Below are 115,343 nucleotides of genomic sequence, written 5' to 3'. Positions count from 1 at the left end.
AGAACCGGCTGTTGAACCTTCACCTGATCCGCAGCTGGCTCACCCGGGCGGTGATCTTCAACCCCGCGGGCGAGGTGGTGGTGCCGGGCGAGTTGCTCTACCGCAAGCCGATGCTGGTGATCCGCGGCAGCTTCAAGCCGGTCACCTGCGTCAACATCGACATGATGCTGGGCGGCCAGAAGCAGTTCAGCCAGGTGTCGGCGGTGGACGAGGCCGAGGTCCTGTCGCTCGCCGAGATCACGATGAACTCGCTGGTCAGCGGCGACAACATCGACGGCGCCGACTTCCTCGCCCGCATCGATCTGCTCGCCTCGCAGGGCTATACCGTGATGATCTCGGACTACGTCCGCTTCTTCCGCCTGCGCGCCTACCTGCGCCGCTACACGCAGAAGCCGATCGGCATCGTACTCAGCGTGCGTGACCTGCAGGCACTGTTCGACGAGAAATACTACGAGGGCCTGGAAGGCGGCATCCTCGAAGCCTTCGGCAAGCTGTTCCCGGACAACACCCACGTCTACGTCTATCCCTCGCGCCGTCACGGCGAGGTGGACATGGTCACGCTCGACAACGTCGCCGTCCCCGGCCACCTGCGCCACTTGCTCGCCCACCTGCGCGAGAACGGCAAGCTGGTTGCGATCGAACCGCAGGACGAGAGCCATCTCGGCATCGATTCGGCCGAGACCCTCGCCGGCCTGCGCCGCGGACATGGCCCGTGGGAGAAGGACGTGCCGGAGGGTGTGGCCCGGCGCATCGTCGACGGGCGGCTGCTGGGTTACGACTCGGAGTGATGCCGACCCGGTGCGTGCGGGGCCAATGCGGGAAGCACAGGAGCGGCGCCGCGCATGCCGGAAACCTTGACCACGGACCGCGGTCATAAGCTTGCGCAGTCGAAGGCGGGCCCGTTGGTCCGGTCAACGCCTGCACCCACAGTCGGCCGTGTGCGGCTCGGTTGTTTCCCGGCGCCTTCGGGCGCGCATACGGGATGGATCCGTCGAGCGCTTGCCCCAACAGCCTCGACGAGTCATCAAGGCCGCCGCCCTCGCCCGCAAAGGAGATGACCATGAGAGGGTTGAAGCGGCTGTATTTCCTGTTACCCGACGTCGAGACGGCGCGCAAGATCGTCGACGAAATGCTTCTCGCCCATGTCCCGTACGAGCACATGCACGTGCTGGCCCGGGCCGGGACTGAACTCGAGGAGCTTCCCGAAGCAGGCCTGGCACAGAAGACCGACCTCGTTCCCGCGCTCGAACGCGGCATGGCGGTCGGCGGCACCACCGGCGTGCTCGCCGGGCTGCTGGCGATCGCCTTTCCGCCGGCAGGTATGGTCGTGGCCGGTGGCGCGATCCTGTTCGGCGCACTCGGCGGAGCCGGATTCGGGGCCTGGGTTTCGGCGATGATCGGCGTGAGCTTGCCCAACTCGCGCCTGGCGCGGTTCGAGGAGGCGATCGAAAACGGCATGATCCTGATGATGATCGATGTTCCCAAGGCTCAGGTCGAGGACTTCCAGGACAGGATCCGGGGCCACCACCCCGAGGCCGAGATCGAAGGCACCGAGCCCACCATTCCCTCGTTTCCGTAACCTGATCGGTGCGCCGGTCGCAAGGGTACGGGTTCGCCCGCGCCCTTGCGGGAAGCCGATCCGGGAACTACCTTTCATTCAGAGGGGGTTTTGCGTGTAGCGCTGCACCGCGCATCCGGTGCGGCGAACGAGCGCGTCACCCGCGACCGGCAGGTTCACAACGGCCCGATGGCGCGCCTTGCGGTGGCCCGCGGTGGCGCGGGGGCCGACCATCACCAGCACAGCACTCGGCGCCGCCATCGGCGCCCTGGGGAGAACGGTCGCGGAGTCGCGTATGACGCTCGCAGTCGCATTGATCCTCATCGTGGTCGCGGCCATCCTGTTCCACTTCCTGAGTCCGTGGTGGTTCACGCCACTGGCTTCGAACTGGACCCTGCTCGACGACACCATGCTGATCACCCTGGTGATCACCGGCGTGCTCTTCGTCGTGGTCAACCTGTTCATCGCCTGGATGCTCGTCCGCTACCGCCATCGCGAGGGGCGACGTGCCGTGTTCGACCCCGAGAACCGCAAGCTCGAAGGCTGGCTCACCACCGGCACTTCGCTGGGCATCGTCGCGATGCTCGCCCCCGGCCTGTACGTGTACTCCGACATGATCTCGCCGCCGGCGGACGCGATGACGGTCGAAGTGCTCGGCCAGCAATGGCAGTGGCGTTTTCGCTTCCCCGGCGAAGACGGCCGGCTGGGACGCACCGACACCCGCTTCATGAGCCTCACCGAACCTTTCGGGCTCGATCCCGACGATCCCGACGGCGCCGACGATGTGCTGGTCGACGATGGCGAACTCCATCTTCCGCGGGACAAGCCGGTCCTCGTCCTGCTGCGTTCGCGCGACGTCCTGCACAACTTCTACGTGCCCCAGTTCCGGACCAAGATGGACCTGGTGCCGGGCCTGGTGTCCCGGCTCTGGTTCACCCCTACCGAGGCCGGGCGCTTCGAGATCCTGTGCGCCGAGCTGTGCGGCGTGGGCCACTACAACATGCGCGGCCTGGTGGTGGTCGAGGACGAAGCCGCCTTCCGCACCTGGCTGGCGGCACGCCCGACCTTTGCCCGGAGGCTCGCGGCGGGCACCGGGGACGGCACCGCCGCGCCCGCCATCCATGGTCGTGCGCTGGCCCAGGCCCGCGGTTGTCTCGCCTGCCACAGCACCGACGGCAGCCGCAGCGTCGGCCCGACCTGGATGGGGCTGTTCGGCAAGCTCGAAACGCTCGCCGACGGCAGCCGCGTGCGCGTGGACGCGGCCTATCTAGAACAGGCGATCCGCGAGCCCAACGCGACCATCGTCCAGGGCTATCCCGCGATCATGCCGCCGGCGCAAGTCGACGAGCGCGAAACCGCGGCGCTGGTCGCCTACATCGAGTCGCTCGCCACGCCGCCCACGGTGCAGGGCGAGGCGAAATAGCCCGCGTCGAGACCCCGAGGATGCCGCAATGACTGCCGCCGAATCCGCAATCCACCACGAACCCCCCAGCTTCTGGACCCGCTACGTGTGGAGCCAGGATCATAAGGTGATCGCGATCCAGTACACCCTCACCGCGATCGCGGTGGGCCTGGTGGGTTTGGTGCTGTCCAACCTGATGCGGCTCCAGCTCGGCTTCCCCGGCGCGTTCGAGTTCATCGACCCGGTGCGCTACTACCAGTTCGTCACCATGCACGGCATGATCATGGTGATCTACCTGCTCACCGCGCTCTTCCTCGGCGGCTTCGGCAACTACCTGATCCCGTTGATGGTGGGTGCCCGCGACATGGTGTTCCCCTACCTCAACATGCTGTCGTTCTGGGTCTACCTGCTCGCGGTGGTGGTGCTGCTGGCCAGCTTCTTCGTCCCCGGCGGGCCCACCGGTGCAGGGTGGACGCTGTATCCGCCACAGGCCATCCTGCCCGGCACCCCCGGCACCGACTGGGGCATCGTGCTGATGCTCGGCTCGCTGGTGATCTTCATCGTCGCCGCCACCATGGGTGGCCTCAACTACGTCACCACCGTGCTCCAGGCGCGCACCCGCGGCATGACCCTGATGCGCATGCCGCTTACCGTATGGGGCATCTTCACCGCCAGCGTGCTGGCGCTGCTCGCCTTCCCGGCGCTGCTGGTCAGCGGGGTCATGATGCTGTTCGACAAACTGCTCGGCACCAGCTTCTTCATGCCCGCCATCGTGTCGATGGGGCAGACCCTCGAGCACGGCGGCGGCAGCCCGGTGCTGTTCCAGCACCTGTTCTGGTTCTTCGGCCATCCCGAGGTGTATATCGTCGCCCTGCCCGCGTTCGGCATCGTCTCCGACCTGATCAGCACCCATGCCCGCAAGAACATCTTCGGCTACCGCATGATGGTATGGGCGATCGTGGCGATCGGCGCGCTGTCCTTCGTGGTGTGGGCTCATCACATGTACGTCAGCGGCATGAACCCCTACTTCGGCTACTTCTTCGCCACCACCACGCTGATCATCGCGGTGCCGACCGCGATCAAGGTCTACAACTGGGTGCTGACCCTGTGGCGCGGCGACATCCATCTGACCGTGCCGATGCTGTTTGCGATCGGCTTCATCAGCACCTTCGTCATCGGCGGGCTGACCGGGCTCTTCCTCGGCAACGTGAGCGTGGACATCCCGCTCTCCGACACCTATTTCGTCGTCGCCCACTTCCACATGGTGATGGGGGTGTCGCCCATCCTCGCGATCTTCGGCGGGCTCTACCACTGGTACCCCAAGGTCACCGGGCGGATGCTCGACGAGACCCTGGGCAAGCTCCATTTCTGGGTCACCTTTCTAGGGACCTACGCGATCTTCTTCCCGATGCACTACCTCGGCTTCCTCGGCATGCCGCGCCGCTACTACGCCTACGAAGGCTACGAGTTCATCCCTGCCTCGGCGCAGGAGCTCAACGCCTTCATCACCGTGGCCGCGCTCACCGTCGCTGTTGCCCAGTTGGTCTTCCTGTGGAACCTGGGGTGGAGCGCTGTCCGCGGCAAACCGGCAGGCGCCAATCCATGGGGCGCCACCAGCCTCGAATGGCAGACCCCGGACACCCCGCCGCGCCATGGCAACTGGGGGGCCAGCGTGCCCGTGGTGTATCGCTGGGCCTACGACTACAGCGTCCCCGGGGCCGCGCGCGACTTCATCCCGCAAAACGTGCCGCGGGACGGCGGCGACGCAGTGGCCGACCAGTCCGCATGGGAGGGTCACGCATGAGCTTCCTCGATGCCCTCACCGCCAAACCCTGGCTGCCCGAACCCCCGCCGCCCGCCACCGGCCCCGTCACCGCGCCCGCGCGGGTCGCCCTGCGGGTGCTGCTGGCGGTCATCGGGGTGCTGTTCGGCCTGTTCCTGCTCGCCTTCCTGATCCGTGCGCAACTGCCCGACTGGCAGGCCCTTGCCGGCGCGCCCGGGCGCCCGCTCGCCAGTCTCGCGCCGCTGTGGTTCAACACCGCGCTGCTGCTGGCCGCCAGCATCGCGCTGCAGGCGGCCACCATGGCCGCGCGGCGCAACAGGGCGGAACGCCTTCGCCTCGCGCTCGCCTGCGGCGCGCTGTTCACGCTTGCCTTTCTGTTCGGCCAGGGCTGGCTGTGGCTGCGCTTCATCGACGGCGGCCACTTCGTCGCCAGCAACCCGGCGGCGAGCTTCTTCTACCTGCTCACCGGGGTACACGGGCTGCACCTTGCCGGCGGCCTGGTCGCCTGGGGGCGTGTGTTCGCACGCGCCGCGGACGGCGCCGCAGCGCAGCGCCTGAGCCTGGAGGTGACCCTGTGCGCGCGCTACTGGCACTTCCTGTTCGCGGTGTGGCTGGTGCTGTTCGCCCTGCTCACGAGCCCGCCCCAGACCCTGCGCGTGCTCGCCGAGATCTGCGGCATACGCTGACACCCCGGGAGAACCGTCATGAGCTCGATCGCACAACCGACTTCAGCGCCGCCCCCGGGCGGCTGGCGCAGCGTGGTCGCCGACTGGTCCGACGACAGCCGGGTGTTCCAGGTGCCGTGGGGCAAGGCGATGATGTGGATCTTCCTGCTCTCGGACACCTTCGTCTTCAGCTGCTTCCTGACCGGCTACATGACGGTGCGCATCTCCACCACCGTGCCGTGGCCGAGCCCGAGCGAGGTGTTTGCGCTCACCATCGGCGGCCAGTCGATCCCGCTGGTGCTGATCGCGATCATGACCTTCATCCTGATCACCAGCAGCGGCACCATGGCGATGGCGGTGAACTACGCCTACCGCCGCAACCGCGTGCGCGCCGCCGCACTGATGCTGGCCACCGCCATGCTGGGCGCGGCCTTCGTCGGCATGCAGGCATTCGAATGGACCAAGCTGATCGGCGAAGGCGTGCGCCCGTGGGGCAACCCGATGGGGGCGGCGCAGTTCGGCGCCAGTTTCTTCATGATCACCGGCTTTCACGGCCTGCACGTCAGCGCCGGGGTGATCTACCTGCTGGTGGTCGCCGCACGCTTGCTGGGGGGGCGCTACGAGGCCGGCGGCAACTACCAGATCGTCGAGATCGCCGGTCTGTACTGGCACTTCGTGGATCTGGTGTGGGTATTCATCTTTGCGCTGTTCTACCTGTGGTGAGGGGCCGCCATGGAACACACCTCCGGGCAACAACATCCGATCGGCCTCTACCTCAAGGTGTGGGGCCTGCTGTTCGTGCTGTCGACGTTCTCCTACCTGGTCGATTACTTCGAGCTCGAGGGCGGGCTGCGCTGGTTCCTGATCCTGGCCTTCATGTTTCTCAAGGCCGGCCTCATCGTCGCCGTGTTCATGCATCTGCGCTGGGAGCGGCTGGCCCTGATCTACGCGATCCTGCTGCCGCCGCTGTGCCTGCTGGCACTGGTCGGGCTGATGGCGATCGAGGGCGACTACGTATTCCTGATGCGCGACCTTTTCTTCAGCGCGCCGCCACCGTGAGCGGCGTCCCGCCCGAGGCACATCGCATCCGCCGCGATCAGCACCTATACTCAACCGAGCAGGTTTGAGCATCAGGAGGCGCCATCCTCAAGACCCACGCCAGTTGTGGAGTCGGTGCCCTCGTTGACTTTTCCGGCTGCGCCACGCACGCCCTGGTCGCGGATGGCCTGCACGTCCTTGCCAACCTCGATCACCGCGGCGCCCGCGGCGCGGAGGAGGAGACCGGCGACGGCACCGGGCTCCTGTTGCAGACGCCGCATGCGCTGTTCGCCGACGAGGTCGACGGCCTGCCGGCGGCGGGCTCCTATGGCGTCGGCCAGGCCTTCCTGCCGCGCGACGTGCAGCGCCGCGACCGCGTGCGCCAACTGGTCGAGTCGGTCAGCCGCGCGCGCGGCTTCGGCCTTGTCGGCTGGCGCGAGGTGCCGGTCGATCCGGGCGGGCTCGGGCGTACCGCGGCCGAGTCGCGGCCGACGGTATGGCAGTGTTTCGTCGTCCCGCTCCAGCGGCTCGCCCCGGAGGCACTGGATGTCGGTCTCTACGTGCTGCGCCGCGCGATCGAGCGGGCAGCCGAGGCGCAGCACCTGGGCGGCGCCGGGTGCGAGCTCTTCTACCTGTGTTCGCTCGACCGCCGCACCGTGGTCTACAAGGGGCTGCTCACCTGCGCGCAGCTGCCACGCTTCTATCCCGACCTGAACGACCCCCGCACCGCTTCGGCGCTGGTGCTGCTGCATGCGCGTTTCTCGACCAACACCCTGGGCGCGTGGGAGCTGGCCCATCCCTACCGTCACCTGGTGCATAACGGCGAGATCAACACTCTGCGCGGCAACCTCAACTGGCTGCGCGCCCAGGAGGCGGACATGGCCTCGGAACGGCTGGGCACCGAGCTCGCGACGGTCCTGCCGGTGACCACCGAGGGGCTCAGCGACAGTGCGGTGTTCGACAACGTGCTCGAACTGCTGATGATCGCCGGACGCAGCCTGCCGCATGCGCTGCGCATGATGATTCCCGAGGCCTGGCACCACGACCGCTTCATGGACCCGGCGCGACGCGACTTCTACGCCTGGCATGCGGCGCTGATGGAGCCGTGGGACGGGCCGGCGCTGGTGGTGGCGACCGACGGTGCGCGCGTCGCCGCGATCCTCGACCGCAATGGGCTGCGGCCGTGCCGCTACTGCCTGACCCGCGGCGGGCGCCTGGTCCTCGCCAGCGAAACCGGCGTGCTCGAGATTCCGGCCCACGACATCGTCGAGCAGGGTCGGCTCAGACCGGGCCAGCTGCTGGTGGCCGACGTCGAACAGCGTCGCCTGGTGCCGGAGGCGGAAGTGTTCGCCGAACTCACCCGCCCGCCCCATGGGGCGTGGCTACATACGCACCAGCTGAGTCTGCACGCGCTAACCGCCGCCGCACCTTCCGTCGCCTCACGCGCCCCCACGGGCTGTGCCGACCTGGTGCGCCTGCAGCGCGCCTTCGGCTACACCGGGGAACTGCTCGACGCGCTGCTGGAGCGGATGGCCGCCGACGGCAAGGATCCGATCGGGGCGATGGGCGACGACACCCCGCCGGCGGTGCTGTCGGCCCGCCCCCGGCCGCTGTTTGCCTATTTCAAGCAGCAGTTTGCCCAGGTGTCCAACCCGCCGCTCGACTACCTGCGCGAGGCCCTGGTGACCTCGCTCGCCGCCCCGGTCGGCCGCCATCGCAACCTGCTCGCGGCCAGCCCCGAACACTGCCGCCAGCTGCTCCTCGATTCGCCGATCCTGTCCGATGCCGACATGGCCGCGCTGGCGACGCTGGAGACGCGCCCGCACAAAGGCCTCCGCGCGCACCGGGTGGACCTTTGCTTCGCCCCCGCGCACGGGCTGCACGAGGCGATCGAGCGCGTCTGCGCCGACTGCGTGGCGGCGATCGCGGCCGGCGGCGAGATCCTGATCCTGAGCGACGCGGCGGTCGGCCCCGAGCGCATCGCGATGCCCAGCCTGCTAGCGGTCGCGGCCGTACACCACCACCTGATCCGCAACGGCCTGCGCATGCGTGCCGCTCTCGTGGTGAGCGCGGGCGAGCCGGCGGCGGTGCATCACGTGTGCACCCTGCTCGGCTACGGTGCCGACGCCATTCATCCGTGGCTCGCCTACCGCAGCATCGAGGCGCTCGCTGCCAAAGGCGGGCCCGCGTGCCCCGCCGATCCGCTCGCGGCCTATCGCGCCGCCCTTGAAGGCGGCATCTTCAAGGTCATGGCCAAGATGGGCATCTCCACCCTGGCGAGCTACAAGGGGGCGCAGATTTTCGAGGCCACCGGCCTCGCCCGCGAATTTGTCGACGCCTATTTCACCGGCACCGCCTGCGCACTGCCCGGCGCCGGCCTGGCCCATTTCGAACGCGAGATGCGCGAACGCCACGCCCTCGCCTGGGGCGAACAGCTGCCGGGCAGCCTGGCTCTCGTGCACGGCGGCGAGCTCTACTGGCGCCGCGACGGCGAGCACCATCACTGGAACCCCCACACCATCGGCAAGCTGCAACAGGCCGCGCGCGAGAACGACCGCCAGGCCTACCGCGACTTCGCCGCCGCGGCGAACGGCGCCGACGGAGCCCTCCACAACCTGCGCGGGCTGCTCGACTTCGTCACCGACCCCGCGCGCGCCATCGCTGTCGATGCGGTCGAGCCGCTCGCCGCCATCCTCGCCCGCTTCGCCACCGGCTCGATGTCCTTCGGCTCGCTCGGCCGCGAAGCGCACGAGGCGCTGGCGGTGGCGATGAACCGCCTCGGCGGCAAATCGGGCACCGGCGAGGGCGGCGAGCAGATCGAGCGCTTCGGCACCGAGCGCGCCTGCAGCATGAAGCAGGTGGCGAGCGGGCGCTTCGGCGTCACCGCGCACTACCTCGCCAGCGCCCGTCAGATCGAGATCAAGATGGCGCAGGGCTCCAAGCCCGGCGAAGGCGGCGAGCTGCCCGGCGGCAAGGTCGACGCGGGGATCGCCGAGGTCCGTTTCACCGTGCCCGGGGTCGGCCTGATCTCGCCCCCGCCGCACCACGACATCTACTCCATCGAAGACCTGGCGCAACTCATCCACGACCTCAAGTGCGCCAACCCGGGCGCGGAGATCCACGTCAAGCTGGTGGCCACGGCAGGCGTCGGCACCATTGCCGCCGGCGTCGCCAAGGCGCGCGCGGATGCAGTCCTGATCTCGGGCGACAGCGGCGGCACCGGCGCCTCGCTGAAGACCTCGATCAAGAGCGCCGGCGGCGCCTGGGAGCTGGGACTCGCCGAAACCCATCGGGTGCTGATGGCGAACCGGCTGCGCTCGCGTATCCGCGTGCGCGCCGACGGCGGCTTCCTGACCGGGCGCGATGTCGTGATCGCCGCCCTGCTCGGTGCCGAGGAGTATGGCTTCGGCACCGCAGCGCTGGTCGCACTGGGCTGCATCATGCTGCGCAAGTGCCACTGCAATACCTGTTCGGTCGGCATCGCCACCCAGGACCCGGCGCTGCGCCAGCGCTTCGCCGGCCTCCCCGAGCATGTCATGAACTACCTCGTGTTCGTCGCCGAGGACGTGCGCGAGCGGATGGCCCGGCTCGGCTTTCGTACCATGGACGAGATGATCGGGCGCGTCGACCGGCTCAAGGCACGTGCGCTCGCCCACCCCAAGGGCCTCGCCATCGACCTGTCGGCGCTGCTCGAACCGGCGACCGGCGACGACATACCACGCAAGCGGCTCGAGCAGGACCACAAGCTCGCCGCCAAGCTCGACCACGGCGTGATTGCGCAGGCCCGTGCCGCACTGGAGCGCGGCGAAGCGGTGACCCAGCATGTGGCGATCCGCAACCGCGACCGCAGCTTCGGTACCCTGCTCAGCTACGAGGTAACCCGCCGCCACGGCGCCGCCGGGCTGCCGCCCGACACCATCCGGCTCTACTGCAGCGGCCACGCCGGGCAGAGCTTCGGCGCCTTCCTGTGCCCGGGGATCAGCCTGCACCTGGTCGGCGACGCCAACGACTATGTCGGCAAGGGCCTGTCCGGCGGCCGGATCGCAGTCGCCGCACCGCTCGACGCCGGCTTCGATGCCGCCCACAGCGTCATCATCGGTAACGTCGCGCTCTACGGCGCCACCGCTGGCGAGGCCTATTTCAACGGTCATGCCGGCGAGCGCTTCGCGGTGCGCAACTCCGGTGCGCAGGCGGTGGTCGAGGGCGTCGGCGAGCACGCCTGCGAATACATGACCGGCGGCGTGGTCGTGATCCTGGGTCCGACCGGCCGCAACTTCGGTGCCGGCATGAGCGGGGGCAGCGCCTACGTGTACGACGGCGCGGGCGATTTCCGCGACCGCCTGAGCGAAGAGGCCTTGCGCCTGAGCACGCTCGAGGACGCGGGCGACATCGCCTTGGTGCGGCGCCTGCTGACCCGGCACGCGACCTGCACCGGCAGCGTCAGGGCGCGCCGCCTGCTCGAGCGCTGGCCGAGCAGCCGCCCCCGCTTCGTCAAGGTGATCCCCGAGGCCTATGCCAGGGTGCTCGAACGGGAGCAGGGCAGCGCGCTCGACGCCGCGCCCCCACCCGTCGCCGTGGCGCCGGCGAGCGAGAACCACCCGGACGGCTACCGCCGCCACCGGCGCATCCCGATCGCCTACCGGCCAGCGCGCGAACGAGTACGCGACTACGCCGAGATCTACGCCCCGTCGTGGGACGCGGCCCAGCTGCGCGCACAGGGCGAGCGCTGCATGGACTGCGGGGTGCCGGCGTGCATGGGCGGCTGCCCGCTCGGCAACCTCATCCCGGAGTGGAACGATCTGGTTGCACGCGCGGACTGGCGCGAGGCGCTGGAGCGTCTGCATGCCACCAACAACTTCCCCGAGTTCACCGGCTACACCTGCCCGGCCCCGTGCGAACCGGCATGCACGCTGGCGATCAGCGCCGAGGCGGTGACCATCAAGAGTATCGAGCGCGCGATCGTGGACCGCGGCTGGGTCGAGGGCTGGATCGTCCCGCAGCCGCCGCGACGGCGCAGCGGACGGCGCGTCGCCGTGGTCGGCTCCGGCCCCGCGGGACTGGCCGCGGCACAGCAGCTCAACCGCGCCGGCCACCGCGTGACCGTGTTCGAGCGCGACGACGCCATCGGCGGACTGCTGGTGTACGGCATTCCCGACTTCAAGCTGGCCAAGCACCGCGTCGCCCGGCGCGTCGCGCAGCTGGTCGCGGAGGGGATCGAGTTCCGCACCGGGGTCGAGATCGGCGTGGCCCTGCCGCTCGAGCGCCTGCGTCGCGACTTCGACGCGGTCTGCCTGGCGCTGGGCGCGCCCACGCCGCGCGACGTGGCGATCGCCGGGCGCGAGCTCGCCGGCATTCACTTCGGCATGGAATTCCTCGTCGCCGAGAACCGCCGCCAGGCCGGGCGCCCGGTGGACGCTCCGATCGATGCCCGCGGGCGACGGGTGGTGGTGCTCGGCGGCGGCGACACCGGCGCCGACTGCATGGCCACCGCCCATCGCCAGGGTGCGGCGCAGGCGATCCAGGTCAGCATCCATGGACGGGCGCCCGAACTGCGCCCGAGCGGCAATCCGTGGCCGGCACATCCGGCCACCTACGAGACCACCTATGCCATCGCCGAAGGCGGCAGTGAAGCCTTTGCGCTGAACTCGGCGGCCTTCGTCGACACCGACGGCGACGGCCACGTCGACGCGATCGACTTCGAGCGCGTGCGCTGGCGCCGTGACGCGGCCGGACGCCGCGTCGTCAAGGAAGTGCTGCAGAGTGGAATCCGCATCGAGGCCGACCTGGTGCTGATCGCCGCCGGCTTCGCCGGTCCCCGGCTCGAGCCCTTCGCCGGCGCCGGGCTGGCCACCACCGCGCACGGCACGCTCGCCGTCGACGCCGCGATGATGACCGCGCTGCCGGGCGTGTTCGTCGCCGGCGACGCAGCTCGCGGCCCCTCGCTGGTGGTGTGGGCGATCGGCGAGGGACGCGACGTCGCCCGCGCGATCGACGCTTATCTGACCGGCGCGAGCAGTCTGCCGGCGAGCCTCGCCACGTCCAATCCGCCGCTGCACCCGCGCGGGCTGCAGGTCCGCTGAGCCGGTCCGAGCCCGGCGGGCCCGATCAGAACGCCGAGCGCCCCGCGACCACGACCGGGTGCCGCCGCATCATGGGCCACGCCCGCCGCTGTCGTCCTGCCCGTCCAGCGCCTTCTGTAGCGTCTCGCCACTGGCCCGTATCCAGCCGAACACGCTGTCGATCGCCTCGGTCGCCGCGGCGAAGTAGGCCTCTGCAGTGATGGTGGTGCGAGCGCTGGCGAGCAGCCCGGTGCGCACCAGGGTGGCCAGCCGGTCCACATTCTGGCGGGCGAGCAGTCCGGCCGCCTGCCGCCCATCGACCTCGCTCGCCTGGCGCAGCAGCGACTCCGCCCGCGACGCGAGGAACACCAGGCGGACCCGCGCCACCGGCGCGCATTGCCCCGCCGCCGCCGCACCACTGCCGATCGCGCGTGCCTGACCGAGACATTCGCTGAGCGCGGGCAGACGGTAGGCGAAGTTCTTCGCCAGCCCCGGCGGCAGGGTCGAGCCGCCGGGCAGTTCGATCCGCGCCTCGCCGAGGGCGGCGAGCATGCCGGTCAGGCGTTCGATCTGGCGGGTGTGGGCGGCGATGTTCTGCTCCGGCGTGGCCTTCTCCAGGCCATCGACCAGTTCGCGCCAGCGGTGACGGAACAGGGCCGCATCCTGCACCGTGAAGCACGGGCGCAGCATGCCGTTCTCGTGCGCGGCGACCGCCATCAGGGCCGGCATCAGCGCATCGATGTCGCGCCGCCGCGCGTGCATCCGGGACTCGAAGCTCGCATCGCCGGCCAGCCAGCCGGTACTCAGGCCGCGGTGCTGCTGCAACGCGCTCAACATGCCGATCAGACGGGTGCACGCGCCCAGGGCCACCACCGCGTCCGCGCGCCAGGCGCCCCGGCGACCACGCAGCCGCCAACCGGCGAGTACCACCCCCCCAATCGCGGCCCCCATCCCGAACAGGGCCGGCACCACCGAATCCATTGCCATTTTTTCGTTCTCCGCGGCAATGACGCCGAACCGGGTTCACTCGAAGCGGTAGCGACCGATGCGTTCGCTCAGTTGCCGTGCGAGTTGGTCGAGATAGCGGGCGAGTTCGGTGTTCTCGCGCACCCGCCGCTCGTTGGTGTCGGCGAGCTGGGCGACTTCCTCGATGTTGGCCGCCACCGCTTCGCTCGCCGCGCTCTGCTCGCGGCTCGCGTCGGCCATCTCCTGCACCAGGCGACCGGCATGCTCGGCGCTCTGCTCCATGCCCTGCAGTTCGACCACCGCGGCGCGCGCGTCGACCGCGGTGCCGCGCGCACGCGCATCCACGCCGCCCATGCCCTCGGCCATGGTGGCGATGCCGGCCTGGACCTTGCCGATGCGTTCGGTAATCTCGCGGGTGGCCTGGGCGGTGCGTTCGGCGAGCTTGCGTACCTCGTCGGCGACCACCGCGAAGCCGCGGCCCTGCTCGCCGGCACGGGCGGCTTCGATCGCGGCGTTGAGCGCGAGCAGATTGGTCTGATCGGCGATCTCGGCGATCACCCGCACGATGCCACCGATCTCCTGCGAGTCGCGATCGAGCCCGGACGCCTGGCCGACCGCGGCGGACACGGTATCGGCCAGGCGCTCCAGGGTGTGCGACAACACTTCGATGCGCCCGGCGCTGGTCGCGGCCACCTGGCGCGTCTCCCCGGCCACCGCCGCCACCGTACGGGCCTGCTCGCTCGCCGCTTGCTGGCTGATCGACAGTTGTTCCAGGCTCGCGGCCGAGGATACGGTGACGTCGCGCTGCGCACGCACGCCGGAGGCGCCGTCGGCCGCGTTCGCGGCGGTTTCGCGGGCCACGCTGGAGATCTCGTGCACCGAACGCGAAAAGTCGACGAACACCTGCGCCAGCGCATGGGTCATCGCATTGAGGCGTTCGGCCATCTCCGGCTGCAGCCGTGAATCGTGGTGCGCAATCCGCCCGGTCAGGTTGCCGGCCTCGAGCGCCGAGGCGAATGCGGACAGGGCCAGCCGCCAGCGGCGTTCGGCACGCCAGTGCGTCACCGCGAGCGCCAGCGCTGCCAGCAGCGCGGTCGTACCGGCACCGACGACGAGACCGTTGCCCGTCCCCGCACCGTAGCCGATACCGCCCCCGGCAAGCAGGGCCAGGCCCACGACGCCTGCGATCCGTACACCGCCGCGCGGCTTGACCCGCGCGGCGGTGGCGGCTTCGCTCTCCCACACCTCCACCTTGTTGTTCACTTCCGGCATCGCTCCTGTTCACGCTGGCCGCCGGGTGGCGTGGACCGTCTGCCTATGCGTCCAGCCATACGTCGCCCCGATCGATGCGAACCGGGAAACGCCCGGTACAGCCCGCGTCCGGCGCACACGCCAGCCCCGAATCGAGCTCGATGTTCCAGCCATGCAGCGGACAGGTCACCCGGGCCTGTGCCCCGCTGCCGTGCACGATGCCCTGCGACAGCGGACCACCCTTGTGCGGACAGACATCGACCAGGGCGAACACACTGTCGCCCTCGGCACGGAACACCGCGATGTTGCCGTCGGGGTGGGCGATCACGCGCGCGCCGAGCACGGGAATCTCGTCAAGCGGGCATAGTTTCTGCCAGGCCATGGCGGTCTCCGTTGTCGTCGAGGTTCAGCCGGATGGTTTTGTACTGGCGCACGAGCGGTGCGGCCTGCTGCTCGGCCCAGGGGTCGGGGGCATCCTTGAGCGCGAACAGCAGACGCTCGTACAGCGCCTTGCGGCTGGCGGCATCGTCGACGACCAGCTTCTTCGCGCGCTCGAGACCGACACGTTCGATGTAGTGGCAGGTGCGCTCGAGATAGTAGGCCTCCTCGCGGTAGAGCTGGAGGAAGGCGCCGGCGTACTCCATCACCTCCTCGTCGCTGCCCACCTTGCAGAAGAACTGCGCCACCTCGGTCTTGATCCCGCCGTTGCCGGCCACATAGATCTCATAGCCCGAATCGACGCCGATGATGCCGACGTCCTTGATTCCCGATTCGGCGCAGTTGCGCGGGCAGCCCGACACCGCGAGTTTGACCTTGTGCGGGCTCCACATGCCGAACAGCATCTTCTCCAGCTTGACCCCCATCTCCATCGCCAGCTGGGTGCCGAACCGGCAATGTTCCATGCCGACGCAGGTCTTCACCGTGCGCAGGCTCTTGCCGTAGGCGTGCCCGGAAACCATGCCGGCCGCGTTGAGGTCGGCCCAGATCGCGGGCAGGTCGTCCTTCTTCACCCCGAGCAGGTCGATGCGCTGGCCCCCGGTGACCTTCACCGTGGGGACCTGGTATTTCTCCGCCGCGGCGGCGATCGCGCGCAGCTCGTCCGGGGTGGTCAGCCCGCCCCACATCCGCGGCACCACCGAATAGGTACCGTCCTTCTGGATGTTGGCGTGGGCACGCTCGTTGATGAAGCGGCTCTGCGGATCGTCCTCGGCCTCGTGCGGCCAGGTCGAGATCAGGTAATAGTTGAGGGCCGGCCGGCAGGTCGCGCAGCCATTGGGCGTCTGCCAGTCGAGCGCCCTCATCGTATCCGGGATGGTGAGCAGCTTTTGCTCGCGAATCGCGGCGCGGACCTCGCCATGGGTGTGATCGGTGCAGCCGCAGATCGCCTTGGCGTGCTTGTCCACCGCCTGGTAGGCACCGCCCACGGTGGAAGCGAGAATCTGCTCCACCAGGCCGGTGCAGGAACCGCACGAGGATGAGGCCTTGGTGTGCTTGCGCACTTCGTCGAGCGAGAACAGGCCGTGCTCCTGGATGGCCTTGACGATGGTGCCCTTGCACACCCCGTTGCAGCCGCAGATCTCCGCACTATCGGGCAGCAGTGCGGCCTGGCTCTGGCCCTGATGGCCGGCGTCGCCAAGCTGGGACTGGGCAAAGCCCTGACCGAACATCAGGTGGTCACGCATCTCGGCGACATCCTTGCCCTCGCGCACGAGCTGGAAATACCACGCGCCGTCGGCGGTGTCACCGACCATCACCGCGCCGGCGAGCTTGTCGTCCTTGAGCACCAGCTTCTTGTACACGCCGCCGGCACGGTCGTGGAGCACGATCTCGTCGCACTCCGTCCCGCCCTGAAAGTCGCCGGCCGAGAATACGTCGACGCCGGTGACCTTGAGCTTGGTCGAGGTCACCGAACCCTGATAGCGGCCGATGCCGTAGCCGGCGAGGTGATTGGCGCAGACCTTGGCCTGATCGAACAGCGGCGCGACCAGGCCGTAGGCGATGCCGCGGTGGTTGGCGCATTCGCCTACCGCATAGACGCGTGGATCGGTGATGGTCTGCAGCGTATCGCTGACCACGATGCCGCGGTCGCAGTGCAGCTTGGTCGATTCGGCCAGTGCGGTGCTCGGGCGGATGCCGGCGGCCATCACCACCAGGTCGGCCGGGATCAGCGTGCCGTCCTTCAGCCGCACCGCCCCCACGCGGGCCGCCCCCTCGCTGCCGTCGACCGGCAACAGTTCGGCGGTCTGTGCCGACAGCCGGAACTTCATGCCCTTGGCTTCGAGCGAGGCCTGCAACAGGTCGGCCGCCGGTTTGTCGAGCTGGCGCTCCATGATCCAGCCGGCGAGGTGAACCACGGTCACCTCCATGCCCCGCAGCACGAGGCCATTGGCGGCCTCGAGGCCGAGCAGACCGGCGCCGATCACCACCGCATGGCGGTGACTCTTCGCCGCGTCGATCATGGCCTCGGTATCGGCGATGTCACGGTAGGCGATCACCCCGGGCAGGTCCTTGCCCGGCACCGGCAGGATGAAGGGCACCGAACCGGTGGCCAGCAGCAGGCGGTCGTAATGGGCCTCGGTACCGTCGTCGGCGCGCACGATGCGGCGCGCGCGGTTGATCTCGACCACCTTGCGCCCGGCATGCAGGGTGATGCCGTGTTCGCGATACCAGTCGAGGTCGTTCAACATGATGTCGGGCAGGGTCATCTCGCCTGCCAGCACCGGGGACAGCAGGATGCGGTTGTAATTGCCGTGCGGCTCGGCGCCGAACACGGTGATGTCGTAGCGATCGGGAGCGTGCTTGAGCAGTTCTTCCAGGGTTTTCACGCCGGCCATGCCGTTGCCGACCATGACGAGTTTCTGTTTGCGCATGATGTTCTCCTTCAGGCCGCGTAGGCGCGTGCAGCCAGATCGTGCTGGCGGAGGTCAGTGGCGGCGGCCAGCGCCGCCACTTCGCCGACGACGATGATTGCGGGGGTGGCCAGCCCTTCTGCGCTGACCCGGGCGGGCAGTTCGGACAGCGTGCCCTTGACGTGGCGCTGGCCGGGCAAGGTGCCCGAGGCGATCGCCGCCGCCGGGGTATCCGGCGGCAGGCCGCCGGCAATCAGCCGCGCAACGATGTTGAGCAGACGTCCCAGCCCCATGTAGATGACCAGCGTGGTGCCGCTCTTTGCCAGGGCGTTCCAGTTCGGTTCGCCGCAGCCTTCGCCCGCGGTCCCGGTGACCAGGGTCACGCCGTGGGTGTAGGCACGGTGGGTCACCGGAATGCCGACCGCGGCCGGCACCGCGATGCCGGCGGTGAGGCCGGGCACGACCTCGGCTTCGATGCCGAGCGCGCGCAGGTATTCCACCTCTTCGCCGCCGCGACCGAACACGAACGGGTCGCCACCCTTGACCCGGGTCACCGTCAATCCGCGCCGCGCATAACGGGCCATGACGCGATGAATGTGATCCTGCGCCGCCGACTTCATCCCGCCACGCTTGCCGACATGCAGCACGCGTGCCCCGGGTTTCGCGAGCGCCACCACCTCATCGGTGACCAACGCATCGACGAGCAGCACGTCGGCCTCACTGATGGCACGAGCCGCGCGGACCGTCAGCAGGTCTGCAGCGCCGGGGCCGGCTCCAACGAGTAACACCTTGGCCATGATCGAAATCTCCACTACGAAACTCAAAGCGAAAAAAAGCGGCGTCTCGCCGTTCCGTAGGGTGAGAACCCCGTGGAACGGCGGACGCCGTTGTCCGCATGCTCTGCTTCAAGCACTACACCGGAGCCACGTTGCTCCAGCTGTTGAACACCCTATCGCAAGATGGATGCCAGGCCTTGGAATAGTTCATAACAACATGTTTTTAAATATTTTTTCTCATAACTACCGGATTTCAAGTATGACATTGCCCGGTCATTTTCAGCACCATTCCAGTGCATCGGATGCCGTGCTGCACCACAACATCGCACATCGCCGGTGACAGCCGGCATTGCCGAGGCCGCAAGCGGCTGCCGGCGACACGACCCGCCGGCCGAAAACGGAAAGCCGGGCAGCCGACCTCTTCCAAGGCCGACTGCCCGGCTCTCACCGGCGCAGGATGACGGCTCAGGCCGCGCGCTTGAGCTGCTTGTGGTAGAGGAACTCCATGATTGCCGCACGGCAGTCGCCGAAGTGCGCGTCATGGGCAAGGACCAGGCGGTCGCGCGGCCGCTCGAGCTTCACCTCGAGGATCTCGCCGATGGTCGCGGCCGGGCCGTTGGTGAGCATCACCACACGGTCGGACAGCAGCACCGCTTCGTCCACATCGTGGGTGACCATCACCATGGTGGCCTTGGTCGCGGCGAGGATCTTCATCAGTTCGTCCTGCAGATTGGCGCGGGTGAGCGCGTCGAGCGCACCGAAGGGCTCGTCCATCAGCAGGATGCGCGGCTGCATCGACAGCGCGCGGGCGATGCCGACGCGCTGCTTCATGCCGCCGGAGATCTCGTGCGGATACTTGCTTTCGGCATGGGTGAGTCCGACCAGTTCGAGCGCCTCGTGAGTACGTTGGCGCAGCTTGGCCTTGCCCTCCTTGGCCGAGAATACCCGCTCCACCGCCAGGTACACGTTGTCGAAGCAGGTCAGCCACGGCAGCAGCGAGTGGTTCTGGAACACCACCGCGCGCTCCGGCCCGGGGCCGGCGATCTCGCGGCCCTCGCACAGCATCACCCCGCCGGTCGGGCGGGTGAGGCCGGCGATCAGGTTCAGCAGGGTCGATTTGCCGCAGCCGGAGTGGCCGATCAGGGAGATGCTCTCGCCCTCGTGGATGTCCAGGCTGACGTCGCGCAGGGCCACGAACTTGCCCTTCTTGGTGTCGAAGGTCTGGCCGACATTCTCGATCTGTACGATTTTTTTCGCCATCATGGTCTCCTTAGCGGCTCTCGTAGCTGAAGCGCCGTGCAACCAGCATCAGCATCTGTTCGAGAATCAGGCCGACGATGCCGATCACGAAGATGGCGATGATGATGTGCTCGACCTTGAGGTTGTTCCACTCGTCCCACACCCAGAAGCCGATGCCGACGCCGCCGGTGAGCATCTCGGCGGCCACGATCACCAGCCAGGCGGTGCCGATCGACAGCCGGATGCCGGTCAGCATGTAGGGCAGCACCGCGGGGAACAGGATCCGGGTGAAGATCTTCCACTCCGACAGGTTGAGCACGCGGGCGACGTTGAGGTAGTCCTGCGGCACGCGGGTCACGCCCTGGGCGGTGTTGAGGATCATCGGCCAGATCGAGCAGATGAAGATGGTCCAGGTCGCGGCCGGGTCGGCGCGCTGGAACACCAGCAGGCCGATCGGCAGCCAGGCCAGCGGGCTCACCGGACGCAGCAAGCTGATGATCGGGTTGAGCATCTGCGACAACACCGCAAAGCGCCCGATCATGAAGCCGGCCGGTATGCCCACCGCAGCCGCGATGCCGAAGCCGATGGCGACGCGCTCGAGCGAGGCGAGCACGTTCCAGCCGATACCCTGGTCGTTGGGCCCTTCGCGGTAGAACGGATCGGAGAACAGCACCACTGCCGCATCCCAGGTCTTGCCCGGACTGGGGATACCGCCACCGTTGAGGGTAGCCAGATGCCACAGGCCGATCAGCAGCGCCAGGCCGAGCACCGGCGGAAACACTGCCCGCCCGATTGCCCGCAGCCACTCGCCGGCGCGCCCGGCGCCGGCCTCCGTTCGAGCCTCCTCGAGCGGTGCCGCCTGCTGCTTCACCACGCTCACGACCGGCCCGCTCTCCGCTTCGTTACGCACGGCCGCCACTCTGGCGGCCCCCATGTCGGCTCCGGCCACCGGCCGGTCCGCGATCATCGCTGCTGTCATCGCTCCGTCCTCCCGCTCAGACCTTGACCTTGAACCCGCCGGCGTACTTCACCGGGTCCATGCCGTCCCACACCACGCCGTCGATCAGCTTGCTGCTGCGCATGTCGCTCTTGGGCAGGGCAACGCCGGCGGCGGTGGCGGCCTGCTTGTAGATGTCGACACGGTTGATCGCCTTGGCCACCCCGAGGTAGTCCGGATCCTTGTCGATCAGGCCCCAGCGGCGATGCTGGGTCAGGAACCACATCCCATCCGACAGGTAGGGGAAGTTCACCGCGCCGTCGTTGAAGAACTTCATGAAGTTGGGGTCATCCCAGGTCTTGCCCAGCCCGTTCTCGTAGCGGCCGAGCATGCGGCCAAGGATCACGTCCATGTCGGTATTGACGTAGGAGCGCGCGGCAATGGTCTCCGCCGTGGTGCGACGGTTGGCCTGCGAGGCGTCGATCCAGCGCGAGGCTTCGAGCACCGCGGCGGTCAGCGCACGGGCGCTGTTCGGGTTCTTCGCCACCCACTCGGCGGTGGTGCCGAGGATCTTCTCCGGATGGTCGGTCCACACGTCCTGGGACGTCGCCACCGAAAAGCCGACCTTGTCTACGATCGCGCGCTGGTTCCACGGCTCGCCGACGCAGAAACCGTGCATGTTGCCGACGCGGCTGTTGGCCACCATCTGCGGCGGCGGCACGACTATGGACTTCACGTCCTGGAACGGATGGATGTCGTGGGCCGCCAGCCAGTAGTACAGCCACATCGCGTGGGTACCGGTGGGGAAGGTCTGGGCGAAGGTGTAGGTGCCAGCCGGACTGGCGGCAACGACCTTCTTCAGCGATGCACCGTCGACCGCACCCTTTTCCTTCATCTGCATCGACAGCGAGATGCCCTGCCCATTGTTGTTGAGGGTCATCAGGTTGGCCATGTCCTTCTTGGCGCCACCGACGCCCAGGTGCACGCCATACACCAGACCGTACAGCACGTGGGCCGCATCCAGCTCGCCGCTCACCAGCTTGTCGCGCACTGCCGCCCAGCTCGCTTCCTTGCTCGGGATGATCTTAATCCCGTACTTCTCGTCGAACTTCTGCGTCGCCGCCATCACCACCGAGGCGCAATCGGTCAGCGGAATGAAGCCGACCTTGATTTCCTTCTTCTCGGGCGCATCGGAACCCGCCGCCCACACTCCGCCGGGAAACAGGCCGGACAACATCGCTGCCGTACCCGCTGCCGCGCCGGCCTTGATGAAGCCCCGGCGCGAGAGTTCGGGGGTCTTGATCGTTTGCTTGGTCATGTTGCGCTCCTTGCCTTCGTTGGCATTCAAAAACAAAAAGGCGCCCATTCCTCTCCCGCGCTTCAAGGCGAAAGACGAATGGACGCCGTTGTCCAGTGTTCGATCTGAATCGAACGCCAAACCAGCATTGGTTCGGCTTTGCTTTAGCTAAAGCAGCAAACGTGCCAAGACAAAAATACGGAGAGAAATCCGGGATCCAGAGGCATTGCAGGATGGAGCCCACACATCCGACGCACCACAATGCGCACTGCTGCAGTGCAATAACCCCTCCCGCCGCACAAGCTTAGTGCGGGCGGAGGGTGCGGGTATCGACGGAGCGGAGTGGGGGTTGGTCGACGCGGCGGCGCCTGCCAGGGGACACGGCCCGTGTGCACGCCGCCGTGTTCGGCGGCGCGCGGCGCTCAGTCCGGACGGAGAAAGTCGGCCAGCGCGAGGGTTGCTTCGGCGACGTCGGCGATGCGTCGATTCTGGTTCATCGCCGTCTGGCGCAGCAGCTTGTAGGCCTCGTCCTCGCTCATTCCACGGCGCGACATCAGCAGGCCCTTGGCACGCTCGACCAGCTTGCGCTCGTTGAGCGCCGCACGGGCCGTGTTGAGTTCGTCGCTCATGGTCTGCAGACGCTGCGACTGGGCCTGCATCAGGTCTAGGACCGAACGCCCGAGTTGCGGGCTGAGGCCATCGGCAGCCAGCACGGCCCCGCTACCGGCTGCGGGGGGCACCTCTTCCAGCCCTGCGCCGGGCTTGTCGAAAAACACCGCAACCGGCGTGGCCGCGCGGGTGCCGAGCGCAGACAGGGTATCGAGAAAGCGCTTGTGATCGTGGAGGTCGGCCCTCGCCTCGTCCAGTTTGGCCTCGCACAGCTGCAGCAAGGCATTGGTCGCGCAGTCCTCGACCTGACGCATCGCGTCGATCCGTGCGGTGGTGCAATCGAACCAGCGATCGCTCGCATCGGCCGTCGGCCGCGCACCTGCCGGCGCGCACGCGCTGCGGCGCATGCGCTCGACTTCGGCGATCCCGGGGGCGCTCTGCGCATTGCGCCAGATGGTGCGCAGGGTCGGATCGGCGAACTCGGAAAAGATCTGGAAACAGCGTTCCTGGGCCTCGATCAGGTGCTGCAGGCGCTGCTGATCGGCAAGCTCGAACTTGCCGATCGCGAACCCGGCCGCACCGACCGCCCGCTCCTGGCCGGCGAGCTCCTTGCCCTGCATAAAATTGAACAGTGCAACCAGCGCCCGCGAGATCACCGGATCGGCCGCCGTATCGGCGGCTTCGAACACGACCGCAAGCAAGCCCGCGATCAGTTCGGTAAAGCTGCGCGTCGCCTCGTCCGCCGTAATCTGTTGGCCGACGACTCGCCGCCTCAGGTCGGGCAGCGCATCGAGGCCATGGAGCACATAGGCAATCCGCGTGAACAGCCGAACCCCGCCCGCCATGCGTCCCGAGTCGGTATCGAGCTGGCTGAAACGATCCCGCACCGCGGCCTCGACATCCCGACTGGCATCGGCACGCTCGGCACGCTGATCGACAAAGCGGGCGCCCCGCGAGGCGAGGAACACATTCGAGGTCCCGCGCTCCTTCTGCAGCATATGGACCAGCTCGCTCACCCCCTTGACCAGGCCGCTGGTGACCTCGAGCTGCTCCAGCCCCTGAATCTCGCAGCGCTTGGCCGCAACCAGAAACCCCAGTGCAGACTTCATCCCGAACCTCCCGGCCCTTGCATCATCGCTTCGCGGTGCCAATCATGGCCCCCGGTTTCAAACAGCAGAGTGCTGCCTCTGCCACTGGTCACCCCACCCGCTGGCGGCGGGCCTCGAACAGGCAGATTCCGCTTGCCACCGATACGTTGAGGCTTTCCACCGAACCCAGCATCGGAATCTTCGCCAGCACGTCGCAGGTGTCACGGGTGAGCCTGCGCAGCCCGTCGCCCTCGGCGCCCAGCACCCACGCCACCGGCCCCTTCTGGTCGACCTCGAATACCGTCTTCTCGGCCTCGCCGGCCGCCCCGATCACCCAGATACCGGCCTCCTGCATCTCGCGCAGGCTGCGCGCCAGATTGGTCACGGTGATGTAGGGCACGGTATCCGCCGCACCGCTCGCGACCTTGATCGCCGTTGCGTTGAGACCGACCGCGCGATCCTTGGGCGCGACCACCGCATGGGCACCGACGGCATCGGCGACCCGCAGACAGGCACCAAGATTGTGCGGATCCTGCACGCCGTCGAGCACCAGCAACAATGCGGGCTCATCCAGACTTTCGAGTACATCGGCGAGCTTGAGTTCGCGATGGCGGGCGTCCACCCGGGCGATCACGCCCTGGTGCCGGCGGGTGCCGACCATGCCGTCGAGGCGCTCCGACTCGGTCAGGATCAGGCGTACGCCCTGCGAATCCGCCAGCTGCAGCACGTCGCGGGCGCGGATATCCTGGCGCTGGCTCGACAGATAGAGTTCGAACACGGCCTCCGGATCCCGCCGCAGCTTGCCGAGCACGGCATGAAAACCATAGATCAGGCGCGACGAGGGCGTCGCGCTTGCGGCTGCGACAACAGGCGGCTCGTCATCCGCGCTGCGCTCTGCCGCGGCAGGACGCTTTGGTTTCGCCACCGGCCTGGGAGCGGACTTTGACGTCGGCCCCTGCCCTGCCGGACGCGGCGCGCGCGCGCTACGCGGCCCGCCCTCGCTGGAGTGGGCACGGGAGCCGGAACGGGATGGAGCTTTAACCACGACGCTTGCCTTTCTTCCTGGGTGCGGCTGCTACCGCAGCCTGCGGTTTGGTCTTGCCTGCCGTCGCACGCGGCTTGGCGGCAGGCCCGGGGGTGGAATCGCGTTCCGCGCCCGCAGCCGGATTCGAGCCGGCGGCGCGACTCGCGCCATGTCCGCCCGCTGCCTCGGAGCGTGGCGAACGCCGCCCGGTGCGCCCACCCTGTCCGCCGTCGGCAGGGGAGGCTTGATCGCGGGCGGTCTTGCCGATGCGCTCGGTCGGCCGCTCGACCCCCTGGGTCAGGCGGAAGTCGATCTTGTTGGTCTCGAGATCGACCCGCACCAGTTGCACCTTGACCCGCTCCGACAGCCGGAATCGAGCATTGGTGCGCTCGCCGACGAGCTCGTGGCGCGTCTCGTCGAAGTGGAAATAATCGCTTCCGAGCTCGGAAATGTGTACCAGTCCCTCGATGAAAATATCGTCCAGCGCGACGAAGAGGCCGAAGGGTACCACTGCCGAAACGCTTCCGGAAAATTCCTCGCCGACCCGGTCCTGCATGTAATAGCACTTGAGCCACGACACCACATCGCGGGTCGCTTCGTCGGCGCGGCGTTCGGTGGTCGAACAATGGACCCCGATCTCGTCCCAGTCGCCGGGCTGGTAGTGCTCGCTCTTCAGCGCCGCCTTGATCGCACGGTGCACCAGCAGGTCCGGATAACGCCGGATCGGCGACGTGAAGTGGGTATAGGCTTCATACGCGAGGCCGAAATGGCCGGCGTTGTCCGGGCTGTACACCGCCTGACGCAGCGAGCGCAGCATCACCGTCTGCAGCAGCTGGGCGTCGGGGCGGTCCTTGACCTTGTCGAGCAGCGCCGCGTAGTCCTTGGCGTGCGGATCCTCGCCCCCGCCCAGGCCGAGACCGAACTCGGTCAGGAAGCCGCGCAGCTTCTCCAGCTTTTCCGGGGTCGGGCCTTCATGGACGCGGTACAGCGCAGGATGGGCGCGGGTCTGCAGGAAATCCGAGGCGCACACGTTGGCCGCGAGCATGCATTCCTCGATCAGGCGGTGGGCGTCGTTGCGCACTTCCGGCACGATGCGCTCGATCTTGCCGTTGTCGTCGAAGATCATCCGTGTTTCGGTGGTTTCGAAATCGATCGCACCGCGCTTGGCGCGCGCCTTGAGCAGCACCCGGAACAGCTTGTCGAGGTTCTGCAGGTGGGGCAGCAGTGCGCCGACCTCGTCGAGCGCGGCCCTATCCTGATCGTAGAGCGCGGCGGCGACCTTAGTGTAGGTCAGTCGCGCATGGGAGAACATCACCGCCGGGTAGAAACGATAGGCCTTGATCACGCCGGTCATCGACAGGCTCATGTCGGCGACCATGCACAGTCGTTCGACCTGCGGATTGAGCGAACACAGTCCGTTGGAGAGCTTCTCCGGCAGCATCGGGATCACCCTGCGCGGGAAATACACCGAATTGCCGCGGTCGTACGCGTCCTTGTCGAGCGCGCTGCCCGCGTCGACATAGTGCGAGACGTCGGCGATCGCGACGATCAGCCGGAAACCCCGGCCCTGACGCTCGCAATACACCGCATCGTCGAAGTCCTTCGCGGTCTCGCCGTCGATGGTGACCAGCGGCAGCGCGGTGATGTCTTCGCGCTCGGCCCAGTCCTTCTTGCGCACCTTGACCGGCAGCTTGCGGGTTTCGAGTTTGGTCTCGGCCGAGAACTCGTAGGGCAGCTCGTGCTTGCGCAGCGCGATCTCGATCTCCATGCCGGAATCGGCATAGTTGCCGAGCACCTCGACGACGCGGCCGATCGGCTGGGCGTACTTGGTCGGCTGCTCGATCAGTTCGACCGTGACCACCTGTCCGGGCAAGGGCTTCTTGCCTCCGGGGGCGATCAGGATGTCCTGCGCCAGACGGTGGTTCTCGGGCACCACCAGCAGTACGCCGTGCTCGTTGAGCACGCGCCCGACGACACGCGTATTGGCGCGCTCGAGGATCTCGACGACCTTGCCCTCGGGCCGACCGCGGCGGTCCTGCCCGGCGATCCGGACAATGATCCGGTCGCCATGCAGCACTTCGCGCATTTCCTTCGGGCCGAGAAAGATGTCGGCGCCGCCGTCGTCGCGCCGCAGGAAGCCGAATCCGTCGGGATGGCCCTCGACCTTGCCCCGGATCAGGTCGGCCTTGTCCGGCAGCAGGCATGCATCGCGACGGTTGCGCACGAGTTGGCCGTCACGCTGCATGGCGCGCAGACGACGGTCGAAGTGCTCCAGTTCCTCAGGGCGGATATCGAGCGCCTGCACCAGTTCGTCGACCGACATCGGCACGCCGACTTCGGCGAGGGTCTGCTCGATGTATTCGCGACTGGGTAGCGGCGCCTCGTACTTCTGCGTCTCGCGCTCGAAGTAAGGGTCGGCGCGGCGAATCGCCGAGGGACCGCTGGTCTTGGCGGTCTTGCGCTTTCCGGTGGTCGGCGCGGTGGCGGGCGTGCCGGAATCGGCAGTGGTTTTTTTGGTGTTCCTGGTCATTGACTTTCTTCTTTAGGTGCTTATAATGCGCGGCTCTTGCCCAGATGGCGGAATTGGTAGACGCACTAGTTTCAGGTACTAGCGCTGCGAGGCGTGGAGGTTCGAGTCCTCTTCTGGGCACCAGTTTCGCAGGAAAGCCGCTCTTCGGAGCGGCTTTTTTGTTGGTTTCGTCCGGTGCGGGCACCGGTCCGGGCGACGGCTGCCACTCCGTTCGAAGTCGCAGGGCCAATGGCCCGGGCGCACACGCAGTAGGCGTGGTTTTTTGTGGATCCCGCCTTCCATCCGGCAAGGGATCCGGCTACAATGCGCCTCCCTGCCCAGATGGCGGAATTGGTAGACGCACTAGTTTCAGGTACTAGCGCTGCGAGGCGTGGAGGTTCGAGTCCTCTTCTGGGCACCAGTTTCAAAGGAAAGCCGACCGCGAGTCGGCTTTTCGCTTTTCTGCCTCCGCTCCCGCACACGGCGATGAAACCGGCCTTGCAGCCGGTTTCGGTTCCAGCGCCCAACTCAGGCACCAAACGGATGACGGCGCAGAATGGTCTCGTCGCGCTCGGGACCGGTCGAGATGACATCGATCGGGATCTCGCAGATTTCTTCGATCCGGTGCAGATAGGCCCGCGCCTCCTGCGGCAGGGCGTCCCAGCTCTGCGCACCGAAGGTGGTACCGCTCCAGCCCGACAGGGTTTCGTAGATCGGCTCGCAGCGGGTGACCTCTTCGGAGCCCATCGGCAGCAGATCGATACGTCTGCCATCGAGCATGTAACCGGTGCACAGCCTCAGTTCGGCGAGACCGTCGAGCACGTCGAGCTTGGTGATGCACAGCCCGGTCACGCCGTTGATGATGATCGAGCGCTTCAGGGCCGCGAGATCGAGCCAGCCGCAGCGGCGCTTGCGCCCGGTGACGGTGCCGAATTCGCGCCCCTTGTTCGACATCTGCTCGCCGGGCACGCCCTTGGTCTCGATATCGAGCTCGGTCGGGAACGGACCGCCGCCCACACGCGTGCAATAGGCCTTGGTGATGCCCAGCACATAGTGCAGGCGCCCCGGCCCCACCCCGGAGCCCGCCGCCGCCTGTCCGGCAACACAGTTGCTGGAGGTCACGAACGGATAGGTGCCGTGATCGATGTCGAGCAGGGTACCCTGCGCGCCTTCGAACAGCAGGCTGCCGCCATTCTTGTTCACCGCGTACAGCTCGGCCGAGACATCCGCCACCATCGGCAGAATCTTCTCGGCATCGGCCATCGCCTGGTCGAACACGGCCTGGAATTCGACCGCCTCGGCGCCCAGGTGCTGGGTGAGCACGAAATTGTGATACTCGAGGTTGGCCTTGAGCTTCTCGGCGAAACGCTCGCGATCGAACAGGTCGTACACCCGCAGCGCGCGACGGGCGACCTTGTCTTCGTAGGTCGGGCCGATGCCCTTGCCGGTAGTGCCGATCTTGTCGCAATCCGACTTGACCGCCTCGCGCGCGCGATCGAGCGCGGCGTGGTAACCGAGAATCAGCGGACAGCCCGGGCTGATGCGCAAGCGCTCGCGCACCTTGATCCCGCCGGCCTCGAGGGTGGCGATTTCGGACAGCAGGTGGTGGATGTCCAGCACCACGCCGTTGCCGATATAGCAGGCCACGCCTTCGCGCACGATGCCCGAGGGCACCAGATTGAGCTTGTACTCGGTCTGCCCGATCACCAGCGTGTGGCCGGCATTGTGCCCACCCTGGAAACGGACCACGCCGCGCGCATGATCGGTCAGCCAGTCGACGATCTTGCCCTTGCCCTCGTCGCCCCACTGGGTACCGACGACCACCACGTTCTTTGCCATCCAGTTACTCTCCCTGAAGCGGCTCGACCGTCCACCGGCCTCCCCGCATCACAAGCTGCCGGTTGCATCCGGCTTCATTCCACGTTCCGTCGTGCCCCGGCAATGCGGTCACCACGATTTCGCCCCGCTCGCGCAGGGCCTCCACTTCGATCGACAAGGCAGCGTCGGTGCCGCCCGGTGCCAGAATCGCCCCCGCCGCTTCCGGGTCGGGCAAACCCAGGGCAAGCTCGCGCAGATCCAGACTGAAACCGGTGGCGGGCCGCGAGCGACCGAACGCCTGTGCCACCCGGTCATAGCGGCCGCCGAGGGCGAGTGCGGCCGGCGAACCCCTGCCATAGGCCGCAAACACCACGCCGCTGTGATAGTGATAGCCGCGCAGATCGGCCAGATCGAAGCTCACCGGCAGATCAGCCAGCGCGCCCGCGAGCTGGCGCAGATCGTCGAGTGCCGCGGCAATCTCGGCATCCTGCGGCAAGCTCGCCGCGGCGACGTCGAGCACCTCGGCGCCCCCATAGAGCTGCGGCAACAGCAGCAGCGCGCTACGCACCGGCTCGGCGACATCGACCAGCATGTCACGAAGACCGGGCACATCCTTGCTCTGCAACACGTCGAACAACATCTCCTCGCGCTCGGGAACCAGGCCGGCACGCGCGGCGAGGGCATGGAACAGACCGACATGGCCGATATCGATCCGCGTTGCCGGGACATCCGCCAGCCGCATCACCTCGGCCAGCAGGTGCACGATCTCGATATCGGCCTCGATGCCCCCATGGCCGTAGAGTTCGGCGCCGATCTGCAGAGGCTCGCGCGTTGCGGTCAGCGTCGACGGCAGGGTATGCAGCACGCTGCCGCAGTAACACAGCCGCGACACACCCTTGCGATTGAGCAGGTGCGAATCGATCCGGGTCACCTGTGGCGTCATGTCGGCACGCACGCCCATGGTGCGCCCGGACAACTGGTCCACCAGCTGATAGGTGCGTAGACGCAGATCCTGGCCGGCACCGGTGGTCAGCGAATCGAGATATTCCAGCAGCGGCGGCATCACCAGCTGATAACCGCGCACGCGGAAGGCGTCGAGCAAACGGCGACGCAGTCCCTCCAGCTTGTCGGCTTCGGACGGCAGTGCGTCCTGGATGTGATCGGGCAATACCCAGCGCATGTAAGGTTCAACCAAAGACAAACAGCAGGACCAGCCCGACCAGCATCGATGACAGTCCGACAAAGCGGATCTGACCGTCACCGAGGCGGGCGAGGCGCAAAAAGGTATCGCGCCAGGCGGCTGGCGCGACAAAGGGAACGATACCTTCGAGTATCAACATCAGCGCGAAGGCCATCATCAGGGTAGCGCCCATCGGGAATCAGTTCCGATCCGTCCCTCGGGAGCTCTTCATGAACTTGAAGAAATCCGAACTCGGATCGATCACCATCACGTCATCCTTGCCGGAGAAGCTGCCACGATAGGCCTCGAGGCTACGGTAGAACGAGTAGAACTCGGGGCTCTGACCAAAGGCCTCGGCATAGATCGCAGTCGCCTTCGCATCGCCGGCACCCTTGAGCTGCTGGGCATCCCGGTACGCTTCGGCGATGATGACCTCGCGCTGGCGGTCGGCATCGGCGCGAATCTTCTCGGCTTCGGCCGCACCTTCGGAGCGGAGTTCGTTGGCCACTCGCTTGCGCTCGGCCTCCATGCGGCGATAGACCGACTCCGACACCTCGGTCGGCAGGTCGACGCGCTTGAGCCGCACGTCGATGATCTGGGCGCCGATCTTGCGTGCATCCTGGTCGGCTCTCGCCCGCATGTCTTCCATGATCTGGTCACGCTCACCGGACACCACGTCATGCACCGTCCGCCGACCGAATTCCTCACGCAGACCGGAATTGACCGTCTGGGTCAGGCGGATGCGGGCACGGGACTCGTCGCCGGCCACCGACTCGTAGTACAGCCGCGGGTCGATGATGCGCCACTTGACGAAGTGGTCCACCAGCACGTTCTTCTTCTCGGACGTGATGAAACGTTCCGGCTCGGCGGTATCCATGGTCAGGATGCGCTTGTCGAAGAAGCGCACGTTCTGGATCAGCGGCAGCTTGACGTTGAGGCCAGGCGTGCTGATGACTTCCTTCACTTCACCAAGCTGAAACACGATCGCATACTGACGCTGGTCGACGGTAAAAAGGGACATCGAGGCGACCACTGCGATAAACAGCAGCACCCCCCCGATCAGGGGCATCTTGTCACGCATCAACGTTCTCCACGTTCGCGGCTGCGCAGCAGATCCCGGCTACGCGGGTCCTGGCTACCGGCCGGCGCATTGGTTGCTGAAGGCAGGGTCAGTTGCGAATCGGTAGCCGCAGCCGCTGCTGCCGGGCTTCCGCCGGCCTGCTGAATGAGCTTGTCGAGTGGCAGGAACAGCATGTTGCCGCTGCCCTTGGCATCGATCATGACCTTGCTCGCACTGCCCAGTACCTGTTGCATGGTTTCGAGGTACATACGCTCGCGAGTCACCTCGGGCGCACGCTTGAATTCTGCAAACACCTGAGTGAAGCGACTCGCCTCACCCTCGGCGTTGGCCTCGACCCGTTCTCGGTAGGCGTTGCCTTCCTCGATCAGGCGCGACGCCGTACCGCGGGCGCGCGGGATGACATCGTTGGCGTAGGCTTCACCTTCGTTCTTCTGCCGTTCGCGATCCTGACCGGCCTTGACCGCATCGTCGAACGAAGCCTGCACCTGTTCCGGCGGCTGGGCGTTCTGCAACGTCACCCGGCTGATCAGGATGCCGGTCTCATATCGATCCAGAATGCGCTGCAGCAACTCCTGCGCGGTGGCGGCGATTTCCTCACGGCCCTCGTAGAGCACGAAGTCCATCCGGCTCTTGCCGACGATCTCGCGCATCGCGGTTTCCGCCCCCTGGGCCACGGCCTCGTCCGGGAAACGGTTGTTGAACACGTAGTTTTCCGGACTCTTGAGTACGTACTGCACCGCGAACTGGATGTTGACGATGTTCTCGTCATCGGTGAGCATCAGCGACTCGCGCAGCACCTTGTTGCGATCGGTACCCCGATAGCCCACCTCGACCGTGCGAACACCGGTCAAGTCGACGATTTCGTGGGTTTCGATCGGTGCCGGCAGACGCCAGCGCAGGCCCGGCTCGGTGGTTTCGGTGAACTTGCCCAGACGCAGCACCACGCCGCGCTGGTTGGCATCGACCGTGTAGAACCCGCTTGCAAGCCAGATCACCACCACCAGCGCCAGCAAGGCACCGATACCGCCGCCGAACTGCTTGAACGAGAAGTCCGGCAGGGTCGGACCACCGCCGCCACCGTCGTTACCGCCACCCGGTCCGCCATTGCGGCCACCGCGCTTGCCGCCGAAAATACCGGACAGGCGCTGATTGAAATCCCGCCACACCTCTTCGAGATCGGGAGGGCCTTGATTATTGCCGCCGCGATTGCCTTCGCCGCGGTCACCGTCGTTTCCGCGGTTTCCCCAGCGTGGATCATTGAGGGACATGAGAATGCCTGTTATCACTGTTGTAATGAAAAGTTGTTGTCGGATTCAGGATGCTGACCGGGTTCGGAGATGATGACTGCTTGCGCGACTTCAGCCAGCGCAGCGCGTATCAAATCCAGCCCCTCGCCGGTTCTCGCGCTCAGCAAAACGCGCCTGATTTTATCACAGTCATCCCGCTCGACCGCCGCACTGGCATGGGTCAGATCGATCTTGTTCCAAACCAGGATTTGCGGTACGTCGGCGGCCCCGATCTCGGCGAGCACCTCGTTTACTGCAAGAATCTGGGCGTCGCGATCTTCGCTTGCCGAATCCACGACATGGAGCAGCAGATCGGCCTGCGCGGTTTCCTCGAGGGTTGCCTTGAAGGCCGCCACCAGCGCATGCGGCAGATCACGGATGAATCCGACCGTATCCGACAGCACGACGTTCCCCGATCCGACAAAAAGGCGCCTCGAGGTCGTGTCCAGGGTGGCGAACAACTGATCGGCCGCATAGCTTCCGGCCTTGGTCAATGCATTGAACAGGGTCGACTTTCCGGCGTTGGTATAGCCCACCAGGGACACCGACAGCACGTCGCGACGTTCGCGCGCGCGACGGCGGGTCAGGCGCTGCTTTTCGATCTTGCCGAGGCGGGTCTTGAGCAGCTTGACCCGATTGCCGAGCAGGCGGCGGTCCGTCTCGAGCTGGGTTTCACCTGGTCCACGCAAGCCGATCCCGCCCTTCTGCCGCTCGAGGTGAGACCAGCCGCGTACCAGGCGGGTTGCGAGATGGCTGAGCTGGGCGAGTTCGACCTGAAGTTTGCCTTCGTGACTGCGCGCGCGCAGGGCGAAGATGTCGAGGATGAGCGCGGTCCGATCCACCACCCGGTGCCCGAGCGTGCGCTCGAGGTTGCGCTGCTGCGCGGGCGACAGGGCGTGATTGAAGATCACCAGATCCGCCTCGTGCGCACGCAGCGCCTCGGCAATTTCTTCCACCTTGCCACGCCCGGCGAACAGCGCCGGATCGGGCCTCGGTCGACGCCCGAACACAACCGCCTCCACGCTCCCGCCGGCACTGGCGGCAAGCAGCTTAAGCTCGGACAGGCGCTCGTCGATTGCACCTTGACCGAAATCGAGCTGAACGAGTACCGCTCGTTCGCCGGCTCCCGGACGTTCAAACATCGGACAAGAGGCCGGCCGGCACAAACCGGCCACTCATGGAACAGAGCTTGTTCAGTTCGCGCCCTCGGCGGGATCCTGTTGCTGGATGGTGACCGGGCGTGCCGGCACAACGGTCGAAATGGCGTGCTTGTACACCATCTGGGTAACCGTATTCTTGAGCAACACGACGTACTGATCGAACGATTCGATCTGGCCCTGAAGCTTGATGCCATTGACCAGATAAATCGAAACCGGCACATGTTCGCGGCGCAGGGTGTTCAGAAACGGGTCTTGTAAGAGTTGCCCTTTATTGCTCATTGTGGAACCTCGATCTTTTGTGTTTATAAGAATGTATAGGATTTATTGCTGCACCGCCACATAACAGTATGCAACCAAATCCGGTGCGGATATACGGTGTTTCCGCAATCAGGGTTTGCTGGCATACGGATTGTGCGCAGTACGGAACTGGATGCGCAAGGGTGTGCCCTGCAATTTGAACGCCTCCATGAAGGTCCGTTCAAGATAGCGGACATAGGAAGTGGGCAGGTTCTCCAGCGAATTGCCGTGAATCACGATGATCGGCGGGTTCATGCCGCCCTGGTGGGCATAGCGCAGCTTGGGTCTGGCCGTTCCATGGCGCGGGGGTGCCTGCTTGGCGATCGCGGCCTGCATGGTGCGGGTCAGTTGCGGCGTAGACAGATTGGAGATGGCGGCCGCGTAGGCAGCATCGACCGACTTCAGCAAACCGCCCACGCCTTCGGCCTTGAGCGCGGAAATGTGGTGGAAACGCGCGAACGACAGGAAGCCGAGCCGGCGCGCGATCTCTTCCTTGAGGCGGTCGCGTTGATAGTCGTCGACCGCATCCCATTTGTTGATCGCAACCACCAGCGCACGGCCGGCATCGAGCACGAACCCGGCGATGTGGGCGTCCTGATCGGAAATGTCCTGGGCGGCGTCCAGCACCAGCACGGCGACATTGGCCTCCTCGATGGCCTGCAGGGTCTTGATCACGGAGAACTTCTCCACCGCCTCGAAAACCTTGCCCCGCCGCCGCAACCCTGCCGTGTCGATCAGCGTGTACTGCTTGCCGCCGCGCTCGAACGGGATCGAGATCGCGTCCCGGGTGGTGCCCGGCAGATCGAACGCAATCACCCGCTCTTCGCCGATCAGGGTATTGACCAGGGTCGATTTGCCCACGTTCGGACGGCCAACGATCGCCACCTTGGGACCGTCGTCATCGGTGGACTCGCGGCCGCTATCCACCGGAAACGGCGCCAGCACCAGGTCGATCAGCTGCTTGATGCCGTCGCCGTGCGCCGCGGATACGGCCGCCGGTTCGCCGAAGCCGAGCGCATGGAAGTCGGACGACACCACCGCGCGGTCCAGGCCCTCGGCCTTGTTGACCACCACATGCACCGGACGGCCGGCACGACGCAGCCGGACCGCGATCTGTTCGTCATGAGGCGTGCGCCCCGCCCGGCCATCGACGAGGAACAGCAGCACGTCGGCCTCGGCGATCGCCTGTTCGGCCTGGCGTGCCATCTCGTGCATGATGCCGTCCTTGGCGACCGGATCGAATCCGGCGGTGTCGACCACCAGGTAATCCCGGTCGCCGAGACGGCCGATGCCGTAGTGGCGGTCGCGGGTGAGACCGGGCTGATCCGCCACCAGCGCATCGCGGGTACGGGTCAGGCGGTTGAACAGGGTCGACTTGCCCACGTTGGGGCGGCCGACAAGGACGATGGTAGGTTTCACTGAAAGAATTCCGCCTCAACGCACTTCATAGGCAACGATGTCACCATCGCGCGTCTGCACCACGAAGCCGCGGCCATGCAGACGCAGATCCGCAGTAATCGGGCTGCTGTCGGCGCGGTCACGGGCGGCAAATGCGCCGTCCTCACGTTGCAGCAGATGCACATAACCTTCGCCGTCACCCACCGCGACATGGTCGCCGACGATGAGCGGACGCGACACCACGCGGCGCGGCAGGGCATCCTGCTTCCACACGCTCGCACCGCTGTAGGCATCGAGGGCCTGGACCGCGTCGCGATCATCGGTGATGACCGCAAACCGGGTATCGCGATCCATGCCCACGCTGCTGGAGAAATCCCGCGCCCACAGCGCATTGCCGTTGCTGCCGTCGAAGCAGGCGGCTCGCCCCTGGTAGGTCACGGCGCACACTTCGCGGCGGCTGATCACCGGCGTTCCGGCGACGTCGGCCACCCGCTCGAGCTCGGTCGCCCCCCGTGGCGATGCCACGTTCAACTCCCACAGCGCGCCGCCGTTGGCGACGTTCACCGCCGCCATCTTGCCACCGGGAAAACCGGCGAGCACGACCCCCCCTTCAAGCACCACCCCGGCGAAACTGCGCAAGGCAAGGGGCGGATTGCTGCGCTGGTACACCCAGCGCCGGCTGCCGTCACCCGGACTGAGCGCGATCAGACGGTGATCGGAGGCGCGCAGCACGACCACCTCTTCGTTGACCGCCGGCGGCGCGAGCACTTCCGCACCGACCGGAACACGCCAGCGCTCGGCACCGGTCTCGGCGTCGTAGGCAATTGCCACGCCGTCGATACTCACCACGACCGCCAACCGGCCATCGCTGCCGACGCCCGCAGCGAGGTCGGTCTTGGTGTCGGCCTGCCAGACCGCGCGCCCGCCCTCGAAACGAGCCACATTGCCACCCATCGAGGCCGCATACACACTGTCGCCGACCACGGCCGGTTGAAACACATACGGACCCGATTTGCCGATACTGGCCTTCCACGCGGCCCTCAGGTCGGCAGTCGGGGTGATGTCGACCAGGGCCGCCGGTCCGGGACTGCTGCTGGCGAACGGATTCAACGAGGAACAACCGGCGAGCAAGGCAAGGGCCCCGATCAGGGGCAGCATGCGCAGGTAAGAGGATTTCATTGTTCAGCCTTCCAGCGATTCGAGTTTGACGCGCACCACTTCGCGCAGCGTTGCGGCATCGTCGCCGGCACTGCCAAGCGTGTCTGCCGCCGCCTGATAGGCCGCGCGCGCCTCGGCAGTCTTGCCCTGGGCGGCAAGCACGTCGCCGCGAAGATCCTCGAAGCGCGCCTTGTAGGCACCGGACGGCACCGGTTGCAGACGCGCCAGCGCCTGATCGGCTGCGCCCTGCTGCAACAGCACCACGGCGAGGCGCAGACGCGCGAGTTCGCGCAGTGCAGGATCCTTGCCCTTGTCGGCCGCCCATTCGAGCTGGGCGCGGGCGTTGTCCAGATCGTTGTTGGCGAACTGCACCGAGGCCGACAACAGCGCCCCGAGCTGCGCATAGGTGGATCCGCCGTAGTCACCGATCAGCCGGCCGGCAGCATCGCGTGCCTTCTGCGCGTCCTTCTCGGTTGCTGCCTGTTGCAGGCTGAAATAGAGCGCTCCGGCCTCGGCCGCGGTCTTGTTCTGATACCACTGCCAGCCCTGCCAGCCCACCGATGAAAGCGCCGCGACGACGGCAAGCGTCGTCACCAGTTTGCCGTATTGCGCCCACCAGGCCTTGAGTTCGGAAATCTGTTCCTGTTCTTCCAGGTCATACACTGCCATTGTCAGCCCCTTCCTCAACCTCGTCATTGAACAGCAGCTGCGCAACCGTCTCGGGCAGCGACTCGAGCACGACCCGCTGCTGCGCCCCCGGCCCGCGCAGCGGCTTGACCCCGACCTCGCCCGCCAGCGCTTCATCCTCTCCGATCACGATCGCAACCGGGGCACCACTGCCGTCCGCCTTTTTCATCTGTGACTTGAAGCTGCCTCCGCCGCAGTGAAGCACTGCCGCAAAACCGTGTCCGCGCAAGGCTTCCGCCGCCCGGAACGCCAGGCGCTGGGCCGCTTCGCCAAGATGCACGACATAGACATCGGGCACCACCAGCTCGGCCTGTCCGCCGCACTCCCGCCACAGCGCCAGCAGCCGCTCGACCCCCATCGCGAAACCGGCCGCCGGCTGGGGCTTGCCCCCGAGCTGGCTGACCAGTCCGTCATAACGACCACCCGCACACACCGTGCCCTGCGCGCCGAGACGGTCGGTCACCCATTCGAACACGGTACGGTTGTAGTAATCCAGACCCCGTACCAGACGATGGTTGATGCGGTACGGAATGCCGGCATCCTTGAGCAGCACCTGCACGGCGGCGAAATGCGCCTGCGAGTCGTCACCGAGGTAGTCGGCCAGTTTCGGCGCGGCTTCGACGATGTCCTGCAGTGCTGGGTTCTTGGTATCGAGGATGCGCAGCGGATTGGTGTAGAGACGGCGTTTGCCGTCCTCGTCGAGCCGATCCTGGTGCTGTTCGAGATAGGCGATCAGCGCAGCACGATGCACGGCGCGCTCCTCGGCGGAGCCGAGCGAGTTCAGTTCGAGGCGGACGTCCTCCAGACCGAGGTCGTCCCACAGCCGCGCGCACATGATGATGTGCTCGGCGTCGACATCGGGCCCGGCAAAGCCGAGCGCCTCGACTCCGATCTGATGGAACTGGCGGTAGCGCCCTTTCTGCGGACGCTCATGGCGGAACATCGGCCCCTGATAGTACAGGCGCTGGGGGCCGCTCGCGGCCACCAGATTGTGCTGAATGGCGGCACGCACGCACGAAGCGGTGCCTTCGGGGCGCAGCGTCAGATGTTCGCCGTTGAGGGCATCCTCGAAGGAATACATTTCCTTCTCGACGATGTCGGTGACTTCGCCGATCGCGCGCTTGAACAGCGGGGTCGGCTCGACGATGGGCATGCGGATCGGGCGGTAGCCGTAACTGCGCAGCCAGTCGCGCACGATGTCCTCGAAGTGCTCCCAGATCTCGGCCTCGTCGGGCAGGATGTCGTTCATCCCGCGCACGGCCTGCAATGTCTGAATCTGACTCATGAATGGATCTGCTTGTCGTTGTCTTGTACTGGTCGGAGCCGGTCAGCCGGCCTTCTTCACATAGCGGGTGGCCACGTAGTTGTCGACGATGGCCTTGAACTCGGCGGCGATGTTGTCGCCGCGCAGGGTGACCGTTTTCTCGCCATCGACGAACACCGGCGCGGCCGGGGTTTCGCCGGTACCCGGCAGCGAGATGCCGATATTGGCATGCTTGCTCTCGCCCGGGCCATTGACCACGCAGCCCATCACCGCCAGGGTCATGTTCTCAACCCCGTCGTACTGTTCGCGCCACACCGGCATCTGCTCGCGCACATAGCCCTGGATGCCCGATGCCAGCTCCTGGAAGAAGGTGCTGGTAGTGCGCCCGCACCCCGGACACGCGGTCACCATCGGGGTGAACGCGCGCAAGCCCATGGTTTGCAGGATCTCCTGCGCCACCACCACTTCCTGGGTGCGGCTGCCGCCCGGCTCCGGGGTCAGTGAAATCCGGATGGTGTCGCCGATGCCTTCCTGCAGCAGCACCGCCAGCGCCGCCGTGGAGGCGACGATGCCCTTGCTGCCCATGCCGGCCTCGGTCAATCCGAGGTGGAGCGGATAGTCGCAGCGCAGCGCCAGATCGCGATACACCGCGATCAGGTCCTGCACGCTCGACACCTTGGCCGACAGGATGATGCGGTCGCCCGCCAGGCCGTACTCCTCGGCCTTGGCCGCCGACTCCAGCGCCGACACCACCAGTGCCTCGCGCATCACCGCGCCGGCATCGCGCGGGTCGGCGCGAGTGGCGTTCTGGTCCATGATCCGTGCCAGCACCGACGGGTCGAGGCTGCCCCAATTGACCCCGATCCGCACCGGTTTGTCGTACTTGCACGCGATTTCGACGATCGCGGCGAACTGCGGATCGCGCTTGGTGCCGGCGCCGACGTTGCCCGGATTGATGCGCAGCTTGGCCAGGGCCTCGGCGCACGCCGGATGCTTTGCGAGCAGGGTGTGCCCGTTGTAGTGGAAGTCGCCGACCAGCGGCACGTCCATGTTGAGGGCCAGCAGACGGTCGCGGATGTGCGGCACGGCCCTGGCCGCGTCCTCGTTGTTGACCGTGATCCGCACCATCTCGGAGCCGGCGCGCGCCAGTTCGGCCACCTGCATCGCGGTGCCGAGCACATCGGCGGTATCGGTGTTGGTCATCGACTGCACCACCACCGGCGCGCCGCCGCCCACGGCCACCCGGCCGATATGGACAAGGCGGGTGTTGCGGCGGGGCTGAGGCGTGGAGATTGGGGTCGAGAGCGTCATGTCATTGAACGGTAAGGCGGGCAACCGACGCTTTGGTGTGGGGCATGAGGTCGATCGGTTTGCCGCGGTAGTCGAGCCGGACGCTGCGTGCATTGCCGACCACCAGCGCAAACGGCGGCTCGCCCTGCACGGCCCGGGTGCTGCCGGCAGCGCCGGTTCCGGCGAACAGGATCGCGCCGGTGCCATCCCTGACCTCGACCCACGACTCGGCGGCGAACGTGAAGCGCAGTGCATCCGCCGTATCGGCGGGTTCGGCAACCAGCGGCGCGGGCGCTTCGGTGGAAGCGGTCGGGTCGGGCAGGACCTCCAGGGATGGGGCGGAAGGCTCGATCGCCGACGCGGGAGGCGTGGCGGACTGCTCGATCTCTGCCACAGCCTGTGGCATCGACACGCTAGGCTCGTCGGCGGCGGGTGGCGGCATCGCCGTGCCCGGATCGACACTCGCGGGCTCCTCGGCAAGCGGCTCGACGACGGCCGGCGTGGGGTTTTCGGTGGTCTCGAACCAGCCGAAATAGGATCCGGCAAACGTGAGCACCAGCAGCAATCCGGCCACCACAGCTGCAGGCAGCAGATTGAAACGAACGCCGCCGCCGACCGGCATGTCGCCGGCGGCATTGGACAGCGGCGTCAGATCGACCGCGGTCGTCGTGTCGCTGCCCAGCGCGGCCAGCACCGCCGCCGGATCCAGGCCGACATGGCGCGCGTAGTTGCGCAGGAAACCGCGCACGAACGCGGGTCCCGGCAGTGCTTCATGGTGTCCGCTCTCGAGCGCATCGAGTTGCCGCAACGACAGCTTGAGCGCCTGCGCGACCTCGTCGAGCGACTCTCCGCGCGCCTCGCGCGCTTGGCGCAACATGGTTCCCGGCGGAATCGCAGCCCAGCCCTCGGGCGTGGCAACGGTATCGGATTGCATACTGCTCACTCGTACTTCCCTTGCAACATCAGCACATGCTCCGCCGAATCGGCGAAACGACCACGCAACTGCTCGGCATAGCTCGCCTCGGCATTGCGCTCACCCAGCCTGCGGGCGGTACGCAGACCGAGCCACAGCGAGGCCGCGGTCGATCTCAGTTGCTGATGCAGCCTGACCAGCTGATCGTGGGCGATCTGGTAGTGGCCCTGACGATAGGCGATCGCGGCAAGCTGATAGAGCGCCTCGCCATTGCCCGGATCGGCCTGGATCGCCTGCAGGAACTGAGCCTCGGCGGCCGCGTCGTTGTTCAGTTTCAGCTGGCACAGCCCGCCATTGGTATAGGGCCGGGTCGGGTAACGATAGTAGGGATTGCGCGCGGCGCGAGCGAAACGTTCCATCGCCTCGGCTTCGCGGCCCTGCTGACACAGATACCAGCCGTAGCTGTTGTTGAAGTCGGGATCGCCTGGCGCAGCGTCGAGCGCGCGGGCGAAGTTGTCTCCGGCCGACGCATTCTCGTTGATCATCATGTAGACCAGGCCCATCAGATGGAAGGCCGGGGCGTAGCCCGGGCTTTCCGCCAGCGCGGTCTTGGCCTCGTCGAGCGCGACATCGTAGCGTCCGACCTCGAAATAGGCCTGCCCCAGATCCACGTGCACCCGCGCGCTGGTCTCGGCCTTGCCGGTCGGCTGGATATCCGACATCGGGCGCGAAACACCGACCGCGTCGCCACCACCGCCCGCCATCGGCGCGGTGACGCATCCTCCCAACATCAATGCCGAGACCAGTAGTACCAGGGGCGCAAACCTGCGCGTCATGAGCGAATCTCCGTCGTCTGTTTCAGGCGCACCACGGTGCGCCGGGTCTTGTCCTGCACCTGCCCGGCCAACTGACCACAGGCAGCGTCGACATCGTCTCCCCGCGTCTTGCGGGTGGTGGTGACGATACCGGCATCCGTCAGGATACCTGCAAAGCGACGGATGCGCTCCGCGGGAGAGCGCAGGAAACCGGAGTTCGGGAAGGGATTGAATGGAATCAGATTGAGCTTGCACGGCACGTCGCGCACCAGGGCGACAAGCTCGTGGGCATGTGCCTCGCCGTCGTTGACACCGTCGAGCATGACGTATTCGAAAGTCACGAAGTCACGTGGTGCACGATCGAGGTAACGCTGACAGGCGGCCATCAGCTCGCGCAGCGGGTATTTCTGGTTGATCGGCACCAGCCGGTCGCGCAGCGCATCGTTGGACGCATGCAACGACACCGCCAACGCCACCGGGCACTCGTCGCGCAGGCGGTCCATCGCCGGAACAATGCCGGACGTCGACACCGTCACCCTGCGTCGCGACAGGCCATAGGCGTGATCGTCCAGCATCAGGCGCAGTGCGGTCACGACATTGTCGAAATTGGCGAGCGGCTCGCCCATGCCCATCATCACCACGTTGCTGATGATGCGGCCGTTGTCCTGCTCGCTGGCTTCGAGATGATCCGGCGCCTCGTCGCGCGCCGCACCGAGCAGCGTGTTTGCCAGCCACAGCTGACCGACGATCTCGGCCGCGGTGAGATTGCGGTTGAAGCCCTGCTTGCCGGTGGAACAGAACGCGCAATCGAGCGCGCAACCGGCCTGCGACGAGATGCACAGCGTGCCACGCCGCGTTTCGGGAATGAACACCGTCTCCACCGCGTTGGCGTTACCCACGTCCAGCAGCCACTTGCGCGTACCGTCGGTCGACACCGAGTCGCGCACCGGCACCGGCGGGCGGATCACCGCCAGCTCCTTCAGCCGCGAGCGCAGCGACTTCGCGACGTCGGTCATCGCATCGAAGTCGTCACAGCCCTCGCGATGCATCCAGCGCATCACCTGGCGCGCACGAAACGGCTTCTCGCCCAGCCCGGCAAACCAGGCGACGAGACCATCGACATCGAAATCGAGCAGATTGACCGGCGTATTCATCTTTGCCTCCAACACAAACGGCCCGCCCGCGCGTTTCGCAGTGAAACTACCGCGAAGCGGGCGCAACGGGCCGTCAGGATGGACCGCTCAGCGGGTGTAAACGTTCATGCCCGGGAAAAAGAAGGCGATCTCGACCGCAGCCGTCTCGGCCGCATCGGAGCCATGCACCGCGTTGGCATCGATCGAGTCGGCGAAATCGGCACGGATGGTGCCCTTGTCGGCTTTCTTCGGATCGGTGGCGCCCATCAGTTCGCGGTTCTTGGCAATCGCGTTCTCGCCTTCCAGCGCCTGGATCATCACCGGCCCGGAGGTCATGAACGAGACCAGATCCTTGAAGAAGGGACGCTCCTTGTGCACGGCGTAGAACTGGCCGGCTTCCAGCTCGGACAGGTGCGTCATGCGGGCAGCGATGACCTTCAGCCCGGCGTCCTCGAAACGCTGGTAGATCTTGCCGATCACGTTCTTGGCGACGGCGTCGGGCTTGATGATGGAAAGGGTGCGTTCGATTGCCATGGACGAAACTCCGGACTATGTGAGGAAAAACGCGAAATTTTAGCAGGTTTTGGGTGACGCCCGCGTGAACACATGGTACGGATGATCTCGGAACGTAAGCGACGGCAGCTCGTTTCATCGCCATCGTGACCGCCGCCGATCGCGCGGCATCGCGGCACGCCCGACCATTCACCCCGCCCGGGCCGGCGTTCGGTCATGGTGCTTCCGGCCGGACGGAACCTCGCACAAGCGCGCGTGGTCGATGAAAGTGATTATCAAGTTCGATCGCCCGAGCGAATCTTCCAAGTCAAATTTCATCGGGAACGCAGTCGCCTGGCCGTGCATCCGGACGGAGTGCTGAATGTTGACGACGCTGGTCTTCATCGTGGTGGCGATGCTCTTCGCTCCGCTGTTGAGCCGGGTACTCGACGCGCGTGCCGGGTGGTTGCTGGCGCTCGCGCCGCTGGCCGCGTTTCTGTGGCTGCTCAGCCGCTTGCCGGTGATCTCCGGCGGCGGCGTGGTGCTGGAGTCCTACGCCTGGGTGCCGGCACTCGAGGTCGCCCTGAGCTTCCGGCTCGACGGGCTTGCGTTGCTGTTCGGACTGCTGGTGAGCGGGATCGGTACCCTGATCGTGCTCTACGCCGGCAGTTATCTTTCCGACCACCGCCATCTCGGACGCTTCTACGCCTATCTGCTCGGGTTCATGGCCGCCATGCTCGGGCTGGTGCTGGCCGACGACCTGATCGCGCTATTCGTGTTCTGGGAGCTGACCAGCGTGACGTCCTTCGTGCTGATCGGCTTCCAGCATGAAAATGCCGGCGCCCGCCGCGCGGCGCTGCAGGCCCTGCTGATCACCGGTGGGGGCGGATTGGCGCTGCTTGCCGGCCTGATCCTGCTCGGCACCGCCGCCGGTGGCTGGCAGTTTTCGACCCTGACCGCCGAGGCGGTGGAGGGCCATGCCCTGTATCCGGCGATCCTGGTGCTGATCCTGCTCGGCTGCTTTACCAAATCGGCCCAGGTGCCCTTCCACCTGTGGTTGCCCAACGCGATGACCGCGCCGACCCCGGTGTCTGCCTACCTGCACTCGGCAACGATGGTCAAGGCCGGCATCTATCTGCTCGCGCGGCTGAACCCGGTGATGGGCGGCTCGGCCGGCTGGGGCACGACCCTGATCGTGGTCGGCGCTACCACTGCGCTGGTCGGCGCGGTGGTGGCGATCCGCCAGACCGACCTGAAGCGCATCCTCGCCTACACCACGGTGACCGTGCTCGGCCAGCTGACCATGCTGATCGGCACCAACACCAGCTATGGCCTGCAGGCCTTCGTCATCTACCTGCTGGCGCACTCGCTCTACAAGGGCGCGCTGTTCATGGCGGTCGGGTCCATCGACCAGGCAACCGGCACCCGCGAACTGGTCCGGCTCGGCGGCCTGATCCGGTTCATGCCGCTTACCGGGGCGGCGGTGGCCCTCGCGGCGTTCTCCAACGCCGGTCTGCCCCCATTCTTCGGCTTCATCGCCAAGGAATTCAAGTACGCCGGCCTGCTCGAACTCGGCCCGCTCGGCTGGATCACCACCGCGGTGATGGTCGTCACCAATGCCTTGTTGCTGACCGCTGCCGGGCTGGTGTTCGTGCGTACCTTTCTCGGTCGCCAGGGGGCCTATCCGCGGCATCCGCACGAAGTCGGCGCGGTGATGTGGCTGGGGCCGATGACGCTCGCGATCGGCGGCTTCCTGCTGGGGGCGTTCAACAACGTGGCCGAAGTCTGGCTGGTCAACAGCGCGGTTCAGGCCGTGGCGCGCGGACCGGTGGACGTTCGGCTGTATCTGTGGGGCGGAATCACCCCGGCAGTCGCGGCGAGCGTACTGACCGTCGCCCTCGGCGTGCTGGCCTATTTGCGACGGCACGACGTGCGTCGCTGGCTGACGCACTGGCACTCGATCTGGAAGATCAGCGGCGACCTGTTGTGGGACCGGCTGCTCAGGCGTGTGTTCGCCCTCGCCGCCCAGGTTGCCGACCGCTTCCAGCATGGCTCCCTGCGCCAGCACATTGCACTGCTGGCGCTGTCGTCCTCGGTGCTGGCCCTGTTCGGGGTGGCCCTGGCCGGCGGCGTCGCGGCCTGGCCGTCTTCGACCGGCGCCGTGTCTTGGCCGGCGGTCGCCGGCTGCATCCTGGCCGTGACCGGTGCCGGCGCCGCGGCGGCGATGCGCGACCGCATCGCGCTGGTCGCCACGCTGGGCGCCAGCGGCCTCGGCGTGGCACTGCTCTTCGTCGCGGTCGGCGCACCGGACGTGGCCATGACCCAGATCATGGTCGAGACCCTGACCGTGATCTTCCTCGCCCTGGTACTGCGCAAGCTGCCACCGCTGCAGGCGATCGGTTCGCGCAATCCGGCGCGGCGACGGCTGCACGCGCTGGTGTCGGCGCTCTTCGGCATCGCCATCACCGCGGTGCTGCTCGCCTCCATCGCCCAGCCATTGCCGGGCGACATCGCCCACTGGTACCGCGCCAACAGTCTGCCGGGCGGTCACGGCGCCAACGTGGTCAACGTGATCCTGGTCGACTTCCGCGCGTTCGACACCCTGGGCGAGATCCTGGTGGTCGCCCTCGCCGGCGTCGCCGCCGCGACCATGCTCGGCGGCCGCCGCGGCACCGACGCCGGCAGGGACGGCCATCCGGAGTTCGGCAGCGTGCTGCTGCGCCAGGGACTCAAGCCACTCGCAGGCGTGTTGATGATGGTCTCCCTGGCACTGCTGTGGCGCGGGCACAACCTGCCGGGCGGCGGCTTCATCGGTGCCCTGGTCGCGGCATCGGCACTGGTGATACTCGCCCTCGTGGACGGTGTCGCCCGGGTGCGCCGCCTGCTCCGCGTCCACCCGCTGCGGCTGACCGGCGTCGGTCTGGCACTGGCCACCGGCGCCGGCATGATCGGGCTGCTCGGCCACCGTCCGTTTCTGAGCAGCGCCTGGATCTCACCCGGTGGAGTGGCGATCGGCACCCCGCTCCTGTTCGACCTCGGCGTATACCTGACCGTGCTCGGCGCGATGGCGCACATGCTGTTCCGCTTGCTGGAAAGGGAGGCCTGACATGGAGATCGTCACCGCGGTCAGCGCCGGAATTCTGGTTGGCATCGGCCTGTGGTTGCTGCTCGACCGCAATCTGATCAGGGTTGTGCTCGGGGTGGTGGTCATCGGCAACGGGACCAACATCGCGGTGCTGACTGCCGGTCGCCTCGGCGACACCGTCGCGGCATTCACCAGTCCGGCCGGGGTCCCCGCTCTCGCCAGCAATCCGCTGCCGCAGGCGCTCGTCCTGACCGCCATCGTCATCGGCTTTGCGCTGTTCGTGTTCGCCCTCGCGGTGTTGATCCGCACCTGGGAGTTCCACGGCACCACCGCCACCGATCGCGTCACCGAAGTTGCCGAACAGCCGGCGCCGGACACCGCCCCCGCCCGGCCGACGTCGCCCCGGGAGAGCGGCCCGTGACCGCGGCCGTGGTCCACCTGCCGGTCGTTGCACCCGTGCTGGTGCCGCTGGCAACGGTCATCCTGTGCCTGCTCGCCGGCGCGCGCCCGCGCCTGATCCAGCCCCTGAGTCTTGCCGGCGCTTTCCTGCTCGCGGCCGTCGGTCTGCTGCTGGTGCAGGTGGTCGACCGCGACGGCATTCTGGTCAGCCAGATGAGCGGATGGGCCGCGCCGTACGGCATCAGCCTGGTGGTCGACCGTCTGTCCGCAGCGATGGTCGCCATCACCGGGATCATCGCCAGCGCCACCGTGGTCTATGCACTGGCGCACGACACCGATCCGGCGCGCGGCAGGGATTTCCACCTGCTGGTCCATGGCCTGCTGGTCGGCGTGGGCGGCGCCTTCGTTACCGGCGACGTGTTCAACCTCTACGTATGGTTCGAGGTTTTGCTGGTCGGTGCCTTTGCGCTGATCGTGCTCGGCGGCGGCAGGCGCCGGGTCGCCGGCACGGTGGTCTATCTCTTCCTCAACCTGCTCGCGACCCTGCTGTTCCTGGTCGCCGCCGGGCTGGTCTATGGCGCTGCGGGCACCCTCAACATGGCCGGCCTCGCCCATCAGTTCGCCGCCGGCAGCGCGCCACCCGGGGTCCAGGCGGCGCTGGTGCTGATGCTGGTGGCGTTCTCGATCAAGGCCGCCCTGTTTCCGGTGTTCGGCTGGCTGCCCGCCTCATATCACGTGGCGTGGGCGCCGGTTTCGGCACTGTTTGCCGGCCTGCTGACCAAGGTCGGCGTATATGCCCTGATCCGCCTGGTCACCCTGTTGTGGCCGCAGGCAGGTGTAGTCCACGAGGTCCTGCTGTGGATCGCCTGCGCCACGATGCTGATCGGCGTGCTCGGCGCCGCGGCGCAGACCGAAGTCCGGCGCATCCTGTCGTTCCATATCGTCAGCCAGGTCGGCTACATGGTGCTGGGCCTTGCGCTGGCCACCCCGCTGGCGCTGGCCGGTGCGGTGTTCTACCTGATCCACCACATCATCGTGAAGGCGAACCTGTTCTTCATCGGCGGAATTGCAGCCCGACTCACCGGTTCGGAGCGGCTGCCGGCGATGGGTGGCCTGTATGCACGGGCGCCGTGGCTCGCGCTGCTGTTCGCGATTCCGGCCCTGTCGCTCGCCGGCATCCCGCCACTGTCCGGATTCTGGGCGAAGTTCATGCTGGTCCGGGCGAGTCTCGATGGCGGCGAATGGGTGGCAGCCGTGGTCGCCCTGGTGACCGGCATTGTCACCTTGTTGTCGATGAGCAAGATCTGGAACGAGGCCTTCCTCAAGGCCCATCCGGAGGGCGGGTCGGCAATCCGCCCGGTCCGCCGACAGGGCCCGGCGCTGTGGGCTGCCGCCGGGCTCGCGGCGATCACGGTCCTGATCGGTATCGGTGCCGGGCCGGTGATGAACTACGCGATTGCCGCGGCCGCCCAGCTCGCCGACCCCGGTCAGTACATCCGCGCGGTGCGGGCCCCGGACGGAGAATGAAGATGGCAGCGCTTCATGCCCTCCTTGCGCTCGGACTCGCCGCGTTCGCCGACACGCTGACGCCGCTGGGCGTGCTGGTGGCGTTCGCACTGGTGCACGCAGTGATCCGGACCAGCGCCGATCTGTTCGGCATGCGCGGCTACGTGATCCGCATCGAACTCGGCATCGGCTTCCTCCTCTGGTTCATTGTCCAGGTGTTCATGGCGAGTGCCGGCGTCGCCCGTCTGGTGCTCGCCCGCCGCGTGCATCCCCGGCCGGCGGTGGTCGCGGTCAGGCTGCAACGCGCCGACGACCGCCTGGCCACCGTGCTCGGCTGCCTGCTGACGCTGACCCCGGGCACCCTCGCGCTCGACTACGATCCGACCGCCGGCCTGCTCTATGTTCATGTGCTCGATGCCGACTCGGTTCGGGAAGTCGAGACCGCCGTGCGCAGGATCGAAGACCGGCTGCTGGCATGGATCGACGCCGGCCACCCGGGCGGGAGTCCATCATGACCGTGGAGATTGCAGGTGCGGCCTGGCTGATTCCGTTCGCCTTCGCGATCCAAGGGCTGAGTGCGGTACTGATCCTGATCCGTCTGCTCAAGGGTCCAACCGGCCCCGATCGGGTCGTGGCCATCGATGCCCTGACCCTGCTCGGTGCCGCGGCCCTCGCATTGCTCGCCCTGCACAGCGCGCAGTCGGTGCTGGTCGACGCGGCGGTGATACTCGCGCTGGTTTCCTTCGTCGGCACCGCCGCCTTCGTGCTGCTGTTTACCGCGCGCGAGCCGCCGCCCGACGACTCCGCACGAGACTTACCCAAGGGAGACTGACATGGAATTCGACCTCGCCGCGCTGCTCGCCGCCGCGCTGATCCTCAGCGGTACGCTGCTGTGCCTGATCGGGGCAATCGGTCTGCTGCGCCTGCCCGACTGCTACACCCGGATGCACGCCGCCAGCAAGGCCGGGGCACTCGGCGCCGTCCTGATGCTGGCCAGCGTGGTTGCTGCGACCAGCGGCGAAGTGGCAGTGGAGGCCGCTTTTGCGCTCGCCATGCTGCTGGCTTCGGCGCCGCTGGCCGCCCATGCGGTCGCGCGCGCAGCCCAGCGCGCCGGACACCGGCCACTGACCGGCGCGCTGGGCAATGCGCGCGAGCGCGACCGGACGGAGGGCACGCGCGACTGACGCGCCGTACGCTCAGTGGGGGTCGCCAGCCTCCGTCGCGTCTTCTCCACCGGTGCCTTCATAGGTGCTCCAGCCATGTTCGCCGGCACGCGGCAGTTCGCGCGCGGGATCGAGATTGCGATGCATGTGGGCCTTGGCCAGGAATTGCGCGGTAATCGGCGCAGTCAGAAACAGGAAGATCGAGATCAACAACTCGTGGGCCATGAAGACGCCCTCGACCACCGAAAAATAGGTGATCGACGCGAGCAGCGCGCCGCCCACTCCGAGGGTGGTGGCCTTGGTCGGGGCGTGAAGCCGCGTCATCAGCTCGGGCATGCGGATCATGCCCCATGAACCGACGAGCAGGAAAAACGCGCCGCCGACGATCAGCAACGAGACGAGAATTTCGAAGAACAGGTCCATGATGCTTCCTTACTCGATGACGTCGCCGCGCAGCACGAATTTGCAGTACGCCACGGTGGACACGAAACCGAACATGGCGAAGATGAGTGCAGCCTCGAAATACACCGGGGTGGATTCGCTGATGCCGTACAGGATGATCAGGGCGATCACATTGATCACCATGGTATCGACGGCCAGCACCCGATCGAGCACGCCCGGTCCGCGAAAGACGCACCACAGGTTCATCAGCAGGGCCAGCAGCACGGCCGCGAAGCCGAAGTTCAGCGCCTGTTCGATCATGGGAAGATCTCCATCAGCCGGGCCTCGTAGCGCGACTTCATGAGCTGCACGGCGGCCTCGGGGTCGGCCTGGTCCAGGCAATGCACGAGCAGGCTGCGCCCATCGGCCGACAGATCGCAGCTGATCGTGCCGGGGGTCATGGTGATCGTCCCGGCAAAAACGGTGATCGCCTCGGGACTGCGCAGTTCGAGCGGCACGCAGACCCAGCAGGTGTTGAGCTCGGTCGGCCTGCGGAACAGGATGAGCCGTGCGACCTCGATGTTCGCAACGACGATGTCGCCGACCACGAGGAGGAAATACACGAAGGCCTTGCCGTAGTTGCGGATCCGCGGCCGGTCTGGCCAGAAGCTCGCGGTGATCAACGGAAAGACGATGCCGAGCGCGGTACCGAGCAGCAGGTGCGCGAAGCTGAATTCATTCTGCAGCAGCATCCAGATCATGATCAGCAACAGCGTGAGCAGCGGATGCGGAAGCCAGCGCCGACCGGCGCCCGGCAACTTGCGCGTATCGTCCATCATCACTCGCTTCCTCCGGCTTCACCGAGCACCGCATCGACGTATTGCTCCGGCTGGTAGATCTGTGCGGCGGTCACATCGAGCCAGCGCGTCAGCGGCCCGGCCAGCACGGTCAGGATCACCAGCCCGGCCAGCAGGCTGCCGATGGACACCATGGTCAGCACCGATGTTCGCGGCGTCGGCACGACTTCACCGCCTTCGGCCACCGCCGTCTTCCAGAACAGGGCGCTTCCGGCACGGCCGAACCCGATGATGCCAAGCAAGGACGAGCCCAGCACCACGGACCAGATCAGCACTGCGCTGGAAGCGCCACGAGCGCTGTCGAGGATCAGCAGTTTGCCGAGAAACCCCGACAGTGGCGGCATGCCGCACATGGCGATCGCGGCGAGGAAGAAGAATCCGGACAGCAGGCTGCGGCCGGCAAACACCGGGCCGGGGGCCAGACGGTCGGCCCCGCCCCGGCGCGCCCCCACTTCGCCGGCGATCAGGAACAGTGCCGCCGCCGCCAGCGTGGAATGCAGCAGGTAGTACAGCGCGGCCCCCATGGCCTGCGGGGACGACAGCGCCACGGCCGTCAACAGGGTGCCCATGGAACCGATCACCGCAAAGCTGACGAGTTGGGTAAGTTGGCGGGCGGCCAGGACGCCGACCATGCCCAGCACCAGTGAGATCAGTGCCGCGGGCAGCAGCCAGGGAGCGGCAAGATCGGCAGAACCGCCCGCACCGGCACCAAAAGCCAGCGGATAGAGGCGAATGATCGAATAGGCGCCGACCTTGGTCATGATCGCGAACAATGCCGCCACCGGCGCCGACGCATGGCCGTAGGTCCCGGGCAGCCAGAAATGCATCGGCACCAGCGCGGCCTTGATGCCGAATACCATCAGCAGCAGCAGCGCACCGGCATGGAGGATGGCGCGGTCGCCCTCGGCCACCTCCGGCACGCGCGCCGCCAGATCGGCCATATTGAGCGTTCCGGTGACGCTGTAGATGAGGCCGACCGCAATCAGGAACAGGGACGATCCGACCAGGTTCACCACCACGTACTGCACCCCGGCCTTGACCCGGGTGGCCCCGCCGCCGTGCACCATCAGTCCGTAGGACGCGATCAGCAGGACCTCGAAGAACACAAAGAGGTTGAAGAAGTCACCGGTGAGAAAAGCGCCGTTGATCCCCATCAACTGGAACTGCCACAAGGCATGGAAGTGCCGCCCGCCGCCGTCCTGCCCGGCCATCGCGTAAAGCAGGACGACCAGGGACAACAGTGCGGCAAGCACCAGCATCAGCGCCGACAGGCGATCGAGCACCAGCACGATGCCAAACGGCGCCGGCCAGTCACCGAGCGCATACATCTGCGGCGGCTGGCCGGAAGCCGACACCAGCAGGACAACCGCCAGCACCAGCATGAGGACCGCTGCGGCCCCCGACAGCACCCGCGCCAGCACCAGATCGTGGCGCGCAGCCATGACCAGAACGGGCGCGATCAATGCCGGCAACATGATCGGCAGGATGATCAGGTGATTCATCGACTTCCCTCCGCAACCTCGCCGTTGGCGGGCGACGTCGCAGCGACCGAGGATTCGAGCACGCTGTCGTCGGTGCCACTCTCGAGGAAGCTGCGCAGGGCCAGAACCACCACCACGGCAGTCATGGCGAAGGAAATCACGATCGCGGTCAATACCAGGGCCTGCGGCAGCGGATCGGTATAGCCGTTGCCCAGATCGTTGATCACCGGTGGCCGGTTGACCACCAAGCGCCCCATGGCGAACAGGAACACGTTGGTTGCATACGACAGCAGCGCCAGCCCGAGTACGACAGAAAAGGTGCGGGCACGCAGCAGCAGGTACACCCCGGCCGCCGTCATCACCCCCACGGCGCTTGCAAGCAGGAATTCCATCTCAGTTCTCCACGATCCGGCTCGGCGACACCGACGGATCGACGTCCATCGGGCTGCGGTTGACAGTCAGATGCTCGGCATGACGCCCGATGCGCGACAGGTTTGCCAGCGCCAGCATGGTGGCGCCGACCACGACGAGGAAAACGCCGGCATCGAAGAACATGGCCGACGCCACATGGAGTTCGCCGAGCAGGGGAAGATCGAAGTGCCACATCGTGCTGGTCAGGAAGGGATGCCCCACCACCCATGCGCCCAGCCCGGTGGTGGCGGCGATCAGGACGCCCCAGCCGATCATGCCGTGATAGTCGATCTTCAGCCGCTGCGCGGCCCAGCCGAAACCGCTGGCCATGTACTGCACGATCAGCGCGACTGCGACCACCAGCCCGGCGATGAAGCCGCCGCCGGGCACGTTGTGCCCGCGCAGGAAGATGTAGAAGCCGACCAGCAGCGCCAGCGGCAGCATGACCCGGGTGGCCACCGCGAGCATCATCGGATGGCGGTCGGCCGAGCGCGGCTGATCGGGGATCCAGCTTGCCAGCTTGCGGGCCACCGTGCCGTGCATCGCGCCGTCGAGCAGCGCAAAAATGACCAGTGCGGCGATACCGAGCACGGTGATCTCGCCAAAGGTATCGAAACCGCGGAAATCGACCAGGATGACGTTGACCACGTTGGTCCCGCCACCGCCCGGCACCGACTGCTCGAGGTAATAGCCGGAGATGGTCTCGGCATCCCGGGTCAGCACGGCCCAGACGGCGCCCCCCACGCCCGCGCCGGCCGCCAGCGCGAACAGCCCATCGCGCAGGTGACGCATCCGTCCCGGCTCGGCCGGCGTGGTCTTGGGCAGCAGGTTGAGCGCCACCAGCATCAGGATGACGGTCACCACCTCGACCGAGATCTGGGTCAGCGCAAGATCGGGCGCGGACAGATAGACAAAACCGATCGACACCATCAGCCCCACCACCCCCACGGCGATCAACGCCTGCAGCCGCTGGCGGTGCTGCAGCACCACCGCGACACAGCCGCCGATCAGCAGCAGCCAGCCGGCCGCGGCCAGCGGCGCCACCGGCAGCAACGCGCGACTGCCCGGCGTCGAAGGCGCGCCGAGATAGACACTGAAGCCGAGCAGCACCATCGCACCGATCATCAGCGCGAGGTAGCGCTGCAGCGAGCCATCGTGCAGCCGATGGGTGAACGCGCGCGCCACCGATACGGCCGCAGCAATCACCGCATCGAACATTGCCTTGGCCTCCGGATGCGGCCCCGCCTGCCACCATCCGTGCACCCATCCGTAGCGCCGTACCAGCACCGCACCGACCACCACGGCGACCGCGCTCATGCCCAGCGCAGGGGTGACGCCGTGCCACAGCGCGAGGTGGTAGTCGAGGACCTCGCCGCCGGTGACCGCCCGCGCCACCGTGGCCACCAGCGGGCCGGCGATGGTGTCCGGAAAGATTCCGATCAGCACCACCAGCACCACCAGCAACGACGGCGGTAGCCACATACCTGCCGGTGGGTCGTGCGGAACGTGGGGATAGTCGTCGCGAGCCGGCCCGAAATAGACGTGCGCGATATAGCGGAAGGAATAGGCCACGGAAAAACACGCGGCCAGCGTCGCCACCGCGGCCATCGGCCAACCCTGCCCTGCCCATACGGTATTGGCAACCTCGTGCAGCATCATTTCCTTGGACAGGAAGCCGTTCAGGGGCGGGATCCCCGCCATCGAGGCCGCGGCGAGCAGCGCCATGGTGGCGGAAATCGGCATCAGATGCAGCAGGCCCCCCAGACGCTTGACGTCGCGCGTGCCGGCCTCGTGGTCAACGATGCCCGCGTTCATGAACAGCGCTGCCTTGAACGTGGCGTGATTGAGGATGTGGAACACCGCTGCGGTTGCCGCCATCGGCGTGCCGAGACCGAGCAGCATCGTGATCAGGCCGAGATGACTGACCGTGGAGTAGGCGAGCAAACCCTTGAGATCGTCCTTGAACAGGGCAATGAACGCCCCGATCAGCATGGTGATCAGACCGGTGGTGGCAACGATGTAGAACCAGGCATCGGTGCCCGCCAGCACCGGCCACAGGCGTGCCATCAGGAACAAGCCGGCCTTCACCATGGTGGCCGAGTGCAGGTAGGCCGACACCGGGGTCGGCGCGGCCATCGCATGGGGCAGCCAGAAATGGAACGGGAACTGCGCCGACTTGGTGAAACAGCCGGCCAGGATCAGCACCAGGGCGGGAAGATAGAGCGGCGAAGCCTGGATCGCCTCTCCGCTCTGCAGGATCACGCTCAGTTCGTAGGAGCCGGCGATGTCGCCGAGGATCAGCATGCCGGCGATCATTGCCAGACCGCCTGCGGCGGTCACCACCAGCGCCATGCGCGCGCCCTGGCGGCCCTCGGGCAGGTGTTTCCAGTAGCCGATCAGCAGGAAGGACGACAGACTGGTCAGTTCCCAGAAGATCAGCAGCAGCAGGATATTGTCGGACAAGACGATACCGACCATCGCCCCCTGGAAGAGCAGCAGATACGCGTAGAAACTGCCCATCGGATCGTCTTTCGACAGATAGAAGCGGGCATAGGCGATGATCAGCAGGCCGATACCGAGGATCAGACCGGCAAAGAAGAAGCCCAGGCCGTCGAGAAAGAAATTGACGTTAAGCCCGAGCGCCGGCAGCCACTCCCAGCCCGCCTGCACGACCTCGCCGCGAAACACCGCCGGCGCCTGGGACAGCAGCAGCACGAATGCCAGCAAGGTCACCGAGAAGGTTGTGGTCGCACAGGCGTTGCGCCCCGCACGGATCATCAATGGCGGCAGCATGGCGCCGATGAACGGCAACAACACGATCAGGACAAGGGTCATTCCGTTTCCCGGGAAATCGCAAGCAGCGTCGTCTCAATGATACTCAGGCAAAAAACAACCCGGCTCGGCCGGGCGCAATTGGGCAAAAGTATATCCCGGAGAAAACACATCACCTACCGGAACCCGCGACGGAGCCCCCGATACCGCGCCCCCGCGTTCCGTGCGGGCGGTCGATGAACCATGCACGATGCCGGATCGATCGAAGCAACACACGCAGCGCGCGAAGCATCCGGAGCATCCAGGAACGCACTGTCACCACAAGACCTTGCGGTTTCCTTTCACTAGGCGAAATCACGTTACACGGTTACCATTTCTCCGTTAAGGAAAACTTGCAGGCTCCTGTGTCCAGCAGAATGATCGTCGACAACCCCGCCCCGGCAGAAGTGAAAAACCCCATTCAGGTCATCGAGCGCATGATGAAGCTGCTCGACGCCCTTGCCGCGCACCCCGACCCTGTTCCGCTCAAGCAGTTGGCACTGGAAACCGGTCTGCACCCGTCCACCGCACACCGCATCCTGGGTGCAATGACGCAGAGTGGCTTCGTCGATCGCTCGGACGCCGGCATCTATCGCCTGGGAATCCGCTTGCTGGAACTCGGCAGCCTGGTCAAGTCGCGCATTTCGCTGCGCGACACCGCGATGACCGCCATGCTCAAGCTGCACGCTGCCACCGGCGAAAGCGTCAACCTCGGCATTCGCGCCGGCGACGAGATCGTCTACGTCGAGCGCACCTCGAGCGGGCGCGCCTCGGTCAGGGTGGTGCACATCGTCGGTGCGCGCGCACCCTTGCACACCACCGCCACCGGCAAGCTGTTCCTGGTCGAGGATGGCGCCGACAAAGTGCGCGACTACGCCCGCCGCACCGGCCTGCCCCCTTCCACACCGGAGTCGATCACCAGCCTGCCCGAGCTGGAAAAGGAACTCGACAAGGTCCGCCGTCACCAGGTGGCCTTCGACCTCGACGAAGTCGAAGCCGGCGTCCGGTGCATCGCCGCGGGCATCCGCGACGACAGCGGCGACCTCGTTGCCGGCCTGTCGCTGTCGACTCCATCCGAGCGCTTCAATCCCGATTGGGCCCCGCTGGTGCGCGACACTGCAAACGAGATTTCGAAGTCGCTGGGTTACATCAGAAAGTAAAGGGGGTCAGCCCTGGCGCGCCTTCGCCGCCGTCGCCACGCGCTCGGCCGCCTGCGCGTCCAGCCACTTGCGAACGCGTTGCGCGTCGGCGGTACGGGTATAGCGCCCAACGGAATCCATCAACACGATCACCACCGGCTGGCGATGCATCCAGGCCTGCATCACCAGGCAACGGCCCGCCTCGTTGATGTAGCCGGTCTTGGAGACGCTGATCTCCCAATCCGGATTCTTGACCAGCGAATTGGTATTGCCGAAGCGTAGCATGCGGCCGGCCACCTCGACATAACGCTCGGGGGTGGTCGAGAACTCGCGGATCAACGGGTAGCTGGCCGACGCCGTCACCAGACGGGCAAGGTCACGCGGGCTGGAGACATTGGCCGGATTCAGGCCGCTGCTGTCATGGAAGCGCGTGTCGGACATGCCGAGCAGTCGTGCCTTCACATTCATCGCCGCGACAAAGCCCTGGATGCCACCCGGATAATTGCGCCCCAGCGCCGAAGCGGCACGATTCTCCGACGACATCAGCGCAAGACGCAGCAGCTCTTCGCGGCTCAGCCGGGTTCCCAGCACCAGACGCGATCCGGTTCCCTTCAGCAGATCGAGGTCGTCCTGGTTGATCGCGATCTCTTCGGACAGGCTCTGCCCCGCCTCGAGTACCACCATCGCCGTCATCAGCTTGGTGATCGACGCGATCGGAACCACGGCGTCGCCGTTTCTTTCGAGCAAGACCTCGCCGGTCTGCGGATTGGCGACATAGAAGGCCGCCGAGCGCAGCACCGGCAGACCGCGGATATCGAGCACCAGATCGGAAGGTTCCTCGACCACCCGGGCGGCGCGCTTCATCGCCACCTTTCGGGTATATTTGGCCGCCACCCGCTTCTTCCTGACCGCAGCCGTGCGGGCCGCCGCCTTCTTCACCGCCGGCTTTGCCGTACTGGTCTTCGCGGTTTTTGCGGGAGCGGTACCCGCCAGCGCGGGGCTCCAGCCGGACTGCATCAGCGACAGGGAGATCAGCGCTGCGAGGAGAATTCGGGGCTTCATCGGCGGGCTCGGTAGGGGAAACAATCCGTAACGTTATTCTTAACTAAAATAGACAGATATCAAGCTTTTTTAAAGTCTTTTGAGAAAAGACGCCCATTGAGTGTCTCATCAAGCTTCGGCACCGTCATTGAGATGCCGCAAGATGTGTCGAACTTGTCGACGATATCGGCCGCGAACCCTCAATCTTTAGTCCCCAGCCGCAAGAATGCCACGACTTCGGCACGACGGTTCAGCGTATCGCGGTAGCCGAGTTCCATCAGGGCGCGCGTAAAGCCGGGCTCGAACAACAGGTAGGACAGCAGCGTGGAGCCCTCGCGCCGCATTGCGCCCACACCGCGCAGGACAGAACGCAACAACCGCGGCAACGACTCGCGGTAATGACCGGCGATTGCATCGAGACGCTGCGAGGGCGAGATCACCAGGGTTTCGATCGGACGCAGGGCAATCCCGGCGGCCTGCCGCTGCGCGGCCGTGAACGCGTTGAGCGTGGCATTGATTCGCTCCATGCGCTCGAGATCGACGGCGAGCCCGTCGAGAAAGATGCTCGACAGCGCGTGCCCGGCGATCTGTGCCGGCGAAGGGTAGGCCTCGGTGCGCTGTCGTCCCTCTTCGGCCAGCCGCCCGGAGCCGATCACCAGAATGCGGTCGGCTCCCAGATGGATCGCCGGGCTGATCGGGGCCAGCTGACGCATCGATCCGTCACCGAAGTATTCGCGATTGATATTTACCGCCGGAAACACGAACGGAATCGCGCTCGATGCGAGCAGGTGGTCCACCTCCAGTTGCGTCCTCACCCCGATCCGCTGTGCGCGCCGCCACGGCTCCACCGAAGGATGGGCGGCGAAGAATGCGAGGCTCTCGCCAGAGGTGTAACCGGAGGCACTGACGCTGACCGCATGCAAATGACCGGCATCGATCGCCCGGTCGATGGCGCCGAAATCCAGCGTACGCTCGAGCAGGGCACGCAAGGGACTATTGTCGAGCAGGGCACGCGGGGTTTGCCGGATCGCCCAGCCGGTGAACAGCGCCGACCCCCAGCGCAAGCCGGACCCGAGCAAGGCAGCGGGATCGGTGCGATAGACCTGGTCGACGCGGAAATTGCGCCAGATCCATGCCACCTTGCGCACCGCGATGTTGAAGTCGGCCGAATGCACTGCGAGCGCGGCGGCGTTGATCCCCCCGGCAGAAGTCCCGCACAGAATGGGAAACGGATTGCCCGGGCGCGCCCCCCGGATGTGACGGATCGCCTGCAGCACGCCGACCTGATAGGCCGCGCGTGCTCCACCCCCGGTCAATACCAGCGCAGCTTTTCCTGTTGTTGTGTTCATGCCTGACCTCCCCCGAGGGCATCATGGCACAGGCACGAACACGAGAAAACCGGCGGCTGGCGACCTATTGCTCGTGCCCGGCCTCGACCACGGTGAGTGCGGTCATGTTGATGATGCGGCGCACGGTGGCCGACGGCGTGAGGATATGCACCGGCTTGGCCGCACCGAGCAGGATCGGCCCCACCGTCACCCCCTCGCCGGACGAACTCTTCAGCAGGTTGAAGGCGATGTTGGCCGCGTCCAGGGTCGGGAAGATCAGCAGGTTGGCATCTTCGCGCATGCGTGCGTTGGGGAAGATCTGCAGGCGGTGCTTGGCATCGAGCGCCGAGTCGCCGTGCATCTCGCCTTCCACCTGCAATTCGGGATGTTGTTCGTACAGCATCCGGCGTGCGATCCGCATCTTTTCCGCGGTGGGCGAATCCGCCGAACCGAAGGACGAGTGCGACAACAGCGCGATCCGCGGCTCGACCCCGAAACGCTGCATTTCCTGAGCCGCCAGCAAGGTCATCTCGACCACCTGATCGGGCGTCGGATCGTAGTTCACGTAGGTGTCGGCGAGGAACAGCGTCCGTTCGGGCAGGGTCAGCAGATTGACCGTGTAGTAGTGCTTCACCCCCTCGCGCCGGCCGAGCACGACCTCGACGAAGTCCAGATGCAGCCGGTGCATGCCGTAGGTGCCACAGATCAGTCCGTCGCCGTAACCGAACTTGAGCAGCAGCGAACCGATCAGCGTGGTGCGGCGGCGCACTTCCTTCTTCGCATACTCGACCGAGACGCCCTTGCGCTCCATGAGTTCGTGATAGTGCTTCCACAACTGCTCGAAGCGCGGATCCGACTCCGGGTTGACCATGTCGAAATCACGCTCGGCCTCCAGGCGCAGGCCGAAGCGCCGGATGTTGTTGCTCACCACCTCGGGCCGTCCGATCAGGATCGGCCGCGCCATGCCTTCGTCGACCACGGTCTGCACCGCGCGCAACACCTTCTCGGATTCGCCTTCGGAGAAGATGATGCGCTTGGGCGCCGCCTTGGCCGCGGCGAACACCGGTTTCATGATCAGACCGGAGTGCCACACGAAGTTGTTCAGCTGCGCGCGGTAGGCGTCCCAGTCGGTGATCGGCCGGGTTGCCACCCCCGAGGCCATCGCCGCAGCGGCCACCGCCGGCGCGATCTTGACGATCAGACGCGGGTCGAAGGGGCGCGGGATGATGTACTCGGTCCCGAATCCGGACACCTTTTCGCCATAGGCCGCGGCGACGATGTCGCTCTGTTCGGCGCGGGCCAGTTCGGCAATCGCCTTGACCGCGGCCAGCTTCATCTCGTCGGTGATCGTGGTCGCACCCACATCGAGCGCACCGCGGAAGATGAACGGGAAGCACAGCACGTTGTTGACCTGGTTCGGGTAGTCCGAGCGCCCGGTCGCGATGATCGCGTCGCTCCGCACCGCCAGCACCTCTTCCGGCAGAATCTCCGGGGTCGGGTTGGCGAGCGCCAGGATCAGCGGCTTGGGCGCCATCGCCGCCACCATCTCGCGCTTGACCACGCCACCGGCCGACAGGCCGAGCAGCACATCCGCGCCCTCGAGGATCTCCGCGAGCTTGCGCGCATCGGTCTTCTTCGCGTAGCGCGCCTTGATCGGATCCATCAGCGTCGTGCGGCCCTCGTAGACCACGCCCTCGATGTCGGTCACCCAGATGTTCTCGACCGGAATGCCGAGCATCACCAGCAGCTCGAGGCAGGCCAGCGCCGCGGCACCCGCACCCGAGGTCACCACCTTGACCGTCTTCAGATCCTTGCCCTGCATCTGCAGGCCGTTGAGAATCGCCGCGCCGACCACGATCGCGGTGCCGTGCTGGTCGTCGTGGAACACCGGAATCTTCATCCGCTCGCGCAGCTTCGCCTCGATGTAGAAGCACTCCGGCGCCTTGATGTCCTCGAGGTTGATGCCACCGAAGGTGGGTTCGAGCGCGGCGATCATGTCGATCAGCTTGTCGGCGTCGGGCTCGTTGATTTCGAGGTCGAACACGTCGATGCCGGCAAACTTCTTGAACAACACGCCCTTGCCTTCCATCACCGGCTTGGCGGCGAGCGCGCCGATGTTGCCCAGGCCCAGCACCGCAGTGCCGTTGGTGATAACGCCGATCAGGTTGCCGCGCGAGGTCAGATTGGCCGCTTCGGCCGGATCCTCGACGATCGCATCGCAAGCCGCGGCCACACCGGGCGAATAGGCCAGCGACAGGTCGCGCTGGTTGGACAGCACCTTGGTTGGCGTTACCGAAATCTTCCCCGGGCGCGGGTAGCGATGGTAATCGAGCGCAGCCGCGCGTATCAGTTCATCCATGAAGTTCTCCGTCTCGTAGATATTGTGGTTCTTCTGTGCGCCACGCACCGCCTGACGACACGACAGCCGGGCGGCGTTGCGCGCGGGTGGCACCAGCCGAAGCATACTCCTGTGAAACGCATTTTCACATTACGAAATGCACTTGACGCTCAAGCGCGTATCCGTGGTGGCCAGTTTTGCCGATGCTGCTACCCGTGGCATAATCTTACGCTTTCGCCGACTGCGGATAACCCTAGTAGTTTCCGCAAGTCGTGTTGCAGGACGCACCGATCGCGTGGCATCGCCGCCCCTCCCTGCGCTCTGCAGCCCGCCGGCCGCAAGGCCTTTCGAGACTGATCGGGCTCGACCGACGGGAACCGGTTTCGCATCCGCAACCTGGAGAGCTTTACGCCATGAGTCAACGCTTTGCCGACGCGGCACTTGCCGCTGCCCCCGATTACGTCCGTCATGAAGGTCTGAAGCAGTGGGTGGCACAGATCGCCAGTCTTACCGAACCGGACCAGGTCGTCTGGTGCGATGGCTCCCAGGAAGAATACGACCGCCTGTGCGCGGAGATGGTCGAGTCGGGCATGCTGATCAAGCTCAACCCGGAAAAGCGCAAGAACTCCTTCCTCGCCTTCTCCGACCCGTCCGACGTGGCCCGGGTCGAAGACCGCACCTTCATCTGCTCGAAGGACAAGGGTGACGCCGGCCCCACCAACAACTGGGAAGAGCCCGCCGTCATGCGCGGCACCCTGAACGATCTGTTCAAGGGTGCGATGCACGGCCGCACCATGTACGTCATCCCGTTCTCGATGGGCCCGCTCGGCTCGCCGATCGCCCACATCGGCATCGAGATCACCGACAGCCCCTACGTCGTCACCAACATGCGCACCATGACCCGCATGGGCCGCGCCGTATTCGACGTGCTCGGCACCAGTGGCGAGTTCGTGCCTTGCGTGCACTCGGTCGGCGCCCCGATCGCCCACGGCGAGAAGGACAGCCGCTGGCCGTGCAACCCGACCACCAAGTACATCGTCCATTTCCCCGAAACCCGCGAGATCTGGTCCTACGGTTCGGGCTACGGCGGCAACGCCCTGCTCGGCAAGAAGTGCTTCGCGCTGCGCATCGCCTCCACCATGGCGCGTGACGAAGGCTGGCTGGCCGAGCACATGCTGATCCTCGGCGTGGAATCGCCCGAAGGCGAGAAGACCTACGTCGCGGCCGCCTTCCCGTCGGCCTGCGGCAAGACCAACTTCGCCATGCTGATCCCGCCCAAGTCCTTCGACGGCTGGAAGATCACCACCGTCGGTGACGACATCGCCTGGATCAAGCCAGGCAAGGATGGCAAGTTCTACGCCATCAACCCCGAAGCCGGCTTCTTCGGCGTCGCCCCGGGTACCTCCGAGAAGACCAACTTCAACGCGATGGCCACGCTGAAGGAAAACATCATCTTCACCAACGTCGCGCTGACCGACGACGGCGACGTGTGGTGGGAAGGCATGACCAAGGAAGCGCCCGCACACCTGATCGACTGGCAGGGCAAGGACTGGACTCCGGAGATCGCGAAGGAAACCGGGCGCAAGGCCGCGCACCCGAATTCGCGCTTCACCGCCCCGGCCAGCCAGTGTCCGTCGATCGACCCGAACTGGGAAGATCCCGCCGGCGTGCCGATCTCGGCCTTCATCTTCGGCGGCCGTCGCGCCACCACCGTGCCGCTGGTGTACCAGGCCTTCAACTGGAACTTCGGCGTCTATATGGCCGCCACGCTCGGTTCGGAGACCACCGCCGCCGCCTTCGGCGCACAGGGCGTGGTCCGTCGCGACCCGTTCGCCATGCTGCCGTTCTGCGGCTACCACATGGGCGACTACTTCAACCACTGGTTGAAGATGGGTCACGTGGTCGAGAACACACCCAAGATCTTCTGCGTGAACTGGTTCCGCATGAACGAGAAGGGCGAGTTCATCTGGCCCGGCTTCGGCGACAACATGCGCGTGCTCAAGTGGATCGTCGACCGCTGCAAGGGCCGCATCGCCGCCAAGGAAACCACCCTGGGCTGGATGCCGCGCTTCGAGGATCTCGACTGGACCGGTGCCAACGTCAGCAAGGCCGAGTTCGACGCCCTCACCAAGGTCGATGCCGACGCCTGGAAACAGGAGCTCGAACTGCACAAGGAATGGTTCGACAAGCTGCAGGACCGCTTGCCGCGCGAGTTCGTGCTCAAGCGCGAACTGTTCGAGCTGGCGCTGAATATCGACTGAGACGGGATAGACTGGCCTCCACGGCCGGTTTATCGAACAAAGCGCCGCATCGTCGGCGCTTTTTCTTTTGCAGGAGTCGCGTGATGACATCGGTGCACCTTGCCCGCCGCATGGCAGACATCCAGCCCTTCCACGTCATGGAGCTGTTGCGCCGCGCCCGCGAACTCGAGGCCGCGGGGCGCGACATCATCCACATGGAGGTCGGCGAGCCGGACTTTCCCACGCCACCGCCGATGATCGCCGCCGCCAGCCGCTTCATTGCCGGCGGCGACGTGCACTACACCCCCGGTCTCGGACTGCCGGCTCTGCGCGAGGCGATCTCGGCGTTCTACCGGAGCCGCTTCGGCGCGCAGGTGGAGGCCGAGCGCATCGTCGTGACCTCGGGCGCCTCCGGCGCGCTGATGCTGGCGCTGGCCGCGACCACCGACCCGGGCGACGAATGGCTGCTGCCCGACCCCGGCTATCCGTCCAACCGTCATCTGGTGCGAAGCTTCGAAGGGGTGGCACGCGCACTGCCGGTCGATGCCGCCACCCGCTACCAGCCGACGCCGGCGCAGGTCGATGCCGCCTGGCGCGAACGTACCCGCGGCCTGATGGTGGCCACCCCGTCGAATCCGACCGGCACCTTGCTCGGCGCCGACGAACTTGCCGCACTCCAGCGCACGACGCAGGCGAAGGACGGCCTGCTGCTGGTCGACGAGATCTATCAGGGTCTGACCTATGGTGTCGGCAGCTCGACCGTGCTGTCGCAGCCCCGACTGACCGACGCCGACAATCTGTTCGTGGTGAACAGCTTTTCCAAGTATTTCGGCATGACCGGCTGGCGCCTGGGCTGGCTGGTGGCGCCACGGGCCTATGTGCGCGAGATCGAAAAACTGGCGCAGCACTTTTTCATCTCGCCCTCGACACCGGCGCAGCATGCCGCCCTCGCGGCCTTCGAACCGGCCACGCTGGACATCCTCGAGGCGCGCCGTCACGAATTCGCCCGCCGTCGCGACACCCTGCTGCCGGCCCTGCGCGAGCTCGGCTTCAACATCGCCACCGAACCCCAGGGGGCGTTCTACATCTATGCCGACGTCTCCGCGCTGACCGACGACAGCGAACAACTCGCCCGTCGCCTGATCGAGGACGCCGGGGTCGCAGTCACCCCAGGGCTCGACTTCGGCCATCACCGCCCGCGCAAGCACCTGCGCATCGCCTACACCACCCGCTGCGAACGCCTGCTCGAGGCGACCGAGCGCATGCGCGCCGTGCTATAGGAGGCGGTCGGACTCGAGGCCGATCCGCTGCGCCAGCCTCCTGGTCCACGCAGCCCTCAGGCAGCGCTGCCCGACTTGCGTCCCGCGGCCGAGATCAGGCGCTGCTTCATGGCCAACACCTTGCGTGCATAAGCGGCTTCGGGATCTTTCAGTGCCCCGCCGTAATACTGCAGTGCGGACTGCATGCTGCCATAGCGGCGCAAGCCTTCGTGCAGCACCAGCGTACCGACGCGCACGTTGATCTCGGGGTCGAACAAGGCATTCTTCCCGCTCGCATCGCCGATCTTGTCCATGTGGAAGCGCGGAATCACCTGCATCAGGCCCTGCGCCCCCATGGTGCTCTCGGCGAAAGGGTTGAAACTCGACTCCACCGCCATCACCGCAACAATCAGCAAAGGGTCGATACCGACGTGACCTCCCGCCTCCTCGGCCGCGCGCAGCACCGGCTCGAGCACCACCGTCGACACCCGGTAGCGACGCGAAACCCAATCGCGAACCCGTTCCATTTCGCGCGACAGCGCAAACGCCTCGACGACCGGCTCCACGACCGGCTCGACGGGAGCCGACGGCGGCTCTGCGGCCCGCGCCTCGGAAACCAGGGCGTCAAACGAAGCCGATGGCTGATCGCCGACCCGGCCGGAGCCGATGAACACGATTGCAACCAACCCCAGGGAAAGCACACAACCGTGTGCCATGCGAAACAACCAGGCACCGGCAGCACGCGCGATACCCTCGACCGACATTGCGTATTTCATGGCGTCCTCCATGCTGAGACCGGAGCACCTCGCCGCCCGATTCAGGTGAGAATCGTGGCCAAACCCGGATTGTCACCGGGTGGGGTGGAGACCTCCCGGCCGGTAAGCCGGGAAGCCGTGCGAAGTGCTCGGTCGCCAGTAGGTGTAAAGGCAAGGGCCGCAACCAGACCCCTTGCCCCCGCGGTGCGCGCATCCATGACCGATGTGCCGTGTCGTTGTTACGTGGCAACGCACCGAAAAAATGACTTGCTAAGAATGCTGCAGTGCAGCGTGAATGGATTCTATTGATCTTATTGACTATTGTCAAAATGTGGACGTTGCGCATCTGCCACAAGCCCCGGCCAACTCCAGTCAAAAAGCGGCCCCGGGTCAGTCTTGCGGCCCGGCGCGATGTCCGCATGCCCGGCGACCTCGATCCCCGGATAGCGTCGCCGCAGGCGCTTCAGCAGGCCGGCCAGGCTGCGGTACTGCGCCTCCTCGAACGGCATCGTGTCGCAGCCTTCGAGTTCGATCCCGATCGAAAAATCGTTGCAGCGCGCCCGCCCGCGCCAGCACGAAACGCCGGCATGCCACGCCCGTGCGGCGGTGGGCACGAACTGGATCAGCTCGCCGTCGCGACGAATGAAGAAGTGCGCCGAAACCCGCAGTTGATGAATGGTCGCGTAGTAGGGATGCGCGCCCGGATCGAGCCGGTTGGTGAACAGTTCGATCACGCCCGGGCCCCCGAAGCGGTCCGGTGGCAGGCTGATGGCGTGGATCACGATCAGGGCGATCCGCTCGCCCTCCGGCCGGGCATCGAAATTCGGCGATGCGATCCGCCGTACGCCCCGCAGCCATCCCTTCATTGACAGGTCTCCCGTTGTTCGAGGGCAGTCGGCCCGGGCGGGCAATTCTAGCAGCCTGCCGCAAGCGGGCAGCGCAAGGCGCCGGGTGCCGCGTGCCCGGTGCCGCGGGATTCGCAGCGCCTGCCCCGCCCGCCGCCCTGTACCGGTACCAATTCACCCTTCCGCCGATCGCTTACAATCGGCATCCGTGCCTGTGACCCCGGATCAACATGAGCTACTCCCCGCCCGCCTTCGCATCCAAACTGTGTCCGCCCGCAGCGCTGGCCGCCCGCTGCGCCGATCTCCCGCGGCCGCTGGTGTTCACCAACGGCTGCTTCGACATCCTGCACCGCGGCCACGTGACCTACCTCGCCCAGGCCCGCGCGCTCGGCGCGGCAATGGTGGTCGCGCTCAACACCGACGCCTCGGTACGGCGCCTGGGCAAGGGCGATGATCGCCCGCTGAACCCGCTCGAAGACCGTATGGCGGTCATGGCAGCGCTCGAGAGTGTCGATCTGGTGACCTGGTTCGACGAAGACACTCCGCTCGAACGCATCCTCGCCGCCCGACCCGACATCCTGGTCAAGGGCGGCGACTGGGCCCCCGACACCATCGTCGGCGCGCCCGAAGTGCGGGGATGGGGCGGCCAGGTGCACTCGATTCCGTTCGAGGTCGATCGTTCGACCACCGCCCTGATCGGTCGCATCCGGGCACAGAACAGCTATTAACCCGGCAATCAATTAGGCGATACCGAGCGGATTACGGCACGGCGACTCCCTCCCCTTCAAGGGGGCGAAGCAGGGACTTCGGCGAGCACCGCTCGCCGCCTGCAGAGCGGCGTAGCGCAGCGGAGACTCCCGGGCTGGGGTGGGGATGGGTTTATCAGGTGCCGCAGTAACCCATCCCCCTCCTAACCGGTAGTCTCGGCGATGCCTCACCGCTACGCCGGCAGCGAGCAGTGCTCGCTGAAACCCCGGTTACGCCCCCCTTGAAGGGGGAGGGATAAGGTGCCAACACTTGACTTCACGTCTTTAATTGCGGGCTAATAGCTGCCGCAGTGCAACGAAACCCCGCGTCGGCGCCCGGTGCATTAAAATGGCGGCCGATGCCCGCCCAATACACCTCCGCCCTCCACGTCCTCGAACACGTTTTCGGCTACACCGCCTTCCGTGGCGAACAACAGGCCGTTGTCGAGCACGTTGCGGCCGGCGGCGATGCGCTGGTACTGATGCCCACCGGCGGCGGCAAGTCGCTGTGCTACCAGGTGCCGGCACTGCTGCGCGACGGCACGGCCATCGTCGTGTCACCGCTGATCGCGTTGATGCACGACCAGGTCAGCGCGCTGGTCGAGGCCGGCGTCAATGCCGCCTTCCTCAATTCCAGCCTCGGCGCCGACGCGGGCCGTGCGGTCGAGCGCGCGCTCCACGACGGCAGCCTCGACCTGCTCTACGTCGCGCCCGAACGGCTGATGACGCCGCGCTTTCTCGATCAGCTCGATCACCTGCGCGACACCAACCGTCTCGCCCTGTTCGCGATCGACGAAGCGCACTGCGTGTCGCAATGGGGCCATGACTTCCGCCCCGAATACCTGCAGCTCTCGATCCTGCCGGAACGCTATCCGTCGATTCCGCGCATCGCGCTGACCGCCACCGCCGACCGCCAGACCCGCGAGGAAATCGCCACCCGGCTGCGGCTGGGCGAGGCGCGCCGCTTCATCTCCAGCTTCGACCGCCCCAACATCCGCTACACCATCGTCGAGAAGGACGATCCGCGCCGCCAGCTGCTCGGCTTCATCCGCGAGGAATACCCCACGGACGCCGGCATCGTGTATTGCCTATCGCGGCGCAAGGTCGAAGAGACCGCCGCCTGGCTGCAGGAGCAGGGACTGAACGCCCTGCCCTACCACGCCGGCCTGAGCCAGGAGATGCGCGCCGAGCACCAGAACCGTTTCCTGCGCGAGGACGGGGTGATCATGGTGGCCACGATCGCCTTCGGCATGGGTATCGACAAGCCCGACGTGCGTTTCGTCGCCCACCTCGACCTGCCGCGCTCGATCGAAGGCTACTACCAGGAAACCGGCCGTGCCGGACGCGACGGCATGAGCGCGCAGGCGTGGATGGCCTGGGGCGCGCAGGACGTGGTGCAGCAACGGCGGATGATCGACGAATCCGAGGGCAGCGAGGAGTTCAAGCGCCTCGGGCGCAACCGGCTCGAGGTGCTCGTCGGTCTGGTCGAGGCCACCTCCTGCCGGCGCCAGCATCTGCTCGCCTATTTCGGCGAAGCGGCCGAGCCCTGCGGCAACTGCGACAACTGTCTGGTCCCGCCGCAAACCTGGGACGCCACCGACGCCGCGCGCAAGGCGCTGTCGTGCGTGTTCCGCACCGGCCAGCGCTATGGTGCCGGCCACCTGATCGATGTGCTGCGCGGCGAGACCACCGAGAAGGTGCTCGAACGCGGCCACGAACGGATCAGCACCTTCGGCATCGGCAGCGAACTCGACGAGAAGCGCTGGCGCACGGTGTTCCGTCAGCTGGTGGCACGTGAGTTGGTCGCGGTCGATCACGAACGCTACAACGCGCTCGCGCTCACCGACCTCGCCCGCCCGCTGCTGCGCGGCGAGTCGGATTTCCTGCTGCGGCTGTCTCCCGAAAAAACCAAGAGCCGCAGCCGGCGCAGCGCCGCGCGTCTCGACATCCCGGGCGGCATTCCGACCACGCTGTTCGACCAGTTGCGCGCCTGGCGCGCAGCGACCGCGAAAGAACGCAACGTGCCGGCCTACGTCATCTTCCACGACGCCACCCTGCGCGAAATCGCCGTCGGCCGCCCCGCCAGCCTGAGCGAACTCGGCCATATCTCCGGCATCGGTGACCGCAAGCTCGAGGCCTACGGCGAAGACATCCTCAGGGTCGTGCGCGAAACCGGCTGACAGCGGTACCCGGCGCACGCGACCGACCGCGTCCCGCGCGGTGCTTGCAGTAATTCGCTACAGATTCCGCCCTGGAATGCCGTAAGCTTTGACTCAGGCACCCAAACGCGGTTCGACGCGCACTTTCTACCATCATGGCCACCCTCGATCAGCTCCGCGTACTGGTCATCGAAAGCCAGCCCACCATGCGTGCGCAGCTGCGCACCATGCTGTCCTCGATCGGCATGGAGGACGTGCAGTTTGCAGTTTCGGCGGGGATGGCGGTGCGCCGGCTGCGCGAACAGCGCTATGACCTGATCCTGTGCGAGTACAACCTCGGCGAGGGCCAGGACGGACAGCACCTGCTCGAAGACCTGCGCAGCCACGAGATCATCCCGCTCGAAGCCCTGTTCGTGATGATCACCGGCGAGCGCAACTACGAACGGGTGGTCAGCACCGCCGAACTCGCGCCCAACGACTACATCCTCAAGCCACTCGCCGCCGAGGCCCTGCGCGTGCGGCTGATGCGCGCCATCGACAAGCGCGACGCCTTCCTGCCGGCGTGGCGGCTGATGGGCATCGGCGACGCGCTCGGTGCCATTGCCTACTGCAAGGAGGCAGTGGACCAGCATCCGCAGTATCTGATCGACTTCATGCGCCTGCAGGCCGAGCTGCACACCTCGGCCGGACAGATCGGGGAGGCCGAAGCGATCTACCGCGAGATTCTCAACGGCAAATACATCCCGTGGGCCCGCCTCGGACTCGCCCGTGCACTGTTGCTGAAGAAGTCCTATCCCGAAGCCGAGCGCATCCTCACCGAACTGGTCGCCGAGAACGACCGTTTCATCGCCGCCTACGACCTGCTTGCCCAACTGCACGAGGAAGCCGGCCATGCCGAGGCCGCGCGTGACGTGCTGCGCACCGCAACCGGGCACTCGCCCTACCGGGTCAAGCGTCTGCGCCACCTGGGCGAGCTGTCGCTGGCGGTAGGCGACCCGGTGGCCGCCGAGGAAGCGCTCGCCGAAGTCGTGCGCAAAGGCAAGTATTCCGATTTCCGCGACCCCGAGGACCACGTCCGCCTGGTCCAGGCCCAGATCGCGCTGAACCGGATCGACAACGCCAGCGCGACCATCGCCGATCTCGAACGGTCGATGGGCGGCCAGCCCAAGGCCGACCTGTGCCGGGCGCTGTCGAGCGCCATGCTGCACGCCCATACCGGCGACACCGCGCGCGCCCAGGCCGCCCTGCTGGCGGCCGCAAAATCGGCCCCGGGTGCGGCCAAGCTGTCGGTCGGACTCAAGCAGGAGCTGATCAAGGCCTGCTTCGACCACCAGCTCGGTGAGGCCGGCAGCGACATGGTGATGGACATCCTGCGCACCTCGGCCGATGAACACACGGTCGAGACCACCCGCGCCCTGCTCAAGTCCCGCGGCCTGGAAAACCTGTCGAAGGACATCGAGCAGCGCGTCCAGAGCGAGGTCAAGGAGCTGATCTCGGTCGGCGCCGAAAAAGCCCATGCCGGCGACTACGACGGCGCCGTGGCCGAGATGATGAATGCGGCGCGCAAGATGCCCGGCAACCCGCACGTCCTGTTCAATGCCGCGCTCGCCCTGCTCCGTCACATCGAGCATCGGGGCTGGAACGAAGCCTTTGCCAGGCAGGCGCGCAGCCTCATCGACCGCGCCCGCATCCTCTCCCCGGCCAGCACCCGGCTGTCGGCGATCACCGAATTCATGCACGGCCTGATCAAGCGTTACGGCATTCGCCCGGAACGAATCATCGAGACGGCAGGCAGATCCGCCCTGTTCCGCGCCCCCGCCAGCCGAAAATGAGGTTCCACCCGGTGGTGCGCACCCTCGCCCGCATCGTCCGGGCCGTTCCGCTGCTGTGGATTCTCGCCGCCTGCGGCCCGGCCGGCTCCGATGCAGGGCCGTCCGCCCTGCCACCGGAAGCGGTCGCCACCCTCGAGCGCATCGAGCGTGGCGGCCCCTATCCGTATCGCAAGGACGGCACCGTATTCCACAACCGCGAACGACTACTGGCCGCCAAGCCGCGCGGCTACTATCGTGAATACACCGTGCCAACCCCTGGCGCTCGCGACCGCGGCGCACGGCGCATCGTCACCGGCGGCAACCCGCCGGAAGTCTTCTACTACACGGCGGATCACTACCGTAGCTTCCGCCGCATCGAACCTCGCCCATGAACACCCACAACGCTCCGACCCCGCTCACCACCGTACTGGCCGACGTCACCCGCGCCGGCGTACGCCCCCTGCCGCCGGGCAGCGCGGCACGGCTCGCAGATACCGCCGCACGACTCGGATTCGCCTGCGCCCGGATCGATCTCGAGGGCTGCGCCGACAAGGCCGCACTCCTCGCGCGGATCGCCGGCGAGCTGCGCTTTCCCGACTGGTTCGGACACAACTGGGATGCGCTCGCCGACTGCCTCACCGACCTGAGCTGGCGATCGGCGCCAGGCCATGTGGTCTTGCTCGAGCATGCCGGAGAATTCCGCGAGCAGCATCGCGAAGACTTCGAGACCGCCCTCACCATCCTGCGCGAAGCCGCCGAATGGTGGGCCGGACAGCAGGTGGCGTTCTGGGCCTTCGTCGATCTGTCGGGTGCGGCGAAGGTCCCGGCACAGGCGCCGTAGCTACCGCTATCCCGGTCGAGTATGCCTCCCCGGTACCGGCGCCGTAGGGGTGGTTCAACCCGCCACAGGGGTGATTCGGGCACGAATGCCGGGCCCCGGGCACCTGCGGCCGGCTGAAGCCGACCCTACGAAAACCGCCCGTCGTCGGGGCGCCCGCACATCCCGTACGGCGAACCGGATGTTACGGTCCAACCGTGCTGCGGCGCTGTGCGACCAATTCGGCCAGACAGTTGGGACAATAACAGGCGGCGTCGGCCGCATCGCCCCCAGGCACCGCGAAGATCGGCGGGTGCGCGACACACCAGCAGATCGCCTCGCCCGCGGCCATTCCGCAGGTAAAGCCCTTGCCGCAACGCGGACAGCAATTGGTCGGAGCCGCGTCGATCGCACCCCTGTCAACGTTCGAATCTTCGTTCATTGCGCTACCTCAACAAACTCGCACTCGGCCCTTGAAACCACAGAAGGGGCACCTATATTCGTGGTGAAGCCGGTGGATTCCGGCGAGAACCAACAGTTAAAGGAGAGCGAACATGAGCAATCTGATCCGTCGTGATCCCCTCGATGACTTCTTCCGCGGCTTTTTCGTACGCCCGGTGGATTTCGGTTCGAACGGTAACATCGAAGCGCCGCAGATGCGCGTAGACGTCAAGGAAAACCCCGAAAGTTACGATGTCCACGCCGAACTGCCGGGCGTCAAGAAGGAAGACATCCACGTCCATATCGATGGTCCGGTGGTCGCAATCAGTGCCGAGCGCAAGCAAGAGAAGGAAGTGAAGGAAGGCGAGCGCGTGCTGCGCACCGAACGCTACTTCGGCAAGGTTTCACGCAGCTTCCAGCTCGGCCAGGATGTCGACGAAGCCAAGGCCAGCGCCAAGTTCAACGACGGCGTGCTGCAGTTGAACCTGCCGAAGAAGCTCGAGTCGCAGGCCAAACGGCTGACGATCGACTGAGGGCAGACCTCGCAGCTGCCGCGAACAGGCCGCCGGCTCACCATGAGCCGGCGGCTTTTTGCTGCGCATCGGTCATCTGCTCTTGAGGTGCACGAGGCATGAGGCGAGAATGCATGGACATTTTCTCTCCAGGGCTACGCCATGCGCCTCCCACTCACAGTCTTGCTGCTGGGCTGCTGCATCGGTAGCACTCAGGCCGAGACGCTGCGAGTGGGGCCGCGCGAGCGGATCACCCTCATCGCGGAAGCCGCGCGTCTTGCAAAGGACGGCGACATCGTCGAGATCATGTCCGGCGAATACCACGGCGACGTGGCCTCATGGCCACAGAAGCAGCTCACGATCCGCGGCGTGGGCGAGCGTCCGGTGCTGGTCGCCGCCGGCGCCAGCGCCGAAGGCAAGGCAATCTGGGTGATCCGCGACGGGGATTTCGACATCGACAACATCGAGTTCCGCGGCGCGCGGGTGGCCGACGGCAATGGCGCCGGCATCCGCTTCGAGCGCGGCCGGCTGCGGGTCACCAACAGCAGCTTCATCGACAACCAGACCGGCATTCTCACCGCGAACTTCGACGACGCCGAACTCCGCATCGAGGACAGCCTGTTCGCCCAGGCGCCCCGGCAGAACGACTCGCTGCCGCATCTGCTCTACGTCGGTCGCATCGCCCGTTTCGAAGTGTCCGGCAGCCGGTTTCACCAAGGCTATCGCGGCCACCTCATCAAGACCCGCGCACGCCACAACGAGATCCGCTACAACCTGATCTACGACGGCCCGACGGGCGAAGCCTCCTACGAGATCGATCTGCCCAACGGCGGGGTCACCTATGTCGTCGGGAACGTCATCGGGCAGAGCGCGGACACGCAGAATCCGGTGCTCATCGCATACGGTGCCGAAGACGATCTCTGGCCCGACAGCGCGCTCTATCTGGCGCACAACACCCTGGTCAGCGACCGCCTGACCGGCGCATGGTTTCTGCGCGTGTGGACGGACAGGCTGCCCACGGGCGCCGAGGTCAGAGCGGTCAACAACCTCACTGTCGGCCTCGGCGCGTTCACGCTCGCCGCCAGTGGCGAGTTCAGCGGCAATGCACCGGCCATCCCGGCACTGCTCGGCGGACCGGAAATCCTCGACTTCACCCTGTCTCCCGGGTCGATCCTGCGCCACTTCGGCGCCCCGCCGGGCGAAGCCCGCGGCCAGAGCCTTGCCCCGGTTGCCGAGTTCGCGCTCCCGATCGGGACGCGCCCGCTGGCGCCCCCCGCACGGTGGGCTCCCGGCGCGTTCCAGAGCTCCGGTTACGAGCCATAGGCCGCTGCATTAGAATCGCGCCATCGTCACCCGGCCGCGCCCGCAACGGGCCACAGCCCAATCCATCCGTACCCCAAAGGACCCTCATGACCGACACCCCAAAACCGCAGGACGTCACCCCCGCCCGCAAAGCCGAGATCCTTGCCGAAGCCCTGCCCTATATCAAACGCTTCTTCGACAAGACCATCGTCATCAAGTACGGCGGCAACGCGATGACCGACCCTCATCTCAAGGACTGCTTCGCGCGCGATGTCGTGCTGCTCAAGCTGGTCGGCCTCAACCCCGTGGTGGTGCACGGGGGCGGGCCGCAGATCGAGAGCCTGCTCGCCCGCGTCGGCAAGAAGGGCGAGTTCATCCAGGGCATGCGCGTAACCGACGCCGAAACCATGGAGCTGGTCGAAATGGTGCTCGGTGGCCAGGTAAACAAGGAAATCGTCAACCTGATCAATACCCATGGCGGCAAGGCCGTCGGCCTCACCGGCAAGGACGCCAGCTTCATCCGCGCCAAGAAGCTGATGATGCAAAAGCTCGACGCGCCGGCCGGCGACCTGATCGACGTCGGGCAGGTCGGCGAGATCACCAGCATCGATCCGAGCCTGATCTCCTTCCTCGATCAGGGCGACTTCATCCCGGTGATCGCCCCGATCGGCGTCGGCGCCGACGGCGAAACCTACAACATCAACGCCGACGTGGTCGCCGGCAAGCTGGCGGAAATTCTCAAGGCCGAGAAGCTGGTGCTGCTCACCAACACCCCCGGTGTGCTCGACAAGGCCGGCACGCTGCTCACCGGCCTCACCCCGCGCCAGATCGACGACCTCGTCGCCGACGGCACCCTGTCCGGCGGTATGCTGCCCAAGATCGGCTCGGCGCTCGACGCCGCGCGCAATGGCGTGAAGTCGGTGCACATCATCGACGGCCGCGTGGAACACTGTTTGCTGCTTGAGATTCTCACTGATCACGGCGTGGGGACGATGATCAAGAGCAAGTGATTGCGGCTGACCGCCGGTGCCGTTTCAACACATCCCTACGCGACGACGAGGCCATGCGCATTTCTGGAACCCGGGTTTAGTACCGGGGTTTCCCGTCGTGACAGGACTGAGACAGGTGCACCAGCCGTTCGCCTCGCTCGGCTCGGGCACCGTCGGGTTATTCTTCGAACCCTACAGCCCGAGCCAGCGTCCGATGATGTTGCGCTGCATCTCGGAGGTGCCTGAATAAATGGTGCTGCCGACCGCATCACGCAGTGCGCGCTCGACCTCGTACTCGACCATATAGCCATAGCCGCCGTGCACATGGACCGTCTCGAGCGCGGTCCTGAGCAGGGTTTCGCTCACCATCAGCTTGGCCATGGCGGCATCCAGCGACGCATTCCTGAGGTTCTCCAGACGCCAGGCGGCACGATAGGCGAGCAGCCTGGCTGCTTCGAGCTGCACCTTCATGTCGGCGATCTTGTGCGCGACCGCCTGGAACTTCCCGATCGCCTGGCCGAACTGGTTGCGCGTGCGGGCGTAGGCGATCGAGGTTTCGAGCAGACGCTCGATGGTGCCGACGTGGCTGGCGACCAGCAGGCAGCGCTCCCAGTCCATCGCCGTGGCGAACACCGCCGAACCACCGCCAACCTGGCCGAGAACGGCGGAGTCAGGCACCTCCATGTCGGTGAATACGAGTTCCCCGACCGGGGAAGTGCGCAGTCCCATCTTGTCGAATTTCTGCCCCGCGGAGAAACCGGGGGTCGCGCGGTCGATCAGGAACGCGGTGACGCCGCCGTGAAAGCCCTTGTCCGGCTCGGTGACGGCAAAAACCACCGCCACGTCCGCGACCGGGCCGTTGGAGATGAAGGTCTTGCTGCCGTTGATCCGCCAGCCGTTGCCGGAGCGCTCGGCACGGGTGCGCATCGAGAACGAATCGGACCCGGAACCCGGTTCGGTGATCGCGTGGGCACCGACCAGCTCGCCGTTGCACAGCCCGGGAAGATAACGGCGTTTCTGCTCCTCGCTGCCATGGCGCCACACCGGCACCACGCAGGCCAGCACATGGGCGCACAGCGAGAACACCAAGCCGCCATCCTTGCACCCGTAGCCCAGGGCTTCCAGCACGATCGCGCACGACAGGGCATCGAGCCCCGTTCCGCCATACTCTTCGGGTACCGGCAACCCCTGGATACCGATCGTCGCGCATTCGCGCCATAACTCCCGCGAGAACACCTGTTCGCGATCGCGTTCGACAACATGGGCATTGAGGCTGCCACGGGCGAACTTGATCGTGCTGTCGCGTAGCTGTTTCTGCTCGTCGGAGTAGGCGAAATCCATCAGGCCAATCCCTTCAGTTGCTGGTAATCGGTCTTGTCGGTGGACGTCTTCGGCAGTCCGTCGAGCCAGGTGAACCGGTCGGGGATCATGTACAGCGGCATCCGTTCCGAGCAGAAGCGTTTGAGTTCGATCAGCGAGGCCTTGCCTGCGCCCTTGCTGCTCAGGAATGCGGTGATGCGCACCCCCGCCTCGGGGTCCGGCTGCGCGACCACCGCCACTTCTTCGACCAGCGGATGCTGGTACAGGCCAGCCTCGATCTCGCCCAGCTCCACCCGATAGCCGCGCCGCTTCACCATGCGGTCGCGTCGGCCGCGATAGATGTAGTCGCCATCGGGCCCCTCCTGCACCACGATGTCGCCGGTCCGGTACCAGCGCGTGCCGTCCTCATCGACCAGAAAGCTCTCCGCGGTGCGCTCCGGCAACGACCAGTAGCCCTGCATCACGCCCCGCCCGGTGATGCACAACTCGCCCTCCGCGCCCGGCTGCACCACCACGTTGTGCTCGTCGACCGCCTTTCCGCGCAGATGCTCGCACACCTTGCCGATCGGATAGGGCGCCGTACGGGTCTCGGGCACCGGCGGCCGCACCTCGTAGTAGGTGCATACATTGGTTTCGGTGGGACCGTAGAGATTGAAATAGCGCGGCGTCGGCAATTGCGCGCACAGCGTGCGCAAATGCTTGACCGGAAACACTTCGCCGGCGAACAGCACCAGCCGCAGCGCCGAGCAGTCGTGGCTGCCAAGGTCGCCAAACTGCGCCATCAGGCTGAGGATGGAAGGCGCCGAATACCAGATGCTGATCTTCTCCTCGGCGATCAGCTTTGCCAGATGGAGGGCGTCCTTGCCCCTCTCCTCGGGAATCAGGACCAGCGTCGCCCCATGCTTGAGGGCAACGTGGACGTCGAGGATCGACAGGTCGAAGTGCAGCGGCGCATGCGACGAGAAGCGGTCGTCGGCCTGCGGCTCGAACACCTCGGAACACCAGTCCACGAAACTCACCGCATTCTCGTGGGTGAGCATTACGCCCTTGGGTTTCCCGGTCGACCCGGACGTGTACAGAATGTAGGCAAGATCATCCGCCTGCGGCTCCGCGTTCGCCGTTTCCGCGACCGGAGACTGCACATCGGCCTCGTCGAGCAAGGACTCGAGCGGACCTCCGCCTCCCGCCCCGTCGAGCAGCAGCAGCGAAGGCAAGGGCTGTTCCCCCAGTCCGAAGAATTCGGTTGCGAAGCGGTCCTCGAAGCGCCTCTCCATCACCACCGCTTTCACCGCGCAATTGTGCATGATGTAGGCGTTGCGACTGGGCGGCGCATCGGGATCCACCGGCACATAGGCAGCGCCGGCCTTGAGGATGGCGTAGATCGCTGCCACCGCATCGATCGATTTGCGCAGATACATGCCGACGCGATCACCCGGTCGAACCCCGACGGCGACGAGGCGGTCGCGCAGGCGTTCGGAGAGCGTACCGAGTTGCGCATAGCTGATCGAACCCCGACCCGGTTCCACCACCGCGGTCCGCGAGGGATGAAGGGCGACCGAGTCGCCGAAGTAATGATGCAGCGAGCGCAACGAGGCCATGTTGGCGCTACCTCACTTTCGATGCGAGCAGCGCGGCAATGCTGCGGATGGTATCGAGATGCTCCTTGTCGGCCTCATGGGCCTCGAGCACGATGCCGTACTGTTCCTCAAAGTGCAGGACCATCCTCAGGGTCGCGATCGAATCGAGGATGCCTCCGCTGATCAGGGGCAGATCCTCGGTCAGATCGTCGGGGTTCTCGCCCGGCAGAAACTCCTCGAGGATGTAGTTCTTGACCGCCGTCCCGAAGTCCATGCTCATATCCATCATTGCCTCACAGTCAGATCAATCAGCGTCGGGCGGACCCGAAAATGGCCTCGCGCCTGTCGGCCAGGCCCCCAAAGAGTTGTTCCGCGATCAACTGGTGGCCGGCCACATTGGGGTGATCGTCCCATTCGGCGAGCCGGATCTCGTTGATGTTGCGCCCCTTGTAGATGTCCTCCAGGCTGATCGGCACAAAGCCTGCAGCCTCGGCGATGGCGACCGTTTCCGGCGTCTCCTCCTGCCAGCTGCCTTCCCGGACCTGCGGCAGGAAGATCCACACCGGCACGCTGCCGTTCCGGCGCGCCTCGTCGGCGATACGCCCATAGACGTAGGCCAGCACCTCGCGACCGTAGGGAGCCAGGCGCTTGCGGGCGTCGTCCTCAGGCATCCCGGCGGTGACGCCAGCCTTGCCGGCAATGTCGCGCAGCCCCTCGTAGGGAATGTCGATGCGCTTGTGGCTGGCTTCGGCGAGATAGGCGACGGCCCGCGAGATCTCGCGCCCGGTCGCCACATAGAAGATCGCATGGGGCTGAAAGCCGACCGCCTTCTCCGCCATCACCAATTGTTGCGGCGGTTGATAGCCGGGCACCCCCATGTTGAGCAGCTCGTAACGGGCAATGGCGCCCCCCGTCCACTCGCTGTTCAGCCGCTCCTCGATCAGCGCCTCGAAGGTCTGACCGTCGCCGACCCCCCATCCCATCACCGACGACGCCCCCAGCAGCGCGACACGGAAGGTTCCGGCGGCAGGCAGTGCCTCGTAGTCGCGGTCCCGCATGCCGAAGCGGTTGATGCTGACCGTGCCATGCTTGGTGGTCTGAACGAAGGACGGAATCAGCTCGGTCTGCGCAAAGCCCCCCACAAAGTGCTTCAGATTGGTGCTTTCGACATCGAGCCAGTTCTTCGGCTTGTTCATGTACACCTCCCACAACTGGGAGTTGAAGCGATCGACCGACAGCAGATTCTCGTAGTAGCCGCGCTCCAGCTGGGCGGTATCGAGCCGGCTCAATTGCCCCGAACGCAGGGAATGCACGAAGGTGCCGAACTCCCTGCCGAGTTGCGAATGCAGCCCCTCGACGCTGACCGCGAGCAGTGCCACCAGGGCCACCACGGTGGCGAGCCGGCTCCGCATCCAGGTCCGATCGTCCTGCGTCGAGGCGCGCACGTTGCGTACCGAATCGCGCGGAATGCTGCCGACCACGATCACCGCCAGCACGAGCGACGGATAGAGCAGCATCCCGATCGTGTACTGGCCGCCCAGCGCCGACCACAGTGACGCCCACGCGCTCAGCGACTCCGTCGTCCAGAACGACCACAGCACGCAGATGAACCAGAACGTCGCATAGGTCTTGAACACCAGCGTGGCCGTCGTACGCCAGGTGCGCACCGGCGCGCCGAGGCTGCGCGCCCGGCCATGCTTCATCTCGTACAGCGAGTTGGCCACCACCAGCACGCCGAGAATGCCCCAGAACAACATGTCCTGCGCCACCAGCAGCATCGTCCCGCGCAGCCAGAACCACTGCCAGGCGTGCAGGAACCAGGTCATGAAAAAGACATACAGGGTGGCGATCACCAGCGCCTTCGTCGTACCCAGCTTGCGCAGCTTGAACACCGCCGGATAGTAGAAGACCTTCTGCATGAACTCCTTCCAGTAGATGTTGATGCGCCGCCAGAAGTCGGTAAAGCTCGAGGCGAGCAAGTACCGGTTGTGCGTCTCCGGCAGGCGGAAACCGAACAGGTAGAGCATGCCGATGATCAGATGGAACAGACCCGACACGCGCAGGTACAACATGAAATTGGACACCAGGTACTGAACCAGCTCGGCCGGGTTGGCGACCTCATGCGGCGCCAGCGTCAGGTAGTAGTAGACGATGCGGTACAGGATCAGGTGGATGACCCCGCGCACCATCCAGTCGACGCCGACCTGATAGAGACGGTAGGCGTCGTCGTCGAAATAGTTGCGGCGGAAGGTCTTGTAGTCGATGACCGGAAACAGCGGAAAGCAGGCATTCGGCAGCATGAAGAAGTACGCCAGCGACTGCACGGGGGAGGTCGGCGTCTTGTCATGGCGAAGATCGTAGAAATACACGATCAGCCTGAACATGAACATCGCGCCTAGAATCGGCCAGATCGCGTCCGACCACGGGAACGGCAGATGGCCCGCCCGTTGCAGCACAAGGACGCCCGCCGCGCCCACCAGCAGCGCTCCGCGCCAGAAAAAGGGCACGGGCAGGTGGCAGATACCGATCAAAACTAAGCCGATCGCCACCATCCACGCCGCGTTCACGCCCCCCATGACGATGCCGATTCCGGCCAGACTGAGGATCACGAAAAACGGCAGACGCAGACGCAAGGGCAACCATGCATGAATCGCAAAGCCGCCAAAGGCCAGCATCGCCAGGCGCAGGAAGGCGGCCGACTCGATCTGGAATTGACGCAGCAGCAACAGCAGGAGCCCGAGCTGAGCGACCACGAGCAGGTAGTTGAACAGACTGATCCGCCCCGCAAGCGCGCCGTCAGCTACACCCTGGCCAGGCAATCTGGCCGCAACCGCCGTCAAGCTCATCCTTGTCGCCCCCTTTGAAAGCCCTCGACTACGGAACCACTGAGATTCTGGCCCGAAGGCATGCCGGTATATGACAACCAGTCTTCTTTTCGTGAGCCATTCTAGGAACAGTATCGCGAGGTACTCAAGCTTTTTCTTCGGTCGCCGTGCATTTTTTGCTTCCCGGAGAGCGAAGCCCCCCGATTGAACGCATAGGCGTTCGCCGGCAAGACACGGTTTCTGACCGACCCAAAACGGGTTCCAGAGGACGCGCACAAATCACTGGAATAAGCGATTTCGTAATGCTAGAGATAGGAGTGCAGGGACATTCACTTCTCATGTAGCCGTGCCCTTCAGGTATCACTCCTCGGGGAGAACCAAAATGTACCGTTTTCCAGTATCCAAAGGCAGGCTCCCCCTGGCTGCCCTGCTCGGCCTGCTCTCCCCCGCGGTCGCCCTTAGCTATCCTGTGGAAGGTGCGTTGGTAGACATGATCGAGGCCCAGGAGGCAGGCACCTGGCTCAGGGTGAATCAGAACCAATTCCAGAACGTGTGGACCCCGACCGCCCAACGGTCCTCCCCTGGGACAGGGAGTCCTCGATATGTCATGAGCGCATGGAGCGGAGGGGGTTACGACTCAAACACCGGGGACTTCTACATATGGGGAGGAGACAACGGAACCTACTCGGGGAACGAAGTTTACCGGTGGACAGCGTCGACCCTGAACTGGGAGCGGCTTTCCCTGCCGAGTGCCATCACCTACGTGTATACCGCGACTGGGAAAAAGCACTGGAAAACCGTTGACGGAGCCGATCACGCCCCCATTTCCGGAGAAACGTTTGACAATGTCGTCTATTTACCCGGGGTAAACCGCCTTGCGGTGATCGGCGGCAATGCCTATCCGGGCAACGGCCTCCAGTACGCACGGGACGACGGCATTACACGCGCAGGCCCCTATTTCTTTGATGCCAGCAAGGGAGACCCGAACAAGGTTGGCGGCCTGACCGGCTCCCAGGTCAGACCGGCAACGTTCCCGAACGTCGTTGGCGGAAACATGTGGGAAAACCGCCAGTCGATCCAGACGGCGGCGGGCTACGTCGGGCCGCGGAGCCTCCAGGGGGGTGCGAGCGCTGCGACCACGATCAATGGCAAGGACGTTGTTTTCGTTGCCGAGAACGGCAACGGCGCGCTGGGCCGGCTGTTCAAATACACGGTCAACAGCCTCGACCCGGCCGAGGACCAGTGGGAACTGGTCGGGATCACGGGCAGCAAGACATATGCAGGCACGGGGGTCGGCGCCTACGACTCGACCCGGAACGTATTCATGCGCACTGCAAAGACCGGGCATCTCATCTATAACCCGGACACTGACAGTTATGTCAAGACGGCGTTTCAATCCTTGATGTACTGGGACCTCAACGCCGCGGGGGCCACCAACAAACTCGTCTACATCCACCCGCAATCCCTGCTCGGCGATCCGCTACCGCTCACCGCGCACTTCGGTATGGATTACGATCCGGTCACCGATGCTTACTACCTATGGTCCGGAACGAACGAGTTGTGGGTGCTACGCCCACCCCCCGTACTGGGCCCCACAGGCTGGACCGTCGAGCGACTGTTCCCGCAGGCAGCCGGCCCCACCCTTGCCGGCTCCAAGTTTACCGGCGTGTATGGCAAGTGGAACTACATGGATGGCCTCGGCGCCTTCATGGGAGTGGTCCACGACCTCACCGGGGATATCTGGATCTACAAGCCCACTTTCGCGGATTTCGCTGTCAATGGCGTCGGTATCGGCGAAGCTCTGGCAGCCGGTCCCTATGGCGACATTGCTTCTTTTTCCGGCGTCGCCGACTTCGCGACTACAGCCGCTGTACCGGAACCTGCGACCCTGGCGCTGATCGGCATCAGCTTGTTCGCTCTTGCGCTATTAAGGACCGGGCCTCGTATCACGACGGCCCCTCCCACGTCGAAACAGGACCTCAGTCGACAACATTCGATGCCTCGGCGGCAGCGGGTGCCGGCTCCCGCCATGCGCCCGCCCTGGTCAGCAGATTCTTCAGCCCGGGCAGCGGAAACCCGAGCCGGTACGCCGCGTGAGCGTTCTCCAGCGCCTTGTCGTACTGCTTGAGCTCGACATAGGCCAGACCCAGGTTGTAATACACATTCGCGTTGTCGCCCGCCTGCGCCAACGCCGCCTCGAACTGTTCGATCGCGTCCTGGGATTTGCCGCGCTTGACCAGATAGGTGCCGAACACCACTTTCACCATCGCATCATCGGGAGCGAACCGGGCTGCCCGGTCAAACCAGCACTCGACGGTGTATTGCCCGTCCGGCGGCGGGTTGCTCCGGGTTTTCAGCGACCAGTCACCCATCGTCATCAGCGCCTGATGGTGGTTCGGCAGCACCCTGAGCGTATACGCGATGTCACCGGCCAGATTCTTGGTCGAGTTACCCCGCCTCATCATCCGCACATCGGCAGTAAAGTGGCGATTCTCGACGACACGCCTTTGGGCCTGCGATGTGGTTCGGTAATCCCAGGGGCCGGTACTGGCATCGAACGGATTGCCACAAGCGGCGCCTTGGGCAAGCGCCGCCAGCGGCGAAGCCATCAGTAGCAGGGGGAGCAGACAGCTACCCAGAGATCGAACAATATTCATCGTCGCAAGGCTCATCTCGTAAGACACACTCTCCATGCCGGGTACTTATCCACGCCCGCACGGACCGGAGACCATCATACAATAGCCCGAAATCAACGACCGTCCTGTGAACCGGCGCAGGCCATCGTCAGGCCATATGAATCGCTTTCCCCGCCCCTCATGAGCCCCTACACGCGCCTCGCCAGCAAATTCCTGTTCCCGCTGCACGAGCGCCTCAAAGGCCACGACACGACGGCGATCCTTCGCAGCATCGAGCGTAGCCAGTGGCTTTCGCCGGAACAGCTCGCGGACCTGCAGATGGCACGACTGCGCGACCTGCTTGCCATGGTGTCGGCAACGGTGCCTTTCTACCAGGAACTCTTCCGCATCAACGGACTCGAGACCAGGGACTTCTGCACCCCAGCAGCCCTGGCAGCCCTGCCGCTGGTCGACAAGGCGCTCATCCGGGACAACCAGGACCGATGGCGTGCCGCGGGGGCAGGCCCGCTTGCGCGCCACAGCACCAGCGGCTCGTCGGGAGAACCACTGAGTTTTCTGCTCGGCCGCCATCGGATCAGCTTCGACATCGCCGCCAAGTGGCGCGCCACCCGCTGGTGGGATGTCGACATCGGCGACCGCGAGATGGTCCTCTGGGGCTCGGCGCTCGAAACCGCCGCCCAGGATCGCCTGCGCGATATCCGCGACCGCCTGCTGTGCTCCCGCCTGGTACCGGCCCGCGATCTCAACCCGGAACGCATCGACCGAATCCTGACCGAAATGCGTGCATTCCGGCCACGCATGCTGTTCGGCTACCCGTCGGCCCTGGCGCGGATCGCCTTCCGTGCGCGCGAGCGCGGCCTCGCGATGGACGACGTCGGCGTCCGGGTCGCCTTCTGCACCTCTGAAGTACTGCGCCCGGAATGGCGGCAGGTGATCACCGAGGTGTTCGGCTGCGGGGTCGCCAACGAATACGGCGCACGCGACGCCGGCTTCATCGCCCGCGAATGCCCGCACGGGGGGCTCCACATCACCGCGGAGGAAGTCCTGGTCGAGATCGTCGACGAGTCGGGCACTCCGGTCCCGGCGGGCACCGAAGGCGATATCGTCGTCACCAACCTTGCCGGCCCCGAGTTCCCCTTCATCCGCTATCGCACCGGCGACCGCGGCACCCTGTCCGCCACCCCGTGCGCCTGCGGCCGGGGCCTCCCGCTGATCGAGTCCATCAGCGGGCGCGCCAACGACGGCCTGGTCGCCATCGACGGCAGCTGGATCCACGGCAGCGCGGTCAACCACGCCCTTCGCGAGATCGACGGCCTCAGGGCCTATCGCGTCATCCAGGAATCGCAACAGCTCGTCAGCATCCTGCTGGCCCTCGATGCACCCTTGTCCACCCTCATCTCGGATCGGCTGAGTGCGCATGTCCGCGCGCTGCTCGGCAATGCGGTGCAGGTCGACATTCGTCAGGTAACGGAGATCCCGCCCGAGGCCAACGGCAAGTTCCGCCACATCATCTGCCGTGTCGATCTGGCCGGCATCGAGCCTGCGGCCGGCACCCGAATGCAGGAGCGTGCATGACCTCCCACGTCCCCACCATTCGCGGCCTGCGGACCGCACTTTCGCTGGCGTCTCCCGCGGGACGCCGGGGCAAACTGTCCATCCTGATCTACCACCGTGTCCTGCCCGAACCCGACCCGCTCCGCTCCGGCGATCCGGACGCCGCTACCTTTCGCTGGCAGATGGAACTGCTGGCACGGCATTTCAACGTTCTCCCGTTGCGCGAGGCCGCACAGCGCCTGAGTGCGGGCACGCTGCCGGCGCGCGCCGCATGCGTGACCTTCGACGACGGCTACGCCGACAACTACACGCTCGCGCTGCCCATCCTCCACGCGGCGGGCGTTCCCGCCACCTTCTTCATCGCCACCGCCTATCTGGATGGCGGACGGATGTTCAACGACACCCTGATCGAGGTCGCCAAGGGCCTGCCCGCCGGCCCCTGCGACCTGTCGTCCGCGGGGCTCGGCCACGTCACCCTCACCACCGCCGCGGATCGACAGGCGCTGGTCGGCAAACTGCTTGGCCACTTCAAGTATCAGGCTCCCGAGCAGCGGCTTCCGGCGGCGGAAAGACTCGCTGCGGATTTCGCCATCCGGCTGCCCACCAACCTGATGATGAGCAGCGCGCAACTGAAGGCCCTCCACGCGGCGGGCATGGAGATCGGGGGCCACACCCACGCCCACCCGATCCTGGCCCGACAGCAACCGGACGATGCGCGCGCGGACATCCGCCTGGGCAAGGACGCACTCGAAGCGCTATTGGGCACACCGATCCGGGTCTTTGCCTATCCCAATGGCAGGCCAGCGAAGGACTACGGCGACGAACACGTGGCCATGGTGCCCGAATGCGGTTTCGATGCCGCGGTATCGACCCGCCCCGCTGCAGCCGATCGCCACAGCGACATCTACCAGTTGCCGCGCTTCACCCCGTGGGACAAGACGCCCACCCGCTTCGCCCTGCGCCTGTTGCGCACACTCATCCAGCCACACAGCGCAGGCGGCTAGCTCGGGCGATGACGGCGGAACTTCAGACCCTGCTCGACGGGCTCAACACTGCCCTGCGCGACCATATCCGTGCCGACAACGGCCTGTTCGACACCGAGGACCAACAGCCCACCCCGCCCGATCACTACGGCAACACCGCGGCCGCGCTCGCGCTCGCCGCAGGCGCACCGCAGGCCAGGGCCCAGGGGCGGCAGGCGCTGCTGGCCTGGCTCGCGATCGACGAGCACCAGATCGGGCACCTCCCGTTCAATCGTCTTATGCTGCTGCTCCTGCAGGTCGTGCGCGCCGGCGCGGACGGCCAGGAGCACGATCGCACCCTGATCGACAAAGGGCTGAGCCGCTGCGCGCTGCGCCGGAACTACCCCTCCAACAACTGGACCCTGCTTGCCCAGACCTGCCGCCTGATCGAAGCGCCACCCGCGCAGCGGAAATCCGAAGCGCGGCGCCTGTCCGCCCTGTTTACCCGCTGGACCACCGAGAAGGGTGCCTTCATCGACTTTCCCGCCCATCCCCGCACCGGCTTCTCGACGCCCCTCGCCTATCATCACAAGGCCCTGTTCCTGGCCGCGCTCGCATGCTGGCTTCACGACGACGCCGAACTGGCCCGCCATGCCCGCCGGCTGCTCGACTGGCTCGTCCATTGCTGGGACCCGGCCGGTTACGCAGGCGGATTCGGGCGCAGTACGCACGCCTTGTTCGGCGACGGGTGCCTGATCGCAGCGCTGGTGCTGATGGGGGTCGAACACGGCAACGGCGACGAGCCGGTACGCGCCCTGTGCCAGCGCCTGGCGGCACAGCGCCGCACCGACGGCTTCCTGTGGCTCAATCCGGCGGGCCACGAATCGGGCACGGCGAGTTGGGACAGCTACATGCACCTTTCGGTGTACAACGCGTGGGCGGCGGCCGTCACGGGGATTGCACTGCATCTGCGTGCGACCCGCCCCATCCCCGAATCGCTCCGCGACACCCGCTGGAACGCTGCACGTACCGGTTTTTTCCACGACGAAGCAGCGGGGCTCGCCTACCTGCGCGCGCCAAACGGTCTCAACGCACTGATCTCGACCAGCGGGCAACCGCCCCAGTCCTACAGCCGCACCGAAGCCGACTTCCGCTACGCCGGCGGCTCGATCGCCCACCTGCGCATCGCCGATGGCCCGCCACTCGTCGCACCGGCCATCCGGGTGACACAAGCGAGACTCATCGAAACCCCAGCGCTTGCAGGCTGGACGCCGATATTCAAGTCAGGCGCGGAGATCGTGGCGCTCGATCAGTTCGACTCGGTCATGGTCGAGCTGATCGACGGTGCTCCGACGTTCCGGCTGGCGGGCCGGGCACGGGCGCTCTTCCGCCCTGCGCCACGTGGCTTCCTGCAGCAATTGCTCGCCACCATCGACTGGAGACTCCTCGGCGGCCGTCTTGGTCGTCGCGCGGCATTGGTACGGAGTACTGAAGCACCAAGCATCGGTGAACTGACGCTGGGGATCGCTCCACATATCGACGGCATTGCCGTTTCTCGACATATCGCAATCAGCGCAAGCGTGCAGCTTGTCTGTTTGAACCCCTCAGGCCACACCGTGATCCGAGAGGGTGACACGGGACGTGATACGCCAGACCGAAACGGCAGCACCTGCGTGCACATCTCGTCCAGCCTTCCGGGTGGTACCGCCCACGCACTGCCGCCGAGTGTCGTACGAGAAGGCGCGGCGATGCCCGCGCTCATATTGGATCTGCCTGCTACCCACGACTAGCCGGTCGAGTTCCGTGCTCGCAAGCCCGTGAAACCAGCGTCCGGAAAATCTAGCCACGCGCGCCACGCAGCACGGTTCTCAGTGCTTGAGGCACACTCAGTAGCAACAGCGGGTCTGTCACACAAACATCCATAAAGGCGTATAGCGGAAAATCACCACGTCTGACATTGGCAAGCCCGCTGCGCCAAACTTCAACCCTGGCGTTAACGATCGATCTCTCCAGTTTCTCCTTCGCAATCGGAAAGCGATCGACCAAGGGGCGCATGAGCAATCTGGATTTGAGGAAGAAGATCGAGCGCATCGTCGCGGATCGTTCACCCCATCCGCCCTCCGTGAAGATATTCACACCTTTGCCGAGAATCACGTCAACCCTGGTGGAAACCAGCGTGCGAGGCGACTTCGCGGCGAGCATGGTTCGGAACAAGCCATCCTCGCCCGCGGTACGAAGGGCAGGATCAAACCGCGTGTCGCCAATCAGGTCATTTCTGACAACAAATGTACTGGACGTGGAAATCGGCCCGGCGACGGTGAAATCGATGAGCGGGTCAGCCAACTCGTACGCCCAGGGCGCAAAATCCAGCTGCCGAAGCGGAAGGCCGTCCTTGAAGAAACTGGCGAGATATCTGAAGCCCGATCCGGCCTCTTCCGTTTCAGCGGTGTAATAGTCGAAGCCATGTTCGAACGCGTTCAGTGCGGAGCTCAGATGATAGGGTTCCCACCAATCGTCGGAGTCGAGGAAAGCAATATAGTCGGCATCCGCGAGCGCGTCGATTCCCCTGTTTCGCGCCGCACCCGGTCCGGCATTGTCCTGCCTGATCACCCGAACGCTGAAGTTCGACGGGAATTGGACCTGGGCAAGCTCCTGCTCCGCGGACACTGGCGAAGCGTCATCCACGATCACCACGCTGACCGGCACGCCGACATCCTGCTGCGCGACGGACTGCAGCGTATTGACGAGTACGCCGCTCCGACGCTGAAAGTAGGGAATCACGACTCCGAACATAGAAACGATGATCCAGATATCAAACGGAAAAAGGCCGGCGCTGACTAACGCTCGCCCCGGACGAAGGCACTGCGATGCCGATAGACCCGGTTACCCGTTTCCGACTGCCAGAACAGGACACCCAGTTCGTCGATCACCACTGGTGTGTAGAACCCGTACTTCCCGAATGGCCAATCCGCACTGCTCCATTCCCGGACCAGTCGCCATTGGTCTCGGTCCGGGTCGAACTCGTGGATCTGGCGCTGCGTCCGGAGCACAAACAGGTAGTTTCCGGACTGCGGGTCGTAGGTCAGCGAGGTGTTCTTGATGGAAATGTCGATCGGCGCATCCTTGAATCTGCGGACTTTACCCGCGGCATCGATCAGTTCCAGCTTTCGAGGCGATTCATTGCCGCCGGCGAACAGCATATCCCCACGTTTTCGGTTGTAACGCCCGACCGAGTGATAGCCGTCAACCGCCGACTCGCCCAGGGGCTTCAGTTCGCCATTGCGAAAACTCACCATTTGGTGCCCCCGATTGATCGCAATCAGCATGTCGAGCTTCTCGTGCCACTCCATCGAGATCGGGCCGCCCAGCGCGATGCCGGGGATCGCCTCCCAACGCGCGTCGTCGATCCGGTAACGGTTCAGGATCCGACCGGGCGACAGCCAGTAGTAATGACCCCGCTTCCAGTCCAGGGCGGTACGACCATAGACATGCCCGAACTTCTCCAGCTTTGGCGGCGGCTCGCCCGCCCAGCCCAGCTCCTGCCACGAATTCGTCGGCACCCCGTAGGAGATGAAGCGTTTGTACTTGCGCATGCCGATGAAGAAGGTGCGCTTCCGTTGCGGGTCCCAATGTGCCGAATCGGTCCATCCATCGATAGCAAGCGTGCGACCGTCGTCGTCGCGGACACGGAACAGATCGGACAGGTTCGTCATGCCCGACGGCAGGATTGTGTCGACCTCCACGAAGTCGCCAGGCTCGAGTGTCGCAGCGATTCTGCCCAAGGCCGACTCGCCGAGATCACCGCCTTCACCGGCCCGTACGCCAGGCCCGAATGCGAGACTGAATCCGAGGATCGCAACAAAAAACAGGTCCCTGCACACGCTCACCGAGTACCCCCAAAACGCCCCCATATGCGACCGGCCCTCCCCGCCACATGTCGGTGCTCGACGAGCCCGGATCAGCAAGAGTGCACTACTCAAAAATGGCACGTGCACCGGCCACCGCCGCATACGCCCACGACTTCAGATGCAGCGGCTTCTCCTTCACCGCCAGCTTGAACTCGCTGAAAGCCGTTGCCGCGTTGCCGCGCTGGTAGAAGCGGTATCCGCACATGAAATGGATCTTGTGGATGCGGTCCTGGAATTCCTTCTCCGAAATCCGCTCCCCATTCGGACTTGCCAGGCCCCAGACATCCCGCGCCTTGCGAACGATCCGCGCGGCGTAGTTGTAGTCGATTCCGCGCGCGGTGGCGCTGCCCAGATGCTGCCGGTACAGCGCATAGGCGCGCGACAGGCGGTGGACTTCGGTTTCGCGCGAGGCGCGCAGGAAGTATTCGTAGTCCTGCCCGAGACGGTAGCTCTCGTCGTAGAGGCCGACCTTGTCGATCAGCGAACGGCGCATCATCACCACCGTGGTCCACACGAAATTGCGCAGCAACAGCTTGTGGTAGATCCAGCCGGACAACTCGGTGTCGATCGCATCGACGGCGAGATCGCCCTGCTCGGGGATCACCGTCAGCGGATCGGGGAACACGCCGTTCTCGTCGGAAACCCACTGCGCGAAGCCGGTACAGTTCATGCCGACCTCGGGATGGGCGCGAAAATACGCGACCTGAGCGCTGAGCTTGCCCGGCAGCCAGATGTCATCGGCGTCGAGAAAGGCGATGAACTCGCCGTGCGCCTCGCGAATCCCGGCGTTGCGCGCCGTCGCCGCGCCGCCGTTGGCCTTGCGGATCAGGGTCGCATGCGGGTAACGGGTGGCGACCACGTCGGCGGTATCGTCCCTGGAGCCGTCATCGACGACGATCAGTTCGATCTGCGGGTAGTCCTGCGCCAGCACGCTGTCGATCGCCTCGGCGATTTGCGGGCCGACGTTGTAGGCCGGGATAACGACGCTGACAAGACCGCTGGTGCTCATGCTGACCTCTGAAATTGCATTGCCTGCACATCCGCCGACACGACACCGCGCGCAGGCGAATCGGCTACCACAAGACGGGAACGCAGCCAGTCGAGCGTCGCCTGCTCCACACGGTGCTTCCAGTCGCGCGTGGAGAACGTATGATCGGCGTCGGTGATCTCGACGAAGTTCGGCCCGGGCGCCACTGCCGCCTGCCACTCGGGCCGTGCCCGACAGAAATCGGCGAACTCGCGCGCGGTCAGGTCGTTGCCGCTCAATACGACCAGCACCTTGCCGCGCATCCGCCGCCACCCGATCCCCATGCGGTCGATGAACGACACCGGGGTGCCTACCGAGACTGGCGTGCTGGCCGCCCCGCGCAGGCGCTTGTGCACCGCCGACGCAAACCCCGAAACCGAGCGCGCGAGCTGAACCTCGCCGCTGAACAGTCGCTTCCAGAAGCGCGCGGACAGGACCTGCCCCCTGTAGTAGTGGTTCAGGCGGGCCGCCGCCAGCGAGACCTCGGTGCGCACCCAGGGATTGAGCGCGATGATGCCGGCCACCCGCGGGTCCTGCGGCGCATACATCAGCGCTGCGGAGGCGCCGTCGCACAGCCCCCACAGCACCACCCCGTCCACTCCGGGGCAGGCCTGCAGCAGCGTGTCGATCGCCGCGCCGACGTCGTCGTGGATGGCGTCGAAGGATCGCTGGGGCGCGGCGCTGTCGCCCATGCCGCGGTAGTCGAAACGCAGGCAGGCGAAGCCCCCCGTCGCCAGCGCCCGCGCCAGCGACACGAACTGGCGGTGGCTGCCGACGCGGTACTGCGGCCCGCCGACGATCAAAATCACGCCAAGCCGCGCCGGTCGTTCGGGCAGGTGCACAATGCCGACCATCGGCTCGGCAGCGCATGAAAAAACCAGCGGGGTCTCGGTTGCCATCACGGATGCACCGCCTCGTCCGCGGCCAGCACCTGCCGCGAACGCTCGAGCAGCGCCTGCGCGACCTCGATCTCCTGCGCCTGCCAGAACGAAGGCCCGACCACGGCGTGGTAACGGGCATCCACGCCGGCGGCCGCCCACTGCCCCTCGAGACGCGCGAACGCGGGAGACGGCGCCGCGGCCTCGGCCGGACTCAACTGGAACCAATGCACGCCGTGCACCGGCGCCACGGCGGCGAGCGCAGAGGCCTCCAGCCCGCGCGCCAGGTTCGGCGAAATCGCGTAACCGGCGATCTCGACGGTTTCACCCGCCGCCAGACGCTGCTGCGGGGGCAGTTCGTCGTCCGCCGCCGCCTTGCCGACCACCTGGGCCATTTTCCACATGCGCAGGAACTGCTGCAGATGCTGGTTGCCGCTGGCTACCGGCTGCCACAGCAACAGCCCGCAGTCCAGCCCGAACCGGGTCGTCGCGTCGGCTGCCAACAGCGCGCCGAGTCTCAAGCCCCACAGCCAGACCGGACCGTCGTTCCGGGCCGCGGCCCATGCGTACGCCAGGCGAACATCTTCCAGCCAACCGTCCCAGCTTGCGTCGGCAAAGTCGCCTTCGCTGTCACCGCAGCCCCCGAGATCGATCTGCAGTACGGTCCAGCCATCCTGTGCCCACACATCCGCCTGCAGCGCGACCATATGGCGCGACTTGTTCATCTCTTCGGCAAAGGCGTGTACGTGAACGATCGTGCCCCGGCACAACCGATCGGGCGGGGGCGTACGCGCCACGCAGAAGCGAAATCCGCCCGGCGTGTGCAGATGGAAAGCCTCAATCTGCGCCGACACCGGCAACTCAGGCGACTTTCAGGCGGACGGCTTCGACCAGCGAACCGACGGTGGCAAAGGTCTGCCCGTCGATCTCGTCGTCATCGAAGATGATCTCGAAGCGCTCTTCGATGGCGCCGATCAATCCGACCACCGCCATCGAATCGAGTTCGGGCACGGCCCCCAGCAACGGGGTATCGGCCGTCATGCCGGCCGCACGCCCTTGCAGGCTGAGGATATCGTCGAGTATGGCCAGAATCTCTGCATGAATGTTCAACATCTACTCCCTGGGCCGGCGGTCTGCTTTCGCCAGCGCTTGTGCATGAATTATAAGCAAGTGCGTTCTGCGCTCTCGTGACAAAATACGACGAACGCACCTTCGGATCCAGCATGTCGAGCACGACCGAACAACCTTACGCCGTTGTCGTGGGCTTGTGTGCCCACGGCCTGGGCATCGCTCGCACCCTTCACCGCGCGGGCATTCGTGTCCTGGCCCTGGAGGCCAACCCTGCCATGCCCGGCGTACGAACCCGCTGCGCCGAGGTGCGCATTGTGCCCGACATAAACGGCGAAGGGCTCATTGAAGCACTGCTGGGACTCCGGATTCCGTCACTGAATCCGGCAAAACCGGTACTCCTGCTGACCAATGATCGTATGGTCGAGGTCATCGGGCGCCATGCCGAAGCCGTTGCCCGACACTTCCACCTGAGCTGGGCCCACGCCGCGGCGAAGCTCGTGCCGCTGCTGGGCAAGGATCGCATCGAGGCCCGCTGCCTGGAAGTCGGCCTGAACTATCCGAAATCCCTGCAGCTCACCGACTTCGACGAAGCGCGGCAGCAGTTGGCGATGCTCAAGTTCCCGGTGATCGCCAAGCCGACCCGGCCGGTATCCGCATTCAAGACCCAGGTCGCCGATACGGTAGAGTCGTTCGTCGCCGCGCGCGCGCGCATGGAACGGAGCATGCCGGTGGTCGTGCAGGAGTTCATCGCCGGCGACGACACCCAAATCCGCTTTGCGGCGCTGTATCTCGACGCCGGACGCGTGCTTGCGCGTTTCGAGGGCCGCAAGCTGCGTTCGCGCCCCATGGGGCACACCACCATTGCCGTGCCGGAACCCAACGACGAAGTCCATGCGCTGGCATTGCGGTTCTTCGACGGGCTGAGTCTTTCCGGACCGGTATCGCTCGAACTCAAGCAGGATCCGGACGGACGGCACTGGGTGATCGAACCCACCGTGGGCCGCACCGACTTCTGGGCCGAGCTGTGCGTGGCAAACGGCGTCAATCTGGCCTTGATCGAGTACCGCGCCACCACCGGCACTGCCCTGCCGCCATCCGCGCAACGCAGTACCCATTTGTGGCTGAACGGCGAACGTGATCCCGGCGCCATTGCCTGGTTGCTGCGCAATGCGCCGGCACAGTTGTTCGGACACCGGCTGCGCGGGGTGTATTTCGACCTGAGCGATCCCCGGCCCTTCCTGGTGGCGCTGGTCCGATTTCTCGCCGACCTGCCCCTGCGCGCCACGCGCAAGGCAAGCCGACTGGTCACCGGCAAAACCTGACCAAGACGCGCCGAGCACCGTGCCGCACAAGCGTCACGCGCCATCGGTTAGACTCCGGCCACTCATTTCGAATGCCGACACCGAGTCCTTGCACAGAATGAATGCAACCCACCTCCTGCATCACCTGATCCACGCTGCGGCCGAGCGCGCGCCCCACGCCGCCGCACTCAGCTTTGCCGCCGACACCCGCAACTACGCCGAGCTCGCGCAGGCGATCACGGCCTGCGCTGGCGGCCTGCGCCAACTCGGCCTCGACCGCTCGGAACGTGTCGGCATCTACCTGGACAAACGCATCGAAACCGTCACCGCGTTCTTCGGCGCGACTGCGGCAGGCGGCGTGTTCGTTCCGGTGAACCCGATTCTGAAGGCCGAGCAGGTCGCTTACATCCTGCAGGATTGCAATGTGCGCGTGCTGATCACCAGCCCGGAGCGCTTCGCCGCATTGCAGGACACCCTGGGCAGCTGCCACGACCTGCGCCACGTGGTGCTCACCGGCGACCCGGAAACACTCCCCGCGTTGTCCGGCGCCTCCGTTCACCGGTGGCGCGACCTGCTGGCCGCGCCAGCCGCGGCGGGCCACCGCGTCATCGACACCGACATGGCGGCCATCCTGTACACCTCGGGCAGCACCGGCCGCCCCAAGGGTGTGGTGCTGTCGCACCGCAACATGGTGGCGGGCGCCAAGAGCGTGGCGCAGTACCTCGAAAACCGCCCCGGCGACAGCCTGCTCGCCGCCCTGCCGCTGTCCTTCGACGCCGGGTTTTCGCAGCTCACCACCGCCTTCCATGCCGGCGCCCGCGTGGTGCTGCTGAACTACCTGATGCCGCGCGACGTTCTCAAGGCGCTGGAAAAGGAACGCATCACCGGCCTCACCGCGGTGCCGCCATTGTGGATCCAGCTGTCGCAACTGCAGTGGTCCGCGACCATCACCGAACACCTGCGCTATATCGCCAACACCGGCGGACGCATGCCGCTGGAAACGCTCGGCAGGCTACGCACCATGCTGCCTGCCACCAAACCCTTCCTGATGTACGGTCTCACCGAGGCCTTTCGCGCCACCTATCTACCGCCCGAGGAGGTGGACCGCCGCCCGGACTCCATCGGCAAGGCGATCCCCAATGCCGAAGTCCTCGTGCTGCGTGAAGACGGCAGCGAATGCGCCGCCAACGAACCCGGCGAACTGGTGCAGCGCGGCGCCCTGGTCGGCATGGGCTACTGGAACGACCCCGAGAAGACCGCCGAGCGCTACAAGCCCCTGCCGGCCGGTGTCGGCGGACGCGAGGCCGGCCTGGTCATCCCCGAGCTGGCGGTGTTCTCGGGCGACAACGTGCGCCGTGACGAAGAAGGCTTTCTGTACTTCATCGGCCGCCGCGACGAGATGATGAAGACGTCCGGCTACCGGGTCAGCCCGACCGAGGTCGAGGAGATCCTCTACGCCACCCAGCTGGTCGGCGAATGCGCCGCTTTCGGCGTGCCCCACGACACCCTGGGGCAGGCGATCGTGGTCATCGTCACCGCGCCGCCCGGTGGCATCCTCGACGTCAACGCCTTGCAAGCCGAGTGCCGTACCCGCATGCCCGCCTACATGGTGCCCGCGCGTATCGAGGTGCGTGACGGCCCGTTGCCGCGCAACCCCAACGGCAAGATCGACCGCAAGACTCTGGCGGGCGACTTGTAGGGTCGGCTTCAGCCGACCGCCGGTAACCCGGCCTGCAGAACCGCCGGACCCAGGTACATGCCACCCCTCATGACGAGCTATCATCGAGCTGACACAAAATTGACGCAATTCAACGATTATTCTTATATAACAATACATTGAAAGAAGATTAATCTCGTCACCATGCTTCCCTCAACCAAGCCCTCTCCCGAAGCTGTTTCAGTTGCGCTGCGCAAGGCGGGGCCTGCGGGCCTGACACCCGAGGCGCTGGAAGCCGAGTTTCCGGAATTGAGTCGATCCACCCTCGGACGACGACTGAAGGCGCTTGCACTTGAGGGCGCCGTCAAAGTGCTGGGGCGGGGGCGCGCTGTCCGCTATGTGGCCGCTGCGGCGTATGGCATTGACGATGTGCGGCGCTACTTCGAAACCGACTGGCAGGCACGACCCACGGTTGGCTTCCAGGAGCCGTTGTTGCAAGCGGACCCGGCGCTGGATCCCGACCTGGCCGACCGCCTTGCCCGCCTGCAAGCGCGGGCACGAACCCTGGACAGAAAATTCCTCGCGGACTTCCTGATCGACTTTTCGTGGGCATCATCGGTCCTGGAAGGAAGCACCTACTCGAATATCGATACTCAGGCTCTTGTCGAGTACGGTGAGCGCAACCCGGACAAGCCGGTGGAAGACGCCGTGCTGATCCTGAACCACAAGAATGCCATCCAGTTTCTGTGGTCGCACCGCGAACTGACGACCGAGAATCTATGCAAGATCCAGGCATTCCTGACCGACGACCATGGCATGATCGAGGTCGAGGCATCAGACCACTTCCTCCCGCCGCCGCAGCGGGGTGTAGCACGCGAGTATCAGGACGTGCGCCTGGGCCGCTCCGCCTATAGCCCGCCGTTTCGGCCGGCAACCGGCTACATTGCCCAAGCCTTTGCGCAGATCGTGGAGACTGCAAAGGGGCTTCCCCCCTTGCAGGCAGCCTTCTACCTGATGACCCGCATCCCGTATTTGCAGGTGTTTTCCAACGGAAACAAACGCACGTCGCGCCTCGCCGCAAACCTGCCGCTGTTGCAAGCGGGACTACTCCCAATCTCGTTCGTGGATTTCAGGAAGGCCGAATACGTGCTGGGCATGGCTGCGTTCTACGAATTGGGAGACACGCAGGTACTGCAGAACGTGTTCATCGAGGGCTATGTACGCTCCATCATCCGCGGCAGCGACATCCCGGCGAAAATCCGGGTGTCCGGCTTCAATATTGACGACGTCGCGCGAGACCTGTGCGCCTATGTTCGCACCGGCCATGCCGCACCGCAGTCGCGAGCCAACCTTTTCATGGACGCCTAGCCGTGGCAAACGCGAGCGAAACGCCGTCATTTTTGGAGCAGCAGCACACCGCTAGATCGCCGGCAAGTGGTTCCGCCGTAGCGGCCGAGTCAAGACCACACCCACGCCCTAAGCAGCTGTAGAGTCGGCTTCAGCCGACCAGTGCTAGGATGAAACACGCGCTAAACATTCGGAGCAGAAACCATGTTGGCAAGGGAAGTACTGGACGAGATCTCCAAACGCATCTCCACCCAACTGAACCCGGATCAGATCATCCTCTTTGGCTCTCACGCTTGGGGTACGCCCACCGAAGAGAGTGACGTGGATCTTCTAATTATCGTTCCCGATTCGGCCGAGGCGGCCCACAAGCGTGCGGTGCGCGTGCATCGTGCCCTCCGCGGCCTGCCCCTGGCCTGCGACGTCATCGTGCGGACACGTGCCGAGATCGCACAGCTCAATCCGGTTCGCTCATCCCTGCTATATCGAGCCCTGACCGAAGGACGGCCCCTCGATGCCTGACCCGCTCAAGCACGAGGCTGACGCTTGGCTCGCCCGTGCGAAGGATGACTTGCGCGCAGCAAGCAAGCTGATGACGGGCGACACCCCCTTTACAGCAATCGCGTCCTACCACTGTCAGCAGGCGGCCGAGAAAGCACTAAAGGGCATTATCGCTTCCAGCGGGACGGCGATACCCAAGACTCATGACCTTCGCTTGCTGGTGGACCGGTGCGCCTCGCTGGACGCATCGTTCGAGAACTTGCGCGATGCCTGCGATGAGTTGACGCCGTACGCAACCGAGTTTCGCTACCCTACAGACATTCCTGATCCGACGATCCACGAGATCGAATCGGTCATCGCCCTATCGTCGGCAATCCTCGAAGTGGCCATGCAGTCGCTTAGCCTGCGCTTTCCAACCATTCCATAACGTGCAGCGATGACCACCTCACGCACCAACACGCCCCCCAATCACGCCCCCATGACCCAGTTTGCCGTTGATTGTGGCGAGCTCATCATCGGCGGCATCCCGCTCACCCGCCTTGCCGCACGCGTGGGGCGCACCCCGTTCTATGCCTACGACCGCCAGTTGCTGGCGCAGCGCGTGGCCGAGTTGCGGGCGGCCCTGCCCCGCCAGGTCAAGCTGCACTACGCGATGAAGGCCAACCCGATGCCGGCCCTGGTGGCGCACATGGCGACACTGGTGGACGGCATCGACGTGGCCTCGGCTGGCGAGCTCAAGGTCGCACTCGACGCCGGCGCCGACCCGCATGAGGTCAGCTTTGCCGGCCCCGCCAAGCAGGAGGCCGAGCTGATGCAGGCGGTCGCCGCAGGCATTCTGGTCAACGTCGAATCGTTTCGCGAGCTCGCCCCGCTCGCCGCGGCGTCGCAGGCGCTCGGCCTCCCCGCCCGGGTGGCGGTCAGGGTGAATCCCGACTTCGAACTGAAGTCATCGGGCATGAAGATGGGCGGCGGCCCCAAGCAGTTCGGCGTGGATGCCGAGCAAGTACCCGAACTGCTGACCGCGATCGGTCGCGCCGGCCTCGCCTTCGAAGGCTTCCACCTCTTTGCCGGGTCGCAGAACCTGAAGGCCGAAGCCATCGTCGAGGCGCAGCAGAAGAGCTTCGCCCTCGCCCTGCGTCTGGCCGAACACGCGCCCTCGGTGGTGAAGTTCCTGAACCTCGGCGGCGGCTTCGGCATTCCCTACTTCCCGGGCGAACAACGCCTGGAGCTGGCCCCGATCGGCGCCAACCTCGCCGCCATCGTCGCCGAGGCCGCCGACAAACTTCCACAGGCCGAGATCGTCATCGAACTCGGCCGCTACCTCGTGGGCGAGGCCGGCCTCTATGTATGCCGCGTGATCGACAAAAAGGTGTCGCGCGGCCACACCTACCTCGTCACCGACGGCGGCTTGCACCACCACCTGTCGGCCAGCGGCAACTTCGGCCAGGTCATCCGCAAGAACTATCCAGTGGCGATCGGCAATCGCATGGACGACGCCCGGGCAGCAGAACCCTGCTCCGTGGTCGGACCGCTATGCACGCCGCTGGATCTGCTGGCCGACCGGATGACGTTGACGGATGCAGCACCCGGCGATCTGGCGGTCATCTATCAGTCGGGAGCCTACGGGGCAAGTGCGAGTCCACAGGCGTTTCTTGGTCATCCGACCGTCACCGAAGTACTTGTTTGACTCGCTTCAATCAGAAATACCTGACTACTCACGAGAACGCGGGATGCCGGACATCCTGCATCTCATACCCAGAGCCACTGCGGGCAAGCAGGCGACTCATTGTCAATGGCATTGACCGCTACTAACGTACCTTTTATTAGTAAAACCACTCGACAAAACCGGTCACACAATGAAAGTTCGACGCGCGCTGGGAATCAGCGCAGTTTCAAACCTGGTTTCGTTCTTACTCAGCTTCACCAGTGTTGTCGTGGTTTCGCGACTGCTGACACCAGCCGAAATCGGCGTGTTTTCCGTCGCCGTATCGGTCCTTGGTTTTTCGCATGTTTTCAGGGAATTTGGCGTTGGCCAATATCTGGTACAGGCCAAAACGCTCGGCAGGCAGGAACTTCGCGCCGCCTTTTCGGTTACGCTGTACTTCTCATGGACGATAGCCATCGTCCTGTACCTAAGTCGCAACGCACTGGCCGATTTCTATGCCCATCAGGGCATAGCTGCCGTACTGGCGCTGCTTTCCTTCAACTTCCTGATAATGCCCTTCGGAACGCCGCTGCTAGCGCTGATGCAGCGCGAGCTGGAATTCGGCAAGCTCGCCAAAGTCCGTATTTGCAATTCGGTGATCTCGACTGCCGTAACAATCGGTACCGCATGGGCGGGCGAAAGCTACCTGAGCATGGCTTGGGGAGCGATCGCAGGGCATGTAAGCAACGTCATCCTGCTCAACGTGATGCGCTCAGGCCAGGTCTTCATGCTGCCGACTTTCAAAGGGTTGGGTGCCGTCATCCGCTTTGGATCACTTTCGAGCTTGAGTTCCTTGCTGTCTGAATTGAGCACGGCAATGCCGGATCTGATTCTAGGCAGGACACTTGGCTTCTCCGACGTGGCGTTCTACAGCCGGGCTAACGGCCTGCGCAAAATGCTGCTCGGCCAGGTATTAACCCTCGTCCGTGGCATACACTTTCCATCCTTTGCGAAAGACCTTCGTGACGGCAAGGATCCAGCCAAACTTTACAGCACCGTGATGGTTTATCTGGTCGCGGTAACGGCGCCAATGATGGCCGTGGCTGCATTGCTGGCAGAGCCCTTGATCCTCTTCCTTTTTGGCCCGCAATGGGAAAAGGCCGTCCCACTTGCGGTACTGATCTGCATATACGCAGTAGTTGGCACCCCATATTCAATGGCCCCATCATCACTTGTCGCATCAGGCAACATCAATCTCCTTTTATCCCGCCAGATAGCTATCGAAGTGACTCGCGCTGCGGTATTTCTATCTTCGATCTGGTTAACCCTGGAAGAGGTTGTCCTAGGACAGGCCATAGTTGCATGCTGTAGCGCAATCCTCTATCAAAATGCTTTGACGAAGGCATTTAACCTGAACTTCACGCAACTGATTAGAGACCTATCCACTTCTTTTGCTCTAGTCGGCTTTGCATTGATCGGTCCAACAATTGTGATGCTACTCACCAGCAACACTGATCTCACAACTGTTAGTCGCGCGTACGTGCTCGTCGCCTCTGCCCTTCTCGCCATTGCTGGATGGCTGATTGGGATCAAGTTGATGAAACACCCTTTACTCAAGGAGGTTGATTTAGTCACGAAAGAATTAGCGCGTCGCCTGAATCTACTGAGAAAATGACTGTAATTCAGCGCTGTCGAGAGCCCATTGCAGTGGCGTACGCATTCATTGGGAGCCACGCGAACATTATTCTCTACACGGCACACTCCGGTACATAGCAATGTCGAATCCAACTGTTGCAGTAATTATTCCGTGCTACAACGGCGAAGCCGTGTTGGCTGAAACGATTGATGCCTTGCTGAATCAGTCCTATCCACCGAACGAGGTCATCGTCGTTGACGATGGCTCGAGTGATCGGTCAGTTGATGTTGCAGAGGCTTTTGGCCCACCTGTGCGCGTGGTCAAGCAGCCCAATGCCGGCGCGGCGGCGGCACGGTACACAGGCGTGACCCATGCTAGTGCGGACATCGTGGTTTTCAACGATTCCGGCGATATTTCGTTGCCAAACAGGGTGAACGAGTTGAGGCAGGCGTTGATTGATCACCCCGAATGCGTCGCCGCCTTCGGAGTGACGTGGGCGAAACCACGGCCTCGCCCACACGTCTCCGCAATCACAGGCGGTCCGCTGGACGGAAAAACGAGTGTCCTGCTTGATCCCTTGAGTCGTTTGTTGGGACAATCCTCACCTCTTGCAATTGGGATGAACCTCGCTATCCGCCGTGATGTTGCAACGGAGAGTGTTCGCATTCCACCATTCTACCGGGCCGGAAATGACTACGCCCTGCAGGTGAGCACAGCCCGGCACGGTCCGTTCGTGCACGTTGCTTCACTTTCGATGGAGTACGAGATGTCGGTAGCGGGGTTGTCCGATAGATACGGATGGATGCAGCAAACGGGCTATGCACTTTGTGCGGCGACCGAAGCATTCGAGCGGGAGAAGGATCGGCTTCGCCTAGATCGGGAGTCATTTCGGCGTCGGGTGGCAGAGGATTGGGCCGGCATCGCCCTCTTCGTCTATCTCAAAGGCAATAGCTCCCTGCTAAAGCGTGTCATCTCGATCGGTTTGCGATACGGATGCACCTTCCGGACCCCAATGCGATTCTGGTGGGCCTTGGACAGCGCGCACGAGAAACGGCTCTTGAATAGCGAGCACTTCTTGCGGTGGCTTGCACAAATCGGTCGTGCGCTACGACGGCAGGGGTGACGCCGAGCTGTCGACATACAACTTAATCACGCACCGGCACACTGCCAATGGTGCCAACTACCGCCTGGACATCTCCTCTGCAACTGGCATAACCACCCTATCCCAAGCATACCGGTTAGACAGTGAAAGTGCAGCACTCCGCCTGACCTCGCGCGGCACCATAAGATAGGACTCGATCGCCGCGGCCAATGCACTCGGGTCCCCAGTGGCGAACAACCTTCCGGCGCATTCATTCCCAGCAAGCACCTCGCGAAAGTACGGTAGATCTGACGCAACCACCCCTGCCCCCATCGTCAACGACGCCATCAGCACACCGCTACCGGTGATCTGCCGATACGGTAGTAACGTTGCATCGCAGGCATGGCTCAGATTGGAGAACATTTGATTACTCACAAATCCTGGCAATAGCCGGACTCCGTCAAGCACACCAATTACTCTTGCCAATTCGCTCTGAGCGAATCCTTGTGCAACGTGCCCAGCGATCACCAACTGAACGCGTCCACCCAATAGCCGGACAGCTTCTACCGCTAGGTCAATACCTTTGTACTCACGAATGTTACCGAGACAACAAACCGTTGGCAGCTCAGGCGACAGCCCAAGGCCTATCAACGCATGCTGACGCGAAACGGGGGCGGGATAGACTCCCTCATAGTTTCCGTGGGGCATTACAAGCACATGTCGGACTTTTCCGTAAAGGTTCTCGAATTCGACCACTGCCGTTTCGGAGTGCGCAATACAAAGATCAGCCATTCTAGCCAGTCTTGCATATCCCGCCATGTCTGCGGAACTTGCACCGTCATGTGGCTTCACGTTATGAAGGGTCCACGCAAGTTTGCACCCCCGCTTTCGCGCAAGTTCTAGTATTCGAACAAGGCGAAACATCTGACCGTAGTCGATTACAGGTCTGAGCACCTCATACGCACGCCATCCGCCAGGCAGTCGCCGCATCCGCCTCACAAACTCGGGAGGCCGATCCTTCCATAGCAACTCTGGCCAGTGAAGATGTATCCAATCGGGCCATTCGTCACGGCTAGTTCGCTGCCAAGGATTGCACTCGCCCCACCACTCAACTCCGCGCCGTTCAAGCGCATGATAAAAGAGTGTCAGGTACGGATTTTGATCGTCGAGGCCGGAATAGCCAGGGAAAGCACCAACATTGACCATTTGAACATCCTCGGGCACTAAGACGCACCCGCATTAATTGGGTGTCTTCAGAACCACATTACAACGTGAAAGCTCCCTAACTGCCGGAATCGCCTCCAAAATTTGCACTCGCCAGAATTCAGGACTCTGGAGGAACCGCTCTACATGTTCAATAATCTCTGTTGCCGTTCTCTCTGCATCTATCGTCGTCTCAACCGCCGAAGCCAAGCCAAAGAACTCGAGCAACCCCCTAACCTTCCCCTGATAGTCAAAGAACACAGCCGGTAAGCCCACGCCAAGTGCTGCTATTCCACAATGCATTCTCCCAGTGATAAGGACATCAAGTTTCGAACAAAATTCTTTAATCGCCGCAGGTGATACTTCTTGATCTATGAGCAGAAAGCTCTCCGATTCATACCCGTCGTATCTAACTAACCGCTTGGCGAGCTCAACATCGTTCCACTTCCCTCTATAGTCATGCGGCATGAACACCGGGACAATAGTTGAATCCATCGACTTCAACTTGCTCAACACTGAAGACATGCATCTCATCAACCACTCCACACGGCCTTCGTCGTCTAGATCTGCAAGGTGAACCGAGTGAAGATTAAGACAAATCCCTACAAGACGATGCCCCCTTTCTCGCGATAGATCGATACGACGAGCAAACTGCGCCTCGTACTCTCCAGTACACTCTGGATTCAGGAGAAAAGCCAGATCAGCAACCTGAACGACCGCACAACGTGTCATGGCACGAACCCGCGCATAAGAAATGGGGTCTCTCGGGCAAAGACGCACCGTATGAGGCAGTCGGCGAAACGCAGCCACGACCCTAGGATCGGGATCTTCACGCATACTAAAACCAGTTACAGTTACGGGTCTTCCCGCGCGCGCAACAAAGTCAACGAGGGAAAGCCTCGCGAGAGTACGCTCTAACGAGTATTTTCCGTCCAGCACATCAGCACCGTTAACATACAATTGGGCAATCCCAGGTACCGTTATCGACCATCGCCTGTAATCCTCTACGCTTGTTGGCAATACACCCTCAGAATACACAGTCGACTTTAGGCCAAACGCATCACGCCACTCCCCGGTCTCTTCGTAGTCAAACAAGCTGAACTCATTGAGACCACCTTCATTCAAAACTCCCATTAAACCCAGAATCATCGCGGCATCCCCCAAACTACCTGGCGACGAAGCGGGAAGTATAACTACCCTTTGTTTATCTCTAGTTCGCCCCGGAAAGTATCGACAACGCTTTGCTATCATTTTGATGAGAAAGGCGTCCTTAGACCGGCGAATGTATTCTCGAAAATTATCGGCAACCATACTCGTAGATTAATTCCATTTCGTAGCCATTAGATTAATACAGCCCAAAGCGACTGCATACTTGCTCATATTATCCTCTGCACCTTCACGGAAGATTCATATTCCACCGACACGCTACCGATTAGATTCTGTGGGTGGCGGCATAGCCCGTTTATCGTGAGCCGCAATTCTCAAGCTGGAAGAAAGCGTAACGATCAAATGTGACGGCCCTGCGCTGGGGCATTCTGCAACTACGCAATGAGATTCACGCTCCTCGTCCCGATCGGACTCATCACGGCGCCCGTCAATCAACTTTAAAGTGCACTATTTGCCGTCGTGATGGGCGTCATCAGTCTCCGTGGACATCCTATATATGCCCCTGCAATAACCTTGGCTCAGCTCTGAACTGTTGCCCAAATCCGATGACGACCTTCTCTCAACGGCCGGTGGAACCATCCTGTTCATCGTGCTGGTTCGGCAGAAGTCTGTCCACCGGACACGCACCCAATTCTCATCAGAAAAAAGCGCAAGATGCTCGCGCTCAAGCTGCTTCAGCCTTGGCCATCGCTTTGATCGGACGGAACTCACCGGACCGCACCTCAGCAGGATGTCGTGAATCGTGCCGGCTGTACCCGACGTGTCGGCGACGAAGTGGCGCCTCAGCGACTCACTTTCGGCGGATTTGTCATACCCTAGCGTCAGGATACGGGAGATGGCCCGATCGAGTTCCTCGATGTCGCAGAAGACCTCCGACGCCTCGCGGTACAGGCGATCCGTCAAGGCTGACTGACAGACGAACAGCTTGTTGCGATATAGCGCGGCAGGTCTCCCGAGTTGGGTATATTCGACACGGATCGAACTGTGATCGCACACAATGAAGTCAGAGCCGGCCATCAGATCGAACGGAGCCCCTGTCGGAACCACGCGCAGATTGCCAAACTCTAGCTCCAGGGTCATGAGCGCCTGCAACAGCGCCGGGCCATCGAAGCCGTCGGAGTCCTTCAACACCCACAGTTTGGGATGCGCGGTCACGATAACGTTGAGTTCCTCCGGATGCTCACACAGGCGCCTGACACCTGTCAGACCGAAATCCCTGAGGAATGACATTCTGGTCCAGTGCGACGAAACCAGGACAGTGCGCCGGGCAGGAAGCAAGCCAAGCCGCCGGACATAGGCATCCTTGGCCTGACCTTTCGCAGCCAGTTCGGCCAGCTTGGATACCCCGCAAATGAACATCGCCTTGGCTGGGTTCTCGAGCACATCCGGCCTGGTCTCGGACAGTACGCCGTAGTGTCCGAGACCAGGAAGAAAGGCGATGCCGATACGTCTATCCGCGATCGACTTGGTGGCCCACGTTTCATCGGATTGGTGGCCGTTCGCAACGCAGCTGCCATGCCCCAGATGGATGCCGACAAAGTCCCATGCAAACCAGGTCCTGATCACGTTCGTCGTGACAACGTAATGCCAGACATGCCTCCGCGCCCGACGCTCCGGCAATTGATGGCGCACGAAGAGGGAACTCAGTTCATGGTCGGAGAAAACGATCTCCTCCCCTCGTTCGGCACAAACCCCGACGTGGAATCTGCGATCGGTAGCGAGGACCTCCAGCAGCGGCTTCTGATTCGCAAATCCAATCTCGTTGCTCACATAGAACAACACCCTGATCGGCCCGACATGTTCATAGAAAGTTCGCACGGTCCATCTGACAAGCGATTTCCATTTGTGCAGGAGCATGATCATTGGCGCCTGTTGAACGGACCGATGTACTCCTTTGCGATCACTAGATTGTCGATATACAAGGCGAGATCGGCGTCCGTGGGCGTCGTCCCTCCGTGATAGACGTTCATCCACAATGACTCGATTCTGAGGTCGGGCACGTCTCGATAACGCATGTCCGATTTCTCGAACGCGAGCTTGCCGTCGATCCATGCGCGGAGCACGCCATCGCTCGTTCCCGGCGTATTCATCCGCACATACTGTTCGATGCTGTACCAGCGATTTTTCTCCAGCATCCCCGTCGGCCCCTCATTCCAGCCCCAGGTACTGCCGTAGGTGTCGGGCATGTCGGCATGATAGACATAGGAGCCGATGCCCCGTCGGTCCTTCAGTGGTGAATCGTGATCGCGCCAGCGGAAGAAGGTGCCGCGCGCTGACCATCCATTCGTGCCGTTGGCCTTTCGTCCGCCCCATCCGCCACGGTTGTAAGTACCGGCAAAACCGGGGAGCTTGCCGCCTGACCGGGTCGGGTTCCAGCTCTCGCCAAACCTCAGGTAGTAGCGAAAGTACATCGCTTCCGGCTCGCCTTCCGGGCGGGCGTCAAATCGATAGTTCGCGTTCAGGCCGATGACCTTGCCCTTCAGTACGGAGACCTTCAATGCCTTGCCATTCAACGGTTCGAAGCGGTTGGCACCGTCATGATCGACGATCTCCGTGGTGCTGTTCTTGGTGACGCTCGACCAGCGGGATGCCCAGTCCGTCGATTCGAACCGGTCGACGAAAATCACCGCCGGATGGCTTTCGATGCCCTTGTCGTCGGGGTACCGGGCAGCGAGTCCCGAGGTCGTGGCAACGTCGCGGGCCTGTTGCATGATCGGCCGGTAGATTCCGATCGGCGTCGGGCGGTGATACTGCTTGTTGCTTGTGAGCAGCAACTCGGCTTTGGCGATGTCGCGCCGTTCCTTGGTATCGAACGGGAAGGACATCACGGCATTGACGTCCCCTGCGACCTGGAATGTCTTGGTGCCGCCGATGCTCTTGTGCGTCGAACACGGAAGATGGACATCGGCCGTCGCGTTCAGCCGGGTTCGGGTGCCGTCGGCCCAGGAGATCACCAGCGTCGGCCGTGCAGAAGGATCGGGGCTCTCGCGGCTGTTGAAATTGACCTTTCCGGCTGCCTGTCCCGGAATGACCATCAAGAACAAGGCCCCGGCCGGTGCGGCACCGCTTTGCCAGTCACGCACCAATCGGGTCAGATCCCACGCCAACAACTGGCGCTCACGCGCAAGAGGCACGTCGGTGACTGCGTAGGCTGCGCTGCCGTAGGGCGTTCCGCTTGCATCGGCCCAATCGCCGCCCATCTTCTGCCACGCCATGTGGGATGCGGTCGCAAAATGACGGCACGTGACGCCGTCCGGACCATCCGAAAGGGGAACCGCCGGCATCGCCTGCGTCGATAGAAGGAGCATCGGCACCACGGCGAAAAGCCGGAAGTGCCTCGTTGCGCTCATCCACAGCCCCGCTGCTGAAATTGCACTCATGGGCGTCACTTTTCCCAATGGTTTCGTTCTGCGAGCCCGACTATCACCCTGTACTCGTATCGAGCCGGACGCGCGCTCGCGGCCGCTTCGGGCTCCGTGGCGGGGCAATATCATATTGATGCCATGTTAGCAGCGCCACCAACATGCTCCGACGCTTTTCAAGCGCCGCCCGCCAACTGCATCACCGCTGAGCCGTAACGCCGATGCGGTATCATGCGGCGAGTCTCACCCTTAAGTCATCAGCATCATTCAGCCGAGGAGTCGGGTTTGCTTGCCAGAGTAACAGGCGCAGTTTCGCGCGATGGGGTCATGCCTGTTGCAGGCATTTCGACGAGACTGCCGATCGCGCTCGAGTTCGGCCGTGGATTTTGCACCCACGACGCCCAGGTTGCGGTCCATCGCGATGGAAACACCGTGTGCCTTGCGCTTGGCAGCCCGCGCTTCGAGAGCGGGGTGCTGAACGACCGTGCGGCGACCGCGGGCAATGCGGCGGCCTGGCTCGCGGCTTTCCGCGAACGGGGTTCGCTCTCCCCCCGCGGCGTCATGGGCCGTTTCGCGGTGATCGTGGTCGATGGCGATACCGCCTCGGCGTGGCTGGCCGTCGATCGCTTCAGTACCTACCCCTTGTGCCACTCGAACACGGACGGGATGCTCGCTTTTGCCAGCCGTGCCGACGAGGTGCCGGGAGCCAGCCGGGGAATCGACTCGCAGGCGGTGTTCGACTATCTGTACTGCCACATGATCCCGGCACCGCAGACGGTGTTTGCCGGCGTCTCGCGCCTGGAACCGGGCCATGCCCTGCACTGGAAGAACGGCGAGGCACACATCGAGCGCTACTGGGTTCCCGCCTTTGCCCCCGACAAGTCGCTCGACCTCGAGGCCAGCAAACGCCGCTTTGTGGATATCGTCGAAGGCGCGGTGGCCCGCGAGGCAGAGGGTAGCCACCCGGGCGCCTTTCTGTCGGGCGGAACCGACAGTTCGACGGTTTCGGGCATGCTGTGCAAAGTACTCGGGCGCCCGGCGCCGACCTACTCGATCGGTTTCGATGCCGCGGGCTACGACGAGATGGCCTATGCACGCATCGCCGCGAAACGCTTCGGCACCGACCACCACGAGTACTACGTCACCCCGGCCGATCTGCTCGACGGCATCCCGAAGGTCGCGGTCCATTACGACCAGCCCTTCGGCAACTCGTCGGCCGTCCCGGCGTGGCTGTGTGCGACCCATGCGCAGCGCGACGGGGTCACCCGTATCCTGGCCGGCGACGGTGGTGACGAGTTGTTCGGCGGCAATTCGCGTTACGCCAAACAACGCATTTTCGGCATCTACGATGCCGTGCCCGGATTGCTCCGATCGGCAATGCTCGAGCCGATTCTCGGCCTTCCCGCCATGGACCGGGTGCCCCTGGTCCGAAAAGCGGCAAGCTATGTCACCCAGGCCCGCGTGCCCATGCCCGACCGCATGGGCATGTACAACCTCTTGCTGCGCCTCGGCCTGAAGGAGGTGCTGACCGCGGACTTTCTGGCTCAGATTCAACCGGAAAGCCCGTTGGAGCGCCAGCGCGGCGTGTGGGCGCAGACCGACGGGCAGTCCCTGGTCAACCGGATGCTGGCATTCGACTGGCGGTTCACCCTCGCCGACAACGACTTGCCCAAGGTGCTCGGCTCGACCGAACTGGCCGGCATCGAGGTCGGGTTCCCGCTGCTGTCGGATGAGCTACTGGCGTTTTCGCTGACCCTGCCCACTGAGTGGAAACTCAAGGGCCTGACCCTGCGCTGGTTCTTCAAGGAAGCGCTGCGAGGCTTCCTGCCGGACGAGATCATCGCCAAGAAGAAACACGGTTTCGGCCTGCCTTTCGGCGTGTGGGCATCGCAGCACGCGGGGCTGAAATCGATGGCGCGCGACTCGCTCGAGTCGCTGAAGCAGCGTGGCATCGTACGCGCGGCGTTCATCGACGACCTGCTCGACAATCTGCTGCCGGCCCATCCCGGGTATTACGGCGAGATGGTCTGGGTCATGCAGATGCTCGAACTCTGGCTGCGCGAGCATGCGCCGGAGTACCGGCTGTGAGCTCGGCGTTCGATCGCCTGATCGACCTCATCGAGACCAACCACGGCACCCATCGCGGCTGGGTTCGTCATCTGCTCGGACAGATCGAGGGCGTGTTCGGCGCCGGCGGCCAGTTTCGCACCCTGCAGCCGGAGAAAGTCGAACGGCTGGTTTTCGTCTGCCTCGGCAACATCAACCGCAGCGCCTTCGCCCATGCGGTGGCCGCACGCGAGCCGGTGGAGTGCATTTCGATCGGGCTGTCCACCAGCACCGGTGCGCCCGCGACCGCAAACGCCCGCATGGTGGCACAGGAATTCGGGATCTCGCTGGACGAGCACACCGCGACCGATTTTTCCGACTACGAACGACGTGCCGGCGATCTGCTGCTGGTGATGGAGCTGCGCCATGCCCGGCGCCTGGTGAGCCGCGGCGTTCCTGCCGAACAGATCGCGCTGCTCGGTCACTGGGCGCGCCCGATCCGTTACCACATCCACGATCCGGAAACGCTGTCGGTCGAATACTTCCGCACTTGCTTCGCCACCATACTGCCGGCCGTGGTCCGCCTGCTGACAGAGCTGAAGCAGGGCAACAGCCCGAGCATCCGCCGATGAATGTCTATCTGACCTTCGATATCGAAGTCTGGTGCAATGGCTGGGAGGCACTGGACGAGCGCTTCCCGGCAGCGTTCGAGCGCTACGTCTATGGCCGCTCCACGGCAGGCGATTACGCCCTGCCGAAGACGCTGGAAATCATGAACCGCCATGGCCTGCTCGGCGTTTTCTTCGTCGAGCCCCTGTTCGCGGCCCGCTTCGGGACGGAGCATCTAGCCAAGGTGACGCGGCTGATTCAGGACGCGGGGCAGGAGGTTCAGCTTCACCTGCATCCGGAATGGACCAACGAGATTCGGCCGCCCGTTTTCCCGGACAAACCGTTCAAACGCCAGCACCTCGTCCATTATTCGCGTGAAGAGCAAACCGAACTGCTGCGCCGTGGACTCGCCCTGTTGCACGACGCCGGGGTTCCGCGGGTGACGGCGTTTCGTTCCGGCAGTTTCGCCGCCAATGCCGACACCCTGGCGGCCGTCGCCGACTGTGGTCTGGGCACCGATGCCAGCCTCAACATGTGCTACGCGATATCGGGCGCCGATCTGCGCACCGAGGGTGACTTCTACTTTCCGCGGCGGAGGGGCGCGGTGCAGTTGCTGCCGATGACCGTATTTCGCGACGGGCTCGGCCACCTGCGCCATGCACAGGTCGGCGCATGCAGCGTTCGCGAGTTCGAGGAAGCGCTCGAGGACTCCGCGCGCCGGGACCATCCCTGCTTCACCATCCTGTCACACAATTTCGAGATGCTGCGCGCGGGCACCACCGCACCCGACCGCATCGTGGCCGCCCGTTTCGAGGCCCTGTGCCGATTCCTGGGCGAACATCGCGACCGCTTTCCCACCTGCGGCCTGCTCGAGCAGCCGGCGCTCGCGACCATGCCGCCCGATGCGCCGCTGGCGCAGACTGGCAGGCTGGCCACCTTGAATCGCTTTGCCGGCCAGGCCGTGCGGCGCCTGACGGCATGAAGGATTCGCGAACGACCGGACCGGCAGGCCCGGCACGCCCGCCCTGCCTGGTGCTGGGCATCGAAACCCAGATCGGGGTGGGGGTGGTGCGCGAACTGGGACGGGCCGGCGTGCGCGTGATCGGGCTGGCGAATCGCGACCGTTCGATCGGCCTGGCGTCGCGCTACCTCGAACGCGGCGTCGTGGTCGGCGCGGCGCGCAACGACGCGCTGGTACAGCGCATTCGCGAACTGGGCGACGAATATGGCGGCGCCGTACTGCTGGCGATCTCGGAAACCGACCTCGCCTGGCTAATCGCCAATCGCGGCGCGTTCGGCAAGGTCAAGGTGATTGCGCCCGAAGCAGAGACCTTCCGCCGCGTGCTGGACAAGGCGCAGACCCTGGATCTGGCGCAGCAGGTCGGCATCCGGGTGCCACGTACGGTAGCGCCCCGGACAATCGACGAATGGCATGAAGCGTGCGCTGAAGTGCGCTACCCGGTGGTGGTCAAATGGGCCGATCCACTGCTTGCGATGCCACTGCTGCACGCGCAGCAACTCCCGCTGTTGAAACTGGAGTTCGCGGCCGACGCGTTGGCGCTGACAGCGATCGGCGACCGCTTCGTCCCGGCCGGAATCTGGCCGCTGATCCAGGAATATTGTCCGGGCCGGGGACTCGGGCAGTTCCTGTTCATGCACAAGGGCGAGGCGGTACGCCGCTTTCAGCATCTGCGCATCGCCGAATGGCCGCCCGAGGGCGGCTTTTCCAGTGTATGCGAGGCGGTGCCGCTGACCCGCCACCAGGACCTGCAGGAGCGCTCGATCGCCTTGCTGCGGGCGATCGGCTGGGAAGGCTGCGCGATGGTGGAATACCGGCTCGACGACGCCAGCGGCGAAGCGGCGCTGATGGAAATCAACGGCCGTTTCTGGGGCAGCTTTCCGCTGGCGGTGCAGGCCGGTGCCGGTTTTGCCACCCTCGCCTACTACGTGCAGGGGCTGGGCGAGCAGCCTGCGCTCCCGCCCTCGACCGCCACCCTGCGCTGTCGCATGGTTGCCACCGAAATAAAGCGCCTGGTGCGCATCCTGCTCCAGCCCGGGAAGATCCGCGACCCCTACTTCCGGATCCGCCCGGGCCATGAACTGTGGCGGTTCGTGCGGGATTTCTTCCGCCCGGATACCTGCTACTACCTGTGGGACCGGCGCGATCCCGGTCCGCTGCTGGCAGATCTGCGCAATTACGTGTCACGCCCGTTTAGGCGTTGAGTCACGCGGCAGCACCAGCCGGTCGCCAAAGAACAGCGGCACGCCCAAGATCCGCTGCTGGGGCACAAACACCGTCTCGCGCTCCCAGCCTTTGGTCTGCACCCAGACCCGCACGGCGACGGTAAGCGCCATCAGGTCATACGGCAAGTCGAAGTAGGCCAGGCTGAGGAAGGCGCCCCCCACCGCGAAGCCGACCAGCGACACCTGGATCATCGAACCGAGCTGCACGCACCACTCCGTTTCCGTCTGTTTGCGCCCGTGCTTGCGCAGCCAACCCGCGCTTCGCCAGGTCGAGAACCACAGGCACAGGTAGATGATCAGGCCCCCGAAGCCATGTTCGCCCAGCATGTGGAAGTAGATGCTGTGAGCGGACACGATGAAGGTCGGATCCGGCGCATACATCGCATAGACGAAGGGGTTGTAGATACTGAAGCCGCCGCCGAAGAAGTTGTCCCTGGCGATGTTGAACGCCATCATCCAGGCATTGAGGCGACCCATCGCCGAGCGGTCCTCGTGGGTCTGGATCGTATCCATCCGCGCCCACCACTCCGGCGGCATGAACGACAGGGCCGCGGCACCGACTGCCACCATGATGAATCCGGTCGCCAGCTTGTTCTTGCCCCGCCACCACAGCACCATCATCATGGCGGAGATGGCGAGCAGTGCCCCCCGCGAGTGGGAGCCCAGGATCGACACGCCGCACAGCACCATGGCAGCCGTCATCGCGTGCTTCTGCCAGGTCTTGTGCAGCGTCGTCTGCAGGAAGCGCAACAGCGGCACGGTGATGATCAGCGCGACCGCCAGCGCATTGTTTTCCTCGATATAGGCGCCGGCCGGGCCGTAGACCCGTGAGCCCCCGCCGGTCAGCAGGGTGAAGATGCCGCCCTTGATGCCGTAGAACGCCACCGAGAAGGCGAGCACCCAGGCAAAGATCATCATCTCGCGCTTAGTGCGCACCAGCATCAACGTCGCCAGCACCATCAGGTCGATCTTGAGGATCTTCTCGAGCTGCCGCAGGCTGGCCGCGGTATCGAAGGCAAATGCGGTGGTCACGCACATCCAGCCGATCAGGATGACCAGCCAGATGACCGGGGCGCCTATGAACGGACTCCGCTTCTCGTTCGACGACAACATGCCGACCAGCGTGCAGACGCCGATGAACATCGCCACCGGCGCGTCGTACATGAACCCCCAGGTCAGGCGGTGCGGATTCATGATGCTGATCCACGTCCACAGCATGGCGCCGACAAAGGGATGACGCAGGGCAATCAGCCCGCCGGGCACGACGATCGCAAACAACAGCAGATCACGCATTTCGATTCTTCCTCGGCACAATCGCCCCCGGCCTGCTTGCCGCCACATGACGATACACGCCGTACCAGCGCTCGCGCACGGTCGGCCAGGCATAGTCGGTGGCGGTCCGGAGGCCCGCGCGGCGCAAGGCATCCGCCAGTTGCAGATCGGACAGCACCCGCACTGCCGCCGCACCCATGCGACCGGCGTCTCCGACCGGCACGAGCAGCGCGGAGACGCCGTCCTCGACCATGTCAGGAATACCGCCGGCGGCGGTCGTGACCACCGGTACGCCACTGGCGAAGGCCTCGAGAATGGAGATCGGCATGTTATCGACCGTGCTCGGATTCAGCATGCAGTCGGCCGACGCGTACAGGTCGGGAATATCGGCGTTGTCGATGCGGCCGCAAAACCGGACGCAATCGTCGAGTCCGAGCTCGGCGACCTGGGTTCGAAGGCGATCACGCTCGGGGCCGCTTCCCGCCACCGTCAGGCGGGCATTCGGAAACGCACTGCGCACGTGGGCGAAAGCGCGAATGGCGGTGGGGATGTCGTAGATGGACTCGAGATTGCGGGTCACCACCAGATGCGGCGCGTCCCCATAGCTGCGCTGCGGCGGCGGACGGAAACGCGACAGGTCGACGATGTTGGGCACGATCACGGCATCGAGCCCATAGCGCGCAAAGACACGCTGCAGAAATACGGAAGGGGTCACGCAGGCGCTGGCCTGGCGCAGCGTTGCCGGCACGAATGCGGGGGCACGGGCAAAGAACGAGTCCGCATTGCCGCCCCGGTAGTTGACGATCACCTTCGCCCCCCGAAGGCGGCCGATCCAGATCGCGGGGGCGGCAAACAGATGCCAGGCCCAACCCGAGTTGGCGAGGATGTGCATCACCTCGGCCCGCCCGGCCGCCCGCCACAGCCGCCACAGATAGGGCAGCAGCCGGCAGACGGCACGCAGCAGTGGAACCCGCCCGACCCACCGTGGGCGGTACGGCGGATTGTTGCGGACGAGCTCGACCCGGACACCTTCACGCCGCAGCAAGCTCACCAGCTGCTCACACTGATTCGCCATGCCGCCGGACGGGGGCGGCAACGGACCGACAATGCACAGCGCCGGCAAGGGTGCGATCTGCACCTTGCCCGCTGTAGTATCCAGATCAGACGGGTTCATGAGTGCACGACCGCAGGCCGTCGACGCAACGCTAGCCAGATCAGCAGGCAAGCGAAGCTGATCAGGGCGAGGACGACAATGGCAAACAGGCTCGCTCTCAACCATGCCATCGCCTCGCGCTGCGGCAGGTTGTCGGCGGTTTCGAGGATACGGATCGGCGGATGGACTCCCGCTGCGATGCCTCCGAGTTGCTCCAGCGCCCGGTGGGTCTGCCCCAGCGCTTGCACCAGCGGAGCACGGTCGTATTCGAACACGTTGTTGCCCCACCACATGTACCACTCCGGCAGACCACGGCGGTAGTACGCCAGGGCCCTGTCTTCGCGCACGAATCCGGGATGCGCGCTCGCCTTCACCGGCACCAGGCGGACCGCGGCAGCATCCGTCAGCAAGGCGCTGCGAAACGCCATCGCCGACAGCGGCTGCCCCGACCGGTCGACGACATAGAAATTGTTGAACACGTCGATCATGATCCAGCGCCCGCTCCGGCGGTCCCAGATCTCGTTGA

98 protein-coding genes, 2 tRNA genes and 1 pseudogene (2 of these 101 only partly in view) are annotated in these 115,343 nt (G+C 65.1%); 44 read left to right on the top strand and 57 right to left on the bottom strand.

Annotated elements, in window-relative coordinates; genetic code table 11:
* The 8 genes from AC3A35_RS18385 to gltB form a co-directional block, all read left to right on the top strand.
* Nucleotides 1-788 carry the 3' portion of a TonB-dependent receptor gene (locus AC3A35_RS18385; RefSeq protein ID WP_487437639.1) on the top strand. It extends 622 nt beyond the left edge of the window, so the window shows 788 of its 1,410 coding nt (coding positions 623-1,410); the start codon falls outside the window, past its left edge; its stop codon occupies nucleotides 786-788.
* A 272-nt stretch (nucleotides 789-1,060) separates the two neighbouring features.
* Nucleotides 1,061-1,579, top strand: a complete 519-nt coding sequence (locus AC3A35_RS18380) for a DUF1269 domain-containing protein (RefSeq protein WP_487437638.1) — start codon at nucleotides 1,061-1,063, stop codon at nucleotides 1,577-1,579.
* Nucleotides 1,580-1,853: 274 nt separating this feature from the next.
* A complete protein-coding gene (locus tag AC3A35_RS18375; protein ID WP_487437637.1) occupies nucleotides 1,854-2,981 on the top strand; it encodes a c-type cytochrome in 1,128 nt (375 codons plus the stop codon).
* Between the two features lie 28 nt (nucleotides 2,982-3,009).
* Nucleotides 3,010-4,764, top strand: coding sequence for a cytochrome c oxidase subunit I (gene ctaD / locus AC3A35_RS18370; RefSeq protein WP_487437636.1), 1,755 nt, complete (start codon nucleotides 3,010-3,012; stop codon nucleotides 4,762-4,764).
* Nucleotides 4,761-5,429, top strand: a complete 669-nt coding sequence (locus tag AC3A35_RS18365; RefSeq protein WP_487437635.1) for a cytochrome c oxidase subunit 3 — start codon at nucleotides 4,761-4,763, stop codon at nucleotides 5,427-5,429. The genes ctaD and AC3A35_RS18365 overlap by 4 nt, the downstream gene beginning before the upstream one ends.
* An 18-nt stretch (nucleotides 5,430-5,447) precedes the next feature.
* Nucleotides 5,448-6,131 (top strand): heme-copper oxidase subunit III family protein, encoded by a 684-nt coding sequence (locus AC3A35_RS18360; protein WP_487437634.1) that lies wholly within the window; start codon nucleotides 5,448-5,450, stop codon nucleotides 6,129-6,131.
* A gap of 9 nt (nucleotides 6,132-6,140) precedes the next feature.
* Complete coding sequence (locus tag AC3A35_RS18355) at nucleotides 6,141-6,467, top strand: cytochrome C oxidase subunit IV family protein (RefSeq protein WP_487437633.1); 327 nt, start codon at nucleotides 6,141-6,143, stop codon at nucleotides 6,465-6,467.
* Nucleotides 6,468-6,550: 83 nt separating this feature from the next.
* On the top strand, nucleotides 6,551-12,526 hold the full coding sequence (gene gltB / locus AC3A35_RS18350; RefSeq protein ID WP_487437712.1) for a glutamate synthase large subunit: 5,976 nt from the start codon (nucleotides 6,551-6,553) through the stop codon (nucleotides 12,524-12,526).
* A 69-nt stretch (nucleotides 12,527-12,595) separates the two neighbouring features.
* Here the strand turns inward: gltB and AC3A35_RS18345 are convergent, their stop codons facing one another.
* From AC3A35_RS18345 to cobA, 5 genes are read right to left on the bottom strand one after another with little or no spacing between them, the layout of a single operon-like run.
* Nucleotides 12,596-13,492 carry a nitrate- and nitrite sensing domain-containing protein gene (locus AC3A35_RS18345; RefSeq protein ID WP_487437632.1) on the bottom strand — a complete coding sequence of 299 codons (897 nt, stop codon included), beginning with the start codon at nucleotides 13,490-13,492 and terminating at the stop codon, nucleotides 12,596-12,598.
* A gap of 36 nt (nucleotides 13,493-13,528) precedes the next feature.
* The gene (locus AC3A35_RS18340; RefSeq protein ID WP_487437631.1) at nucleotides 13,529-14,734 is read right to left on the bottom strand and encodes a methyl-accepting chemotaxis protein; all 1,206 of its coding nucleotides are present in this window, start codon (nucleotides 14,732-14,734) and stop codon (nucleotides 13,529-13,531) included.
* Between the two features lie 52 nt (nucleotides 14,735-14,786).
* Entirely contained in the window at nucleotides 14,787-15,104 is a 318-nt protein-coding gene (gene nirD / locus AC3A35_RS18335; RefSeq protein WP_487437630.1) for a nitrite reductase small subunit NirD, read from the bottom strand.
* Complete coding sequence (gene nirB / locus AC3A35_RS18330; RefSeq protein ID WP_487437629.1) at nucleotides 15,076-17,592, bottom strand: nitrite reductase large subunit NirB; 2,517 nt, start codon at nucleotides 17,590-17,592, stop codon at nucleotides 15,076-15,078. The genes nirD and nirB overlap by 29 nt, the downstream gene beginning before the upstream one ends.
* An 11-nt stretch (nucleotides 17,593-17,603) precedes the next feature.
* Nucleotides 17,604-18,368 carry a uroporphyrinogen-III C-methyltransferase gene (cobA, locus tag AC3A35_RS18325; protein WP_487437628.1) on the bottom strand — a complete coding sequence of 255 codons (765 nt, stop codon included), beginning with the start codon at nucleotides 18,366-18,368 and terminating at the stop codon, nucleotides 17,604-17,606.
* Here cobA and AC3A35_RS18320 point away from each other — a divergent pair.
* Complete coding sequence (locus AC3A35_RS18320) at nucleotides 18,361-18,687, top strand: hypothetical protein (protein ID WP_487437627.1); 327 nt, start codon at nucleotides 18,361-18,363, stop codon at nucleotides 18,685-18,687. The two genes, cobA and AC3A35_RS18320, sit on opposite strands and share 8 nt — an antisense overlap.
* 125 nt (nucleotides 18,688-18,812) lie before the next feature.
* On the opposite strand, the gene AC3A35_RS18315 is transcribed toward AC3A35_RS18320, so the two are convergent.
* The 6 genes from AC3A35_RS18315 to rnr form a co-directional block, all read right to left on the bottom strand.
* Nucleotides 18,813-19,607, bottom strand: a complete 795-nt coding sequence (locus tag AC3A35_RS18315; RefSeq protein ID WP_487437711.1) for an ABC transporter ATP-binding protein — start codon at nucleotides 19,605-19,607, stop codon at nucleotides 18,813-18,815.
* 10 nt (nucleotides 19,608-19,617) lie between these two features.
* On the bottom strand, nucleotides 19,618-20,565 hold the full coding sequence (gene ntrB, locus AC3A35_RS18310; RefSeq protein ID WP_487437626.1) for a nitrate ABC transporter permease: 948 nt from the start codon (nucleotides 20,563-20,565) through the stop codon (nucleotides 19,618-19,620).
* Nucleotides 20,566-20,581: 16 nt separating this feature from the next.
* Entirely contained in the window at nucleotides 20,582-21,841 is a 1,260-nt protein-coding gene (locus AC3A35_RS18305; RefSeq protein ID WP_487437625.1) for a CmpA/NrtA family ABC transporter substrate-binding protein, read from the bottom strand.
* Between the two features lie 401 nt (nucleotides 21,842-22,242).
* On the bottom strand, nucleotides 22,243-23,538 hold the full coding sequence (locus tag AC3A35_RS18300; protein ID WP_487437624.1) for a nitrate- and nitrite sensing domain-containing protein: 1,296 nt from the start codon (nucleotides 23,536-23,538) through the stop codon (nucleotides 22,243-22,245).
* Nucleotides 23,539-23,626: 88 nt separating this feature from the next.
* On the bottom strand, nucleotides 23,627-24,349 hold the full coding sequence (gene rlmB, locus AC3A35_RS18295) for a 23S rRNA (guanosine(2251)-2'-O)-methyltransferase RlmB (RefSeq protein ID WP_487437709.1): 723 nt from the start codon (nucleotides 24,347-24,349) through the stop codon (nucleotides 23,627-23,629).
* 205 nt (nucleotides 24,350-24,554) lie between these two features.
* A complete protein-coding gene (rnr, locus tag AC3A35_RS18290; RefSeq protein ID WP_487437623.1) occupies nucleotides 24,555-27,071 on the bottom strand; it encodes a ribonuclease R in 2,517 nt (838 codons plus the stop codon).
* A 38-nt stretch (nucleotides 27,072-27,109) separates the two neighbouring features.
* Between rnr and AC3A35_RS18285 the strand changes: the two genes are divergently transcribed.
* Nucleotides 27,110-27,194, top strand: a tRNA-Leu gene (locus AC3A35_RS18285).
* 192 nt (nucleotides 27,195-27,386) lie between these two features.
* Nucleotides 27,387-27,471, top strand: a tRNA-Leu gene (locus tag AC3A35_RS18280).
* A gap of 107 nt (nucleotides 27,472-27,578) precedes the next feature.
* Here AC3A35_RS18280 and AC3A35_RS18275 read toward each other — a convergent pair.
* From AC3A35_RS18275 to ndk, 16 genes are all read right to left on the bottom strand, one after another.
* Nucleotides 27,579-28,889: an adenylosuccinate synthase gene (locus tag AC3A35_RS18275; protein WP_487437622.1), complete on the bottom strand. Its 1,311-nt coding sequence runs from the start codon at nucleotides 28,887-28,889 to the stop codon at nucleotides 27,579-27,581.
* Between the two features lie 4 nt (nucleotides 28,890-28,893).
* Complete coding sequence (locus tag AC3A35_RS18270; protein WP_487437621.1) at nucleotides 28,894-30,048, bottom strand: ATP phosphoribosyltransferase regulatory subunit; 1,155 nt, start codon at nucleotides 30,046-30,048, stop codon at nucleotides 28,894-28,896.
* A gap of 7 nt (nucleotides 30,049-30,055) precedes the next feature.
* The gene (locus tag AC3A35_RS18265; protein WP_487437620.1) at nucleotides 30,056-30,241 is read right to left on the bottom strand and encodes a DUF2065 domain-containing protein; all 186 of its coding nucleotides are present in this window, start codon (nucleotides 30,239-30,241) and stop codon (nucleotides 30,056-30,058) included.
* A 6-nt stretch (nucleotides 30,242-30,247) separates the two neighbouring features.
* On the bottom strand, nucleotides 30,248-31,129 hold the full coding sequence (gene hflC, locus AC3A35_RS18260) for a protease modulator HflC (protein ID WP_487437619.1): 882 nt from the start codon (nucleotides 31,127-31,129) through the stop codon (nucleotides 30,248-30,250).
* Nucleotides 31,129-32,397 (bottom strand): FtsH protease activity modulator HflK, encoded by a 1,269-nt coding sequence (hflK, locus tag AC3A35_RS18255; protein WP_487437618.1) that lies wholly within the window; start codon nucleotides 32,395-32,397, stop codon nucleotides 31,129-31,131. The genes hflC and hflK overlap by 1 nt, the downstream gene beginning before the upstream one ends.
* Nucleotides 32,398-32,411: 14 nt before the next feature.
* Nucleotides 32,412-33,557, bottom strand: coding sequence for a ribosome rescue GTPase HflX (hflX, locus tag AC3A35_RS18250; protein ID WP_487437617.1), 1,146 nt, complete (start codon nucleotides 33,555-33,557; stop codon nucleotides 32,412-32,414).
* A gap of 51 nt (nucleotides 33,558-33,608) precedes the next feature.
* The gene (hfq, locus tag AC3A35_RS18245; protein ID WP_487437616.1) at nucleotides 33,609-33,854 is read right to left on the bottom strand and encodes an RNA chaperone Hfq; all 246 of its coding nucleotides are present in this window, start codon (nucleotides 33,852-33,854) and stop codon (nucleotides 33,609-33,611) included.
* 108 nt (nucleotides 33,855-33,962) lie between these two features.
* Entirely contained in the window at nucleotides 33,963-35,291 is a 1,329-nt protein-coding gene (der, locus tag AC3A35_RS18240; RefSeq protein WP_487437615.1) for a ribosome biogenesis GTPase Der, read from the bottom strand.
* Between the two features lie 15 nt (nucleotides 35,292-35,306).
* Nucleotides 35,307-36,449 (bottom strand): outer membrane protein assembly factor BamB, encoded by a 1,143-nt coding sequence (gene bamB, locus AC3A35_RS18235; RefSeq protein ID WP_487437614.1) that lies wholly within the window; start codon nucleotides 36,447-36,449, stop codon nucleotides 35,307-35,309.
* A 3-nt stretch (nucleotides 36,450-36,452) separates the two neighbouring features.
* The gene (locus tag AC3A35_RS18230; RefSeq protein WP_487437613.1) at nucleotides 36,453-37,097 is read right to left on the bottom strand and encodes a YfgM family protein; all 645 of its coding nucleotides are present in this window, start codon (nucleotides 37,095-37,097) and stop codon (nucleotides 36,453-36,455) included.
* Nucleotides 37,084-38,400: a histidine--tRNA ligase gene (gene hisS / locus AC3A35_RS18225; RefSeq protein WP_487437612.1), complete on the bottom strand. Its 1,317-nt coding sequence runs from the start codon at nucleotides 38,398-38,400 to the stop codon at nucleotides 37,084-37,086. Before hisS ends, AC3A35_RS18230 begins: the two co-directional genes overlap by 14 nt.
* Nucleotides 38,401-38,442: 42 nt before the next feature.
* On the bottom strand, nucleotides 38,443-39,690 hold the full coding sequence (ispG, locus tag AC3A35_RS18220) for a flavodoxin-dependent (E)-4-hydroxy-3-methylbut-2-enyl-diphosphate synthase (protein ID WP_487437611.1): 1,248 nt from the start codon (nucleotides 39,688-39,690) through the stop codon (nucleotides 38,443-38,445).
* Between the two features lies 1 nt (nucleotide 39,691).
* Entirely contained in the window at nucleotides 39,692-40,603 is a 912-nt protein-coding gene (locus tag AC3A35_RS18215) for a RodZ domain-containing protein (RefSeq protein ID WP_487437708.1), read from the bottom strand.
* Nucleotides 40,604-40,608: 5 nt separating this feature from the next.
* Nucleotides 40,609-41,418 carry a type IV pilus biogenesis/stability protein PilW gene (gene pilW / locus AC3A35_RS18210; RefSeq protein WP_487437610.1) on the bottom strand — a complete coding sequence of 270 codons (810 nt, stop codon included), beginning with the start codon at nucleotides 41,416-41,418 and terminating at the stop codon, nucleotides 40,609-40,611.
* The gene (gene rlmN / locus AC3A35_RS18205) at nucleotides 41,415-42,551 is read right to left on the bottom strand and encodes a dual-specificity RNA methyltransferase RlmN (RefSeq protein ID WP_487437609.1); all 1,137 of its coding nucleotides are present in this window, start codon (nucleotides 42,549-42,551) and stop codon (nucleotides 41,415-41,417) included. The genes pilW and rlmN overlap by 4 nt, the downstream gene beginning before the upstream one ends.
* Nucleotides 42,552-42,638: 87 nt before the next feature.
* Entirely contained in the window at nucleotides 42,639-43,064 is a 426-nt protein-coding gene (ndk, locus tag AC3A35_RS18200) for a nucleoside-diphosphate kinase (protein ID WP_487437608.1), read from the bottom strand.
* Nucleotides 43,065-43,404: 340 nt separating this feature from the next.
* On the opposite strand from ndk, the gene mbhE reads away from it, so the two are divergent.
* The 6 genes from mbhE to mnhG are packed head-to-tail and all read left to right on the top strand — an operon-like array spanning nucleotide 43,405 to nucleotide 49,196.
* Nucleotides 43,405-46,128 carry a hydrogen gas-evolving membrane-bound hydrogenase subunit E gene (gene mbhE, locus AC3A35_RS18195; RefSeq protein WP_487437607.1) on the top strand — a complete coding sequence of 908 codons (2,724 nt, stop codon included), beginning with the start codon at nucleotides 43,405-43,407 and terminating at the stop codon, nucleotides 46,126-46,128.
* A 1-nt stretch (nucleotide 46,129) separates the two neighbouring features.
* A complete protein-coding gene (locus AC3A35_RS18190) occupies nucleotides 46,130-46,528 on the top strand; it encodes a sodium:proton antiporter (RefSeq protein ID WP_487437606.1) in 399 nt (132 codons plus the stop codon).
* The gene (locus AC3A35_RS18185) at nucleotides 46,525-48,033 is read left to right on the top strand and encodes a proton-conducting transporter transmembrane domain-containing protein (RefSeq protein WP_487437605.1); all 1,509 of its coding nucleotides are present in this window, start codon (nucleotides 46,525-46,527) and stop codon (nucleotides 48,031-48,033) included. The genes AC3A35_RS18190 and AC3A35_RS18185 overlap by 4 nt, the downstream gene beginning before the upstream one ends.
* A gap of 2 nt (nucleotides 48,034-48,035) precedes the next feature.
* On the top strand, nucleotides 48,036-48,527 hold the full coding sequence (locus AC3A35_RS18180; protein ID WP_487437604.1) for a Na+/H+ antiporter subunit E: 492 nt from the start codon (nucleotides 48,036-48,038) through the stop codon (nucleotides 48,525-48,527).
* Nucleotides 48,524-48,844 (top strand): MrpF/PhaF family protein, encoded by a 321-nt coding sequence (locus AC3A35_RS18175; RefSeq protein WP_487437603.1) that lies wholly within the window; start codon nucleotides 48,524-48,526, stop codon nucleotides 48,842-48,844. The genes AC3A35_RS18180 and AC3A35_RS18175 overlap by 4 nt, the downstream gene beginning before the upstream one ends.
* Before the next feature lies 1 nt (nucleotide 48,845).
* Nucleotides 48,846-49,196: a monovalent cation/H(+) antiporter subunit G gene (gene mnhG, locus AC3A35_RS18170; RefSeq protein ID WP_487437602.1), complete on the top strand. Its 351-nt coding sequence runs from the start codon at nucleotides 48,846-48,848 to the stop codon at nucleotides 49,194-49,196.
* Between the two features lie 12 nt (nucleotides 49,197-49,208).
* Here mnhG and AC3A35_RS18165 read toward each other — a convergent pair whose 3' ends face one another.
* The 6 genes from AC3A35_RS18165 to AC3A35_RS18140 are packed head-to-tail and all read right to left on the bottom strand — an operon-like array spanning nucleotide 49,209 to nucleotide 55,140.
* Entirely contained in the window at nucleotides 49,209-49,598 is a 390-nt protein-coding gene (locus AC3A35_RS18165; protein WP_487437601.1) for a Na+/H+ antiporter subunit G, read from the bottom strand.
* A gap of 9 nt (nucleotides 49,599-49,607) precedes the next feature.
* Nucleotides 49,608-49,877: a K+/H+ antiporter subunit F gene (locus AC3A35_RS18160; RefSeq protein ID WP_487437600.1), complete on the bottom strand. Its 270-nt coding sequence runs from the start codon at nucleotides 49,875-49,877 to the stop codon at nucleotides 49,608-49,610.
* The gene (locus AC3A35_RS18155) at nucleotides 49,874-50,395 is read right to left on the bottom strand and encodes a Na+/H+ antiporter subunit E (RefSeq protein WP_487437599.1); all 522 of its coding nucleotides are present in this window, start codon (nucleotides 50,393-50,395) and stop codon (nucleotides 49,874-49,876) included. The genes AC3A35_RS18160 and AC3A35_RS18155 overlap by 4 nt, the downstream gene beginning before the upstream one ends.
* A complete protein-coding gene (locus AC3A35_RS18150) occupies nucleotides 50,395-51,915 on the bottom strand; it encodes a monovalent cation/H+ antiporter subunit D (protein ID WP_487437598.1) in 1,521 nt (506 codons plus the stop codon). Before AC3A35_RS18150 ends, AC3A35_RS18155 begins: the two co-directional genes overlap by 1 nt.
* On the bottom strand, nucleotides 51,912-52,286 hold the full coding sequence (locus AC3A35_RS18145) for a Na+/H+ antiporter subunit C (RefSeq protein ID WP_487437597.1): 375 nt from the start codon (nucleotides 52,284-52,286) through the stop codon (nucleotides 51,912-51,914). Before AC3A35_RS18145 ends, AC3A35_RS18150 begins: the two co-directional genes overlap by 4 nt.
* Before the next feature lies 1 nt (nucleotide 52,287).
* Nucleotides 52,288-55,140: a monovalent cation/H+ antiporter subunit A gene (locus tag AC3A35_RS18140; protein WP_487437596.1), complete on the bottom strand. Its 2,853-nt coding sequence runs from the start codon at nucleotides 55,138-55,140 to the stop codon at nucleotides 52,288-52,290.
* Between the two features lie 353 nt (nucleotides 55,141-55,493).
* On the opposite strand from AC3A35_RS18140, the gene AC3A35_RS18135 reads away from it, so the two are divergent.
* Entirely contained in the window at nucleotides 55,494-56,276 is a 783-nt protein-coding gene (locus AC3A35_RS18135; protein WP_487437707.1) for an IclR family transcriptional regulator, read from the top strand.
* Nucleotides 56,277-56,282: 6 nt separating this feature from the next.
* Here the strand turns inward: AC3A35_RS18135 and pbpG are convergent, their stop codons facing one another.
* The 3 genes from pbpG to AC3A35_RS18120 form a co-directional block, all read right to left on the bottom strand.
* The gene (gene pbpG, locus AC3A35_RS18130) at nucleotides 56,283-57,317 is read right to left on the bottom strand and encodes a D-alanyl-D-alanine endopeptidase (protein WP_487437595.1); all 1,035 of its coding nucleotides are present in this window, start codon (nucleotides 57,315-57,317) and stop codon (nucleotides 56,283-56,285) included.
* Nucleotides 57,318-57,496: 179 nt separating this feature from the next.
* Nucleotides 57,497-58,645, bottom strand: coding sequence for a patatin-like phospholipase family protein (locus tag AC3A35_RS18125; RefSeq protein WP_487437594.1), 1,149 nt, complete (start codon nucleotides 58,643-58,645; stop codon nucleotides 57,497-57,499).
* Between the two features lie 64 nt (nucleotides 58,646-58,709).
* Nucleotides 58,710-60,983: an NADP-dependent malic enzyme gene (locus tag AC3A35_RS18120; RefSeq protein WP_487437593.1), complete on the bottom strand. Its 2,274-nt coding sequence runs from the start codon at nucleotides 60,981-60,983 to the stop codon at nucleotides 58,710-58,712.
* Nucleotides 60,984-61,375: 392 nt separating this feature from the next.
* On the opposite strand from AC3A35_RS18120, the gene AC3A35_RS18115 reads away from it, so the two are divergent.
* Both AC3A35_RS18115 and AC3A35_RS18110 read left to right on the top strand, forming a co-directional pair.
* Entirely contained in the window at nucleotides 61,376-63,223 is a 1,848-nt protein-coding gene (locus AC3A35_RS18115; protein WP_487437592.1) for a phosphoenolpyruvate carboxykinase (GTP), read from the top strand.
* An 83-nt stretch (nucleotides 63,224-63,306) separates the two neighbouring features.
* Nucleotides 63,307-64,482 carry a pyridoxal phosphate-dependent aminotransferase gene (locus AC3A35_RS18110; RefSeq protein ID WP_487437591.1) on the top strand — a complete coding sequence of 392 codons (1,176 nt, stop codon included), beginning with the start codon at nucleotides 63,307-63,309 and terminating at the stop codon, nucleotides 64,480-64,482.
* Between the two features lie 56 nt (nucleotides 64,483-64,538).
* On the opposite strand, the gene AC3A35_RS18105 is transcribed toward AC3A35_RS18110, so the two are convergent.
* The gene (locus tag AC3A35_RS18105; RefSeq protein WP_487437590.1) at nucleotides 64,539-65,237 is read right to left on the bottom strand and encodes a lytic transglycosylase domain-containing protein; all 699 of its coding nucleotides are present in this window, start codon (nucleotides 65,235-65,237) and stop codon (nucleotides 64,539-64,541) included.
* A gap of 290 nt (nucleotides 65,238-65,527) precedes the next feature.
* A complete protein-coding gene (gene ampD, locus AC3A35_RS18100) occupies nucleotides 65,528-66,082 on the bottom strand; it encodes a 1,6-anhydro-N-acetylmuramyl-L-alanine amidase AmpD (protein WP_487437705.1) in 555 nt (184 codons plus the stop codon).
* 209 nt (nucleotides 66,083-66,291) lie between these two features.
* Between ampD and rfaE2 the strand changes: the two genes are divergently transcribed.
* The 5 genes from rfaE2 to AC3A35_RS18075 all read left to right on the top strand — a co-directional run bounded on the left by rfaE2 (nucleotide 66,292) and on the right by AC3A35_RS18075 (nucleotide 71,618).
* Nucleotides 66,292-66,789 carry a D-glycero-beta-D-manno-heptose 1-phosphate adenylyltransferase gene (gene rfaE2, locus AC3A35_RS18095; RefSeq protein ID WP_487437589.1) on the top strand — a complete coding sequence of 166 codons (498 nt, stop codon included), beginning with the start codon at nucleotides 66,292-66,294 and terminating at the stop codon, nucleotides 66,787-66,789.
* Nucleotides 66,790-67,166: 377 nt separating this feature from the next.
* Complete coding sequence (gene recQ / locus AC3A35_RS18090) at nucleotides 67,167-68,987, top strand: DNA helicase RecQ (protein ID WP_487437588.1); 1,821 nt, start codon at nucleotides 67,167-67,169, stop codon at nucleotides 68,985-68,987.
* A 134-nt stretch (nucleotides 68,988-69,121) separates the two neighbouring features.
* Nucleotides 69,122-70,798 (top strand): response regulator, encoded by a 1,677-nt coding sequence (locus AC3A35_RS18085; RefSeq protein ID WP_487437587.1) that lies wholly within the window; start codon nucleotides 69,122-69,124, stop codon nucleotides 70,796-70,798.
* Nucleotides 70,795-71,169 carry a guanyl-specific ribonuclease gene (locus tag AC3A35_RS18080; protein ID WP_487437586.1) on the top strand — a complete coding sequence of 125 codons (375 nt, stop codon included), beginning with the start codon at nucleotides 70,795-70,797 and terminating at the stop codon, nucleotides 71,167-71,169. Before AC3A35_RS18085 ends, AC3A35_RS18080 begins: the two co-directional genes overlap by 4 nt.
* Nucleotides 71,166-71,618, top strand: coding sequence for a barstar family protein (locus AC3A35_RS18075; RefSeq protein WP_487437585.1), 453 nt, complete (start codon nucleotides 71,166-71,168; stop codon nucleotides 71,616-71,618). The genes AC3A35_RS18080 and AC3A35_RS18075 overlap by 4 nt, the downstream gene beginning before the upstream one ends.
* A 181-nt stretch (nucleotides 71,619-71,799) precedes the next feature.
* Here AC3A35_RS18075 and AC3A35_RS18070 read toward each other — a convergent pair whose 3' ends face one another.
* Nucleotides 71,800-72,036, bottom strand: a complete 237-nt coding sequence (locus AC3A35_RS18070; protein WP_487437584.1) for a cysteine-rich CWC family protein — start codon at nucleotides 72,034-72,036, stop codon at nucleotides 71,800-71,802.
* A 112-nt stretch (nucleotides 72,037-72,148) separates the two neighbouring features.
* Here AC3A35_RS18070 and AC3A35_RS18065 point away from each other — a divergent pair, with 112 nt between their 5' ends.
* The 3 genes from AC3A35_RS18065 (at nucleotide 72,149) to argB (ending at nucleotide 74,859) form a co-directional block, all read left to right on the top strand.
* A complete protein-coding gene (locus AC3A35_RS18065) occupies nucleotides 72,149-72,568 on the top strand; it encodes an Hsp20/alpha crystallin family protein (RefSeq protein WP_487437583.1) in 420 nt (139 codons plus the stop codon).
* A 141-nt stretch (nucleotides 72,569-72,709) separates the two neighbouring features.
* Nucleotides 72,710-73,870, top strand: coding sequence for a right-handed parallel beta-helix repeat-containing protein (locus tag AC3A35_RS18060; RefSeq protein ID WP_487437582.1), 1,161 nt, complete (start codon nucleotides 72,710-72,712; stop codon nucleotides 73,868-73,870).
* An 86-nt stretch (nucleotides 73,871-73,956) separates the two neighbouring features.
* Nucleotides 73,957-74,859, top strand: a complete 903-nt coding sequence (gene argB, locus AC3A35_RS18055; protein WP_487437581.1) for an acetylglutamate kinase — start codon at nucleotides 73,957-73,959, stop codon at nucleotides 74,857-74,859.
* Between the two features lie 171 nt (nucleotides 74,860-75,030).
* Here the strand turns inward: argB and AC3A35_RS18050 are convergent, their stop codons facing one another.
* From AC3A35_RS18050 to AC3A35_RS18035, 4 genes are read right to left on the bottom strand one after another with little or no spacing between them, the layout of a single operon-like run.
* Entirely contained in the window at nucleotides 75,031-76,179 is a 1,149-nt protein-coding gene (locus AC3A35_RS18050; protein WP_487437580.1) for an acyl-CoA dehydrogenase family protein, read from the bottom strand.
* Nucleotides 76,179-77,756: an amino acid adenylation domain-containing protein gene (locus AC3A35_RS18045; RefSeq protein ID WP_487437579.1), complete on the bottom strand. Its 1,578-nt coding sequence runs from the start codon at nucleotides 77,754-77,756 to the stop codon at nucleotides 76,179-76,181. The genes AC3A35_RS18050 and AC3A35_RS18045 overlap by 1 nt, the downstream gene beginning before the upstream one ends.
* Nucleotides 77,757-77,763: 7 nt before the next feature.
* Nucleotides 77,764-78,009, bottom strand: a complete 246-nt coding sequence (locus AC3A35_RS18040; protein WP_487437578.1) for an acyl carrier protein — start codon at nucleotides 78,007-78,009, stop codon at nucleotides 77,764-77,766.
* Between the two features lie 34 nt (nucleotides 78,010-78,043).
* A complete protein-coding gene (locus AC3A35_RS18035) occupies nucleotides 78,044-80,581 on the bottom strand; it encodes an SGNH/GDSL hydrolase family protein (RefSeq protein WP_487437577.1) in 2,538 nt (845 codons plus the stop codon).
* Nucleotides 80,582-80,942: 361 nt separating this feature from the next.
* On the opposite strand from AC3A35_RS18035, the pseudogene AC3A35_RS18030 reads away from it, so the two are divergent.
* A pseudogene (locus AC3A35_RS18030) lies at nucleotides 80,943-82,487 on the top strand (PEP-CTERM sorting domain-containing protein); the annotation flags it as partial.
* 52 nt (nucleotides 82,488-82,539) lie between these two features.
* On the opposite strand, the gene AC3A35_RS18025 reads toward AC3A35_RS18030, so the two are convergent.
* Nucleotides 82,540-83,253 (bottom strand): tetratricopeptide repeat protein, encoded by a 714-nt coding sequence (locus AC3A35_RS18025; RefSeq protein WP_487437576.1) that lies wholly within the window; start codon nucleotides 83,251-83,253, stop codon nucleotides 82,540-82,542.
* Nucleotides 83,254-83,376: 123 nt separating this feature from the next.
* Between AC3A35_RS18025 and AC3A35_RS18020 the strand changes: the two genes are divergently transcribed.
* Genes AC3A35_RS18020 through AC3A35_RS18010 form a run of 3 tightly spaced genes read left to right on the top strand, consistent with a single transcriptional unit; the run spans nucleotide 83,377 to nucleotide 87,502 of the window.
* Complete coding sequence (locus AC3A35_RS18020) at nucleotides 83,377-84,771, top strand: phenylacetate--CoA ligase family protein (RefSeq protein WP_487437575.1); 1,395 nt, start codon at nucleotides 83,377-83,379, stop codon at nucleotides 84,769-84,771.
* The gene (locus tag AC3A35_RS18015; protein ID WP_487437574.1) at nucleotides 84,768-85,754 is read left to right on the top strand and encodes a polysaccharide deacetylase family protein; all 987 of its coding nucleotides are present in this window, start codon (nucleotides 84,768-84,770) and stop codon (nucleotides 85,752-85,754) included. The genes AC3A35_RS18020 and AC3A35_RS18015 overlap by 4 nt, the downstream gene beginning before the upstream one ends.
* Before the next feature lie 8 nt (nucleotides 85,755-85,762).
* A complete protein-coding gene (locus tag AC3A35_RS18010) occupies nucleotides 85,763-87,502 on the top strand; it encodes a hypothetical protein (protein WP_487437573.1) in 1,740 nt (579 codons plus the stop codon).
* Nucleotides 87,503-87,551: 49 nt separating this feature from the next.
* Here AC3A35_RS18010 and AC3A35_RS18005 read toward each other — a convergent pair whose 3' ends face one another.
* The 6 genes from AC3A35_RS18005 to AC3A35_RS17980 form a co-directional block, all read right to left on the bottom strand.
* Nucleotides 87,552-88,493: a glycosyltransferase gene (locus AC3A35_RS18005; protein ID WP_487437572.1), complete on the bottom strand. Its 942-nt coding sequence runs from the start codon at nucleotides 88,491-88,493 to the stop codon at nucleotides 87,552-87,554.
* A 56-nt stretch (nucleotides 88,494-88,549) separates the two neighbouring features.
* The gene (locus tag AC3A35_RS18000; protein ID WP_487437571.1) at nucleotides 88,550-89,425 is read right to left on the bottom strand and encodes a hypothetical protein; all 876 of its coding nucleotides are present in this window, start codon (nucleotides 89,423-89,425) and stop codon (nucleotides 88,550-88,552) included.
* Between the two features lie 259 nt (nucleotides 89,426-89,684).
* The gene (locus tag AC3A35_RS17995; protein WP_487437570.1) at nucleotides 89,685-90,629 is read right to left on the bottom strand and encodes a glycosyltransferase family 2 protein; all 945 of its coding nucleotides are present in this window, start codon (nucleotides 90,627-90,629) and stop codon (nucleotides 89,685-89,687) included.
* A complete protein-coding gene (locus AC3A35_RS17990) occupies nucleotides 90,626-91,546 on the bottom strand; it encodes a hydrolase 1, exosortase A system-associated (protein WP_487437569.1) in 921 nt (306 codons plus the stop codon). Before AC3A35_RS17990 ends, AC3A35_RS17995 begins: the two co-directional genes overlap by 4 nt.
* Entirely contained in the window at nucleotides 91,546-92,379 is an 834-nt protein-coding gene (locus AC3A35_RS17985; protein WP_487437568.1) for a hydrolase 2, exosortase A system-associated, read from the bottom strand. Before AC3A35_RS17985 ends, AC3A35_RS17990 begins: the two co-directional genes overlap by 1 nt.
* A 7-nt stretch (nucleotides 92,380-92,386) precedes the next feature.
* On the bottom strand, nucleotides 92,387-92,638 hold the full coding sequence (locus AC3A35_RS17980; protein WP_487437567.1) for an acyl carrier protein: 252 nt from the start codon (nucleotides 92,636-92,638) through the stop codon (nucleotides 92,387-92,389).
* 110 nt (nucleotides 92,639-92,748) lie between these two features.
* Here AC3A35_RS17980 and AC3A35_RS17975 point away from each other — a divergent pair, with 110 nt between their 5' ends.
* The 8 genes from AC3A35_RS17975 to AC3A35_RS17940 all read left to right on the top strand — a co-directional run bounded on the left by AC3A35_RS17975 (nucleotide 92,749) and on the right by AC3A35_RS17940 (nucleotide 101,803).
* A complete protein-coding gene (locus AC3A35_RS17975) occupies nucleotides 92,749-93,918 on the top strand; it encodes a carboxylate--amine ligase (protein ID WP_487437566.1) in 1,170 nt (389 codons plus the stop codon).
* Between the two features lie 97 nt (nucleotides 93,919-94,015).
* Nucleotides 94,016-95,596 (top strand): acyl-CoA ligase (AMP-forming), exosortase A system-associated, encoded by a 1,581-nt coding sequence (locus tag AC3A35_RS17970; RefSeq protein ID WP_487437565.1) that lies wholly within the window; start codon nucleotides 94,016-94,018, stop codon nucleotides 95,594-95,596.
* Between the two features lie 162 nt (nucleotides 95,597-95,758).
* Nucleotides 95,759-96,922, top strand: coding sequence for a Fic family protein (locus tag AC3A35_RS17965; protein WP_487437564.1), 1,164 nt, complete (start codon nucleotides 95,759-95,761; stop codon nucleotides 96,920-96,922).
* A gap of 183 nt (nucleotides 96,923-97,105) precedes the next feature.
* Nucleotides 97,106-97,420: a nucleotidyltransferase domain-containing protein gene (locus AC3A35_RS17960; RefSeq protein WP_487437563.1), complete on the top strand. Its 315-nt coding sequence runs from the start codon at nucleotides 97,106-97,108 to the stop codon at nucleotides 97,418-97,420.
* Nucleotides 97,413-97,826, top strand: coding sequence for a HEPN domain-containing protein (locus tag AC3A35_RS17955; RefSeq protein ID WP_487437562.1), 414 nt, complete (start codon nucleotides 97,413-97,415; stop codon nucleotides 97,824-97,826). Before AC3A35_RS17960 ends, AC3A35_RS17955 begins: the two co-directional genes overlap by 8 nt.
* 9 nt (nucleotides 97,827-97,835) lie before the next feature.
* Nucleotides 97,836-99,086 carry a pyridoxal-dependent decarboxylase, exosortase A system-associated gene (locus tag AC3A35_RS17950; RefSeq protein ID WP_487437561.1) on the top strand — a complete coding sequence of 417 codons (1,251 nt, stop codon included), beginning with the start codon at nucleotides 97,836-97,838 and terminating at the stop codon, nucleotides 99,084-99,086.
* 169 nt (nucleotides 99,087-99,255) lie between these two features.
* On the top strand, nucleotides 99,256-100,719 hold the full coding sequence (locus AC3A35_RS17945; protein ID WP_487437560.1) for an oligosaccharide flippase family protein: 1,464 nt from the start codon (nucleotides 99,256-99,258) through the stop codon (nucleotides 100,717-100,719).
* Nucleotides 100,720-100,819: 100 nt separating this feature from the next.
* Complete coding sequence (locus tag AC3A35_RS17940; protein ID WP_487437559.1) at nucleotides 100,820-101,803, top strand: glycosyltransferase family 2 protein; 984 nt, start codon at nucleotides 100,820-100,822, stop codon at nucleotides 101,801-101,803.
* Nucleotides 101,804-101,860: 57 nt separating this feature from the next.
* Here the strand turns inward: AC3A35_RS17940 and AC3A35_RS17935 are convergent, their stop codons facing one another.
* The 4 genes from AC3A35_RS17935 to AC3A35_RS17920 form a co-directional block, all read right to left on the bottom strand.
* Nucleotides 101,861-102,469 carry a glycosyltransferase gene (locus tag AC3A35_RS17935; protein WP_487437704.1) on the bottom strand — a complete coding sequence of 203 codons (609 nt, stop codon included), beginning with the start codon at nucleotides 102,467-102,469 and terminating at the stop codon, nucleotides 101,861-101,863.
* A 531-nt stretch (nucleotides 102,470-103,000) separates the two neighbouring features.
* Nucleotides 103,001-104,215, bottom strand: a complete 1,215-nt coding sequence (locus AC3A35_RS17930; protein ID WP_487437703.1) for a polysaccharide pyruvyl transferase family protein — start codon at nucleotides 104,213-104,215, stop codon at nucleotides 103,001-103,003.
* A gap of 363 nt (nucleotides 104,216-104,578) precedes the next feature.
* Complete coding sequence (locus AC3A35_RS17925; RefSeq protein WP_487437558.1) at nucleotides 104,579-105,988, bottom strand: hypothetical protein; 1,410 nt, start codon at nucleotides 105,986-105,988, stop codon at nucleotides 104,579-104,581.
* Between the two features lie 2 nt (nucleotides 105,989-105,990).
* Complete coding sequence (locus AC3A35_RS17920) at nucleotides 105,991-107,511, bottom strand: polysaccharide lyase (protein ID WP_487437557.1); 1,521 nt, start codon at nucleotides 107,509-107,511, stop codon at nucleotides 105,991-105,993.
* Nucleotides 107,512-107,820: 309 nt separating this feature from the next.
* Here AC3A35_RS17920 and AC3A35_RS17915 point away from each other — a divergent pair, with 309 nt between their 5' ends.
* From AC3A35_RS17915 to AC3A35_RS17900, 4 genes are read left to right on the top strand one after another with little or no spacing between them, the layout of a single operon-like run.
* On the top strand, nucleotides 107,821-109,581 hold the full coding sequence (locus AC3A35_RS17915; RefSeq protein WP_487437556.1) for an asparagine synthetase B family protein: 1,761 nt from the start codon (nucleotides 107,821-107,823) through the stop codon (nucleotides 109,579-109,581).
* Nucleotides 109,578-110,171: an arsenate-mycothiol transferase ArsC gene (locus AC3A35_RS17910; protein WP_487437555.1), complete on the top strand. Its 594-nt coding sequence runs from the start codon at nucleotides 109,578-109,580 to the stop codon at nucleotides 110,169-110,171. Before AC3A35_RS17915 ends, AC3A35_RS17910 begins: the two co-directional genes overlap by 4 nt.
* Nucleotides 110,168-111,130, top strand: coding sequence for a polysaccharide deacetylase family protein (locus AC3A35_RS17905; protein WP_487437554.1), 963 nt, complete (start codon nucleotides 110,168-110,170; stop codon nucleotides 111,128-111,130). The genes AC3A35_RS17910 and AC3A35_RS17905 overlap by 4 nt, the downstream gene beginning before the upstream one ends.
* The gene (locus AC3A35_RS17900; protein ID WP_487437553.1) at nucleotides 111,127-112,371 is read left to right on the top strand and encodes a carboxylate--amine ligase; all 1,245 of its coding nucleotides are present in this window, start codon (nucleotides 111,127-111,129) and stop codon (nucleotides 112,369-112,371) included. The genes AC3A35_RS17905 and AC3A35_RS17900 overlap by 4 nt, the downstream gene beginning before the upstream one ends.
* Here AC3A35_RS17900 and AC3A35_RS17895 read toward each other — a convergent pair.
* The 3 genes in view from AC3A35_RS17895 to AC3A35_RS17885 are tightly spaced (each overlapping or abutting the next) and all read right to left on the bottom strand, a layout consistent with a single transcriptional unit that may run on beyond the window.
* Nucleotides 112,351-113,685, bottom strand: coding sequence for a putative O-glycosylation ligase, exosortase A system-associated (locus tag AC3A35_RS17895; protein WP_487437552.1), 1,335 nt, complete (start codon nucleotides 113,683-113,685; stop codon nucleotides 112,351-112,353). The genes AC3A35_RS17900 and AC3A35_RS17895 overlap by 21 nt on opposite strands.
* A complete protein-coding gene (locus tag AC3A35_RS17890; RefSeq protein ID WP_487437551.1) occupies nucleotides 113,678-114,838 on the bottom strand; it encodes a glycosyltransferase family 4 protein in 1,161 nt (386 codons plus the stop codon). The genes AC3A35_RS17895 and AC3A35_RS17890 overlap by 8 nt, the downstream gene beginning before the upstream one ends.
* Nucleotides 114,835-115,343 carry the 3' portion of a hypothetical protein gene (locus AC3A35_RS17885; protein WP_487437550.1) on the bottom strand. The gene runs 523 nt beyond the window's last position, so 509 of the gene's 1,032 nt are visible here — the last part of the coding sequence; its start codon lies beyond the right edge, outside the window; it ends in the stop codon at nucleotides 114,835-114,837. The genes AC3A35_RS17890 and AC3A35_RS17885 overlap by 4 nt, the downstream gene beginning before the upstream one ends.

This window comes from Azoarcus sp. Soil_N_20 (assembly GCF_057656155.1).
Note: the sequence above shows the minus strand (reverse complement) of the source record. Positions and strands in the feature narration are given on the sequence as shown.

Coding starts and splice junctions, on each gene's coding strand:
- recQ (WP_487437588.1), top strand. CDS start 67,167: ATGCCCGCCCAATACACCTCCGCCCTCCACGTCCTCGAACACGTTTTC.
- AC3A35_RS18380 (WP_487437638.1), top strand. CDS start 1,061: ATGAGAGGGTTGAAGCGGCTGTATTTCCTGTTACCCGACGTCGAGACG.
- AC3A35_RS18020 (WP_487437575.1), top strand. CDS start 83,377: ATGAGCCCCTACACGCGCCTCGCCAGCAAATTCCTGTTCCCGCTGCAC.
- AC3A35_RS18270 (WP_487437621.1), bottom strand. CDS start 30,048: ATGCGCTGGGTATTGCCCGATCACATCCAGGACGCACTGCCGTCCGAA.
- hflC (WP_487437619.1), bottom strand. CDS start 31,129: ATGCGTGACAAGATGCCCCTGATCGGGGGGGTGCTGCTGTTTATCGCA.
- AC3A35_RS17945 (WP_487437560.1), top strand. CDS start 99,256: ATGAAAGTTCGACGCGCGCTGGGAATCAGCGCAGTTTCAAACCTGGTT.
- rnr (WP_487437623.1), bottom strand. CDS start 27,071: ATGACCAGGAACACCAAAAAAACCACTGCCGATTCCGGCACGCCCGCC.
- AC3A35_RS17970 (WP_487437565.1), top strand. CDS start 94,016: ATGAATGCAACCCACCTCCTGCATCACCTGATCCACGCTGCGGCCGAG.
- cobA (WP_487437628.1), bottom strand. CDS start 18,368: ATGGCCAAGGTGTTACTCGTTGGAGCCGGCCCCGGCGCTGCAGACCTG.
- AC3A35_RS18115 (WP_487437592.1), top strand. CDS start 61,376: ATGAGTCAACGCTTTGCCGACGCGGCACTTGCCGCTGCCCCCGATTAC.
- AC3A35_RS18135 (WP_487437707.1), top strand. CDS start 55,494: ATGATCGTCGACAACCCCGCCCCGGCAGAAGTGAAAAACCCCATTCAG.
- AC3A35_RS18140 (WP_487437596.1), bottom strand. CDS start 55,140: ATGACCCTTGTCCTGATCGTGTTGTTGCCGTTCATCGGCGCCATGCTG.
- AC3A35_RS18360 (WP_487437634.1), top strand. CDS start 5,448: ATGAGCTCGATCGCACAACCGACTTCAGCGCCGCCCCCGGGCGGCTGG.
- AC3A35_RS18050 (WP_487437580.1), bottom strand. CDS start 76,179: ATGGATTTCGCCTACTCCGACGAGCAGAAACAGCTACGCGACAGCACG.
- nirD (WP_487437630.1), bottom strand. CDS start 15,104: ATGGCCTGGCAGAAACTATGCCCGCTTGACGAGATTCCCGTGCTCGGC.
- AC3A35_RS18365 (WP_487437635.1), top strand. CDS start 4,761: ATGAGCTTCCTCGATGCCCTCACCGCCAAACCCTGGCTGCCCGAACCC.
- AC3A35_RS18345 (WP_487437632.1), bottom strand. CDS start 13,492: ATGGCAATGGATTCGGTGGTGCCGGCCCTGTTCGGGATGGGGGCCGCG.
- AC3A35_RS17900 (WP_487437553.1), top strand. CDS start 111,127: ATGAAGGATTCGCGAACGACCGGACCGGCAGGCCCGGCACGCCCGCCC.
- hfq (WP_487437616.1), bottom strand. CDS start 33,854: ATGAGCAATAAAGGGCAACTCTTACAAGACCCGTTTCTGAACACCCTG.
- AC3A35_RS18025 (WP_487437576.1), bottom strand. CDS start 83,253: ATGGAGAGTGTGTCTTACGAGATGAGCCTTGCGACGATGAATATTGTT.
- AC3A35_RS18355 (WP_487437633.1), top strand. CDS start 6,141: ATGGAACACACCTCCGGGCAACAACATCCGATCGGCCTCTACCTCAAG.
- AC3A35_RS18120 (WP_487437593.1), bottom strand. CDS start 60,983: ATGGATGAACTGATACGCGCGGCTGCGCTCGATTACCATCGCTACCCG.
- AC3A35_RS17990 (WP_487437569.1), bottom strand. CDS start 91,546: ATGGCAACCGAGACCCCGCTGGTTTTTTCATGCGCTGCCGAGCCGATG.
- AC3A35_RS17980 (WP_487437567.1), bottom strand. CDS start 92,638: ATGTTGAACATTCATGCAGAGATTCTGGCCATACTCGACGATATCCTC.
- hisS (WP_487437612.1), bottom strand. CDS start 38,400: ATGAGTCAGATTCAGACATTGCAGGCCGTGCGCGGGATGAACGACATC.
- pbpG (WP_487437595.1), bottom strand. CDS start 57,317: ATGAAGCCCCGAATTCTCCTCGCAGCGCTGATCTCCCTGTCGCTGATG.
- AC3A35_RS18215 (WP_487437708.1), bottom strand. CDS start 40,603: ATGCAATCCGATACCGTTGCCACGCCCGAGGGCTGGGCTGCGATTCCG.
- AC3A35_RS17940 (WP_487437559.1), top strand. CDS start 100,820: ATGTCGAATCCAACTGTTGCAGTAATTATTCCGTGCTACAACGGCGAA.
- AC3A35_RS17930 (WP_487437703.1), bottom strand. CDS start 104,215: ATGATAGCAAAGCGTTGTCGATACTTTCCGGGGCGAACTAGAGATAAA.
- AC3A35_RS18275 (WP_487437622.1), bottom strand. CDS start 28,889: ATGGCAAAGAACGTGGTGGTCGTCGGTACCCAGTGGGGCGACGAGGGC.
- AC3A35_RS18125 (WP_487437594.1), bottom strand. CDS start 58,645: ATGAACACAACAACAGGAAAAGCTGCGCTGGTATTGACCGGGGGTGGA.
- AC3A35_RS18045 (WP_487437579.1), bottom strand. CDS start 77,756: ATGGCCTCGTTGCGCTCGCTGCATCATTACTTCGGCGACTCGGTCGCC.
- hflX (WP_487437617.1), bottom strand. CDS start 33,557: ATGTTTGAACGTCCGGGAGCCGGCGAACGAGCGGTACTCGTTCAGCTC.
- AC3A35_RS18165 (WP_487437601.1), bottom strand. CDS start 49,598: ATGGACCTGTTCTTCGAAATTCTCGTCTCGTTGCTGATCGTCGGCGGC.
- ndk (WP_487437608.1), bottom strand. CDS start 43,064: ATGGCAATCGAACGCACCCTTTCCATCATCAAGCCCGACGCCGTCGCC.
- AC3A35_RS17925 (WP_487437558.1), bottom strand. CDS start 105,988: ATGCTCCTGCACAAATGGAAATCGCTTGTCAGATGGACCGTGCGAACT.
- AC3A35_RS17920 (WP_487437557.1), bottom strand. CDS start 107,511: ATGAGTGCAATTTCAGCAGCGGGGCTGTGGATGAGCGCAACGAGGCAC.
- nirB (WP_487437629.1), bottom strand. CDS start 17,592: ATGCGCAAACAGAAACTCGTCATGGTCGGCAACGGCATGGCCGGCGTG.
- AC3A35_RS18190 (WP_487437606.1), top strand. CDS start 46,130: ATGGAGATCGTCACCGCGGTCAGCGCCGGAATTCTGGTTGGCATCGGC.
- mnhG (WP_487437602.1), top strand. CDS start 48,846: ATGGAATTCGACCTCGCCGCGCTGCTCGCCGCCGCGCTGATCCTCAGC.
- AC3A35_RS18040 (WP_487437578.1), bottom strand. CDS start 78,009: ATGGACTTCGGGACGGCGGTCAAGAACTACATCCTCGAGGAGTTTCTG.
- AC3A35_RS17960 (WP_487437563.1), top strand. CDS start 97,106: ATGTTGGCAAGGGAAGTACTGGACGAGATCTCCAAACGCATCTCCACC.
- AC3A35_RS17965 (WP_487437564.1), top strand. CDS start 95,759: ATGCTTCCCTCAACCAAGCCCTCTCCCGAAGCTGTTTCAGTTGCGCTG.
- ntrB (WP_487437626.1), bottom strand. CDS start 20,565: ATGACAGCAGCGATGATCGCGGACCGGCCGGTGGCCGGAGCCGACATG.
- AC3A35_RS17890 (WP_487437551.1), bottom strand. CDS start 114,838: ATGAACCCGTCTGATCTGGATACTACAGCGGGCAAGGTGCAGATCGCA.
- AC3A35_RS18265 (WP_487437620.1), bottom strand. CDS start 30,241: ATGGGCGCTACCCTGATGATGGCCTTCGCGCTGATGTTGATACTCGAA.
- AC3A35_RS18080 (WP_487437586.1), top strand. CDS start 70,795: ATGAGGTTCCACCCGGTGGTGCGCACCCTCGCCCGCATCGTCCGGGCC.
- AC3A35_RS18315 (WP_487437711.1), bottom strand. CDS start 19,607: ATGGCGAAAAAAATCGTACAGATCGAGAATGTCGGCCAGACCTTCGAC.
- rlmN (WP_487437609.1), bottom strand. CDS start 42,551: ATGAATACGCCGGTCAATCTGCTCGATTTCGATGTCGATGGTCTCGTC.
- bamB (WP_487437614.1), bottom strand. CDS start 36,449: ATGAAATCCTCTTACCTGCGCATGCTGCCCCTGATCGGGGCCCTTGCC.
- AC3A35_RS18065 (WP_487437583.1), top strand. CDS start 72,149: ATGAGCAATCTGATCCGTCGTGATCCCCTCGATGACTTCTTCCGCGGC.
- AC3A35_RS18180 (WP_487437604.1), top strand. CDS start 48,036: ATGGCAGCGCTTCATGCCCTCCTTGCGCTCGGACTCGCCGCGTTCGCC.
- AC3A35_RS18305 (WP_487437625.1), bottom strand. CDS start 21,841: ATGACCAAGCAAACGATCAAGACCCCCGAACTCTCGCGCCGGGGCTTC.
- hflK (WP_487437618.1), bottom strand. CDS start 32,397: ATGTCCCTCAATGATCCACGCTGGGGAAACCGCGGAAACGACGGTGAC.
- AC3A35_RS18000 (WP_487437571.1), bottom strand. CDS start 89,425: ATGACGAACCTGTCCGATCTGTTCCGTGTCCGCGACGACGACGGTCGC.
- AC3A35_RS18075 (WP_487437585.1), top strand. CDS start 71,166: ATGAACACCCACAACGCTCCGACCCCGCTCACCACCGTACTGGCCGAC.
- AC3A35_RS18230 (WP_487437613.1), bottom strand. CDS start 37,097: ATGGCAGTGTATGACCTGGAAGAACAGGAACAGATTTCCGAACTCAAG.
- AC3A35_RS17895 (WP_487437552.1), bottom strand. CDS start 113,685: ATGCGTGATCTGCTGTTGTTTGCGATCGTCGTGCCCGGCGGGCTGATT.
- AC3A35_RS17975 (WP_487437566.1), top strand. CDS start 92,749: ATGTCGAGCACGACCGAACAACCTTACGCCGTTGTCGTGGGCTTGTGT.
- AC3A35_RS18145 (WP_487437597.1), bottom strand. CDS start 52,286: ATGGAATTCCTGCTTGCAAGCGCCGTGGGGGTGATGACGGCGGCCGGG.
- AC3A35_RS17995 (WP_487437570.1), bottom strand. CDS start 90,629: ATGAGCACCAGCGGTCTTGTCAGCGTCGTTATCCCGGCCTACAACGTC.
- AC3A35_RS17915 (WP_487437556.1), top strand. CDS start 107,821: ATGCCTGTTGCAGGCATTTCGACGAGACTGCCGATCGCGCTCGAGTTC.
- AC3A35_RS18105 (WP_487437590.1), bottom strand. CDS start 65,237: ATGAAATACGCAATGTCGGTCGAGGGTATCGCGCGTGCTGCCGGTGCC.
- AC3A35_RS17905 (WP_487437554.1), top strand. CDS start 110,168: ATGAATGTCTATCTGACCTTCGATATCGAAGTCTGGTGCAATGGCTGG.
- AC3A35_RS18060 (WP_487437582.1), top strand. CDS start 72,710: ATGCGCCTCCCACTCACAGTCTTGCTGCTGGGCTGCTGCATCGGTAGC.
- ispG (WP_487437611.1), bottom strand. CDS start 39,690: ATGACGCTCTCGACCCCAATCTCCACGCCTCAGCCCCGCCGCAACACC.
- AC3A35_RS18150 (WP_487437598.1), bottom strand. CDS start 51,915: ATGAATCACCTGATCATCCTGCCGATCATGTTGCCGGCATTGATCGCG.
- ctaD (WP_487437636.1), top strand. CDS start 3,010: ATGACTGCCGCCGAATCCGCAATCCACCACGAACCCCCCAGCTTCTGG.
- AC3A35_RS18010 (WP_487437573.1), top strand. CDS start 85,763: ATGACGGCGGAACTTCAGACCCTGCTCGACGGGCTCAACACTGCCCTG.
- AC3A35_RS18175 (WP_487437603.1), top strand. CDS start 48,524: ATGACCGTGGAGATTGCAGGTGCGGCCTGGCTGATTCCGTTCGCCTTC.
- AC3A35_RS17950 (WP_487437561.1), top strand. CDS start 97,836: ATGACCACCTCACGCACCAACACGCCCCCCAATCACGCCCCCATGACC.
- AC3A35_RS18110 (WP_487437591.1), top strand. CDS start 63,307: ATGACATCGGTGCACCTTGCCCGCCGCATGGCAGACATCCAGCCCTTC.
- rfaE2 (WP_487437589.1), top strand. CDS start 66,292: ATGAGCTACTCCCCGCCCGCCTTCGCATCCAAACTGTGTCCGCCCGCA.
- AC3A35_RS18375 (WP_487437637.1), top strand. CDS start 1,854: ATGACGCTCGCAGTCGCATTGATCCTCATCGTGGTCGCGGCCATCCTG.
- AC3A35_RS18155 (WP_487437599.1), bottom strand. CDS start 50,395: ATGATGGACGATACGCGCAAGTTGCCGGGCGCCGGTCGGCGCTGGCTT.
- AC3A35_RS18085 (WP_487437587.1), top strand. CDS start 69,122: ATGGCCACCCTCGATCAGCTCCGCGTACTGGTCATCGAAAGCCAGCCC.
- AC3A35_RS18160 (WP_487437600.1), bottom strand. CDS start 49,877: ATGATCGAACAGGCGCTGAACTTCGGCTTCGCGGCCGTGCTGCTGGCC.
- argB (WP_487437581.1), top strand. CDS start 73,957: ATGACCGACACCCCAAAACCGCAGGACGTCACCCCCGCCCGCAAAGCC.
- ampD (WP_487437705.1), bottom strand. CDS start 66,082: ATGAAGGGATGGCTGCGGGGCGTACGGCGGATCGCATCGCCGAATTTC.
- AC3A35_RS18015 (WP_487437574.1), top strand. CDS start 84,768: ATGACCTCCCACGTCCCCACCATTCGCGGCCTGCGGACCGCACTTTCG.
- pilW (WP_487437610.1), bottom strand. CDS start 41,418: ATGACGCGCAGGTTTGCGCCCCTGGTACTACTGGTCTCGGCATTGATG.
- AC3A35_RS18035 (WP_487437577.1), bottom strand. CDS start 80,581: ATGAGCTTGACGGCGGTTGCGGCCAGATTGCCTGGCCAGGGTGTAGCT.
- AC3A35_RS17955 (WP_487437562.1), top strand. CDS start 97,413: ATGCCTGACCCGCTCAAGCACGAGGCTGACGCTTGGCTCGCCCGTGCG.
- AC3A35_RS17935 (WP_487437704.1), bottom strand. CDS start 102,469: ATGCCCCACGGAAACTATGAGGGAGTCTATCCCGCCCCCGTTTCGCGT.
- AC3A35_RS18070 (WP_487437584.1), bottom strand. CDS start 72,036: ATGAACGAAGATTCGAACGTTGACAGGGGTGCGATCGACGCGGCTCCG.
- mbhE (WP_487437607.1), top strand. CDS start 43,405: ATGTTGACGACGCTGGTCTTCATCGTGGTGGCGATGCTCTTCGCTCCG.
- AC3A35_RS18300 (WP_487437624.1), bottom strand. CDS start 23,538: ATGAAGTCTGCACTGGGGTTTCTGGTTGCGGCCAAGCGCTGCGAGATT.